Annotated in this window: 122 protein-coding genes (1 of these 122 running past the window's edge); 111 read left to right on the top strand and 11 right to left on the bottom strand. The window is 62.5% G+C overall.

What is annotated here, in order from left to right; genetic code table 11:
* Positions 1–1,039: the 3' portion of a phosphoadenosine phosphosulfate reductase domain-containing protein gene (locus ACOMD9_RS10960; protein ID WP_421414691.1), read on the top strand. It extends 848 nt beyond the left edge of the window; only the last 1,039 of its 1,887 coding nucleotides appear in the window; its start codon lies beyond the left edge, outside the window; the stop codon is at positions 1,037–1,039.
* A 197-nt stretch (positions 1,040–1,236) separates the two neighbouring features.
* Here ACOMD9_RS10960 and ACOMD9_RS10955 read toward each other — a convergent pair whose 3' ends face one another.
* On the bottom strand, positions 1,237–1,386 hold the full coding sequence (locus tag ACOMD9_RS10955; protein ID WP_421414689.1) for a hypothetical protein: 150 nt from the start codon (positions 1,384–1,386) through the stop codon (positions 1,237–1,239).
* Between ACOMD9_RS10955 and ACOMD9_RS10950 the strand changes: the two genes are divergently transcribed.
* The 33 genes from ACOMD9_RS10950 (at position 1,385) to ACOMD9_RS10790 (ending at position 29,286) form a co-directional block, all read left to right on the top strand.
* Complete coding sequence (locus ACOMD9_RS10950) at positions 1,385–2,425, top strand: hypothetical protein (protein WP_421414686.1); 1,041 nt, start codon at positions 1,385–1,387, stop codon at positions 2,423–2,425. The genes ACOMD9_RS10955 and ACOMD9_RS10950 overlap by 2 nt on opposite strands.
* A gap of 108 nt (positions 2,426–2,533) precedes the next feature.
* Positions 2,534–2,821 (top strand): hypothetical protein, encoded by a 288-nt coding sequence (locus ACOMD9_RS10945; RefSeq protein WP_421414685.1) that lies wholly within the window; start codon positions 2,534–2,536, stop codon positions 2,819–2,821.
* 348 nt (positions 2,822–3,169) lie between these two features.
* Complete coding sequence (locus ACOMD9_RS10940; protein ID WP_421414682.1) at positions 3,170–3,400, top strand: hypothetical protein; 231 nt, start codon at positions 3,170–3,172, stop codon at positions 3,398–3,400.
* 263 nt (positions 3,401–3,663) lie between these two features.
* Positions 3,664–4,194 carry a hypothetical protein gene (locus ACOMD9_RS10935; protein WP_421414680.1) on the top strand — a complete coding sequence of 177 codons (531 nt, stop codon included), beginning with the start codon at positions 3,664–3,666 and terminating at the stop codon, positions 4,192–4,194.
* A gap of 95 nt (positions 4,195–4,289) precedes the next feature.
* Positions 4,290–4,778, top strand: coding sequence for a hypothetical protein (locus ACOMD9_RS10930; RefSeq protein WP_421414677.1), 489 nt, complete (start codon positions 4,290–4,292; stop codon positions 4,776–4,778).
* A 63-nt stretch (positions 4,779–4,841) separates the two neighbouring features.
* Complete coding sequence (locus ACOMD9_RS10925; protein WP_421414675.1) at positions 4,842–5,369, top strand: hypothetical protein; 528 nt, start codon at positions 4,842–4,844, stop codon at positions 5,367–5,369.
* Positions 5,370–5,374: 5 nt separating this feature from the next.
* On the top strand, positions 5,375–5,581 hold the full coding sequence (locus ACOMD9_RS10920; protein ID WP_421414673.1) for a hypothetical protein: 207 nt from the start codon (positions 5,375–5,377) through the stop codon (positions 5,579–5,581).
* Between the two features lie 280 nt (positions 5,582–5,861).
* Entirely contained in the window at positions 5,862–6,104 is a 243-nt protein-coding gene (locus tag ACOMD9_RS10915; protein ID WP_421414671.1) for a hypothetical protein, read from the top strand.
* Between the two features lie 104 nt (positions 6,105–6,208).
* Complete coding sequence (locus ACOMD9_RS10910) at positions 6,209–6,565, top strand: hypothetical protein (protein WP_421414669.1); 357 nt, start codon at positions 6,209–6,211, stop codon at positions 6,563–6,565.
* Positions 6,566–6,887: 322 nt separating this feature from the next.
* Entirely contained in the window at positions 6,888–7,205 is a 318-nt protein-coding gene (locus ACOMD9_RS10905; protein ID WP_421414667.1) for a hypothetical protein, read from the top strand.
* Positions 7,206–7,283: 78 nt separating this feature from the next.
* Positions 7,284–7,538, top strand: coding sequence for a hypothetical protein (locus ACOMD9_RS10900; RefSeq protein WP_110284723.1), 255 nt, complete (start codon positions 7,284–7,286; stop codon positions 7,536–7,538).
* Positions 7,539–7,686: 148 nt separating this feature from the next.
* Positions 7,687–7,971, top strand: coding sequence for a hypothetical protein (locus tag ACOMD9_RS10895; RefSeq protein WP_421414665.1), 285 nt, complete (start codon positions 7,687–7,689; stop codon positions 7,969–7,971).
* Positions 7,972–8,077: 106 nt separating this feature from the next.
* On the top strand, positions 8,078–9,832 hold the full coding sequence (locus ACOMD9_RS10890) for a DNA cytosine methyltransferase (protein WP_421414663.1): 1,755 nt from the start codon (positions 8,078–8,080) through the stop codon (positions 9,830–9,832).
* A gap of 101 nt (positions 9,833–9,933) precedes the next feature.
* Positions 9,934–10,362, top strand: coding sequence for a hypothetical protein (locus ACOMD9_RS10885; protein WP_421414660.1), 429 nt, complete (start codon positions 9,934–9,936; stop codon positions 10,360–10,362).
* A gap of 260 nt (positions 10,363–10,622) precedes the next feature.
* A complete protein-coding gene (locus ACOMD9_RS10880; RefSeq protein ID WP_421414659.1) occupies positions 10,623–14,840 on the top strand; it encodes an RHS repeat-associated core domain-containing protein in 4,218 nt (1,405 codons plus the stop codon).
* A gap of 355 nt (positions 14,841–15,195) precedes the next feature.
* A complete protein-coding gene (locus ACOMD9_RS10875) occupies positions 15,196–16,038 on the top strand; it encodes an RHS repeat domain-containing protein (RefSeq protein WP_421414782.1) in 843 nt (280 codons plus the stop codon).
* Positions 16,039–16,269: 231 nt separating this feature from the next.
* Positions 16,270–17,208, top strand: coding sequence for a hypothetical protein (locus ACOMD9_RS10870; protein ID WP_421414656.1), 939 nt, complete (start codon positions 16,270–16,272; stop codon positions 17,206–17,208).
* A 163-nt stretch (positions 17,209–17,371) separates the two neighbouring features.
* Positions 17,372–17,971, top strand: a complete 600-nt coding sequence (gene yfbR / locus ACOMD9_RS10865; RefSeq protein WP_421414654.1) for a 5'-deoxynucleotidase — start codon at positions 17,372–17,374, stop codon at positions 17,969–17,971.
* A gap of 48 nt (positions 17,972–18,019) precedes the next feature.
* Positions 18,020–18,220, top strand: coding sequence for a hypothetical protein (locus ACOMD9_RS10860; RefSeq protein WP_421414652.1), 201 nt, complete (start codon positions 18,020–18,022; stop codon positions 18,218–18,220).
* Positions 18,204–18,458 (top strand): hypothetical protein, encoded by a 255-nt coding sequence (locus ACOMD9_RS10855; protein WP_421414649.1) that lies wholly within the window; start codon positions 18,204–18,206, stop codon positions 18,456–18,458. The genes ACOMD9_RS10860 and ACOMD9_RS10855 overlap by 17 nt, the downstream gene beginning before the upstream one ends.
* A gap of 400 nt (positions 18,459–18,858) precedes the next feature.
* The gene (locus tag ACOMD9_RS10850; protein WP_421414647.1) at positions 18,859–19,761 is read left to right on the top strand and encodes a hypothetical protein; all 903 of its coding nucleotides are present in this window, start codon (positions 18,859–18,861) and stop codon (positions 19,759–19,761) included.
* A 90-nt stretch (positions 19,762–19,851) separates the two neighbouring features.
* Complete coding sequence (locus tag ACOMD9_RS10845; protein WP_421414645.1) at positions 19,852–20,697, top strand: hypothetical protein; 846 nt, start codon at positions 19,852–19,854, stop codon at positions 20,695–20,697.
* An 87-nt stretch (positions 20,698–20,784) separates the two neighbouring features.
* Complete coding sequence (locus tag ACOMD9_RS10840; protein WP_421414643.1) at positions 20,785–21,447, top strand: hypothetical protein; 663 nt, start codon at positions 20,785–20,787, stop codon at positions 21,445–21,447.
* A gap of 83 nt (positions 21,448–21,530) precedes the next feature.
* The gene (locus tag ACOMD9_RS10835; RefSeq protein ID WP_421414642.1) at positions 21,531–22,040 is read left to right on the top strand and encodes a PIN domain-containing protein; all 510 of its coding nucleotides are present in this window, start codon (positions 21,531–21,533) and stop codon (positions 22,038–22,040) included.
* 432 nt (positions 22,041–22,472) lie between these two features.
* Positions 22,473–23,042 (top strand): hypothetical protein, encoded by a 570-nt coding sequence (locus ACOMD9_RS10830; RefSeq protein WP_421414640.1) that lies wholly within the window; start codon positions 22,473–22,475, stop codon positions 23,040–23,042.
* Positions 23,043–23,131: 89 nt separating this feature from the next.
* The gene (locus ACOMD9_RS10825) at positions 23,132–23,428 is read left to right on the top strand and encodes a hypothetical protein (protein WP_421414638.1); all 297 of its coding nucleotides are present in this window, start codon (positions 23,132–23,134) and stop codon (positions 23,426–23,428) included.
* Between the two features lie 104 nt (positions 23,429–23,532).
* Positions 23,533–24,147, top strand: coding sequence for a hypothetical protein (locus ACOMD9_RS10820; protein ID WP_421414637.1), 615 nt, complete (start codon positions 23,533–23,535; stop codon positions 24,145–24,147).
* A 72-nt stretch (positions 24,148–24,219) separates the two neighbouring features.
* Positions 24,220–25,122, top strand: coding sequence for a hypothetical protein (locus ACOMD9_RS10815; RefSeq protein ID WP_421414635.1), 903 nt, complete (start codon positions 24,220–24,222; stop codon positions 25,120–25,122).
* An 82-nt stretch (positions 25,123–25,204) separates the two neighbouring features.
* The gene (locus ACOMD9_RS10810) at positions 25,205–25,756 is read left to right on the top strand and encodes a hypothetical protein (RefSeq protein WP_421414633.1); all 552 of its coding nucleotides are present in this window, start codon (positions 25,205–25,207) and stop codon (positions 25,754–25,756) included.
* Between the two features lie 351 nt (positions 25,757–26,107).
* Positions 26,108–26,476, top strand: a complete 369-nt coding sequence (locus tag ACOMD9_RS10805) for a hypothetical protein (RefSeq protein ID WP_421414630.1) — start codon at positions 26,108–26,110, stop codon at positions 26,474–26,476.
* 584 nt (positions 26,477–27,060) lie between these two features.
* Entirely contained in the window at positions 27,061–28,458 is a 1,398-nt protein-coding gene (locus ACOMD9_RS10800) for a DUF7146 domain-containing protein (protein WP_421414629.1), read from the top strand.
* A gap of 63 nt (positions 28,459–28,521) precedes the next feature.
* Positions 28,522–28,842 (top strand): hypothetical protein, encoded by a 321-nt coding sequence (locus ACOMD9_RS10795; RefSeq protein ID WP_421414628.1) that lies wholly within the window; start codon positions 28,522–28,524, stop codon positions 28,840–28,842.
* 180 nt (positions 28,843–29,022) lie between these two features.
* Positions 29,023–29,286 (top strand): hypothetical protein, encoded by a 264-nt coding sequence (locus tag ACOMD9_RS10790; protein ID WP_421414626.1) that lies wholly within the window; start codon positions 29,023–29,025, stop codon positions 29,284–29,286.
* Positions 29,287–29,467: 181 nt separating this feature from the next.
* On the opposite strand, the gene ACOMD9_RS10785 is transcribed toward ACOMD9_RS10790, so the two are convergent.
* The gene (locus ACOMD9_RS10785) at positions 29,468–29,845 is read right to left on the bottom strand and encodes a histone-like nucleoid-structuring protein, MvaT/MvaU family (RefSeq protein ID WP_421414625.1); all 378 of its coding nucleotides are present in this window, start codon (positions 29,843–29,845) and stop codon (positions 29,468–29,470) included.
* A gap of 203 nt (positions 29,846–30,048) precedes the next feature.
* On the opposite strand from ACOMD9_RS10785, the gene ACOMD9_RS10780 reads away from it, so the two are divergent.
* The 4 genes from ACOMD9_RS10780 to ACOMD9_RS10765 all read left to right on the top strand — a co-directional run bounded on the left by ACOMD9_RS10780 (position 30,049) and on the right by ACOMD9_RS10765 (position 33,816).
* Complete coding sequence (locus tag ACOMD9_RS10780; RefSeq protein WP_421414623.1) at positions 30,049–30,777, top strand: hypothetical protein; 729 nt, start codon at positions 30,049–30,051, stop codon at positions 30,775–30,777.
* A 538-nt stretch (positions 30,778–31,315) separates the two neighbouring features.
* Positions 31,316–32,500 carry a tyrosine-type recombinase/integrase gene (locus ACOMD9_RS10775; RefSeq protein WP_421414622.1) on the top strand — a complete coding sequence of 395 codons (1,185 nt, stop codon included), beginning with the start codon at positions 31,316–31,318 and terminating at the stop codon, positions 32,498–32,500.
* Complete coding sequence (locus ACOMD9_RS10770) at positions 32,484–32,789, top strand: hypothetical protein (RefSeq protein ID WP_421414620.1); 306 nt, start codon at positions 32,484–32,486, stop codon at positions 32,787–32,789. Before ACOMD9_RS10775 ends, ACOMD9_RS10770 begins: the two co-directional genes overlap by 17 nt.
* 154 nt (positions 32,790–32,943) lie before the next feature.
* A complete protein-coding gene (locus ACOMD9_RS10765) occupies positions 32,944–33,816 on the top strand; it encodes a DNA replication terminus site-binding protein (protein WP_421414619.1) in 873 nt (290 codons plus the stop codon).
* Between the two features lie 294 nt (positions 33,817–34,110).
* On the opposite strand, the gene ACOMD9_RS10760 is transcribed toward ACOMD9_RS10765, so the two are convergent.
* Together ACOMD9_RS10760 and ACOMD9_RS10755 are read right to left on the bottom strand one after the other, a co-directional pair.
* Positions 34,111–35,133, bottom strand: coding sequence for a hypothetical protein (locus tag ACOMD9_RS10760; RefSeq protein ID WP_421414616.1), 1,023 nt, complete (start codon positions 35,131–35,133; stop codon positions 34,111–34,113).
* A gap of 167 nt (positions 35,134–35,300) precedes the next feature.
* The gene (locus ACOMD9_RS10755) at positions 35,301–36,068 is read right to left on the bottom strand and encodes a hypothetical protein (RefSeq protein WP_421414614.1); all 768 of its coding nucleotides are present in this window, start codon (positions 36,066–36,068) and stop codon (positions 35,301–35,303) included.
* Positions 36,069–36,580: 512 nt separating this feature from the next.
* On the opposite strand from ACOMD9_RS10755, the gene ACOMD9_RS10750 reads away from it, so the two are divergent.
* Positions 36,581–37,285, top strand: a complete 705-nt coding sequence (locus tag ACOMD9_RS10750; protein WP_421414612.1) for a hypothetical protein — start codon at positions 36,581–36,583, stop codon at positions 37,283–37,285.
* A gap of 49 nt (positions 37,286–37,334) precedes the next feature.
* Here ACOMD9_RS10750 and ACOMD9_RS10745 read toward each other — a convergent pair whose 3' ends face one another.
* The gene (locus ACOMD9_RS10745) at positions 37,335–37,925 is read right to left on the bottom strand and encodes a hypothetical protein (protein ID WP_421414611.1); all 591 of its coding nucleotides are present in this window, start codon (positions 37,923–37,925) and stop codon (positions 37,335–37,337) included.
* 101 nt (positions 37,926–38,026) lie between these two features.
* On the opposite strand from ACOMD9_RS10745, the gene ACOMD9_RS10740 reads away from it, so the two are divergent.
* Together ACOMD9_RS10740 and ACOMD9_RS10735 are read left to right on the top strand one after the other, a co-directional pair.
* On the top strand, positions 38,027–39,127 hold the full coding sequence (locus ACOMD9_RS10740; RefSeq protein WP_421414609.1) for a DNA-binding protein: 1,101 nt from the start codon (positions 38,027–38,029) through the stop codon (positions 39,125–39,127).
* Between the two features lie 99 nt (positions 39,128–39,226).
* A complete protein-coding gene (locus ACOMD9_RS10735; protein WP_421414607.1) occupies positions 39,227–42,730 on the top strand; it encodes a class I SAM-dependent DNA methyltransferase in 3,504 nt (1,167 codons plus the stop codon).
* A gap of 38 nt (positions 42,731–42,768) precedes the next feature.
* On the opposite strand, the gene ACOMD9_RS10730 is transcribed toward ACOMD9_RS10735, so the two are convergent.
* Complete coding sequence (locus ACOMD9_RS10730) at positions 42,769–44,427, bottom strand: hypothetical protein (protein WP_421414605.1); 1,659 nt, start codon at positions 44,425–44,427, stop codon at positions 42,769–42,771.
* A gap of 591 nt (positions 44,428–45,018) precedes the next feature.
* Between ACOMD9_RS10730 and ACOMD9_RS10725 the strand changes: the two genes are divergently transcribed.
* From ACOMD9_RS10725 to ACOMD9_RS10705, 5 genes are all read left to right on the top strand, one after another.
* A complete protein-coding gene (locus ACOMD9_RS10725; protein ID WP_421414603.1) occupies positions 45,019–46,638 on the top strand; it encodes a hypothetical protein in 1,620 nt (539 codons plus the stop codon).
* A gap of 561 nt (positions 46,639–47,199) precedes the next feature.
* The gene (locus ACOMD9_RS10720; protein WP_421414602.1) at positions 47,200–48,687 is read left to right on the top strand and encodes a 3'-5' exonuclease; all 1,488 of its coding nucleotides are present in this window, start codon (positions 47,200–47,202) and stop codon (positions 48,685–48,687) included.
* A 153-nt stretch (positions 48,688–48,840) separates the two neighbouring features.
* Positions 48,841–49,866: a conjugal transfer protein TraF gene (gene traF / locus ACOMD9_RS10715; protein ID WP_421414599.1), complete on the top strand. Its 1,026-nt coding sequence runs from the start codon at positions 48,841–48,843 to the stop codon at positions 49,864–49,866.
* A complete protein-coding gene (locus ACOMD9_RS10710; RefSeq protein WP_421414597.1) occupies positions 49,863–51,269 on the top strand; it encodes a conjugal transfer protein TraH in 1,407 nt (468 codons plus the stop codon). The genes traF and ACOMD9_RS10710 overlap by 4 nt, the downstream gene beginning before the upstream one ends.
* Position 51,270: 1 nt before the next feature.
* Positions 51,271–55,011, top strand: a complete 3,741-nt coding sequence (locus ACOMD9_RS10705; protein WP_421414595.1) for a conjugal transfer protein TraG N-terminal domain-containing protein — start codon at positions 51,271–51,273, stop codon at positions 55,009–55,011.
* A gap of 86 nt (positions 55,012–55,097) precedes the next feature.
* Here the strand turns inward: ACOMD9_RS10705 and ACOMD9_RS10700 are convergent, their stop codons facing one another.
* A complete protein-coding gene (locus ACOMD9_RS10700) occupies positions 55,098–55,547 on the bottom strand; it encodes a hypothetical protein (RefSeq protein WP_421414593.1) in 450 nt (149 codons plus the stop codon).
* A gap of 553 nt (positions 55,548–56,100) precedes the next feature.
* Here ACOMD9_RS10700 and ACOMD9_RS10695 point away from each other — a divergent pair.
* From ACOMD9_RS10695 to ACOMD9_RS10685, 3 genes are all read left to right on the top strand, one after another.
* The gene (locus ACOMD9_RS10695; RefSeq protein ID WP_465249810.1) at positions 56,101–56,757 is read left to right on the top strand and encodes a lytic transglycosylase domain-containing protein; all 657 of its coding nucleotides are present in this window, start codon (positions 56,101–56,103) and stop codon (positions 56,755–56,757) included.
* Positions 56,754–57,320 carry a hypothetical protein gene (locus ACOMD9_RS10690; RefSeq protein WP_421414591.1) on the top strand — a complete coding sequence of 189 codons (567 nt, stop codon included), beginning with the start codon at positions 56,754–56,756 and terminating at the stop codon, positions 57,318–57,320. The genes ACOMD9_RS10695 and ACOMD9_RS10690 overlap by 4 nt, the downstream gene beginning before the upstream one ends.
* A gap of 63 nt (positions 57,321–57,383) precedes the next feature.
* Complete coding sequence (locus ACOMD9_RS10685; protein WP_421414589.1) at positions 57,384–57,929, top strand: hypothetical protein; 546 nt, start codon at positions 57,384–57,386, stop codon at positions 57,927–57,929.
* A gap of 637 nt (positions 57,930–58,566) precedes the next feature.
* Here ACOMD9_RS10685 and ACOMD9_RS10680 read toward each other — a convergent pair.
* Entirely contained in the window at positions 58,567–59,583 is a 1,017-nt protein-coding gene (locus ACOMD9_RS10680) for a ParM/StbA family protein (protein ID WP_421414587.1), read from the bottom strand.
* A gap of 616 nt (positions 59,584–60,199) precedes the next feature.
* On the opposite strand from ACOMD9_RS10680, the gene mobI reads away from it, so the two are divergent.
* The 16 genes from mobI to ACOMD9_RS10600 all read left to right on the top strand — a co-directional run bounded on the left by mobI (position 60,200) and on the right by ACOMD9_RS10600 (position 74,213).
* Positions 60,200–60,721, top strand: coding sequence for a conjugative transfer protein MobI(A/C) (gene mobI, locus ACOMD9_RS10675; protein WP_421414584.1), 522 nt, complete (start codon positions 60,200–60,202; stop codon positions 60,719–60,721).
* 2,832 nt (positions 60,722–63,553) lie between these two features.
* Positions 63,554–64,000 (top strand): hypothetical protein, encoded by a 447-nt coding sequence (locus ACOMD9_RS10670; protein ID WP_421414582.1) that lies wholly within the window; start codon positions 63,554–63,556, stop codon positions 63,998–64,000.
* Entirely contained in the window at positions 63,990–64,460 is a 471-nt protein-coding gene (locus ACOMD9_RS10665; RefSeq protein WP_421414579.1) for a PD-(D/E)XK nuclease family protein, read from the top strand. The genes ACOMD9_RS10670 and ACOMD9_RS10665 overlap by 11 nt, the downstream gene beginning before the upstream one ends.
* A 65-nt stretch (positions 64,461–64,525) precedes the next feature.
* On the top strand, positions 64,526–65,050 hold the full coding sequence (locus ACOMD9_RS10660; protein ID WP_421414577.1) for a hypothetical protein: 525 nt from the start codon (positions 64,526–64,528) through the stop codon (positions 65,048–65,050).
* Positions 65,047–65,370 (top strand): hypothetical protein, encoded by a 324-nt coding sequence (locus tag ACOMD9_RS10655; protein WP_421414576.1) that lies wholly within the window; start codon positions 65,047–65,049, stop codon positions 65,368–65,370. The genes ACOMD9_RS10660 and ACOMD9_RS10655 overlap by 4 nt, the downstream gene beginning before the upstream one ends.
* A gap of 4 nt (positions 65,371–65,374) precedes the next feature.
* The gene (locus tag ACOMD9_RS10650) at positions 65,375–66,262 is read left to right on the top strand and encodes a DsbA family protein (RefSeq protein WP_421414573.1); all 888 of its coding nucleotides are present in this window, start codon (positions 65,375–65,377) and stop codon (positions 66,260–66,262) included.
* Positions 66,263–66,264: 2 nt separating this feature from the next.
* Complete coding sequence (locus ACOMD9_RS10645) at positions 66,265–66,450, top strand: hypothetical protein (protein ID WP_421414571.1); 186 nt, start codon at positions 66,265–66,267, stop codon at positions 66,448–66,450.
* A 542-nt stretch (positions 66,451–66,992) separates the two neighbouring features.
* Complete coding sequence (locus tag ACOMD9_RS10640; protein ID WP_421414569.1) at positions 66,993–67,439, top strand: thermonuclease family protein; 447 nt, start codon at positions 66,993–66,995, stop codon at positions 67,437–67,439.
* Between the two features lie 13 nt (positions 67,440–67,452).
* Complete coding sequence (locus tag ACOMD9_RS10635; RefSeq protein WP_421414566.1) at positions 67,453–67,836, top strand: FHA domain-containing protein; 384 nt, start codon at positions 67,453–67,455, stop codon at positions 67,834–67,836.
* A 261-nt stretch (positions 67,837–68,097) separates the two neighbouring features.
* Complete coding sequence (locus ACOMD9_RS10630; RefSeq protein WP_421414564.1) at positions 68,098–68,313, top strand: hypothetical protein; 216 nt, start codon at positions 68,098–68,100, stop codon at positions 68,311–68,313.
* A gap of 42 nt (positions 68,314–68,355) precedes the next feature.
* The gene (locus ACOMD9_RS10625) at positions 68,356–68,997 is read left to right on the top strand and encodes a hypothetical protein (protein ID WP_421414562.1); all 642 of its coding nucleotides are present in this window, start codon (positions 68,356–68,358) and stop codon (positions 68,995–68,997) included.
* A gap of 710 nt (positions 68,998–69,707) precedes the next feature.
* A complete protein-coding gene (locus ACOMD9_RS10620) occupies positions 69,708–70,529 on the top strand; it encodes a hypothetical protein (RefSeq protein ID WP_421414559.1) in 822 nt (273 codons plus the stop codon).
* A complete protein-coding gene (locus ACOMD9_RS10615; RefSeq protein ID WP_421414556.1) occupies positions 70,526–70,870 on the top strand; it encodes a hypothetical protein in 345 nt (114 codons plus the stop codon). The genes ACOMD9_RS10620 and ACOMD9_RS10615 overlap by 4 nt, the downstream gene beginning before the upstream one ends.
* Positions 70,871–71,091: 221 nt before the next feature.
* Entirely contained in the window at positions 71,092–71,994 is a 903-nt protein-coding gene (locus ACOMD9_RS10610) for a DUF2726 domain-containing protein (RefSeq protein ID WP_421414555.1), read from the top strand.
* 11 nt (positions 71,995–72,005) lie between these two features.
* Positions 72,006–73,175 (top strand): recombination-associated protein RdgC, encoded by a 1,170-nt coding sequence (locus ACOMD9_RS10605; RefSeq protein WP_421414552.1) that lies wholly within the window; start codon positions 72,006–72,008, stop codon positions 73,173–73,175.
* A gap of 93 nt (positions 73,176–73,268) precedes the next feature.
* Entirely contained in the window at positions 73,269–74,213 is a 945-nt protein-coding gene (locus ACOMD9_RS10600) for a nucleotide exchange factor GrpE (protein ID WP_421414550.1), read from the top strand.
* Between the two features lie 29 nt (positions 74,214–74,242).
* Here the strand turns inward: ACOMD9_RS10600 and ACOMD9_RS10595 are convergent, their stop codons facing one another.
* Positions 74,243–75,007, bottom strand: coding sequence for a hypothetical protein (locus ACOMD9_RS10595; RefSeq protein WP_421414549.1), 765 nt, complete (start codon positions 75,005–75,007; stop codon positions 74,243–74,245).
* A gap of 298 nt (positions 75,008–75,305) precedes the next feature.
* Between ACOMD9_RS10595 and ACOMD9_RS10590 the strand changes: the two genes are divergently transcribed.
* The 40 genes from ACOMD9_RS10590 to ACOMD9_RS10395 all read left to right on the top strand — a co-directional run bounded on the left by ACOMD9_RS10590 (position 75,306) and on the right by ACOMD9_RS10395 (position 103,447).
* Positions 75,306–75,530, top strand: coding sequence for a hypothetical protein (locus tag ACOMD9_RS10590; RefSeq protein ID WP_421414546.1), 225 nt, complete (start codon positions 75,306–75,308; stop codon positions 75,528–75,530).
* Between the two features lie 50 nt (positions 75,531–75,580).
* Complete coding sequence (locus ACOMD9_RS10585; protein ID WP_421414545.1) at positions 75,581–76,213, top strand: hypothetical protein; 633 nt, start codon at positions 75,581–75,583, stop codon at positions 76,211–76,213.
* A 3-nt stretch (positions 76,214–76,216) separates the two neighbouring features.
* Positions 76,217–76,447: an acylphosphatase gene (locus ACOMD9_RS10580; protein WP_421414544.1), complete on the top strand. Its 231-nt coding sequence runs from the start codon at positions 76,217–76,219 to the stop codon at positions 76,445–76,447.
* Between the two features lie 2 nt (positions 76,448–76,449).
* Positions 76,450–77,181, top strand: a complete 732-nt coding sequence (locus ACOMD9_RS10575) for a DUF2786 domain-containing protein (protein ID WP_421414543.1) — start codon at positions 76,450–76,452, stop codon at positions 77,179–77,181.
* The gene (locus tag ACOMD9_RS10570; RefSeq protein WP_421414541.1) at positions 77,178–77,813 is read left to right on the top strand and encodes a site-specific DNA-methyltransferase; all 636 of its coding nucleotides are present in this window, start codon (positions 77,178–77,180) and stop codon (positions 77,811–77,813) included. The genes ACOMD9_RS10575 and ACOMD9_RS10570 overlap by 4 nt, the downstream gene beginning before the upstream one ends.
* Before the next feature lie 15 nt (positions 77,814–77,828).
* A complete protein-coding gene (locus ACOMD9_RS10565; RefSeq protein ID WP_421414539.1) occupies positions 77,829–78,194 on the top strand; it encodes an exonuclease/endonuclease/phosphatase family protein in 366 nt (121 codons plus the stop codon).
* Complete coding sequence (locus ACOMD9_RS10560; RefSeq protein WP_421414538.1) at positions 78,163–78,915, top strand: endonuclease; 753 nt, start codon at positions 78,163–78,165, stop codon at positions 78,913–78,915. The genes ACOMD9_RS10565 and ACOMD9_RS10560 overlap by 32 nt, the downstream gene beginning before the upstream one ends.
* 95 nt (positions 78,916–79,010) lie before the next feature.
* Entirely contained in the window at positions 79,011–80,045 is a 1,035-nt protein-coding gene (locus ACOMD9_RS10555) for an AAA family ATPase (RefSeq protein WP_421414536.1), read from the top strand.
* A gap of 150 nt (positions 80,046–80,195) precedes the next feature.
* Positions 80,196–80,441 (top strand): hypothetical protein, encoded by a 246-nt coding sequence (locus ACOMD9_RS10550; RefSeq protein ID WP_421414535.1) that lies wholly within the window; start codon positions 80,196–80,198, stop codon positions 80,439–80,441.
* A gap of 24 nt (positions 80,442–80,465) precedes the next feature.
* A complete protein-coding gene (locus tag ACOMD9_RS10545; RefSeq protein WP_421414533.1) occupies positions 80,466–81,050 on the top strand; it encodes a hypothetical protein in 585 nt (194 codons plus the stop codon).
* 35 nt (positions 81,051–81,085) lie between these two features.
* The gene (locus ACOMD9_RS10540; protein ID WP_421414531.1) at positions 81,086–81,673 is read left to right on the top strand and encodes a hypothetical protein; all 588 of its coding nucleotides are present in this window, start codon (positions 81,086–81,088) and stop codon (positions 81,671–81,673) included.
* Positions 81,674–81,723: 50 nt separating this feature from the next.
* Positions 81,724–82,062 (top strand): hypothetical protein, encoded by a 339-nt coding sequence (locus ACOMD9_RS10535; RefSeq protein ID WP_421414529.1) that lies wholly within the window; start codon positions 81,724–81,726, stop codon positions 82,060–82,062.
* Positions 82,063–82,074: 12 nt separating this feature from the next.
* Positions 82,075–82,980: a 3'-5' exonuclease gene (locus ACOMD9_RS10530; protein WP_421414527.1), complete on the top strand. Its 906-nt coding sequence runs from the start codon at positions 82,075–82,077 to the stop codon at positions 82,978–82,980.
* A 10-nt stretch (positions 82,981–82,990) separates the two neighbouring features.
* Positions 82,991–83,476, top strand: a complete 486-nt coding sequence (locus ACOMD9_RS10525) for a nodulation efficiency, NfeD-like protein (protein ID WP_421414525.1) — start codon at positions 82,991–82,993, stop codon at positions 83,474–83,476.
* A 3-nt stretch (positions 83,477–83,479) separates the two neighbouring features.
* Positions 83,480–84,544 carry an SPFH domain-containing protein gene (locus tag ACOMD9_RS10520; protein ID WP_421414524.1) on the top strand — a complete coding sequence of 355 codons (1,065 nt, stop codon included), beginning with the start codon at positions 83,480–83,482 and terminating at the stop codon, positions 84,542–84,544.
* Between the two features lie 114 nt (positions 84,545–84,658).
* Positions 84,659–84,895 carry a hypothetical protein gene (locus tag ACOMD9_RS10515; RefSeq protein WP_421414521.1) on the top strand — a complete coding sequence of 79 codons (237 nt, stop codon included), beginning with the start codon at positions 84,659–84,661 and terminating at the stop codon, positions 84,893–84,895.
* A 1-nt stretch (position 84,896) separates the two neighbouring features.
* Positions 84,897–85,172, top strand: coding sequence for a hypothetical protein (locus ACOMD9_RS10510; protein WP_421414520.1), 276 nt, complete (start codon positions 84,897–84,899; stop codon positions 85,170–85,172).
* 3 nt (positions 85,173–85,175) lie between these two features.
* Positions 85,176–85,676 carry a hypothetical protein gene (locus ACOMD9_RS10505; RefSeq protein WP_421414519.1) on the top strand — a complete coding sequence of 167 codons (501 nt, stop codon included), beginning with the start codon at positions 85,176–85,178 and terminating at the stop codon, positions 85,674–85,676.
* On the top strand, positions 85,673–86,047 hold the full coding sequence (locus ACOMD9_RS10500; protein WP_421414517.1) for a hypothetical protein: 375 nt from the start codon (positions 85,673–85,675) through the stop codon (positions 86,045–86,047). The genes ACOMD9_RS10505 and ACOMD9_RS10500 overlap by 4 nt, the downstream gene beginning before the upstream one ends.
* A gap of 11 nt (positions 86,048–86,058) precedes the next feature.
* Positions 86,059–86,292: a hypothetical protein gene (locus ACOMD9_RS10495; RefSeq protein WP_421414515.1), complete on the top strand. Its 234-nt coding sequence runs from the start codon at positions 86,059–86,061 to the stop codon at positions 86,290–86,292.
* Between the two features lie 111 nt (positions 86,293–86,403).
* Entirely contained in the window at positions 86,404–86,889 is a 486-nt protein-coding gene (locus tag ACOMD9_RS10490; RefSeq protein ID WP_421414514.1) for a DUF262 domain-containing protein, read from the top strand.
* Positions 86,890–86,892: 3 nt separating this feature from the next.
* Positions 86,893–87,084 carry a hypothetical protein gene (locus ACOMD9_RS10485; RefSeq protein WP_421414513.1) on the top strand — a complete coding sequence of 64 codons (192 nt, stop codon included), beginning with the start codon at positions 86,893–86,895 and terminating at the stop codon, positions 87,082–87,084.
* A gap of 13 nt (positions 87,085–87,097) precedes the next feature.
* A complete protein-coding gene (locus tag ACOMD9_RS10480; RefSeq protein ID WP_421414510.1) occupies positions 87,098–87,499 on the top strand; it encodes a hypothetical protein in 402 nt (133 codons plus the stop codon).
* Between the two features lie 145 nt (positions 87,500–87,644).
* The gene (locus tag ACOMD9_RS10475; protein ID WP_421414509.1) at positions 87,645–88,775 is read left to right on the top strand and encodes a phosphoadenosine phosphosulfate reductase domain-containing protein; all 1,131 of its coding nucleotides are present in this window, start codon (positions 87,645–87,647) and stop codon (positions 88,773–88,775) included.
* Positions 88,776–88,976: 201 nt separating this feature from the next.
* Positions 88,977–89,186 carry a hypothetical protein gene (locus tag ACOMD9_RS10470; RefSeq protein ID WP_421414508.1) on the top strand — a complete coding sequence of 70 codons (210 nt, stop codon included), beginning with the start codon at positions 88,977–88,979 and terminating at the stop codon, positions 89,184–89,186.
* Between the two features lie 144 nt (positions 89,187–89,330).
* Positions 89,331–89,696, top strand: a complete 366-nt coding sequence (locus ACOMD9_RS10465) for a DUF4870 family protein (RefSeq protein ID WP_421414507.1) — start codon at positions 89,331–89,333, stop codon at positions 89,694–89,696.
* Between the two features lie 146 nt (positions 89,697–89,842).
* A complete protein-coding gene (locus ACOMD9_RS10460; protein WP_421414505.1) occupies positions 89,843–90,901 on the top strand; it encodes a hypothetical protein in 1,059 nt (352 codons plus the stop codon).
* A 3-nt stretch (positions 90,902–90,904) separates the two neighbouring features.
* Positions 90,905–91,549: a hypothetical protein gene (locus ACOMD9_RS10455; RefSeq protein ID WP_421414502.1), complete on the top strand. Its 645-nt coding sequence runs from the start codon at positions 90,905–90,907 to the stop codon at positions 91,547–91,549.
* Positions 91,546–92,385, top strand: a complete 840-nt coding sequence (locus ACOMD9_RS10450) for a hypothetical protein (RefSeq protein ID WP_421414499.1) — start codon at positions 91,546–91,548, stop codon at positions 92,383–92,385. The genes ACOMD9_RS10455 and ACOMD9_RS10450 overlap by 4 nt, the downstream gene beginning before the upstream one ends.
* Before the next feature lie 2 nt (positions 92,386–92,387).
* The gene (locus tag ACOMD9_RS10445; protein ID WP_421414498.1) at positions 92,388–92,975 is read left to right on the top strand and encodes a type I-E CRISPR-associated protein Cas6/Cse3/CasE; all 588 of its coding nucleotides are present in this window, start codon (positions 92,388–92,390) and stop codon (positions 92,973–92,975) included.
* A 267-nt stretch (positions 92,976–93,242) separates the two neighbouring features.
* Complete coding sequence (locus ACOMD9_RS10440) at positions 93,243–95,243, top strand: helicase C-terminal domain-containing protein (protein WP_421414495.1); 2,001 nt, start codon at positions 93,243–93,245, stop codon at positions 95,241–95,243.
* A gap of 1,516 nt (positions 95,244–96,759) precedes the next feature.
* The gene (locus ACOMD9_RS10435) at positions 96,760–98,994 is read left to right on the top strand and encodes a S8 family serine peptidase (RefSeq protein ID WP_421414493.1); all 2,235 of its coding nucleotides are present in this window, start codon (positions 96,760–96,762) and stop codon (positions 98,992–98,994) included.
* Positions 98,981–99,295 carry a hypothetical protein gene (locus tag ACOMD9_RS10430; RefSeq protein ID WP_421414490.1) on the top strand — a complete coding sequence of 105 codons (315 nt, stop codon included), beginning with the start codon at positions 98,981–98,983 and terminating at the stop codon, positions 99,293–99,295. The genes ACOMD9_RS10435 and ACOMD9_RS10430 overlap by 14 nt, the downstream gene beginning before the upstream one ends.
* A 151-nt stretch (positions 99,296–99,446) precedes the next feature.
* Positions 99,447–100,016 carry a hypothetical protein gene (locus ACOMD9_RS10425; RefSeq protein WP_421414487.1) on the top strand — a complete coding sequence of 190 codons (570 nt, stop codon included), beginning with the start codon at positions 99,447–99,449 and terminating at the stop codon, positions 100,014–100,016.
* A complete protein-coding gene (locus tag ACOMD9_RS10420; protein ID WP_421414485.1) occupies positions 100,013–100,237 on the top strand; it encodes a hypothetical protein in 225 nt (74 codons plus the stop codon). Before ACOMD9_RS10425 ends, ACOMD9_RS10420 begins: the two co-directional genes overlap by 4 nt.
* Before the next feature lie 160 nt (positions 100,238–100,397).
* On the top strand, positions 100,398–101,063 hold the full coding sequence (locus ACOMD9_RS10415) for a hypothetical protein (RefSeq protein WP_421414482.1): 666 nt from the start codon (positions 100,398–100,400) through the stop codon (positions 101,061–101,063).
* Between the two features lie 32 nt (positions 101,064–101,095).
* A complete protein-coding gene (locus ACOMD9_RS10410) occupies positions 101,096–101,428 on the top strand; it encodes a hypothetical protein (protein WP_421414479.1) in 333 nt (110 codons plus the stop codon).
* Positions 101,425–102,723 (top strand): hypothetical protein, encoded by a 1,299-nt coding sequence (locus ACOMD9_RS10405; protein WP_421414478.1) that lies wholly within the window; start codon positions 101,425–101,427, stop codon positions 102,721–102,723. The genes ACOMD9_RS10410 and ACOMD9_RS10405 overlap by 4 nt, the downstream gene beginning before the upstream one ends.
* 78 nt (positions 102,724–102,801) lie before the next feature.
* The gene (locus ACOMD9_RS10400; RefSeq protein WP_421414476.1) at positions 102,802–103,095 is read left to right on the top strand and encodes a hypothetical protein; all 294 of its coding nucleotides are present in this window, start codon (positions 102,802–102,804) and stop codon (positions 103,093–103,095) included.
* Positions 103,096–103,165: 70 nt separating this feature from the next.
* A complete protein-coding gene (locus ACOMD9_RS10395; protein WP_421414474.1) occupies positions 103,166–103,447 on the top strand; it encodes a hypothetical protein in 282 nt (93 codons plus the stop codon).
* Positions 103,448–103,529: 82 nt separating this feature from the next.
* Here ACOMD9_RS10395 and ACOMD9_RS10390 read toward each other — a convergent pair whose 3' ends face one another.
* Entirely contained in the window at positions 103,530–104,174 is a 645-nt protein-coding gene (locus ACOMD9_RS10390) for a hypothetical protein (RefSeq protein ID WP_421414472.1), read from the bottom strand.
* A gap of 43 nt (positions 104,175–104,217) precedes the next feature.
* A complete protein-coding gene (locus ACOMD9_RS10385) occupies positions 104,218–104,868 on the bottom strand; it encodes a hypothetical protein (protein ID WP_421414469.1) in 651 nt (216 codons plus the stop codon).
* A 230-nt stretch (positions 104,869–105,098) separates the two neighbouring features.
* Between ACOMD9_RS10385 and parS the strand changes: the two genes are divergently transcribed.
* The 6 genes from parS to ACOMD9_RS10355 form a co-directional block, all read left to right on the top strand.
* Entirely contained in the window at positions 105,099–105,569 is a 471-nt protein-coding gene (gene parS, locus ACOMD9_RS10380; protein WP_421414467.1) for a type II RES/Xre toxin-antitoxin system antitoxin, read from the top strand.
* A complete protein-coding gene (locus ACOMD9_RS10375) occupies positions 105,569–106,066 on the top strand; it encodes an RES family NAD+ phosphorylase (RefSeq protein WP_421414464.1) in 498 nt (165 codons plus the stop codon). The genes parS and ACOMD9_RS10375 overlap by 1 nt, the downstream gene beginning before the upstream one ends.
* A gap of 326 nt (positions 106,067–106,392) precedes the next feature.
* Positions 106,393–106,755, top strand: coding sequence for a hypothetical protein (locus ACOMD9_RS10370; protein WP_421414463.1), 363 nt, complete (start codon positions 106,393–106,395; stop codon positions 106,753–106,755).
* A 50-nt stretch (positions 106,756–106,805) separates the two neighbouring features.
* Positions 106,806–107,798, top strand: coding sequence for a M48 family metalloprotease (locus ACOMD9_RS10365; RefSeq protein WP_421414461.1), 993 nt, complete (start codon positions 106,806–106,808; stop codon positions 107,796–107,798).
* Between the two features lie 31 nt (positions 107,799–107,829).
* The gene (locus ACOMD9_RS10360) at positions 107,830–108,273 is read left to right on the top strand and encodes a DUF411 domain-containing protein (RefSeq protein WP_421414459.1); all 444 of its coding nucleotides are present in this window, start codon (positions 107,830–107,832) and stop codon (positions 108,271–108,273) included.
* 293 nt (positions 108,274–108,566) lie between these two features.
* The coding region (locus tag ACOMD9_RS10355) for a DUF4165 domain-containing protein (protein ID WP_421414457.1) at positions 108,567–110,828 on the top strand (2,262 nt) is incomplete at its 3' end.

Below are 110,828 nucleotides of genomic sequence, written 5' to 3'. Positions count from 1 at the left end.
CTGGAACTGCACGTCCACTGGCGATCGTGACAAGAGCATGGAGGCGATGATCGATTCGGCGCCGGAAAAGCACGGGCACCTGGATGGGGTGAACCAGCTGCGTAACTTCCTGATCCAGACCCGCTGGGACATGTCCCGTCGGGAGATCCTGGGCAGGAAGGTGTCGGAGGCGGGGCACTTTGGCGTAGGGCCGACGAACTACTCGGCCGATATGCGCCGCGAGTTGCTGCGCTACCTGCTGACCCTGGATGTGCTCGAGGAGGAGCGTGCCGAAGCGCATGATGCGGCGATGTTCCGAGGTGACATCACGGATGGCGGCCTGGAGATGATCCAGAGCCTTCGTGGTATCACGTTCCAGCACATCACGCCCAAGCAGTTGATCGCGATCGACTTCGCCTGGAGCCTGAGCCACGGGTTCGGACATGCCTTCCCCGCACTGCGGGAATGGTATGAGATCCGTGTCCTGGGTAAGCGCTATCCCATCCCGCCGCTTGAGGCGGTGCAGAAGTCGGGGGTGCCGGCCATGTGCTGGTATCCGATCCCTGAAGGTGAGGGGCCGGCTTACGAGGAAGGCTTGCAGGATGCCTTCATTGCCGCGGCCAACCGTGAGCAGTACCCGTCACGTCCGCCCATGCGGACCATCCGGGACCGCTACCAGGGGAAGCCCCGGCAGGTCGTGTACTACGAAGAAGCCGATGAAATGGAGATCGATGCGGCGGAGGCCACGCTGTTCGTCGAGGCCTTTGACGAAGAGCGCTACCTGGTGTCGCAGTCGTTCCCAGCCTGGGACTCAGCCAAGATCTACCTGAACCATGGGCTGATTAAGCTAGGCCGGGGCAAGGCGGCTGACTACGACGAGCTGGCACGCCGGGCGCAGTATTGGTCTCGTGTGCAGCGACGTCTGGGTGGTGATGACCTGGGGGAATACCTCATGGCCAACGCCATCACCGATGCCGAGCACAAGCGCCTGCTCGAGGCGCTGGCGCCGGCGCAAGCCGAGGAGCCTCAGGGCGGGCAGGTCTACGATCTGTTCGCATGACCCTTTGCGGGGACTCTGAGTGACGGCTTTCGCGGCTGAAACGCCCTTGAAGGGTGCCACGGGGCCTGCCCCTGCTGGTATCACTTGGGTAAACTTCAACCTGTCCAGCCCCCCACCGGGGGGCTTTCCCCTGCGGGTTGCCGGTGGATCATCCAGCCTGCAGCGGAAAGCATGGTTTCTCTCCCTCCGGGAGTGAATCAGTGGAAGCGCTGGCCACTGTCAAAACAATCAGCATTTTCCCAACCCACTGCGGGCGCCAGCTGGCGCTTGAGCAGTTCCCCAGCCTGGCGGGCGACCTTCCCGTCAGGGATGGCGTGCGCCTGGCGATCACCAAGGAGCACGATCATGCAAACTACCCAACTCAACCAGGCCGCCTCCACCCGCGCTGCCGCTTCTTACCAGCTGCTGCGCATCCATGGGCCGGAGCAGGTCTCAGACGACAACCTCACCGATAGTGGCCTCACCCAGCTGACGCTGGTGGACCGCTCCCTCGAGAGTCGTCGAGGCACGCTGGCGGATCTCCAACAGCATGTCTTCCCATCCGAGGGCCATGCCATTGCCTATGCGCGTGACTGGGCCATTGAAAAGCTCAGTGAGCAGACCGCCGGGGACGACCTGGTGGCCTGCGAGATACTGCACCCCATCGTCGCTACCCTTAGCGATGTCAGCGAGGAGGACTTCCTCCGCCAGCTGTCGATGCAGAGCTCTGACGAGCCCCATGCCCTGGGCATTGAGCGCGTCATGAAGCGCCATGCAGAAGTGGCGTCGCGGGACTCGATCCTCGAGTTCATCGATGCTGCCCTGATGTTCTTGGAGGACGACCTGACCGAGGTGAGGGCAGCGATCACGCCGGTGATGGTGGCCGACACGTCGGCCGCCGATAGCCTGCCGGTTGACCCCGCCGCCGTGGCCGACTGGCTGGTGCACTGTCTCGCGCCTTCCGACTGCTTCCACCTCACCCACGAGCGGGTTGAGGCTGAGCAGCAGCTCATCGAGGCCTTCGACGAGCTGGTCTTCCAGCACATCGGCACCAGCAGAAGCGTCTCTGATGGCATCAACAACCGGGGCCTGGAGGCCCAGGTGGAGGCGCTCCTGCGCTCTGGCGTTTATGGCGAGGCCCCGCTGGGGTCGCTCGTCGCCGAGCTGTCCCAAGAGCTTGAGGGATTCCAGGCCGACGCTTCGACGTTCGATGCCTGGGTCTCAACGGCTCGTGAGACGCTGGTGCAGAGTGTGTGTGCCGACGAGGCGGATAACATGGCCAGTGTGGTCCTGAGTTCCAGCCCCGGAGAACTGCGCGGCTATGCACGCAGTGATCTCGGCCTCAGCGAGAAGTCCTACGCCGAGGTGCGTGAGATGGCCATGGATCGTGGCCTGCTCGATGGCTAAGGGCGAGAGTCCTTGCCGTGCCTACCGTTGCTCCGGCGTCATGCCGGAGCAGCGTCCAGCCCTGCGGCGGCCGTCTGGCCGCCCTGGGCTCTTCCAAGGAGCCATCACATGATGACGATGAACGAGCTCACCCCGCAGGAAGCCCATCTTCAGCGGCGTGTGAATCAGACCCTGCTGCGTCTGGTGGAGCAGGACAATCTGGATGCCCCGGCCTTTGATGCCGACCTGGCACAGTTGCAAGGGTTGATCGGCCAAACGTCAGGAGACGTGGCGGGTCAGCACTTCGGGGGCCAACAGGAGGCCTGGCGGGAGGCCACCAAGGCTGAACGCCTGGAACGTCCGAGCCGTTACCTGGATGCCGAATTCGCCGATGTCGAGGCCACGCAGCACCCGTAAGGGGCACGACGTGTGCTTCTCACGGCCATGCCATTCGGTATACTGGTTGCATGGTGAGCCCCTCTGCGAAGGGGGGCTTTCCCTTCAGGACTGGCTCGCGCCAGCCCAGAACGGAAAGCCGAGTTTCTCTCTCCTCTGGAGAGCGATCAGTGGAAGCGCTGGCCACTGTAAAAACAATCAGCATATTACCTTCCGCAGCGAGCGGCCCCGCCGTGCTCTGCGTTACCACCGGTGCGACAGCACCTTTCATGGTCGAGCGTGTCCCTACGCGAGACCTGAACCTCAGCCTTCACGGGAAGACATCTTCCCGGCGGGGGTGTCCTTCCTGTGATTCACCAGGAGGGCACCATGGGCATGAAGCGAGCTCGCGAGCTGATGCTGCGTGCTATGCTGGATGTGGTGGATAGATCGGCTGCGACGATGTCGGCAGCCTGCTTGGTGGCGGCACTGCTGGGTACGGTCATCCGTCCCGACAAGCAGGCCACCGCCTACGCGGGATCTGTCCTGTTCTTCCTGCTGGCCTGTGCGGCAAGCACCATCAAGGCCATGCTCGACATGGATACGGAGGAGGAGTCATGAATGACCTGCTTGAGTTCCTGGTCGGCGTGTCTCCCATTCTGCTGATCATGTTCGGCACCCTGGGTGCAGGGCTCTATGTCCTGATCCGGCGCAGGAAGCACCACCACTGAATCCCCTACCACAGTGATCGGCCCAGCCGTGATCTGACCTTTCCCCTGGCGCTGAGCGCCACTCCCATCGCTCATTGAGCGATTTGACCCTGCCCGGCGGGCGTTGCCCCCGCTGGGGCGACGTGCGCTTGGGCATTACCCAAGGAGCATGTCATGACCACCACCCTTACTTCCGATCAGGCCCAGCGCATCCTCGAGATCCTCAGTGATGTCCATGATGAGCAGCAGCCTGACAACCCGGAGTATGCGGCAGAGATCGATGCCCTGTGTGCTGCTTTGCAGCCACAGACGTCGCATCTCTACACCGTCGTCTACCAGAACGAGGAGGGCTACTTCTTCGAGTTCACCGCTCGAGCGGAGAAGCACGACGACGTTCTGACGATGTTGGAGGCCCACCCCCATCTCCCGCAGGTGGAAGGTAAGCCGATCACCATCGTGGTCCACCATGCCGAGTACCTGCTCCCGACGGTGGATGCAGAGCACCCGGCCATGGTGGGCGAGCACCTCTACTACCGTGATCCCGATGACGATGCTTCCTCCGGTCTGTACCGGGTGGCCTCGGCGCCGGAGCTGGTGGAGGAGGAGCGCAGCGACGAGGAGTATGCCGGAAGCGTGATCCGGCTCGTCAATGATGCCGGTGCCGAGCTCGAGGCCTATCCCACCGAGCTGCGCCGTATCGCCTGACGCCTCTGCCTTGCCCCTTGCGGGCATTCTGAACTTTGCCCTATCGGGACACCGAGCCCGCTAGGGCAGGTGTCCCCATGTCCAGGAGACACCTCATGACTAGCCAGCCCCAAGAGCTGTACCTGATTGATGCCGATGAGTTCGACGGTACCAACATCAATCCGTTAACCCCTGATCGTCGAGTCGCCTACACCGGCTATCTCTACAACGACAAGGGGCCGAACCTGACCGTTGAGGAGTATCTGGCCCACCCCAGGACCACGGCGTTCGAATCGCCAAAGGTGGTCACCTGGGATGAGCTGGAGCCCTTGATCAAGGCGGCACACCGTCGCCTGTACACCGATAAGCCGGCACAGCCCGTCAGCGACGACACCTACGTGGAGATGCTGTCTGCCTTGCCGCCGGCGAAGATGGGTACCCGTGAGGGCATGGAGTTCTTTCTGATGTCCGAGCGTCTCACGGGGTCGATCACGGCCATGTACGCCCGCAAGGGCGAGCATTGCCTGACCAAGTCGGTCGATCTCTACGATCGCTCGACCTGGATCACACCGGCCGACTTCGCGTCGGACCACGCCGCTGCTTGACCCATCCCGCCGGGAGCCCTCTCCCGCTGGGGGGAGGCTCCCTCATCGATGAGAGAGGAAGCCATGAAGAAGCGACTGACCATTACCTACCAGGTGGCGGATGACGCCACTGGCAAGGCGCCGCACCCGGATCATGAGGAGTTCCTCGAGGAGCACGCCCAGGCGTGTCTCGCCGAGCTGATCCAGGAAGGCTACCGAGAAGGGCAGCTCTTCAACTCGCTGCGTGTGACCACGGGAGACGTGAGCGAAGAGGTGTCGCGTTGCTACAGCGCGACATGGCAGTGCCGCTACGAGGACGTCGATGATGAGATGTCCGAGGAAGGCCCTGCCGAGGTCGGCCCTGGTGACGACGAGCAACCGCTCGAGTTCAACCAGGATACCGACTACTCCCTGAAGGATGGCCATCCCAGCTGCTGGATCACAGTGCTGGATGCCGCCAGCGTCTACGTCTTGACCGATGGTGTAGCGGTTGCTGTGGAGATCTATCCGCGCAACCACGAGGACGGCCCCTCCGTTGCGGGGGCCTGCGCGACCATCGCCGAGATCGACGCTGTGGCCGATGCCACTGACGACACAACTGACCAGGAGTGATTGCCATGCCCCGTGTACTAAAGAAAGCCTTGAAGGCTGCCCGTCGGCGCTTCCGTGATTCACTGCCCTACGCCTATGCGCAGGGGTGCTGGGAGCGTGCACGCTGGGGAGACGGCTTCGGCCGCACCCACGAGACGAAGGCAAGCTGGTCTGACGCCTATGACCATGGCGCCAACCTGGCGGATCGTCTGATGTTCTGGCGGGCTGTCTAGCCTTGCCTGACGGCTCCCTCTTCTCAGGAAGAGGGGGCTTTCCCTTGCTGGCGCGAATGCCGGCAGCGGAAAGCCTGCGTCGTCATGCCCTCTAAGCGCACCACCGATCAGGTGAGGCGCGAGGTGAGGACGTAGGATGACCCTATCAGACTGGCCTTGCCGGTCTCGATGAAGGTAGCGCTGGCCTTCTCAAACAAGCAGCAGATTTTATCAACCACAAGCCGCAAGCACCGTTGTGCCCCCGGGCCGGCGTCTGCGGCATTGCCAGCAGGAGATTCCCATGACTCACGATCTCTCATTCATCGGGTTCGGTTCCCTTGATGCAGCCTTGGACTACCAGGTCGACCATGGTGGCTGGGTGTTCGATGCCCAGGATGCGGAGGAGGCCATCTGGTTTCCGCCGACCACACCGCCCACCAGGATCATGCTGCATCCCGCCACCCGGGGCTTCTCGGGTCGGTTGCTCAGTGATCCCGCTGACTCCTCGGCGTTGTCGTTCCAGCCGGCGTCCGAAGCGGCATAGCCCATCACGCTGTAATGAGCGGTCATCGTGCGATGGCCGACTGCCAACCCCCGGGGGCCATGTCCTCCGGGGCGGGCCCTGTCATGACCGAGAGGTGATCCATCATGACCGACCACGTGCTGAAGCTGGTCGAGCATCAACGCGACAGCAACCAGGAAGAACTGGAACGGGCCCTGCACCGTCTAGGGCAGCTGGAGCGCGAGCTCGATGAGGCCAGACTGCAGCATCGTCAGCATGTCGAGCCGCTCATCGAGGCCCTGAAGCCCTTCGCCACTGCCTGGGAGGGCACCAAGCCGACCCCGGACTGTACCGAGCGGGCCTATTGGCGCCGGCTTGAGCGAGCGCTTGCGGGGTTCCACTCGGTGAGGACGCCGTCAGGAGAGCGATTCGTGCTGACCGGCGAGCACCTTCGCCAGGCGGCGGATGCCCTGGAAGGCGCCGCGTTACCCGAGGTCGAATAGCCCCGGTCGTGCCTTCGGCACCAGGCCGATTCGGTGACCTTCGCACTCGACGAGAGCGTTCACGCCCTTGAAGGGTGCGACGGCCCCTTTCCCCCACCCACCTCGTGGGTATACTGACTGCAGAACCAGCCCCTTCGCGAGGGGGCTTTCCCTTACAGGTTGCCGTCGTTCAGCCTGCAGCGGAAAGCAAGGTTTCTCTCCCTCTGGGAGCGAATCAGTGGAAGCGCTGGCCACTGTCAAAACAATCAGCATTTTCCTGTACTGCCTCTGGGCGCACCTGCCCAGACGGCATGGTGCGTCCCCTGATCGATGGAGATGACCCATGTCGCACGCAGAATCCCTCGTGGATTATTCAGAAAGCTTCCAGGCGGCGCTTATTGCGCAGGGCAAGGGCAGCAACTTCCTTTCCCTGACCCGCCTCGATGAACCCTATGAGCGCTTTGACGGTAAGCGAGCCTCCTATGAACTCAACTACCGTTGGCTCAGCACTGACTGCCAGGAAGAGGATGATCAGGCTTGGGCCTGTGTCCAAGGTGCCGAGTGCACCTACTGGCAGCACAAGGAGATCACCAAGCTCCTTCGCCAGCTGAAGCGCCATGACGACGTCGACCTGTTCGAGCACTTCGACCTGTTCGGCTGATCGTTCATTCCCCCACCCCGCTGATCGGGCCACCGCGCCCGGGAGGGTAGGTGGCTCCACTCGATAAGGAGACACCTCATGACCACTGCAGTGACCCGCGTGTCGGTTCGCCACACCGGGGCCCCTAGCATCAAGCTGCAATTCCATCCCAGGGCGACCATGCCCGAGCGGTTGGAGGCGCGAGCAAGCCAGCTCGGTATCACCACCGAGCAGCTGATCCATCGCTTCATCAGCGATGGGATGCGTGACCACAGAGCCGACTTTTCACCGGCTGCGCTGGGAACCTCGATCGAGGACTTCCTGGTGCAGAACGGTGTGTTGAAGGCCGCGTGATCTCGCCTTAACCACAACTGTGCCCACTGGGCAGGAGGACGCTATGGCTAGCCCCCTCTCTGCCCTCGTGGGCGGAGTGCTGCTGGTCTGGTGGCCAGAGGACGAAAATCCTCGCCATCCAGGCCCCAAGTTCCGCCCGGGATATGTGATGGATCTCGACGTCGCCAATCGACGCGTTCGGATTGCGTATGGCACCAGCCAGCGTACCGAGTGCCAAGGCGCCGGAGAGATCGTGATCACCCATGCGGAAATGCCGACACTCAAGCTGGATACGAAGTTCTGTCTGCGGCGATCCAAGTGGATTCCGCTGGCGCCTGAGTTCCTGTCGAAGAGCCAATCTGGTGCTGACGTCGTGTACCTCGGGCCACCGCCCGTGGCACGTGCTGATGACTTCCTCAATGCGCTTGCAGAGGCGGGTCAGCTGGACGACTGACGCATGACTGAACCAGCCGGACCCTAGGGTCCGGCTTTTCCCCCTGCGGGGCCTCCACCCCGCCATGGGGCGGTTGTGGCCCTGCATTCTCTGATGGAGTAGACCCATGACCACAATCGTCAACACCAAGCTGGGCGAGACCCGCGGCAAGCGCCGCATCTACCTGGATGGCGCCAAGCTGGCGCGTGAAGGGTACCAACCTGGCGACCGGTATGACCTGGCCCTCGAGGATGCACGCGTTGTCATCAAGCTCCACGATGACGGCAAGTACATGGTCTCGAAGCGCCAGCGCAACGGCACCCTTTATCCCGTTATCGACATCACCCGCGCTGAACTGGCGGAGCTCTTCGATGGGGTGGCCATGCTGCGGGTGCTGATTGCCAAGGGCAAGATCGTTGTCACGGCCCACCACCAGGAAGGCAAGGTGGCTGAGCGGGTGGAGCGGCTGCTCTCGAAGATCAGGACCGGGGAGCCCCTGCGCGTAGCGTCGCTCTTCCACGGTGGTGGGGGCCTGGATGCGGGGCTTCACTCCGGGTTGGATCGTGTCGGCGTCGCGTCGAAGATCGGCGTTGCCGTCGAAATCGAATCAACCTACCTGAACGCGAGCCTGGAGAACAATCCCGAGCTCTGGGATGACACCTCCATCCCGATCGAGTCTCCCGTGCAGCATGTTGACCTCGGTCGAAACCCACCGCAGATGGATGTTCTGTGCGGCGGGGTGCCATGCACCGGCGCCAGCCGGAGCGGGCGTTCGAAGAACAAGCTCGAGCATGCAGAGGATCATCAAGCCGCCGGCGCGATGTTCTTTTCGTTCCTCGAGTTCATCAAGGTGCTCAACCCTGCCGTGGTGATTGGCGAGAACGTGCCGGAATATCAGAGCTCTGCCAGCATGTCCGTGATTCGCTCTGTCCTGAATGACCTGGGATATGAGGTTCAAGAGCGGGTGCTGAACGGCAATGAGTTCGGCGTTCTCGAAGATCGCAATCGCCTGTGCTTCGTGGCGATATCGAAGGGGCTGGAAGGTGCCTTTGATCTGGATGCGGTGACACCACACAGGGCCAAGGAAGCCAGCCTCGAAGATGTTCTGGAGCCATTCGAGCGCATCGCTGAGGACCGCTGGAAGTCTTTCGACTACCTGGCCGACAAGGCGAAGCGGGACGAAGCGGCTGGCAAGGGCTTCAAGCGCCAGTTGCTGACCGGCGCCGAGGCCTCCTGTGGCACCGTGGGGCGCGGCTACGCCAAGGCCCGCAGCACGGAGCCGTTCCTGGTGCATCCGCACGATAGCTCACTGTCACGTCTGTTCACTCCCCGCGAGCACGCTCGCATCAAGGGAGTGCCGGAGACGCTGATTCGTGGCCTGTCGGATACCCGAGCCCATGAGGTGCTGGGCCAATCCGTCTGCTTCCCGAAGTTCGAAGCTGTCGGCATGGCTCTGGGAAGGTCGCTGCGAGCTGCAGCCGGTCTTCCTCATGACCACCTCCTGGAGGTCGAGGTGCAGGTGCTGGACCCTGAGAACGACGGCACGATTGGTGGCGAAGACCTGGACTGGGTCCCCGCCACCCTTGATGTCCTCTCAGGACGGCTGGCGCTGGTTGGCGAGGGTCGCCACCAGGGTTGGCCGATGGCCGTCTCGCAGCATGGCGTTGAGATCCGTCTGCAAGGACAGATCTTCGCGTTGCCTGTGATCAGCGGTGGTCCCGAGCCTGAATGCCCTGGCGCCTCGGTGGGCGTCTACGATGCGGATCACATCCGTGAGCATGGCGAGTCGGTCATTACCGATCTCGCCAGCGTTCCTGCCCGGCACGTGCTGGGGAAGGGCGCTTCGTCGATCGCCGGCCAGGCCTTGTCCTGTGCTGCGTGATCTCAGCCGTCGTCCCCGAGAGGGGGCGGCGGTTTTCTTTCACCCTGTCGGGGGCCACTCCCGCCAGGGAATGCCTCGACATCCACTTTAGGAGAAATGCCATGTGGATCGAGACAGTTGTCCGCCTGCCGCCGGAAGATTCTGGTTTGCAGCACTGCATCATCCGGCTTCATAGCAGCTGGGTGGACTCGAAGCGGATCGACAAGCGTCGGTTCTTTCGGCGTGAGCCGGTGGTCATCATCAACCCGGGGACGGGGGACAAGGTGATGCGATACGTCATGGGCTCAGCAGGGTTGCCGGGAGTAGGCCGCACCTCTGTTGCACTCGACTACGACGCTGTGGATGCCCTGAATATCAAGTTCAAGGAATCCGTGCAGCTCGAAGTCCGCCGTGCTCGCATGCATGAGGTGTATCTCTGGTTCTGGAACCATCAGGATCTCAGTGTCCGCCACTCCCTGCGCCTGGGTCTGATCGGTGCTGGGCTGGGCATACTGGGTTTCTTGGTTGGCACAGTGCCCTTGCTTTTCTAGTGGCCTCGGCCACCTAACTCAACCCTCGCTGGTCGCAATGACCGGCGGGGGTTTTTCTTTTGAGCTGGCAGCTGATGAGGAGCTTGCACGGTAGATAATCCTGCACCGAAACGCCCTTGAAGGGCACGACCCGACCCGGGTCCCACCCGCTAAGGCCTCGATACTGTACAACCCCTCGGCCGGCACCTGTCCCGGTCGTGCGGTAGCCGTCCTGGAAGAAACGCACCGCCCTTACCACATCGCCTTTCGTAGGAGTGCCCATGTCTCGTTTTCCACGTCGCGCCACGCTGGCGATGCTCTTGCTGGCGCCGGTGCCGGCCATGGCCAACTGGTACATCACCGGGGTCAGCACCGAGGTTCGGGACCTGCGCTTCGCCACGCCTGAGCTCGCTCAGGACTATGTGGTGGACTACCGCTCCATCGCCGAGTCACTGACCGGCACCTACCTGAATGACTGGATCGAGGAGACGCCTTACACCGACGGCCGCCTGGAATCCCGGGTGTGCTTCCTGTACCTGGACAACAGCGGTGGGGACTACGACCCCGCCACCTGCACCGGTGAGCCCTCCACGGTCTATGAGCGGGTGGCCGAACTGCGCCCGGACACCGGGGCCATGGCGGATTCACCGTTCCTCAACCGCGATCTGGGCCGCCCCGACGACGGCCTGTGCGTCGGCAACCCGATCCACGCCGGTACCGGCAACAAGTTCGAGGCGGCGGTGGACGTGGCCACCGCCGGCGCCGAGCCGCTGGTCTTCGAGCGCGTCTACAACAGCCAGGACACTGACGGCGGCCAGGACCTGGGCCTGTGGCGCCATTCGTTCGAGCGCAGCCTCGAGGTCGACCCCGAGCGCTACGGCGACTACATGGTGGTGCTGGTGCGCCAGGACGGCCAGCGACTGGCGTTCTACCAGGCCGGCGACGCCTGGCTCCCGACCTGGCACTCGGGCGACCGGCTCATTCAGGGTGAGTCAGACGGCGGGGCGCCCCGGTGGCACTACCATCGCGCCGACGGCCACACCGAGACCTATGACGCCGCGGGCCGGCTGCTGCGCATCGAGCGCTCCAGCGGCAATGTCCTCAGCCTGAGCTACCAGGACGACCAGCTGCAGGCGGTCGACGATGCCTACGGCCGCGCCCTGACTTTCCAGTGGGCGAGTAACCAGCTGGTGGGCGTGATCGACCCCGCCGGCGAGCTCACCCAGTACGGCTACACCGGCGAGGCCCTGACCCAGGTCACCTTCCCCGACTCCACGTTCCAGCAGTACGTCTACGACGACCCACACGACCCGGCGCTGCTGACCGGCTGGATCGACGAGCGCGGCATCCGGGTCGCCACCTGGGCCTATGACGACCAGGGCAGGGCGGTGCTCAGCGAGCACGCCGACGGCGTCAACCGCACCACCCTCGACTACAGCGCCCCGGGCCAGACCGTTGTCACCAACGCCCTGGGTCACGAGCAGACCCTGACCTATGCCCGTCACAATGGCCGACTCAAGCCCGAGGCCATCGAGGGCGCCCCCTGCACCGGCTTCGACGGCGGGATTCGCAGCTTCGAGTACGACAGCCGAGGCCTCGTCTCGCGGATTACCGACGAGGAGGGCCAGCGCCGCGACTTCCAGCACAACGACCGCGGCCTCGAGACCCGTGCCCCCAATGCCCACGGCGGCACCGTGACCACCAGCTGGCACCCCGAGGTGGCCCTGCCGATCGCCATCACCGAGCCCCAGCGGGTCACCACCCTGAGCTACGACGATCGCTACCGGCTGACCAGTAGCCGGGTGGCCGAGCGCTACGGCGACGGCGAGCGCACCTGGACCTACACCTACCATCCCGACGAGGATGGGGTGCCCGGGCAGCTGGCCAGCATCGACGGCCCGCGCAGCGACGTCACCGACTTGACCACCTTCGACTACGACGGCCAGGGCAACCTGACCACCATCACCAACGCCCTGGGCCATGTCACCCAGCTCGCCGGCCATGACGCCCATGGCCGGCCCCAGAGCCTCACCGACGCCAACGGCGTCAGCTGGACCCTGGCCTACGACGATCGCCAGCGGCTCATCAGCCTCACCGGCCCGACAGGCACCACCACCTTCACCTTCGACCCCGCCGGCCTGCTGATCGGCGAGACCCTGCCCAACGGCGCCACGCTGACCCATCACTACGACGACGCCCAGCGGCGGGTGGCCACCACCGATGCCAGCGGCAATCGCCTCGAGCACGACCTCAACGCCCTGGGCGATCCCGAGCTCTCCCGCCTGCGCGATGCCCAGGACACCGTGCACTGGCAGGAAACCCGCCAGTACGGCGAGAACGGCTGGCTGCTGGCCATCACCAACGCCCTGGGCCACACCACCCAGCGTGATCATGACCGCGTGGCCAACCTGATCCGCCAGGAAGATCCCGCCGGGGATGCCTACGGTGTCGACTACGATGGCTTCCACCAGCCGACTCGGGTCACCAACCCGCTCGGCCGCCGCGCCGACCTGCGCTACGACGACGCCGGCAACCTCATCCAGGTCAGTGACTACCGGCTGCGCAGCACCAGCTACTATCACAACGGCTTCGGCGACGTGACTCGCCTGGTCAGCCCCGATAGCGGTGAGACCCGATTCACCTATGACGAAGCCGGCAACCTGGCCACCCGCACCGATGCCCTGGGCCAGGTCACCACCTACAGCCATGACGCCCTCAACCGGCTCACCCGCATCGCCACCGACGACCCGGCCGAGCCTGACGTCATCCTCGGTTACGACGATCCCGGCGCCGAATACGGCATCGGCCGTCTCACCTCGGCCACTGACGGGGCCGGGGTCACCACCTTCGACTACCACCCCAGCGGCGAGGTGAAGCGCGAGACCCGCAGCGTCGACGGCGACACCCACACCCTGAGCTACACCTACGACGGGGCAGGGCAGATCGAGACCATCACCTACCCCAGCGGGCGGGTGGTGACCTACCAGCGCGACAGCGCCGGCCGGGTGGAACAGGTCACCACCGAGAAGGACGGCACCAGCACCGTGCTCGCCAACCAGATCGATCGGGCCCCGTTCGGCCCGATCACATCGCAGACCCGCGGCAACGGCCTCACCGAGACCCGGACGCTAGATCAGGCCTACCAGGTCGACGTCATCACCGTGCCCGGCATCCTGGAGCGCGACTACGGCCACACCGTGGACGCCAACGTCGCCAGCATCGACGACCTGCTCCAGTCGGCCCGGAATCAGGCCTTCGGCTACGACGCCGCCGATCGCCTCACCGCCGCCACCGGCGGCTACGGCGCCCTGGGCTTCGAATACGACCACAACGCCAACCGCACGGCGCGGCTCAGCGACGGCCAGCGGCACAGCTACCAGGTCAACCGCAGCAACAACTGGCTGCTCGAGGCCGAAACCCAGAGCTACCAGCTCGACGCCGCCGGCAACCTCGTGCAGCGCGGCCAGGACAGCTTCGTCTACGACAGCCACCACCGGCTGACCGAGGCCACGGTGGACGGCACCACCGCCAGCTACGCGTACAACGTCTACCACCAGCGCACCAGCAAGACCGTCAACGGCACCACGACCCGGTTCTTCTACGGCCCGGACGGCGAGCTGCTGGCGGAGATCGACGGCGACAGCGGCGCCACCCTGGCCGAATATGTCTGGCTGGACGGCACCCCGCTGGCCTATCTCGCAGACGGCGAGATCTACCACATCCACGTCGATCACCTGGGCACACCCCAGGTCCTGACCGATGCCACCGGCGCCATCGCCTGGGAAGCGCACTACCGGCCCTTCGGCGACGCCATCACCAGCGGCAGCCTGACGTTCAACCTGCGCTTCCCGGGCCAGTACCACGACGCCGAGACCGGCCTGCACTACAACTGGCACCGCTACTACGACCCGCAGACCGGGCGGTACCTCACCAGCGACCCGATCGGGCTGATGGGTGGGTTGAATCCTTATCTGTATGCCGAGGCTAACCCGCTCTACTTCACTGATCCTGAGGGGTTGATGGCACCTCAGCTGATTGGTGGTGGGCTTGGGTTTGCGGTTAGTGCAGGAATGACCATATATCAAGGCGGAGATTTAAGTGATGCTTTTTTAAATGGTGTGCAGGCTGGTGCTGCTGGTTTCATTAGCGGTGGTGGGTCTGTAGCTATGGGTGTATCAGCTTCGGTATTAGCGTCTTTTTATAGGAGTAATATTGAGTGTGGTGAATCAGGCGTCTCAGCATATATAGATGCCACTGCAAGTGGAGGGTTAGCAATGCTGGGTGGGCTCGGAGGAGCAAAATTCGCAAAAATTATTATAAGACCAAAATGGAAAACTGTTGAACCCAGCCTGCCGCGCAGGGCTGTGGAGAGGATTTTTAGAATTCCTCCAAAAGAGATAGATGTAAATAAAAGATCGAGAGCTGTACTTGGTACTGTGGTCGGCGTGTCAGCTGAAAACATAGCTGCTAGTTATTACACTGGATGCTCATGTGGATGAGGGGTTGACCTTGGGGAAAGTAAAAAGATGTGGAATTCACATTATGAATGCTGGGGCTGTAATATTGGTCGTAGTTATTGTATATATATTTGGCAAGGCTCTGCTTTTTGGAGGGGATGTCACTAATGAAGATCGAAAACTATCGGGTCTTGCTATTTTCATCCTATTTTCGGGAACTGCTGTGGTAATTGCTGGGGCTATCCTTGAGAAGCTGTGCTCGCGCCGATAGATGTTGCCGGTGGTTAGGTGTTATCTCAGCAACATTCGCAGTCGCAGCTTACATAGTTGCTGGACCTAGTACCAACGCTATTGGCGCAGTGATTGGAGGTTATGATCCGGGGGAGTCCAGGTCACGATCAACGCTCAGGACATCACCCCACTGGCCTACCTCAGCGGCGGAGAGATCTATCAGGTCCACGTCGACCATCTAGGCACGCCCCAGGTGCTGACCGATGACACCAGCGCCATCGCCTGGGAAGCCCACTACTGGCCCTTCGGCGACGCCATCACAACCGGTATCCTGACGTTCAACCTGCGCTTCCCGGGCCAGTACCACGACGCCGAGACCGGCCTGCACTACAACTGGCACCGCTATTACGACCCGCAGACCGGGCGATATCTGACCAGCGTTCCGATCGGGTTGGTGGGTGGGCTGAACCCCTATCTGTATGCCGAGGCGAATCCGCTATTCTTCACTGACCCTGAGGGGCTGATGGCGCCTCAGCTGATTGGTGGCGGAGCCGGATTGGTTGTCGGATTTCTTGCAAGCTACATCAATGGTGCATCTATTGATGAAGCGCTTGTGGTTGGCATTCAATCAGGCGCAGCAGGATTTATTAGTGCAGGAGGCTCACTGCTTATGGGATTTTCAGTATCGACCACGGCAAATCTCTACGCCTCTGCATTTACATGTGAAGGCTTGACCATAAAATCGGCTAAAGAGGCTGTTGTTGCTGGCGGTTATTCAGTGATTGGCGGTGGGATAGGAGGTGCTGCTGGGCGGATTATTCGCCCTGTTAGAATGGTTGAGAAACGACCAGGTGTAATTATGAGAGGGCTAAATCGTTTTATTGGCGCAAAGCCAAAGATGGTTGACGCCAACACCCAATCCAGAACTAATGTTTCAGCAGCAATTGGCATTGCTAGCGAGAGCGCTATATCGGTTTACTTCTCTGGCATAGAAGGAGATGTAAAGTGAAGGATGGAGTTATAAAGAAAATTAAAAGTTCCGCTATGCTGGTAAGTCATTTCCTTACGTATGCTGGATTGCTGCTTGGGGCGGGAGTTATGACGCTCGCAGTTGTTAGCACCTATTCATCATTCTTCAGCCATATCTCTGATGAATGGCTAAGGCGGGTGGGAGCTATTGCTCTGTCAATATATGCTGCAGGGATTGTTTTGAACATCCTTCACGCACTAATAACACGTGGTGACTAAACCCAACCAGGCCTCCTGCCTCACTTACCCCAGCGGCCGGGTGGAGCAGGTCACCACCACCGACCCGGGCGGTACCAACGCCGTGCTGGCCAGCCAGATCGAGCGGACCCCGTTCGGCCCGATCACCGGGCTGACCCGCGGCAACGGCCTCACCGAGACCCGAAGCCTGGATCAGGCCTACCAGGTCAACGCCATCACCGTGCCCGGTATCCTGGAGCGCGACTACGGCCACACCGTGGACGCCAACGTCGCCAGCATCGATGACCTGCTCCAGTCGGCCCGGCATCAGGCCTTCGGCTACGACGCCGCCGATCGGCTCACCTCGGCCACCGGCGGCTACGGCGCCCTGGGCTTCGAGTACGACCACAACGCTAACCGCACGGCACGGCTCAGCGACGGCCAGCGGCACAGCTACCAGGTCAACCGCAGCAACAACTGGCTGCTCGAGGCCGAAACCCAGAGCTACCAGCATGACGCCGCCGGCAACCTCGTGCAGCGTGGCCAGGACACCTTCATCTACGACAGCCACCAGCGGCTGATCGAGGCCACGGTGGACGGCACCACGACGACCTACGCCTACAACGTCCGCCACCAGCGCACCAGCAAGACCGTCAACAGCACCACGACCCGCTTCTTCTACGGCCCGGGCGGCGAGCTGCTGGCGGAGATCGATGCCGACAGCGGCACCACCCTGGCGGAGTATGTCTGGCTGGACGGCACCCCGCTGGCCTACCTCAGCGACGACGCGATCTACCACATCCACGTCGACCACCTGGGCACGCCCCAGGTGCTGACCGATGACCGAATCGGCCCGGGACCAGGCCTTCGGCTACGCCGCCGCCGAACGCCTCACCTCGGCAACCGGGGGCTACGGCACCCCGGGCTTCGTGTCTCGAAAATCACCTCCCCGCCCTTAAAGGGCACTACCTGACGGTATCCCCTCCCGCAGATCCTCTACCCTGAAGCCATCTCGTCCCTCCGTGGACTTGATGAAGGTAGCGCTGGCCTTCCCAAACAATCAGCATTTTCCGACCCGCCCTGCGGCACACCTGCCGCTAGGCAATGGTGTGTCGCCTCTATGATGGAGATACACCATGTCCTACGGATTCATTGGCTTGGCCATGCGCCAGCACCTGATCCGCCGCTGGTCCCTGATGCGTTGCGTGTCCCCGGAATCCGTTCTGGAACACACCGCGTCTGTGACCATGCTCACCCTCATCGCCGGCACCATTGCTCGTGAACGCGGCAAGGTCATCGACCTTGAACGCCTCATGGGACACGCCGTGGTCCACGATCTCTCCGAAGTGCTTTGTTCGGACATCGTGACCCCGGTGAAAAATGCCACGCCGGCCCTCCGAGCTGAGTTCCGCAAGCTCGAGGACGCTGCTGAGAAGCAGCTTATCGGCACGCTGCCGGACAGCCTCCAGGACCCCATCCAGAGCTACTTCGAGCTGGAAGGGTACGAGGAGACCCTGTTCAAGGCGTGTGACGTCTATGCCGCGTTCATCAAGTGCAAGCTTGAGATCGCTGCAGGCAACTCCGCTGAGTTCCAGCAGGCATTCGACACCCTGTCGAGCACGCTGGAGGCGCTCAAGGGGGAGTGCGAGGAAATCGAGATCTTGGACGACTGGTTCGGAGGCTCGATCGGCGTATCCGTCGATCAGCTCATGGCCCGTCCCGAGATGACCTTCTGACCACACAACCCAACCAGCCAACCCCCAGCCTCATCAGGAGAAACACCCATGTCTGTCGCTCAGTTCGGAATTCCAGCCCTGCAGGACAACGGCGCCACCGCGGTGGTGCTCAACGAAGAAGGTCGACCGGCCATCTTCATCGAGGAAGTCGAGGTTGATGCCTCTGTGTTCGATCCTCGTGGAGAGAACTGGCAGGCCCGCGTGACCGAACGGGAGCTCGAGGAGGCCGTCAATGCGCTCTTCCTCTGAGGTGCCGTTCACCATCAAGGCCTTCGGGAATGATCGGTCCTGCCACGATGTGGCAGGGCTCGAGAAGACCCTCAGGGCCGAGTATGCCGATCAGTCGGTGGCGATCCATTACCGCAGCGGCAGGACAGGCCTTACCAAGGTGCTGTTCGTCGACGTCGATGTGGACGCTGTCCGGCAGAGCTACGGGGAGCGCCCTGTAGTCGATTTTTCCCATCTCGCCTGTGACGCCCAGCAGTAATGGCGACGCTTGCGTTCTACCTACCCCGTCGGGGCACCAGCCCCGACAGGGGAGGTGCCTCCAATCCCGCTATTGGAGGTTGTCATGACAGCAATTGCTCAATTCGGTATGCCCGCAGTTCGTGTTGCACCCGTTCCTCGGGAGCGTGGTGTCACCTTTCACACTTACTGCCCGCGAGGTGAGCTGAAAATGGAGACCACTGCCGTGGAGCTCGATGCGAAGGAACTGAAGGCCTTCCAGGACTTCAACAACGACCGCATCTGCCGCGCTGAACTGGACCAGATCCTCAGCACACTGCAGCTCTGACCCAGCCCCGGCAATGCCGGGGCTCTTTGTCTTCCCTACCGGGGCACTCACCCCGCTAGGGGATGGTGCCCCATCATGCAGATGGAGCCTGACCATGACTCACTACCAGACCTATATGCGGAACCGCCTACAGGCCTTCAGCTACCCGGCGGAGGAGTTGGACCTCAACGAGTGTTCCGGTTTCTGCCAGGGTGACGGGATCGCCTGGTACGGCATCCTCGACTCGGCTGCGCTGCGGGCCCTGGCCCAACGGCAGCAGAGTGGCATTGAGGGCAATGAGGCCCAGCAGTCCGCCTTCCAGCGCCTGCGTAGCCGGATCAACAGCAAGCACCTCGCTGAGCTGCTCGATCTCTATGACGGCCTTGGCCAGGAGCTCTCGCTCGAGATCTACCTCAAGGGCGACGGCCGCTACCACCACTGGAACTCCATGGGGGTGGCTTACCCCGAGAACGCTCTGGACATGGAGCAGCTGAAGGAGCTGGTCGAAGAGGACTCCACGGAGCCTGATCGGCACCTGACGCGCTGGACTGCCTATGAGCGGGCTTGGGACCACTTCTTTGCCTGGCTGGAAGAGGACCTGAAGCGCACCTCGCGAGCCATCGAGGGGGAGCTTCAGAACATCAAGCTGGCGGAGTATGTCGAGGAGGCAGAGGTGTGGTCCTTCGAGACGGCACGTTATCGCTTCGAGCTCCATGAGTTCAACGATGACGACCTGGTCGGCATCGGCCCCAGCGAATGGGACGAAGAAGCGATGATGGACTTCCTCGCCACCCTGGCGGCCGACGAAGGGCGCGTCACCAACCTGAAGGCGGTGATCCTCGATCGAGTAACCGGCGATGAGCTGGCCTCCGACTGCATCTGGTACTGGTTCGTGCCCAAGAACGAGAAGGGCATGGGCTTCAACCAGGGCCGGCGTTCGGTCTTTGCCGATGCGATCGATGAAGTGCGCCGTCAAGTGTCTGCTGCCGAGGTTGGCAGCTTCGACGAAGCGGCGTGATGTAGCAGCGGGTGCTCAGCCGAGCCCTTGCTTATTCGAGGGTCCTGCTCCCGTCAGGGGGTAGGGCCCTCCTGGATGACAGGAGGTCCCATGGGACACTACTCGTACTATCTGAAATGTCGGCTCCAGGAGCTGGGTTACCCGGCACTGAGCCTGGAACTGCATGAGTGCTCGGGGTTTGTGCAGGGTAGTGGGGTGGCCTGGTATGGGCGCCTCGCTGCCATGGATCTGCATGCCCTTGCCAGGCGCATGATCAGCGAGCAGGCCCGTTCGCCTCACGACTCTTTCTTTGCACGCCTTCTCGGGCGCAAGGAGGGGAAGAGGCTGCTGGAGCTGCTGACCTTCATGGACACCCTGAAGACCGACACGGTCGAGATCTACACCAAGGGTGAGAAGGGGGGCGACCACCACGCCTACTCGATGGGGATCGATGATCAGCTGGACTGGGATCAAATCTCCGCCATGGCAACCCAAGGCCAAGGGGAGCTCGAGATCTACCAACGCCAGTGGCAACGCCTTATCGAATGGCTGCAGGAGGATCTTGAGCGCAGCTCCCTCGCCATCGACTCCGAGCTTCGCAACATCAAGCTCTCGGAAGGTGATGAGGGGACCGTGGTCTGGGTGCGACACACCGCCCGCTTCAAGGTGGAGGTCATCAAGACGCGCATCGCCGATTTCGACCTCGAGTATGAAGAGGGCGAATCCGTGATGGAGCTGCTCACTGAGGTGGCCAAGGGACAGAGGGAGCTGTTCGGGCTGAGTGCCTACGTGGAGACGCTTGACACCAAGCTGGAGCTGGCAGGGGTGCATTCCGCGCCATTCACTCGATCGCTGACTGACCGCTTCTTCGACGGCGTGCTGTCGGATGTGGTCTACGAGGCGATCGACGAGGCCCGTGATGTACTGAAAGAACTGGAAGCTGCCGAGGCAGCTTGATACCGGCCGGCTCCTCTGGGGCCGTTCACTCAGGAGCCTTGCCCCCCACCGGGGGCTGGCTCTTTTCTATGTCCAAGGAGGCTTTCCATGACGCTCACGATCGATGTCCCGGCGGAACGCTGGGAAGAGCTCGCGAACATCAACTCCTGCATGGCCGCGTCCAGCTTCGATCCGAAGAAGGGCAAGCCACTGGCAGTGAAGTCGGATGTCTTTCAGGGCCGCCGCTATACGGCCTTCGGCAATGTCTTCGGCCCCTGGGGTGTGAAGCACAAGCCGACCATCTGGGCCTATCGGCTGGTGCCGGAAGCCCTGTATGACGGTGAGACGACTCTGGTCTACCACGACGAGGCTGCGATTGCCGAGGGCCGGCGAGCCCGCGGCGATCATGCAGGCCTGGTGGTGACCGTGAATGGTCACCGCATGGTGTGTGGCGAGAGGGTGAACCTGGTGTCCGGCCTGCCGGGCACGCCGCCGCTGTCACTGCCTGAAGCACAGGCATGGCGGCAGCGGGTCATGGCCACAGCATTCGCCGATGACCGAGAGGCCACCTGGCATGCCTATGCGGGACACCCGGTCATCCGGTACCACACAGGACGTGGCATCTCGTCGGCACTGCTCTGGTCGATCGACGGCCGGCAGGTCACCGAGATGTGGCTGGAGAAGGAGCTCGAGCTGGACTCACCCGATAGCCTCGCGGCGGTTCCTTCGGTCCCTGCTGGGGCCCAAGGGCAGCTGGGGATGCTGTTCTGACGTAGCGCCGATTGGCGCTGACCACCTATCGGGCCTCCCTCCCTACGGGGAGAGGGCCCGAAGCCGATGATGAGGAGACTCACATGACTGCAAGAACAGCGACAGGGTTCATCCGTCGCCAGATGGAAGCGCGTGGCTACCCGATGGCCAGCATCTTCTGCTCCGTCGCTTACGAGCCAGAGGAGGTGGCGGGAATGGCCCTGGAGGGCAAGTTCTACCATATCGATCTCATCCCGCTGCTGGAGATCTGTTATCCCAGCCAGGGATATGATGAAACGCCCCAGGTGAGGATCAGGAACCGGTTCCGGCAAGCCCGGGTCCGCCAGGCCCTGGATCTCATCGATCAGGCGTATCGCGGACTGTGTCTTGACGTCTGGGTCGACCCTTCGAAGGGGCCGCTCCTGACCGACCAGACCACAGTGAACGATGACTACGACTTCGTCACGTGGGCCAAGGAGACCGAGGAGGGCAAGAAGCTGCTTAGCGCCTCGCTGGCCGAGGCTCGCAGCCAGTTCGTCAAGGATCTGCGCCGACGTGTCGTTGCCGACTGTGGCGAGGTGTTCAAGGAGCTGATGGCGGTGAGTAAAGCCTGAAGGTGCTGGACGCATCGTCCATCGCCGCTGTTCCTTTTCACCCACCGCGTTATACTGACCCAAGCTCACCCCTCGGGGTGGGCTTTCCTCAGCGGGTTGTCGCCCAAGGCGCCAGCTCGATGCGGAAAGCCAAGTTTCTCTCTCCTCTGGAGAGCGAATCAGTGGAAGCGCTGGCCACTGTCAAAACAATCAGCATTTTCCTCACCATGACCCCAGGCCAGGCCTGCCAGGTCATTCTCAAGCGACCCCTGTCGCCCCGGCACCATCGTGTCGTTCCCCTGTCGGTGACGCTCTGAGCTCTCCACGGCCATCCGGCCGCGGCGTCCTTGGCGTGTTCCCCAACCACGACCCGCATTCGCGGTGTCGTTCTCTATGGTACTGGCTCCCCTTGTGGGGTGACCGGCCCCATGCTGCTATCCAGGAGGTAGTTCCATGTTCGATATCAGCACCGATGACAGCCTCTTCATCCGTCAGCGCCTTCGGGAGCTCGGATACCCGGATGGGTTGGCGTTCGGCGCAGAGCCATATTCCTTCCAAGAACCCGACGGCCCGCCGTTGGTCACGCTACAGGGGAACCTGCAGCGAGAACGACTGCTGGCGCTGGTTCAACTACCGGTGACGGTAGGAGGGGCGCCCACGGCCTTCCGGGAGCTCGCTGCGAAGCGACGCCGGCGGGACATGGCGCTGGCATGCGATGCCTATGAGCTGTTTCATGACAGAGATGTTCGGGTCCATATCGAAGCCGATATGTCGGCCCCTCCCCGGAGCCCCGAGGAGATCGCCTTTCGTGACACGGATCTTCTACTGATCGCCACCATGGCGAAGAGCCTCAAGATCGGTATCAGGAGTGACCTGGCCTCGGAAGAGCGCCTGTCTCTCACCACGCTGCAACGACTTGACCGAGTCTGGCAGCAGTCCCTCCAAGCTCTTGCCGAGCAGATGCGCCACGATGCGCGAATGCTGACGGAGGAGCTTTGGTCGCGTCTCGACGTGGCTGCCTGAAGCCACCTGCCCTGGGCAGGTTCCAACCCCCATGGGGCGACTCGCCCCCTCGGGGCGGTCGTGCCCCTTTGATCGAAAGGAGCATCACCATGACGAATCCAGCCCGGAATCATGACGGACAGCGCCCCTCGAGCACCCGATATGTGGTGCTGCATGAACACACCCTGGGGTACCTGTCCGGCTCGATGGTGGGTGTGCTGCGCTCGTCCATCCTGCGCGGCGCCCCCTACACGCTCGAGCCGGGTGTTGTCCCGCTTCCTCGTGATCCCGCTGCTATACGAGACGCCACTCTCAAGGACTTCGAGGACTTCCGGGTCGCCGTGCCACCGGACTTCGGCAATGCCGAGGCCGGATGCGCGGCGCACGAGATCCAGCCTGGGACCTGAGATACCGGCATGTCTTGCCCGAGCCTCCCACTGGGGGCTCTTACCCCCATGGGGCGACTCGCCCATGGGGCGGTCGTGTCCCTTCTGCTGAAAGGAGCACCACCATGATCCAAGAGACCGTAGCGGTCGAAAAACCGCCACTGCAGGCGCACCTAGAGCTCTGCCTGAGCCAGCTGCATCACTTCCCGACGCATCTGGTGAAGGTGTTTCCCGTGTTTGACGGAGGGGATCGGTTCGACCCCGGCGCAGGCTCCGAGACCTTCCTCGGTCTGGAGCTTGCCGGCGATCTGGATCTGACCTCGATCGAGCAAAAGCTGCAGCAACTCCTGCATCCCAATAACCAGCCCGCGGAGCTTTCCGGCTTTCAGTCGGTCTTGCTGGCTCGGCGTCGCCGGATGCTGGAGAAACTGCACATCATCGTCAAAGGAATCGATGACGATGATGCCGAGCTGATCGTGCCGATCATACCTTTCGTCGAGCCAACCTACGGGCCCGGCTCGTGCAGCCTGCTAGTGCCATACAAGCTACCGGAATGGACGGCCCACTGGCTGTCCTGGTGTGATGACCCGGGTGAGCTGACGCCAGAGGCGATGCTTGAGGCCATCCGCTTCTGCATCGACCTGATGAGCAATGAGCTCTCCGGCATCCTGGCGGATCTGGAGACCCATGCCAGAGCCTTCCTCGATAATCTGCCCACGCCGGCGTCTATCGCGGCCTGACGCTCTTTCCCACCCCAGCCGGGGCTCTCTCCCCGGCTGGGGCGAGGGTCCCTCCTATCCCTGGAGGACACCATGACCGAGAGCCAACGACACGACGAGTGGGGCGCCCTGCAGCGCTACGCCGAGCAGGTGCTCACTCGACGCGGATTGCCTCGCATAAAGCTTGAACTGACCTGTGATGGAGATGGCCTGCCTTGTGGCATCCGTCCTGTCGGAGGGCAGTTGACGATTCCAACCCTTCGTCACCAGCTGGATCGGCTGACCGAAGAGAAGGTCCATGACATGGGCATCAGCTCCTTCCGCCGTATCCACGCGAGACGGATGCGCAAGGAGGTCAGTGCCATCCTCCACCGTGTCGAAGCAGCGGAGCCATCGATGGCCATGGAGGTCAAGACGCCCTCGCTGCCTCAAGAGCGCCCCACGCTGTCCCGTCGGTTCACTCTGTCCGGGGTGCTACCCATCGTCGAAGCTGCCGGTGGGGCTTCGATGCCGGCAGCGCAGGAGCGGCTTCTGATCCAGTTCCTGGATGAGGTTCATGAACGGCTGGCGCTGGACGTTGAGGAGATCACCGGTGTGTGCCGCAGGGTCGTGCCGGCAAAAGCTGACTCAGGCGCTTGGCGCACCGTGCGGGTCTATCGGACACCTCGCTACACGGTGGAGATCCGATGCTACACGTCGCACTTCGACTTCCTTGCTGAAGACAGGCTGAAATCATGGTCCCTTGAGCAGTTGGTCGATGACATCGATGCCATTGCAGATGGGCAGAAGCAGTTGCGCAGTCTGCAGTGCCTTATCTCACGACGTGACACCGGAGAAGGCCTGGAAGACGCCATGCTCTTCGCCTATGTCGACTCCCCTGGAGAGCGCTCACGCGAGCGTAGGGTGGTTGCCAGGTCGATCCGGCAACTCCGTAGTGAACATGGTGGCAGGGACGGCCTTCGTCCTCAGGCTTCCATTAGCGCAAGCGCGGCCTGAGGCCGCCTCGTTGTCTCAATCCTTCCCGGGGTGCTTCCCCGTAAGGGGAGGCCTCCTGGAATCAATCTCTCAGGAGGTATCCATGACCAACGCCTTCGACATTCCGGCGGTAACGCGAGAGCTGATGATCGCTGCGGGGCTCCCCGTGGACATCGGCTATGTGAAGTCCGGTGTTGAGTGCCAGGCGTCTGGCCGGCTGTATCCCGATGAAGCAAGAATTTGCTTCCATGGGGTCCTGTCCTGGGCGGCTGTCTGCACGCTTGCGACTGAGTTGTACCAGGGTGGAACTTATACCGGTATCTACCCTGTCAGGGCTCAGCGACAGAACCGATTGCTGCTCGGACTGGCAAATGCCTTGGCCGCCAGAGACAGCAGCATTTCGATCACGCTCACCGAGGATGGTGATCTCCGATCGTCGGTCAGCCCCAAGGGGCTGGGCGTTGTGCTCGAGCAATCGACCATCAAGGGGCCAATGCCTCCGGGGCCAGGGATCACACCCCATGAGGCGACTCGCTTCCTGGCGGCCCTGGAGAACGACATCCGTCGCTATCTGTGGCACCTCTCTGTCGCCATCCTGGCACAGCTGGAGCGGCGCTATGCGGCCTGGCGGTTGGAATCAATCGCCAAGGCATGAGGAAGGGTAGTAGCCAGCGGATGTCTGCTGGCGCGTACCTTCACTGACAAGGCGCCGAATCCCTTCTCGGGATGCTGGCGCTTACAACCAAAGGAGGTTGCCATGACACACGATGACGCCGTCAGGCGCATGAAGAACCGACTTCGCCTGTGGGGCTTCCCCGCGGATGCGAAGACAACACGGCTGCACTACCACCTGACGCTCGATGACCCTGATCAGGAGCCCTTCGTGAGTATGCAGTTCCAGTGCCACTCAGCGGCGGTTCTCCGACCCCTCATGGCTCGGATTTACCGGCCACGTCGTGAGACGTCCGCCTTCCGTCGCTTGTACGTAGCTCAGCAGGAACGGGGCATGTTGAGCCTGCTCGGGATCTTTGACCAGGACCATGCCGCCGCGTGGGAGCTGGGCATCTTCGTCAGCCATGCACCGGGTATCTTCACCGGGAAGGGGAAGGCGGAGACGGCTCAACCCCTGATGGAGCTGGTGCCGACCCAGACCGCCGGCACCATCGAGGTGCTCGTCAACAAGGCCTACCGGTCTATTGGCGTCAGCTACCCTGAACGCGCCCGCACACTCGGGGTTGTCTGGGGGCGCTTCCTACGTGATCTCGAAAGTGAACTCGAGGACACCGCGGAGGCCCTGGTGAGAGAGCTGGTGGAGAGCCTGGAGCGCTCTGGAGAAACGGCCGTCACCGACGAGCCGATGACCGCCGCCGCTTAGGTAGGCGAGTAGGGAAGGGGGCTCGACGAGCCCCCTATTTCCCCACCCGAGGACTCTTTACCATGGCTCGAGATCGTGCCATGCTAATAGGGCTTCTCTGCCTCTGGCAGTGAAATGAAGGTAGCGCTGGCCTTCCCAAACAATCAGCATTTTTCCTACCACCCTACTGCGGGCACATGCCCAGTAGGGAGTGTGCTCTTCTTCATTGGAGGCACACTGATGAATTCTCATACCCCCTATCGTCTTCGTTACCAGGCTGGCCTCGTTGCCCCCGGCGAGTATCTTTTCGTCCGTTGGCTGAACGAGCACCAGCGCGTAGCGATTGTGCGATCTGTGGAGCGGCGTACCGAGCATGTGCTCAATGCTGCTCATCTTGCTTGATCTCTGACCAGGTGTCCTGACGCCATCCTGCGCTTCTGCGTAGGCGTCATTTTGGGCACCCATTTTGACCCCACCCCTGCCGGGAGGCACTCTCCCGACAGGGGGAGTCCTCCTTGGTTCCGGTGTCGGGGTTTCCCTGAATCCCGCACCGTGCCGGGCTTCAGGGAAGCCTCGATCCCGGCTTCTTCGCCAAGGAGACTGTCATGAACGACAACACCTACTTCAAGACCGACGACGTGCGCGAAGCAGCCACTGGTCGCTGGCCCCTGATTCTTGGGGCGCTGGCGCCTCAGCTGGAAACTGCTATGCGCAAGGTCGGCCGTCATGTGTCCTGTCCGGTCCATGGTGGCAAAGACGGCTTTCGTCTCTTCAAGAAAGACTTCGCCGAGCACGGCGGGGGCATCTGCAACACCTGCGGTCCCAAGAAAGATGGCTTCGAGCTGCTGATGTGGCTCAACCACTGGGACTTTCGGATGGCCGTCGAGGAGGTGGGCAAGACTCTTGGAGTCGAACCCCGCCATCGCCGGCCGACTGGGAATGCCTCTGGCCCGTCTCGCGGCAAGTCCTTCAAGCAGCAGCATGCTGATCGCTCGAACAGCCCGGCACCGGCAATCGCCAGGCCTACCTCGAGTGCTCCATCAGCAGCTGGCGCTGTACAGGCGACCTCAGATCCTCGCATGGCCTCGGCCGAGAGCAGGGAGCCTGAGGTATCCACCTCCCCGGCCTCTAAGGTGGTCTCCCTCGAGGAGCGCTCACCCGAGTGGCTCAGGGAGCTTCAGGAACGGATGTCGAAGCAGTCCCAGGTCGACAACGCCAAGATCCAGGAGCGTATCGAGCGCGTCTGGTACGAGGCAGTTCCCATTACCAGCCCGAGTGCACAGCCGGCCATGAAGTACCTGGCCAGCAGGAAGATCGTACTCCGCAACCTGAGCGTCCTCGTTGATGGCGACTGTGTGCGGTTCCATCCCGGCCTCCCGTACTTCGAGGAAGTCGAGGAAACGATCACTCAGGAAGGCAATGAAACCACCATCACGAAGTGGAAGAAGAAGGGCGACTACCCCGCAATCATCTGCGCAATTCGTAACGTGGATGGCGAGATCGTCACGCTTCACCGCACCTACCTCTCCCAGTCTGGCAACAAGGCCAGGGTGGAGAGCGCTCGAAAGATGATGAGCGTGCCGGACAACAAGTCCGTTGTAGGTGGGGCCATTCGGATGGGTACCCCGGTGGATGGTGTCCTCGGCGTTGCCGAAGGCCTCGAGACCGCTCTCAGCGGCTTTCGTGCCACGGGCATGCCGACCTGGAGTTTGGTCAATACGACCCTTCTCGAAGGGTTCGAGCCTCCCCAGGACGTCCATACGGTCATTATCTGGGCCGACAAGGACAAGAGCCACGCAGGGGAGCGCTCAGCCAATGTGCTGAAGTCTCGCCTCGAGGCTCAAGGCCTTAACGTCGTGGTCCTGATTCCGCAGCAGCCCATCCCGGCTCGCGCCAAGGGCGTCGACTGGAATGATGTGATGCGGACCCAGGGTTTGCTCGGGTTCCCTAACCCCAGGCTCCTGCGTCAGCAGGTCAACCCACAAGCGCTGGTGAACAGCTGAAGTTGTCACTGGCGACTGACATGCCTCCTTTCTCTGCCGATCGGCAGAGGAGGGAGGTCCACTATGGAGATTGATATGAATACCCACGCTTTTCCCCGAGGATTCGGGTCCTATCGCGAGGTACATACTCAACCAGGTGCATGCCTCGATGATCCCTTCTGCCCGCCAACAGGCTGGGATGGAGGGCGTCAGGAGTACGTAGCGCTCATGCAGGAGCGCTGGAACGATATGGATTGGGGGCAATGCCTACGTTTAAACGTGGCCATCGCCATGAACAATGCTGTGACTGCAGATGGGCCGTTCGCCGATGTGGCGGCCGACCTGCTCAGCCAACTTCTTACCCAGCGGGGTGGGATAGCTGATATCAAGGTCATCAAGCACTGAAAATTATCCGCACGATTGCGGTTAATCCACCAGCAGCGATGGAATTCCCCATGGTGCTGAGTTATCTGGGTATTACGTTGAGTACCCATACAGCTGCGATAGGTTCGCAGTTCAACCCTCGGAGGGGCCTGACCCCTCACGGGGGAAGGCTTCTCCTTAATTATGAAAAAGGAGACGCCTATGTTGCTCAAAATGAAACGAAAGTTACTTCGCTGGTTAAAAGCTCGCCCTCCAAAAGTCGGCGCAGGCACTATCAAGGTAGTTGCAGGAGACCTTCGCAAGATGGGTCTTGGTGCAATGTCCGCAGGGCTTGTCGCAGTCTTCAACCCGACCGGAAGCTTCACCATAGCTGGTGCAGCCTTCTTGTTCGGGGTGGGGTTCGCCATTTGGGCTGTAGCCGTTGTGCTGCATGCCCTGGCAGAAAGAGTTAAACCCAAGGAGTAATACCATGAGCTCCGCATTCTATCTTACGGTAGGAACATGCGCTTTACTGATTCTAACGGTGGGAGGCTACTTCATTATTCAGGCGTTACGTCTGTTGGTGAGAGGTGACTGCCATGACGAAGAACAGTGACTCAGTGGTTGTTACAAAACGCCAGGGGATACCCCCTGGCGTTTTTTATTTCTAGTCCTCGACTCGGACAAGCCAAGACTCCACAGTTTCGTCGCCGAACTCATCCTTCCAAGCCTTTAATGTTTTCTGATTACCTCCACGGGTTTCAACCACCTCGCCAGTGTTCGGGTTCTTGTATACCTTCAACTTCCTCTTGCGACGCTGAGTCTGATTGCTAGACCCGCTCTTTCTCGAAGCGGCACCGCTGGGATCAAGAAGAGCAAAAACATCAGCTGCGGACTTGTCGAATTCCTTCATCAGGCTGACAAGCCTGTCCTTGAACTCAAGCTCCTTCTGAAGACGTTGGTCGGACTCCAACTTTGCCATTTCTTCCTTGAGGTGCTGAATCTGCTGCTCCATCGCAGTATACTTGGTGATCAGTGAGCTCATGGTGTCATACCTGTCTGAATGAATTGAAAGCCGGCGCAACTGTTATACAACAGATGCTCGTATTAGGGAACAGCGTGGGATGCCAGGCACGCTTACAGCCGGCACTTGCATCCTCAGGCATCCCGGTATACTGGAACCGTACCATCAATCACGGGTGGCTGGAGGAAACTCGACCCCACCTGAAATAACAGAGGAATATCAACATGATGCAGATAGAAACCCGAGCCATCGACCATTCCGGACAAACCGTCACCGTTGCCTGGTGGACCGGTTACTCACGACATGGTGTCTTGAATGTGACACTCCCTGACATCTCTCAAGATCTCGAGATCGCCGCAGAGCTGGTAGCCCTAAGGCACTTGCTGTTTGAGGAGCAGGTCTTCGACAGGGTGCCTTCGTCTAGCAAAGGATATGCCTTGAAGGTGTCGAAAGGGGCCATAAAAAAACTTGTTCAGGGGAAGTCCTCCAAGAAGCACTTACTTCCCTATGCAGCTTTCCTGAGACAAAAAATGGAAGGCGTTATCATTGACGTTAGCCGAAACTCTGAATGGGTAGAAATGGCCTGTGAAGGTAGCCGTCGAGACATAACTGTCAGTATCGATGATTTAGATATCCATGAGTATCTCGACACTCCCGCGCTGGGGCGGATTTACATTACACGGCACGCAGTGAAACGCTATGAAGAGCGCCACCCAGGTGAGGAGATGAGCAATCCCTGGCGCAGTCTTACAACCAGGCTTATGAACCCGAACCTGGGAGGAGTCGAGATCCCCAGGAAGGCTCTTCTGCATAAAGCCATGCGCCATGGTAGAGCTGATAATGTCGAGGCATGGGGGCATCCTGACAGCCGGTTTGTATATCTGGTTGTCGCTGATCATGGCCGCAAGACACTCGTTACCGTATTCCGAAAAGCCCCTAGTAAGGGCAAGTAGTAATCAGATATATACCGTTAGCTCAACTCCACAGGAGCTGGAGGCTACCGAAATAACCCGGGCATAACTGGCACATCCTGGTCAGCACAAAGCATGGGTTCCGATCGATGGCGAGGAGCGGTCATGACCGACGCCGCCTGGCATAAGCCTCCGTAGACGCGGTCAACGGCCACCAAAAACGCGCTTCTACGCGAAATCCGGGGCACTACACCCCTGGCGGCGGCTCAGATTTGGCGTAGCGCCGTCAGAATATTGGCGGAAAAACGCCTAAGCCACTGATCAGGAATACGAAAACCGGACAGGAGCCGCCAAGATACCATGACAGTCGAATCCGGCCGCACGAAGGACCTGGCAGGATGAAAGTCCCGCCAGCCACGAAGTGAGGCGCCAGACGCGTCCAGGCGGGTAGGTGACAGGCATGGAGGGTTTCGTCTACCCTGTATTCAATATTGATATAATACCTCTTATAGATAGTTTGAAAGGCAGTAAGGCAGGGCGGTTGGCAGCCACTGCCTTGGCAACCACAAGGGCTCGCTCCATGGATGACACTGATCACCCGCTCGTTCCGACACCGAACCGACCGCCGGCTCATGCTGGTCAGCCTGCCCACCAGGTGGATCATCAGGTCGTCGACTATTCTGAAGTGCCGATCCGGATCTCGCCGGTCCCGCTGCCGCGGGCTACGAACCCGGCTTTTCGACACCTTCGCTCCCAGGCCGCGCACACCTCACGGGTCAGCAAGCGCTCCCAGCTCAATCGCATCGCCGAGATGCTCGGTGCGCCGATTCCTCCGAAGCTCGAGGTCGCCGGCGACTCACGAAAGCTCCACCCCCAGCAGCTCTTCCCGATGGACTATGTCCACTGGGAAGATCTCACCCAGGACGTGGTCAGCGAAATCATCTTCAACCTGGAGCGCAAACCTACCCGCGATGGCGAGCAAGCTCGTGACCTATCGCCTGCCACCAGGAACACCTACCGCGCACTGCTACGCGGCGTTGCCCAAGAGGCATGGGGTCTCAAGAAGATGTCCTATGAGGATGTGGAGCGCATCCGGGCTCTCAAGGCTCAGAAGTTCAAGCGCCTGCCAGGTGGACGAGCACACCCGGAGGACGTCATCAAGGCCCTCCTCGAGGAATGCGATTCCGAGGATACCGCTCTACACTGTCGAGACGGCCTGATGATTGCCATGCTGGTCACCACCGGCATGCGCCGGGCTGAACTCGTCGGTATCCAGCTCGAGGACATCGATGAGCGGACACACGAAGTGAAGATCACCGGCAAGGGGAGCAAGGAGCGGGTGATCGAGATTCCCGAGGGGGTCTGGGAGCGGCTGATTGACTATCTCGACCGCTACCGCGGCTACGAGCCAGGCGCCCTCCTCACTCCTATCTGGAACAACCGCAACACCCCGAAAGTGACAAAAAAGGGGCTCAGCGAAGCCACCATTAATCAGCGCCTAGAGGTTGTCAGGCTGCGAGCCAACAGCATCAATGGTACCACCATTGCGCCACACGATATGCGACGGACTTTCGCCACCGACCTGTACAATCTGGGGATGACAATCCGGGAAATTCAGACCCTATTAGGCCACGCTTCTGCCACTACAACTGAAACCTACCTGTTCGATGACAGCAAGGAGTACCGCCAGAAAGCGGCCAAGTTGAACGCGAATAGGTTCGGAATGACGCAACGCAGTGAGGGGAATCATGAAGATGGAAGCTAGCTTTGATGTCCTGCTTGAGACGGACATGTTCATCATCATCGCCGACCGTGATGACGGGGGTCGATCGGTCACCAATGACGCCATTAACGTGGTAGATAGAGTTAGCCACCTGGTTGGCGGTATTGGGAAGCGCCACCTCTACTACCGCGATTCCACCGGTCATTACGATGAAATGATTGTCCTGGATGAATCCTTCAAATGCTTCTCTCCCTGCACCGAAAATCAACAAAAGGCTCTGAGCAACTGGGTCTCGTTTCACCCTCAAAACCTGGTTGCCGGCTGCCTCTGATCCCGGGTCAAAGCGAACCCTGCCAATACGCTCGATGTCACGACGATACACCGAGCGTCGCTGCCAGTATTTCCATAACAATTCAAGCAAAATGTGGTGTCATTGTCGCCCCTACAGCTATACTGTTTAGAAATCCAGTCTTCTGGTGACGGCAATGAACAGACAGTACAAGCTGCTCCATGACATTGAGGAGGCGTTCGACCAGGTGGTTGATGCCTCCGGACTCCTGGTGGAACAGCTTCGCCACTACCCCACCCAAGCATGGGCCCTGGATACCCCCAGGCCTGATGCCGACTGGCTGGGCGCTGCCCTCATGGACTTCTGGTACACCGATGGTCAAGACGGCCGCACTACCCGTCCCTACGTTGGACTGGTGGCTGCACTCCCCCCTGTCATGGACGCGGTTGCGATCGCGAATTCGGCAAAACGTCACTTTGCCGAGACCCTTGCCGCGATCAAGGAGGAGGACCAGCGACTGGTGGCCGAGCTGAAGGCCTCCCTCCCCTTCCGCCACTCCTATCTCCACGCCCACATGAAGGGATCTGGACTGGCGCGTCTGCACCTGAAGCAGTGCTGGCGACACATTCCTGTCGCGGAGCAGGCGCTGCAGCGTGTGCGGTTCGCCTGGTACACCAGCGGCCGGTCGATCCGGCGAGTAACCGTGCGCGAAGCTGAGCAGATGCTCGTTGCCCTCGGCGACGAGCAGCCCCACATCCAGATTCAACTCCGTTCCCTCGCCGGCCTGCCCTCCAGCGAGCCGCTGGCCCAAGTCCAGCAGCAAGCCCCGCTGATGCGGGCCAACCTTTTCTACGAGGAACCTCTCCCGGATGGGCGCATGCGCCGGGCGATGAACCTGGCGCTCCCGCTGTTCATTCCGAGTGAAAGTGGGCTGCTTCCACATCACAATCAACCGCCGCCCTTCCCGCCTGAGTCCCGTACTCGCAAGGTTCGCAGTGATGAGCGCCTCGATCAGGTGCCATTCCTGCCATCGCTCAGAATCTTCCGCTACAAGACCATAGCAGCCTGAACGCCACCACTAGCCACGCCATGCCGTCAGACTGCCTCATAACTGCCCGCTATTCGCACCTTAGGTGACGTGGTTCTCATGGTTTCATGGATGTCCCCAGGCAGTAGCGGTCAACCCGGAGACTCACGATGCTCTTAGGCACAGCGGCCCTCGCCGTGTTCACATTCGCAATGCTCTGTTTGAGCGCAGCGCTCATCGTGCTGCTCCGACGAGAAAGTGCGAGCCTGGTGCTCCAGGAGGATGAGCGCGGTTGCGCTGTAGATGGTCCAGATACGGAGAGGTGCGACTAGCGGGTTATCTTGCCGCGCCTTCGATCGCGGCGTTTTCTGCTGCCCTTTTGGATTTCTCCCGTGCTCGTTCGGTCAGCGCGGCATCCACCGCGACCTTCCTCATTGCAAGCCCCTCCGGCAAGCCACGGCACATCCACCTCAGCGCCTTGCGCACATCGACCTCAGGGAGCGAAGAAATGGCCAGTGGCACTGATGCGAGGTTCAGCGAGCCCAAGAGATCGTCCACCGAGGCGCGTGAATACTGATCCCGTCCCGATCTCAGCTTCGCAAAGTCCTGAAAGCGAGCTTTCCCCTGGAGGCTCCGCTTAATCAGCTCTCGCACTTCCGGTGAGCGTTCATTCGCTCTGCGTACCGAAGGTAACGGTATCAAGTTGCTCGACTGCAATGCCTGTTGCCACCCCGCGTAGTGAGAGCCCGCCTCGAGCTGGCCTTTGCTCCAATCATCCAGCATTCGGCAGAATGCAGCGGAGGCCCCTTCAGCTGCCCGTGGCTGGGTCATCTGGACCGCGACGCGGATTTCACCGCACGACACCCTGAAGCCAGCGCTGCCGGCAACCATCTCAAGCTCAGGCGGGAGATGATCCGCGGTCACGTAGGCTCGCGATGCCGCGCCGCCTGAACACGCCGCTTTTGTACGAAATCCCTGAGCATTCAAAGTCCATATCGCCTCAGCGATGGGCTTGGCCACGACAACTTGGTCACCCTCCCCCGGCACAGTGATCACCACCGATTCGTGATGCTGAAGGGCGTTCCCGATTCTGTAGAACCCATCGGCCGCTGATCGGAAGTCCCTGTCGTCCTGATATTGCGCCCAGAAACGCCGAAGCCAGCCCGAATCGAAATCCCGTAGGGGTAAGACGAAAGTGCCGATCGGTGCCAACGGTGTTCCTTCCTCGTCGCAGTAGTAGAGATGCACGTCGACCTCGCCTTCGCCATCAGCAAGGTTCTCTGCGTACACCGCATAATCGAGGCAGGCTCGTATACCCTCGACTATGCCCTCAAACTTACATGCTGCTAGAAGCGACAAAGCTGTCTCCCAGGAGCTGGCACTGTATGTTAACGGTATAATAGCAACTGGTCGGTTGCGGTCACGCCTTGTGTTGACCACTCGCCAGCCGGTGTCCCGGGCTAACGCCATCCGAGCGGCCAGGTGTTCCGCATGCGGAACACCCTTGTGATTGGCTCCAGCTCATATCAACCAAGGTAAGAGATGACTTGGGTGGTGTTAGTCGCGAAGCCATGGAGCCTTGCTAGGCGCCGGACAGTGGCTGTCGCGGTCTTGCCGGGTGTCTCATTGAGGGCCTGGTGGAAGCTCTCCGACAATGCGTCCGCGTTATCATCGATAGCGCGGCGAAGCCGCGTTCCCTTGACCGGGTAGCCAAGACCCTGTTCACGAATGAACTGGTCAAGCTCGCGGCCAATGGCGCTTGAACGTGCCCCCTGTTCCTCTGAATCGACGGACCTGAGGTCACTCACGCCCTCACCCTCGGCTGCATCATGTCGGCCGCGAGCCTTGTAAGCTGTTACGCTGGCCGGCTTCCCTTCGTGCAGTGGCAAGTACCCAAGGGTTCTGACACGGAAGCTCTGAAGGCATGAGAGCAACGCCTGGAGGGTCTGGTCCTGGGTGATGACCAGCCATGGGACGTGGCGCAACTCCGGTCTCTGCGCCAGCAGAGCGCCAGCATGGAAAACCAGTGCCGTATCGGTCGCCGACTCCTCCTCCGGCGCCACTAGGCACTGGAGCGTTGCCTGGGGATGCTGGTAATGCCCCCATCGATGCATGGAGGTCAGTTGCCCGCACACCACCACATGGTCATTTCTCAGACCCAGCAGATCGAGCACTCTGGGGCTGCGGTAACAGTCGGCGTTCACAATAAGCACGCGCCCCGGCAGATCCCCCTCAATAGGGCAAACCTCGTTGGCGGCGGCAGATCCGATGCATCGCGATTGAAGGTTGGACATGGGCTCTCCTCCGTAGATGGCCGTAGATTACCCTTCTCCGATCAACTGACCACTGCTCCGGAGCGCCCTTGGAGGGCTGTTTCGCCTTTCTGATTGCCGTGCCCACCCTGGTTGACGCTCACTTCCTCGCCGATCTATGCTTCTTTGCGAGCGTCCCCCCCGGGGGCGAGGCCCACGCGGGGGGATGAACCCAAAGCGGCTTCTCACGATTCAACCAATCGACAAAAATCTTTCCCTGTTGCCGGCTCAGCTCCGGGCAACGATAAGTCATCCCCGTGCCCTGGAGCGTCAACGCCGTCCATACAGAGGAACATGCAATGTCCGTCGATTTCCTGAAGACCGCAGCCAAGGCCCTCCGCCCTCGCCTCTCCGGCCTCGGTGCCCCGTGCCACTCCCACTGTCGACAGCTTGTCGCCGCTGGGCTTGGCCGCAAGACAGCCGAATCCACCTATCCCCGTCGACGAGCTCTTTGGCCTCACGAGAGCACCGCTTGGCGTGACGACCACAACTCCATGCTATTTGCTGAGGCCATCATTCTTGATCGCGAAACGCTGCTAAAGCGGTGTTTAGATCTTGGCCTTCCCCACCTGCTCGGGAACATCCTTCAGGTGACTCGTGACGCAGTATCCCAGGCTGCCCTGGAGCTCAACCCTTCTTCGCCGCCTGCCGTGTACTTCCAGCTCAAGGACTTCATAGCAGCTCGAACGCAAGGCGCCCTCTGGCACGTCCCAGGGCCTCTGCTGGTCGGCACCTGGCAGGGGCCGGGGTTCTTCCTGCACTACCCTTACGCCTCCCTCGATGCCGACACCGCCCCTGACATGCCAGCAGGCTATGCGCCAGGGGATGACGGCCAATTCCATGATTGGCATTTCCCAGCTCTCATGAGAATCGGAGATGACTATTGGCCCCACCTTACTCCAGAGGCACAGCAGCGCTTCCCGAACCAGCGCTACTCCACTGAGGTCGTTGTCACCGTGGCAGGGGCGCGAGGAGTGAGTTTCGGCGACTGCATTGAGCCCCAAGGGGCATCGCCGCAGTGGGAAGACGATTGGGATGACGAGGAGCATGAGGAAGACGAAGGTCCGGACGATATGACCCCAGCGCCCGGTGCCACGTGCGAGAACCACCCTGACCGACCGGCGGTTATCGATGTCGAGTATGGGGCTCTGTGCGATGACTGTGCCGAGCACTACCTCTCGGGCTACATCCGCGACTGATCCACCCCACCTTACTCCGGGCTCATGGTGAGCCCGGTTTCGGCGCCTCCTAGTGGTGTTCGAGTGGTAGATCACACTGGATCTGACCTCGCCAGACTCCCTCCACCAGGCCTTCTCGAGCCAACCCTCGGCGATACGCCTGTGGCGTCGCTGTCACCTCAGCACAGCGCTTTGCGCCCCACTCGAGATCCAGCGCTGTCGGGCATATCCTCACAGTGACCCCATCGAAACCGGCATAGCCGATGTGAGTAAAGCGGCCATCCCGTGACGTCACAGCCATTTCATCCCGCCATCCGGCTACGAGATCCACCCAGGCCGGACTGGCATCGCGCCATTGGCCGCCAGCCCTGATTTCGCCCGCCAACAAGCACTGCACCCGACTGCCGGGACTGGCTGTTGACCTTGCCATCGACTGGAACGCTTCATAGCGCCTCCGCTCTTCGGCACGAGCTCGCACCTCAGCAGCCCGACGCTGCGCCCGCGCCTCATCAATCGCCGCCTGTTGCTTGCGGGCATCCAGCTTCTCTGCAGCCGGCAGAGCAAGCCACTCGGCCTCATCCATTCCGAGTGGATACTTGCTCGCACAGCCCGCAAGCATGATGGCCATTACGGTAGCGGCCAGGAGCATGTTGTAGCGCATATCACCTCCAAAACTAGCTTCTACGCCGTCGGGCGAGGTTGTAATCTACAATATACCGTACTACAGTATACGCAACTACGATACATTGAGGATTTCAGGCCATGGCTCGCAAACTGGTCAACCGAGAAGACGTTTACTCCATCGCAGATGCACTTTCTGCCGAAGGGGTCACGCCAAGCTCAACTAGCATCTATAAGCGGCTCGGCCAAGGGTCCCTTTCGACCATTACCCGCTACCTCCGCACCTGGGAGCTCGAGCGGGCAACAGACGAGCGTCTTGACGCAGCAACGAACAGCGTTCCCTCCAGCATCTTCAGCGCTTCATCGCGACTCGCTACCAAGCTGTGGCAGACAGCACGCGAAGAAGCAGACAACACACTCTCCGAGCAGAGACGCTCCCTCGAGGAACGAGAGGCAGGCTGGCGCCAGGAGATCGAGTCCGCACAAGCCCTCGCTGATCAAGCCCTCGAGGCTCGAGCCAAGGCAGAGGAAGAGGCCTTTGAGGACCGCCAGAAACTGGAGAGCATGCAACAGGCATTCAGCGAGCTCATGGAGAGTTACGACAGCCTTGCTGCTGAGCGAGTCCGGCTGAGGCACAAGACCGAGACGCAAGGTGAGAAGCTCGCCACGCTTCAGCGGGACCTCGCAGAAAGCGAAAGACAGAGCCAAGAGCGGCTCTGGCAGAATAATCAGCAGGTGAAGGAGCTCGAGGCGCTGACCTCCCGGGCTGAGCAGCTCGATCGTCAACTACGTGACGCTCAGAACCATCTGGCAAAGGTAAGCCAGCACCGTGATGACCTGCAGCAGCACGCTGACGATCTCAGCCAACGACTGGTCGCGTGTCAGGACCACAGCAACCAGCTGGAACACGAGGCCAAAGAGACCAAGCTGACCCTTGCCGAGTCTCAGCATGCCGCCCGGGCTGCTGAGCAAGCTTCAGCATCCAACGCGGCTGCACTGCAGGAATCACAGCGGTCGGTTGCTCGCCTGGAGGCCACTCTGTCACACCGTGACGAAGCCTTGCAGGAGGCTCGAGCAGAGAAAGAAGAACTCACCACCCGTCTTCGGGACACCGAGCAAGCTGCCTCCGAGCTCAATGGCCGCTTGCTGGCGCAACAGGACCAGGTGCGCCAGCTCTATCGCGAGTTGGGGAAGTGCCAGCGCCAGCTGGGCCTACAGGATGGTGATGAGGGAGTCGACTGAGGCTACCCCATTGGGGTCACCCTCTGATTGAGCCGCCCTGCCCGCTCCAAGTGTTAGGATGCATGAACAACGAAAATCGTACTGCTCAGGGAGCCCAGCATGGATGCCGCCGTGAAACCGTTCGCTGAGCCTGCTGCCGTTACCGAGTTTGTTGCCCGCTGGAAGGGCAACACTGGAAGCGAGCGGGCCAACTTCCAGTCGTTCATGCGGGAGCTGTGCGAGCTGCTAGAGCTGCCGCTGCCCGATCCGGGCAAGGCCGAGAACGACCACAACGCTTACGTCTTCGAGCGCTTCATCGCCCCGCAGCGGGCCGACTCCACCACCGAGAAGCGTTACATCGACCTCTACCGCCGCGACTGCTTCGTGCTCGAGGGCAAGCAGACCGGCAAGACGCTGGCCACCCAGAGCCACCAGAACGCCATCAATGCGGCGGTGAGCCAGGCCGAGCGCTACGTGCGTGGCCTGCCCCTGGAGGAGGTCGAGTACGGCCGGCCACCTTTCGTGGTGGTGGTCGACGTGGGCAACGCCATCTACCTATTTGCGGAGTTCTCGCGCACCGGCGGCAACTATGTCGCCTACCCGGACCCCCGGCACCATGAGATCCGTCTGGACGACCTGCACCGACCCGAGGTGCAGGGCCGCCTGCGCCGGCTGTGGCTCGACCCGCACAGCCTGGACCCCAGCAAGCACGCGGCACGGGTCACCAAGCAGGTGAGTGCCACCCTGGCGCAGCTGGCCAAGTCCCTGGAACAGGGTGGCTTCGAGGTGGAGCGAGTGGCCAACTTCCTCAAGCGCTGCCTGTTCACCATGTTTGCCGAGGACGTGGAGCTGCTGCCCAAGGGCTCTTTCCATGACCTGCTGGTCGACATCAAGGACCGCAACCCCGAAGCCTTCCCCCACGCAGTAAAGGATCTTTGGGAGCGGATGAATGCCGGCGGCTACGACAGTCGTCTGATGCGCCAGGTCAAGCGCTTCAACGGAGGCCTGTTCAAGGGCATTGACCCTATCCCGCTGACCGTCGAGCAGATCCAGCTACTCATCGATGCCGCCAAGGCTGACTGGCGATTCGTGGAGCCGGCGATCTTCGGCACGTTGCTGGAACGCGCCTTGGACCCACGGGAGCGCCACAAGCTTGGTGCCCACTACACACCACGGGCTTACGTTGAGCGCCTGGTCATGCCGACCCTGATCGAGCCGCTTCGTGAGGAGTGGGGCGATGTGCGCGGCGCTGCCGAGACCTTGCTGCGCCAGGGCAGGTCCGACAAGGCCCTGCAGGAGGTCGAGGGCTTCCACTACCGGTTGTGCCAGACCCGGGTGCTCGACCCAGCCTGCGGCAGTGCCAACTTCCTCTACGTCGCCCTGGAGCACATGAAGCGCCTGGAGGGCGAGGTGCTGGCTTTCATCGCCGAGCAGAGCCAGGGCCAGGGAATGCTCGAGACCGAGGGCCTGACCGTCGACCCCCACCAGTTCCTGGGCATGGAGATCAACCCGCGGGCCGCGGCCATCGCCGAACTGGTGCTGTGGATCGGCTACCTGCAGTGGCACTACCGGCTGAACGACCGCCTCGACCTGCCCGAGCCGATCCTGCGCGACTTCAAGAACATCGAGTGTCGGGATGCACTGATCGACTACGACAGCCGTGAGCCGGAGCTGGACGAGAACGGCGACCCAGTGACCATCTGGGACGGCATCGCCATGAAGGCGAGCCCCACCACCGGCGAACTGATCCCCGACGAGACCAGTCGCACCACCGTCTACCGCTACCACAATCCGCGGCGGGCCGAATGGCCGGAGGCGGACTACATCGTCGGCAACCCGCCGTTCATCGGTGCCTCGACCATGCGCCGTTCCCTCGGGGATGGCTACGTCGATGCCGTGCGGCAGGTGTTCAAGGGCGTGGTACCGGACTCTGCAGACTTCGTGATGTACTGGTGGCACACCGCCGCCGAGAAAGTGCGTCACGGCCAGGCCCAGCGCTTTGGCTTCATCACCACCAACAGCCTGCGACAGACCTTTAACCGCCGTGTCCTGGAGCCCCACCTGGGGGATACCAAGAAGCCGCTCTCGCTGGCCTTCGCGGTGCCTGACCACCCTTGGGTAGACGTCAACGACGGGGCGGCCGTGCGTATTGCCATGACCGTGGGTGTTGCTGGCGATCAGCCGGGGCTGCTGCGTCAGGTGACCAAAGAGGTTTCCAGCGAGGACCGTGAAGCCCGCGAGGTCCAGCTGAGCCAGCGTGGCGGTAAAGTGTTTGCCGATCTGTCGATTGGTGCCGATGTGACAGGCGCCACCAAGCTCCAGGCCAACTCCCAACTCTCACATGAAGGGGTTAAGCTCCATGGCAAAGGGTTCATCGTCTCGAACAAAGATGCTGCCAATCTTGGCCTAGGATTCACCCAAGGCCTAGAGGACCATATCCGACCTTTCCGTAATGGTCGCGACCTCACAGGCAAGCCACGCGGCGATTTCGTCATCGACCTTTTCGGCCTTGAGGCGGAGGCAGTGCGAGAGCGGTTTCCCGAGCTTTATCAGTGGGTGAGCGAACGCGTAAAGCCAGAGCGTGACGCAAAAGCCCATACGAAAGATGGTGCTGGCTACGCCAAGCGGTGGTGGCAGTTCGGAAAGCCCAGGCAAGAACTGAGAAAAGTGCTTGTAGGTCTGCCCCGTTACATCGCTACCGTGAAGACAGCGAAGCACCGGCTCTTTCAGTTCCTGGATGCCGATATCCTGCCGGAAAGCAAGCTGATCGCCATTGCCCATGACGGAGCATCCTGCCATGGCGTCCTGTCCTCCCGCGTGCATGTGTCATGGGCAACGGCTGCCGGCAGTGCTTTAGGGGTTGGAAATGACCCCACCTATGTGAAGACGAAAAGCTTTGAAGCATTCCCCTTCCCAGCTCTCACCCTGGATCAGGCCACCAAGATCGGCACGCTTGCCGAGCGCATTGACGCCCACCGCAAGCGCCAGCAGGAGGCTCATCCCTCGCTGACACTGACGGGCATGTACAACGTGCTGGAGAAGCTTCGTGCCGGCGTGGAGTTGACCGACAAGGAGAAGGCCATCAATCAGCAGGGCCTGGTCAGCACTCTCCTCGAGGACCATGACCAGCTGGATCATGCCGTCTTTGAGGCCTATGGCTGGCAAGACCTCGCCGACCAGCTGGTTGGCCGCCCTGGAGCGACAACACCGCTGCCTGACAAGCCCGACGACCAGGCAGAGGCTGAGGAAGAGCTGCTGATGCGGTTGGTGTCGCTCAACAAGCAGCGCGCAGCCGAAGAAGCGCAGGGCAATGTCCGCTGGCTGCGTCCGAAGTACCAGGCCCCTGATGCTACTCAGATCGATGCTGCGTTGACCACTGAGCCCGTGGTGGCACCGAAGGCTATCGCGCCGGCCAAGGGCAAGCCCATCTTCCCCAAATCGCATCCCGATCAGCTCAAGGTACTCCGCGAGGCTTTGGCCGAGCGACCTCACACTACCGAGAGCTTGGCCGAGCTGTTCAAGCACAAGCCGCGAAAGTCTGTCGAAGAGGGGCTGCTATCGCTCGTCGCCGTTGGACGTGCGGAACACGAGCGTGAGACCAATATCTGGTACGCGATGGGCTAGGAGTGTGGACCGCCCAAGGGCTTAGGGAGCGGAGCCTATCAGCCCTCTGGCTCGGTCAAGGGGAGGAGCGTGAGCTGGGCTGATGCCAGATCAGCATCATTGGCGCTGATACGTTGCTGCATAGCCCGGGTACGCATCTCCTGTCGCTTGATCAACGCTATGGTCTCGTCGCTGTGCCAGGCCTCGATCACCAGTGCAGACTTGTGCCGATCCGTCGGCTCAACGACCAGGTCGAGGTCATAAAGGCGCAGGGCGGTTCGTTCCTCAAGAACCGCGGGCAGCATCATCCCGCTTCTTGCGGCTCGCTCGCGAAGCTGCTGCCACAGCTTCTCGCAGAATTCGATCCTGGCTCGCCGACGGTTACTCCCCTGGCCCAGATTCAGGATGTCCAGGAGGTCCTCAGCGTGGATGCGGTACCCATGGCGACTGCCCGCATGGAGGCGCAAATGGTGGTAGATCTTGTGGACCACACCACTTCGCTCGAACAGAAGTGCCGGGTGTACCAGCAGCCCCTGGCCCGCCACCAGGCCCTGCCACAGCAGGGGGTGAAGACTGAATGCGAAGTACCTCATCCCCGTACTGGGCTCCCAGCCATCCTCATGAACAGGAACTTCATCCCGGCCTTCCACCGGGTTCTCCACGAGCTGGAAGCGGATGCGCTCAGAGGGCTGGCCACCGGCCGCAGCTGATAGGCGGCGAGCAAGCTGGCCAGTTGGATTGAGGTTGAGCACGAACTGGGTGTTCAGGATGCGAGCCATGCCCTTCTGCATGGCCTGATAGGCTGACCTTCCCCCCTCTGGCGCCAGCATGTTGCTCAAATCCAGCAGATCGAAGGTCAGACGATTCTGCGGAAGACGCCCAGCCGCCTGGTCCGTTGTGATCTGCTGCATGGCGTAGGTCAAAATGGCCAGGATCAACTGCGAGTCATCCGCCGCGATAACGCCATACTCAGGCCCCTTCTCCCAGGCATGGTGAATTCGGCTTACCGACACGTCGACCGGCTCTCCCCCCAGCTGGATCGTTGCCTGCAGCTGCTCGACACGCTCACGTGGGCTGGTCCTCGAGCAGCGCTCCAGTAGCTGCCCGATCAGGTGGAGGGTCCAGGATTCATCGTTTTGGCTGCTGGCGCTGATCTGGGAGAAAAACCCGTGACGCTGCAGGTGACGATAGGTCGCTTCCACATAATCGATATGCTTGGCAAAGCCCAGGGGTTCTGGCCGCGGCACCTCGTCCGTCCTGCGAGTCTTGCGGGGCACTCGCCATACCTCAGGGTTGTCCTGGCTATCCCTAGGGCTCCCACGCCAGCCTTTGGCCGCTTCATTGGGGCTCCGAAGCGTGTAAATCATGGCCCTCCCCATACCCGGGCCCATCATCGTGGCCTTCTCCCGCAGGATTATGCCGCTATGCCCCAAACGTGCGGTATACAAGCTTAGGCTGGCAATGAAGGTTTTGTAGCTTCGGACTCCGCCGAGGTGGGTCTGGATCTCGGCAAACAGCTGATCGGCTCCGAAGACCTTCCCTTTCGCGCTAAGGCGGTCCCATGCCTGCAGCAGCTCGAGCTCGAAGTCGGCCACCTCCCTCATCTTGGGTCCCTTTTCACGCAGCCCCATGCCAAGCCATATCCCTGCTATGCCATCTGGTGACGGCCGGAAGAATGGCGGGGTCGGGGAAGCGGCGGGATCAACGAGATGGCTCATGCGTACACTCAAAGGCTGTTTTAGGCATGATCGTCGCCAAGCGCCATACGTATAAACACGTAAGTTATTGAATCTTGGTGACAGCGGCTGACGATCATAGCTAAGCGTACAGCAAACCCGTAACCAAGCGCCACAAAGAGACTGTACAGCTATAATCGTTGCCTATTCAGGGAAACCCCTGCTAGCATGTTCTGCGACCTCTAATACTCGAACGAACTGCACCTATGCACCCGAGCCGCGATAACAACAACCATCAGCTCGACCTCCCTTGTGCCACAGGGGCGGTCGCGGCTAATGCCGTTGGTTCGGGAGCAGGTAGACAGCATCAGTCAGCGGGCAACTGGCTGATGAACGGGCATAGAAAAGGGGCGACCAGCATTGCTGATCGCCCCCGAGAGTATTCTGGCCGCTTAGGAGGCGGGCAACCTCCTGAAGCAGCCCTGGCAAGCGTTGTGAGAGACGCATTGCCAGTCACGCGTGTTGACCGAAAGGGTTGGCTCGCAACGGAACAGAAGGAACGGCCTCAGGTCTCCACGGCTTCATTTTATGCCGTAGGCCCTGGTCGTTCAAGGAATATGGACACCTCCTTGGATGAACAAGCAGCACACGGCAGGGGACAGTGCCTCACAGGCAGCCCCGAAGCCGGCAGATTCTGAAGCACTCGTCACGTCGAGAGCGATCTGCCGTATTCCAAGCTACACAGGGTTGGCGCATCGGCGCGTCCCTCTCGATGCCGGCGTCCTTCCGAAGGCGCTGGTCCACTGGTGCAGCGCCACTCCTAAGCCCGCCCAGCGCAGCACAAAATACGCCCCCGTCCACTACCTGGTGATGGGTGAGCACGGTGGTCGTCTCGTCCCTGACAACCACTCCGACCCCTCAACGTTTGCCCAGTCACGGCGGCGCCTACGCCTGGCCGAACGTCGCCCCGGCGAACCTGGTGAAGGGGTGGGACAGCCACAATCACTGTTGTCCCCGCGCCAGCTGGCCGCCCTAGGGCACGTGCTCACCGGGATCAAGTATTCGACCTGGGGCTTCGATGTCCATGAACATCACGCTCTGAGTGACCGATGCGAGATCCATGTGCGCCCCGCGGCTCTGGTCCATCACCGCCTCGGCTATCAGGTCTGTGGTACCGCCTATCAACAGCTGGAAGACGATCTGGCGACGCTTGCTCGCACCTGGGTCGTCATGGAGCGGCGTGTCGGCAACGATTGGCAGGCGCTACGCAGTGAACCTCTGCTGCAGTTCTTCAACAGCGGGCGCATCCACATCAACGACGGTAAGGACGTTTCCCCAGAGCCGGCTGAAGACGGCAAGCCAGTGAGGCGGCATCGCTCCTGGTCCCTGGCCCTGGGTCATGGCCTTGTCGCCATGCTCAAGACCCAGCCCAGCGACCTCTTCGTCATATCACCGGCCCTGTGGCGATCCGCGCAGCGCTCCCCTCTTGCTCAATGGCTCGCGCTGTTCTTCTCCGGCCATGGCTTCGATGGCAACCGCATCCACCCACACCGTCTCTCGACGCTGGTCGCTCGGATGCGACTTTGCCCAGATGAGACTTACCGCGCCCTGACGGAAAGCGGCGTGCTGGGGCAACATGCCGAGCACGTCACTGTTGCTTCGGATGAAGCCGGCTCATGGGAGGAGCGCCCTGCCCCGCCCCTGAAGCGTCCCAAGGCCAAGCGCCAGCCAAAGAATCTCCGGAAGGAGACCCGCGTGCTGCGACTGGCCATGAACCAGATCGTCCAGGCATTTCATCGGCTCAAGCGGCGATCCGGTCTGGCGGATTTCCAGGTCATCCCAGCTGACGCTCCCAGCGACATTCCCCCAAGCCTTATTGGCAAGCGTCGCAGCCGATTCGACAAGGTAGGACTCAAGCGCTGGTCAGCAGAGATCGAGTCGCTGGTGCCTTCCCTGCCCTCCTGGGTGCTGAAGCGCCACGAGATCCTCCCCAGGCTCGACCGGCTGACAACCCGCACGAACGGATCGACCGAGACCCCGGCGGTGCAAGCTGTCGCTGCATGCCAGGCAACCCTCGAGTATGCCCGGCAGCAGCTGGACATCCTCACGCGCCACTCGATCGCTGACTGGCGCTCCAGGGTTGTTCGATTCGTCACTCATACCGCGCTCGCGCTTGCTGAGATCCGCCAGGGACTGGTTGGCCCCCTGATGCGGGCTCATTCGCCACCCACCGCCCTCACCATCCCTACCTAACCGAGAGCTGCCCTCGCAGCTCGGCGACTCTGACCAGGCCACTGCCTGGCATTTTTGCTGCCTAAAGCTCCGTCTGCCCTGGCCTGAGAGCCAGGCTACGCGCTCCTTACACCCCGCATGACCATAGAGCCGGCACAATCCGGCGAGGATCTGTCCACAGCGATGTTTATCCCCAACGCATTTTGAGATTGTCATTCCTATTATGTGAATTGGCTTCCCAGGCAGGAGAATGCAGTGTTGTTGACCGTGGTTATCTCCACGACATCAGTGAGCAGTCATCCCCGAGACGAGCCAGAGCATCATCCTGTAGAGACACGAGGCCGCCACCGCACGGGAAGACCGCTCATGCCGGGGCGCTGGGCGTCGGTAAAGGAATTTAAAGGGTGAGCAAGTTAGAGAAAGCGAGTGAATGGGATTGGCGCTCTGGCGCGAACCCCCTTTCCCTCTTGTGATCCTGTTGTCAGGACCGTGACGGCGCCTCTAAGGGCAACTCCTCGCCGTGGTGAAGAGAATCGGGGGTGGTACCGTGATGAAGCCACCCATAGCGACCAGGAGTGAAGGATGACGGCAGTGCCTGTCCCCAGGCCCGTGAGACTGACCAGCGAGCAGTCTCAGATTGTCGGCTTCAAGGGGAAGCAGCTGGTGGTGAAGGCGTACGCAGGGACCGGAAAGACCTTCGCCCTTGTCCAGTACACTCTGGCCAATCGTGACAAGCGCTTCCTCTACCTGGCCTACAACCGCGCCATTCGTGATGAGGCGGTCGGCAAGTTTCCCGATAACGTCGACTGCAAGACGTCACATCAACTGGCCTACGCCGAAATCGGTCGCCTGTACCAACACAAGCTGGTGCCCAACCTGCGAGTGAAGGAAGTGGCTGACATGCTGCAGGCGCCAAACTGGCGCGTGGCCGCAGATGTCATCGCGACCCTCAACAACTTCATGGTCAGTGCGGAACGAGCCATCGGCCCGGCGCTGTTCTGTGCCGCTGACGACAACAGCCCAAGGGGGAGAGATAGGGCGCAGTACGCTCGGATGGTGGGCCAGTTGGCCCGGTCACTCTGGGAGAAGATGATCGACACCGAGCACGCCTGCCCCATGACCCATGACGCTTACTTCAAGCTCTACCAGCTCCAGCAGCCCGACCTGTCCCGCCGATACGACATTATCCTCTATGACGAGGGCCAGGACGGCACCGCGGTGACAACAGCGCTTGTCACGAGTCAGGCATGTGGGCTCTTGATCTGTGGTGATCCAGCGCAACAAATCTATGCCTTCCGTGGTGCTCGTGACGCTCTGGACGATGCGGCCCTGGCCGGCGCCGAGCGGCGTCACCTCACGCAAAGCTTTCGCTTCGGCCCCCAGGTTGCCGCCGTCGCCAATGCGCTGCTGATGCTGAAGGGTGAGACGCTGCCGGTCCAGGGGCTCGGCAAGGCGGATCGGGTTACTTCCTCCCGTGACTTCCGACTCAGCTCATCTCCCGGGCCTATCACGTTCCTGGCGCGTACCGTCATGGGCGTGATCCAGATGGCCATGTTCTTCAGCAAGAAAGGAATCCCCCTTGCACTCATCGGCGGCGAGGACGCATACGCCCTGGCTCCGCTGGAGAACGCCTACTGGTTGTCACGGGGCGAGCGAGCCCGGATCACCGATAGGCGGCTCGCCCGAGAGTTTTCCTCCTTCCGGGACTATGTCGAGATGGCGGAGGCGGCAAAGGACCCGGAGATGCTGCGCACCATCAAGATCCTGGACTCATCCCGAAACCTCCCCCAGGACCTTGCCCGTCTCCGCCAGAACCTGGCTGCAGCAGATGCACCCCTGGTGACACTCTGCACTGCTCACAGAGCCAAGGGGCTGGAATGGCCGAGGGTCTATCTCATGGATGACTTCCCAGACGTGCTGAGCCCGGAGCTTGATGCAGAAGCCCGTGACCAGGAGGTCAACCTGCTCTACGTGGCCGCCACCCGCGCTCAGGAGCACCTGGTGCTCAACGAACAGGCCGAGGCCGTCGTGCGCCACATGGCCCGACAGCGCCGGTGCGTCCCAGCATAGCGCTCACCCACCACCCAGACGACGCCCCTACAGGTGTTCCGCATGCGGAACACCCATTGACTGGTTGTGCCCTTCATGGGCACGTCGGCGCAGGGGTGCTGGCGCCTTACCGGCCTACCATGGCTCAAATCGGAAAATCCGTGCGAGTCGCCCATGAACACGAACCTTAAACCGATCGCTGTAGCACTCATTGCTGCCTCGCTGACAGCGATGGGAACGCATGCCTTTGCTGATCCCCAGGAACGCTTCATCGAGCGCAAGGCCGAGGGATGGTTCTTCTACAACGAAGAGTTCGATAAGGAGCCTGAGGAGCAACCCGAGCCGGAGCCGGCCCCGCCGTCACAGAACGTGACTACGACGACGCCTCCGCCGCAATCCACAACACCATCTCCCTCGGAGTCGGCTAAGGCCCAGCCGCCGGCGCCGCTCTCGGCCAAGTGGCTCAGGGAGAACATGCAGAAGTACATGGACGCGGCATTCGACAACCCCACCGTAGAGAATGTCCAGGCGTTCCTCTACCTACAGCGCTACGCCATGGACCAGAGCTCCGAGTTTGCCCAGGTGGCAGAACGCGCACGCTTGGGCAATCCGATGCTTGATGAGACCACTCGTCGCCCCTTGGCGACGTTCGCCTCTCAAGACCTCGATCGGCAGGCCGGTAGAGCGCGGACAGAAATCCTCGCCAGCCTCGCCGAACGTGTCGGCGTGTTCTTCTTCTATGAAAGCGATTGCGGTCTGTGTCGCACCATGTCACCTATCCTGGCTCAGCTGAACCGGCAGTTCGTCACTACGCCCATCAGCATGGATGGGAAGGACTTGCCTGGGGACCCCTTCCCCAATATGCGCCCCGATGCCGGGCATGCGGAGCAGCTCGGGGTACAGGTCCTACCTGCCGTGTATCTCGCCTCCCCGGAAGGAGAGTTCGTACCTGTCGCACAAGGGGCCGTATCACTCACCGACCTCCAAGAGCGGATCGTCCTCGGCGCCCTCCAGCAGGGGTGGATCTCGCCTGATGACTTCAACAGGACACGCCCGATCACAAATGCAGATATGAGCCTGGCGAATTCAGCTCCTTTCTCGGCTCTCGAGAACATGGGGATCACTGATGAAACGGGCTTCATACCACCTGAAGTGCTTCTCCAGCACATGGCCAACGCACAGCGAGGGATGCAGCAATGACAAATCAGATGACTCTTCGAAAGACCCTGCTGGCTACATGCATCAGCGCTGCGCTGATGGGTGCCTCGCTTTCCGCGTCGGCCAGTGGCCTCCAGAACCAGCTGGATCGGGTATTTGACGGCATGTCGAATGTCACCCCGCCCGGTGTCTGGGAATCCCAACGCCGAGGGGTGATCACCGGCGGCCGGATCACTGCCAAGGCGCCGATCATGACGGAATCCTTGGTCCGTGTGACCCCCCCGTCCTGGAAAGGAGGGTGTGGTGGCGTGGATATGCATTTAGGGAGTTTCAGCTTCATTAACAGTGAGCAGATGGTTCAGCTGCTCCGTTCGGTGGCTGCAAACGCTCAGGGCTATGTGTTCCAGCTGGCGCTCGACAACGTGTTCCCGCAAGGGGCGAAATGGATCGAGAACTTCCAGAAGAAGATCCAGGCACTGAACCGCGCCATGCTCAACTCCTGCGAGGCAGCTCAGGGGGTGGTCAACGACACGATCTCTGCAATGGGGTTCAGCTCCGAGGTCAAGGGGATGACCGAGGCCTCAGCCACCGGCATGGTCGATGACTTCTTCAGTGGTTTCTCAGAGTCCAGTGGCAAACCCACCGTCAATCTGCTGGAAGAGGTGGATGCCCCGCGGCGGAAGGAAATGCTCGGGAACGTGGTCTGGAAAGAACTTCGTCGGCATGGGGTGCAGAGCTGGTTCCACGGCGGCGATGTCCAGTTGCTGGAGGCCATAATGTCAATCAGTGGTACCGTGATCGTGGGCAATGCCACCGACGAGGGGGAAACCCCCATCACTACAATCGCTGGCAACAAGCTGACTCTCTCCGACCTGATCGATGGGGGCACGGTGCAGATGTACTCCTGCGGTGGTGATACCGCGGAATGCATGATGGACTCTGGAGCCACAACAAGCCCTGTTGATATCAAGGGCTTTGGCCAGCACATTCAGGACATGCTGCTCGGCAACGCCACTAGCCCGGGTATCATCGGGAAAATGAGTGTCAACACTGGGGCGCTCACGAATGAAGAAGAAGCCTTTATGGCCAACCTCCCGGGTAGCGCCGCGACCTTCCTGCGTAACCTTGTGATCGCCAACCCCAGCACCGCCCGCCTCTTCGCTGAAGAGAGCTCCAAGGCTCTCGCTCTCAACATCACCTACAGCATCGCGTCTGAGATGCTCAGATCCGCAGAGCAAGCCATTGGCTCAAGTAACAACGACTGGGCTGCTAAGGCAGCAACCTCACTTCACCAGTCGTCGGCAAGGCTCAGCCAGGAATACACCATGCTAGCCAACGAGTACGGCACCATGAACGACCTGGTCCGGGACTACTCTGCCCTGATCGAAAATACTCGCGTCGCTCGCTATACCCTGCGGGAGATGTCGAAGGGAGGAGGCCAGTAACATGTTCACCATCTACTCCATCGGTGACTCCGCCTTCCTCGAGCAGATCCTCATCGCCATTTCGATGATCACCGGAACCGGAGATTTTGAACAGATGGTGGCGGTGGGTCTGTTGATCGGTGTGCTGATCATGGCCTTCCAGTCACTGTTTCAGGGCGGCCAGAAGATCCCCTTCCAGCAGATCCTCGTCTGCTGGATCATCTATGCCTGTGCATTCGGCCCTTCGACCACGGTGGTGGTCGAGGACGCCTATACGGGTGATGCAAGGGTTGTCGCCAACGTTCCCGTTGGAGTTGGTGCTGCCGGGGGAATCATCTCGAACGTCGGCTACAGCATCACGAGGATGTTCGAGACCGGGTATGGGGCGATCGCCCCAGGGATCACGACCACCTACTTCGCGGATGCATTGAAGCTCCTCAACGACGCTCGGCGGTCCCTGGCTGACCCTGAGGTCTTCCAGGCCATCAATGAGGCTAATGGTGGCGGGCACGTCAATGTCCGTCAGTCGATCACGAACTATATTCAGGAGTGCACCCTGCTCAAGATCGATCGTGGTGAGGTCTCGATCGACGAGCTAATGCGTACCCACATCACACCCGCCATGCGGTTCAACTCTGCCGTCTATGGTACCCAGCTTTATGACACCCCCGGGAATCCCAATGGCTCCTACTACAATTGCAGCGATGGCCACATGGTCCTGGAGGCGATGCTCGACCAGCTTGGCGATAATCAGGCGCAGCAAGCAGTTGCCACCGTTCTAAGTCGTGACCCAACCTTCATGTCTGTCAGTGGACAGATTACCGATGCCATGCAGGCCCTCGGCATTGCTGCCAGCCAAGCACAGAATTACATGAAGACGGCTATCATCGAGCCCCTCTACTACGATGCAGCCTCCGGCAAGTATCAGGAAATGCGGGACTACACGTCGGCGATCATGGTCAACCAGGCAATTCAGCAACGCAACACGCAATGGGCCGCCGAGCAGTCAATGTTCATGAGCATTGTGCGGCCGATGCTGACCTTCATCGAGGGCTTCGTCTACGCCATCACGCCCTTTATGGCGTTCCTGATCGTGCTCGGCGGTTTCGGTATCAAGCTCGTGTCGAAATATGGGCAAATGCTGCTCTGGACTCAACTCTGGATGCCCGTGCTCTCCATCGTCAACCTCTTCCTCTACATGTCGGCCTCTAACGAGATGGCCTCCTACAGCATGGATACCATGGGGCTGTACTCTTTCTACGCCCTCGATCGCTCAAGCGACATACTTGAGAGCTGGATCGCCACAGGCGGCATGCTCGCTGCGGCGACGCCGATTCTTACCCTAGTGTTGGTCACCGGTTCGTCCTATGCCATGACCAGCCTGGCGGGCCGGATGCAAGGTGCTGACCATGTGAACGAGCGTCAGTCGACCCCGGATATGATGACCAATGGCGCCGTCATGGCTAACATGCCGAGTGCTACTCAGGACCCCACTAGCGGCCTTCGTGCGACAGGCGCTGACCAGGCAGTGGGGTCATTGAAAATTGGTTCCCAGCTAAGCTCCAACCTGCAGTCCGCTGAGCAACACATGGAATCCGCGCAGCAGAAGTTCGGTTCCTCACTGTCGAATGCCATCACTGCCGGCGGCAACCAGACACAGTCTTACGAGCGGATGTCTTCACTGGGTAGCCAGGTCTCCAGCATGGGCGGGCAGTCATCCACGGCTGTGAGCGAGGCTGCGGCAGATTTCCGTCAACAGTATGGGATCGACGCCAAACACCAGCGTGCCATCGAGGGCGCGTTCGCAGTCAGTGGGTCTATGGGGGGTGGCCTGAGTCTGCCGGCGGGCCTTTTCAAGGCTGGCGCTGACGTCTCCAACATGACGAAGGATGCCGATACCAACAGCTACACCATGTCGCAGGATCAGGTAGACGGGTTCCTGAACAAGGCCGGTTTCTCAGAGCAGAACCGCGCCGAGCTGACCCAGGGCCTGACGGACAGCTTCGCACAGGCGAACAAGGACCAGCTGACGGCCACCTGGGGCGCTCAAAATGCCTCACAGATCCAGACCAGTGCAGAAGAGGCCTCGTCTGCCAGCCAGTCCTACACCGAGATGAAGTCGCTGGGCATGAATTTCAGCAGCGACGAGTCACACGGGTATATGTACCTGTCCAACAATATCCTCGACCAGAACAACCCTGGGGGGCGCGAAGCCATGGAGCAGCTTCAGACCTCGATGATGCATGCACCGAGTAGTGTTCGTGCTGAGGCCGCCCAGCGAGCTGATGTCCTCGAGGATGTACATGGTATGCCCAGCGCTAACGCACAAGTCGTTGCACAGCTCGAGGCCCTGAGCAATCAGAGCAACTACGATACCCCGCAGGAGTACATGGGTGCCTTCAATGACACCCTCCGCATTGTCGGTTCCGCCACTGGGCGTGATTTCGGCGCCGCGGCCGACGCCACTGAGAATCAGGGGCTAAGCAACTCGACGCCAGCGCTGGATGGGCGCATCACTGACGATGTTAGCTCTCGAATTCAAGGTGTTGGTGCCAGTCCGACGGGGCAGTCATCCGTCGGGGGCTTCCAGGGTCAGGCCATTAGCGCCAGACCCGATGAAGGCGCCGCTGCAGACCATAACGCCGACGTGCCACCGGTTATCCAGGATCACTTCGACGCGAGAACGGCACAGGTCGAGGGCGCGGCCGATGGCTTCTATCAAGATAAGGTCGAGCAACGCCTGCCAGAGGCGGAGCGTGTTATGAACGCTGATGCCGGCGATCCCGGCAAGGCCGTTGCTCGCCAGGACAGGCTCGGACAGCTTATCGACAAGGCTGGCGAGGTTGGGGCCGACTTCATGATGAATCTGTCAGGCACCAACCCGATGGTGATGAACTCGATCCAGGAGAGGCTTGAAAATGGTGAGTCGCTGGAGAGTATCCCGCAACTCAGTGATTACTCTGGCAGTGTCAGTGAAAAGGTGGCTCTCGCTGCCGTCGGCAGAGCCAATGGCGATAACTCGCACTTCGACGCCCTCCCCCGCGAGGATCAGGCGCGTGTAATGCTTGCCGAGGCCGCCACGAACCTCCAGGGTGCTGACTACCGTGAAGTCACGTCTGAGCAGCAGCAGATGGCCTACGAAGCGATGGAAGGGCATGCACGCCATGAACTCGGCATGACTCCCGCCGCTGCCCAACACTATGCGGCGCAGTTCGTGGATGGAGAGGGGGCCGAGCGATACCGCGAACACGGTGAAGCGGCGATCCGTGATGAGTACATGCACAACACTGGGAAGACGCCCGAGCAGCTCACGGAGCAGGATCACCGAAACATCGAGAGCATCGGGGCCCGTGTGGCGAACGCCAGTCAAGCCGGTGCACAAGCCGCTTCCGTTATGGCCCCTGTTGACCGTTTCTATGACCTCCACTCCGGTGGCGCCGCTTTTGGTCAGGGTCACTCGGACCTTCCAGTTCAGCCGCTGGCTCCGCCACCAGCACCGGCTCCAGCAGAAACACCAGCCCCTTCAAACCCCAGCCCTGAGACGGCCTCGCCGCCGCGAAGCGCCGGTCCAGCGGAGCCGACACAACCCAGGTATGTTGATCCCGACGCGCCGACCACCGGCTACGGTGACAATGAACTGGTTCTGCCGACAGCCTCGACACGAAATGGAGCTAGCGCTCAAGACCATGGCGACCCCGATCAGATGATGGCGAGCCGTGACACCAACAAGTCCGGCGGAGGCAAGCCACCCGGTTTCGCCTGATCATCCATCCATCCAGCAATGCAAATGGGAGGCCTCTGGCCTCCCATTTGTGTTTAGGGGGGTGCTATCGCCCGTTGCTATGCCGTTTAGTCAAGCCCGCGACGCAGGGCCTTGGCTGTTGGATAGCCGCTGTAATGGAAGCCTTCAGAATACCCTTCCTCATCGAACGGCGAGCTCGCCATGCCCTTCCCACGCTTCGGGGCACCAGCCCCCTGTTGGTAGGTGACGATGAACAGCGATCCTACAGCCAGGAGCGCTGTGATGCCCCAGCCCAGCCAACCGATCTGACTGAACCCAAGCACCGGAAAGGTGTAAGTCAGGGTGCCAAGCATCCCAACCCAGAAGATGACAGCTCCCCACTTGCTGTAGTGGATGATCTTGGCAAGGGCGAGAAAGCCGTGGACAAAGGCCACCAGACCGACGACCACCGCCATCAGCATCAGGCCAGAGTCGTGATTTGAGGCGGAGTCCCAGAGAAACCAGGACATCGCACCGAAACCGGCCGCCCCGAACATCAGCTTGATAATGAGTTCCATGATGAATTCCTCGTGTGCTTGCCCTACCCTGTTGACTCCAGTATACCCAGATCACACAAGACGCAAGCCCCCCACTCTCGCCGAGGCACGCATTGGGCCTTGCACACTAGCGAAAAATCGCATACGGTTTCCTCCAAGCATGATTCCAGAAGCACACGCGGTTCGTCCGTGGTCATGCTCCACCGACTCAGATCGGTTCCTTCCGACGTTATACCTTGGTCGAATACTCTGTATAGGCCTTGTCCCTCTTTTGCCGCGCCCTGCGGCTACCTTGATCATTTCCATTTACAGGCATTCTACGCGGCCTGTTTGCGCGTACAGGTTTACCACCTGTTACAAATGTGGGGTTGTTGCCGCCCTTGCGATTCCGATAATCCATGTAAGAACGAGAGTTGGTGCTGCATTCCCGCCCCACTTCCCGTCCTTTTTGCACCGTGCGATTCCTGCACATCCAGCCGTAGGCTTAATAACTAAAATATAACCCGCCGCTGTCGGGCTAGGTAGGTATTGCCTTGAAAACAGCATTACGATCAGGCACTGAAGGGATACACACATGGCCTATTCCCAGATAGGCAGTCAGGCTTTTGCCTTGCTGCAACAAGCAGTTAGCGCCCCTTTGCGAGTGGGCAAAATGGGTAGCCTAAACAACGGCTATCCTCGTATATCGATGGCTATTGGGCTCGCGCTTACCCTCACGGTGGCACCGGCAGCGAATAACCAGGCTGAAGCGTCTCTGGCCGGCACCATGTATGAGGCTCCTGCCCTTGAATACGACCTCGATCCGGTACTGCTCTACTCTGTCGCACTGGCTGAATCGGCACGGGGTGCTGACAGCCAACTGCAGCCGTGGCCCTACACGCTGAGGGTTCTGAGCGAGGCCGGTTTTTATGGTCAATCGCATGACGAGGCGGTGGAGCAACTCCAGCGGTATCTGCAAAACCATGGATCTGTGGATATCGGCATCATGCAGGTCAACACTCGCTGGCATGGGCATCGAGTAGAAGATGTCACACAGCTTCTCGACCCAGCAGTTGGGCTTCGAGTTGGCGCCGAGATTCTGCGTGAAGCCATCGATTCTGCCCCGGGTGACCTGGTCCTAGGCCTCGGGCGCTACCATAACTGGGCTGACGAGGAACGAGCCCGCAATTATGGCCAGCGAATTCTGGCTATCTACAGGAACATCCGGGATGTGTTGGGGGGAGCAGAATGAGCGGCCTCTCCATGTTCGGATACGATCAAGATCTCTGGGAGTGGGACCATACTCTCTGGCACCTGGTCCAGCAGTGCGCAAACCGCTCACCAGAGGAGACCATTCAGACCTTTGGTATTCAGCGCGAATACGCTTCCTTGGTAGCCGGCCTCTCACCCCGACAGGTAGAGCGTCTGTCTTCTGGGGTCATCGCCTCGTTCCAGCCAGTTTTCGATGAGGACAGCTTCATCGCACTGCTGGCGGAGCCGTATGACCCCCTATCACTCCTTTCACGCCACTCACATGGCCAGCTCGAAGCCCATTTTTGGCTGTTAGTCAGCAAGGGCTCCCGGACCAGTCCGGATACGGCAATGCTCCGCTATGGAGTCAGTCGGCGTGTTGCCAAGGCTGCCGGCACAGCATCATCCAACCAGCTCAGACAAATCGCATCAAAACTTGGAACCGATTTCCAACTTCGGTTTGCCTCCAGCATTATCGAGGAGGTCGCAAATGCCAGCCCGCGCCTGGCACTTACAAAGCGGATGGCATACGCCATGACAAAATCCGCAGCAGTAACAGGATAACGCAGTAAAAACGCAGATAACCGAAAGATGCCGCTCGAACGGCACGACTGAAGGGTAAGAATCATGCAGCTAGGAACAGAACAGTTCGATCAGGTGGCCATGGCGCGGGACATGATCATGCGCGGCTACATCAACAATGCCGTAAAGCTTGAGACCCAGCTCTCAATGAAAACGATTCGCACGTTGCGTTCCAAGCTGACGGCCGAGGGGTTGGCGAAAAATCCACGGGGCAGGCAGATTCGTCAGGGTCAAAGCATCATCAAGCGTTCTGAGGATCGTGAAGATGTCACGATCCTGATGCTTGCATACCGGAACTACGGAGGAGAGGACATACTGCTGTCCGTCAATATCAACGCCCTCAACCTCGCATACGATACCTATGTCCTTGTGAAGTCAGAAATCAACCGTCATCCCGTAGATTTCGTCACTATCAACGACGCCTATGGCCTCGCCCAGGAGCTGCGTTCGGATGATGCAATGTTCGAGAAATGCGACTGCTGCGATCTCGAATTCTTCATTTCCATTCGCCAGGAGTGCTCAACCAAGTGTCCTTTCTGTGCTGGTCATCCGCCTCACCCGAGCGCTCGCGTAGAGACAGTCGTTGCATGATCTAAACGATTTCCGCGATATGGATCATGAGAAAAGGGGCGCTACCTAGCGATACAGGTAGCGCCCCTTTTTAACGTCCGTAGGTGCCATCAACTACCGCGATTGTCGCCCTGGCTATTGTCCGGGGCAAGCATCCCTGCCTTACCCATCAGTCGATGAGAGCTACTGCGTAGTGGGTCTGGCCTGTCACCTCCTGCCGGCCCAGTCGCATTCAGATCATTCCCTGCAGCTGCCCCTGAAGGCCCTGCAGGCTCGGAGGCTGGACTAGACCCCATGGCCTCGCCCCTATCATCCGATGCCGAGAGAGGCACATCTGATGCCTGGCCGGTAGGCATGACCTGGGACTCCTGGGCGGAAGAGGCCTCTGCTTGTCTGCCCTGTTGTGAAACCTTCCGCTTGGCTCGTTTCGGCCTTGATGTGCCTCCTGTTGCCGCCGCGGCAACTACATCAACCCCCAAAGCCTCAGCAAGCAGGCCTTGCTGAGCCAGGGATCTGAGCCGCTCGCAGCGATCTCTTCTACCAAGACTCTCGAGTTCCTGGTACAAGCTCGGGTGGACCTTCTTGTCTATGCGGACGCGACAATTTAGGGCCATAGAGTCTTCTTGAGCCATGATCGTCTCCGGGTGGTCAGCTACGGTCAAAGTGCGCTAGTTCCAGCAATGAAATATCCATCAGCAACGGCATGGACATGATCTTGCGGGACAAAAATGCGTGCCTTGTTGAACGCCTCCTTGGCAGCCTCACGATAAAACTCGGCACCGCCTCCCGCAATAATTACGACGTCGGCAGTAACACCATCGAGACGAATAGTATTCTTGAGCTTCTGAATGGCAGTCGAACCAGATTCATATCCTGCACGTCGCAGATACTCTTCTAACACAACCTTTTCAGACATGTGCATGATAAAACCCCGACCAAGCCGGACTGCCTTCTCAAGATTATGAATCTGAGGAGGTGTCGAATAGTCCTTATGGATTTCATCAGCGACCCGCTGGAGGATTCGTGACATGGCTTCCAGAGAGGTTCCAGCGGACCCGTAGCGAATTGCGCCTTCATCAAACGTCACGTAATCCACTGAATAGAATCCAGGATCAATTACTATGCAACGCCCGAACTCGATGCGCTCCATGATCTCTGGATCATCGATGGTATTGATTGCATGGTAATACGCCCCACCCGGTTGGGGTAAGACAGTAACCTTTTTAACATTTACAGTCTTCCTAGGTGCGATCTGGTGCTCGCCCTCCATCATCTTGCCAAGACGATTCCTATATTTTACGTCCATGAAGTGATTGACCGGAAGCCCAGTCACGAGATGATCTATTTCGCTCATCCCGGTTTTTGCCAGCGCCGCAAAGAAAAGTGCCTTATAGGGTTTGGAGTCGATGTAATCATCCCCGAGGATGCGCTCCCAGGAATCGAGAGAAGCAGGCTCAACTCCTGCAAAGTATGATTCGCCATCAATAACGACCTGGATTGGCTTGGCAGCCCCTGCTGCTCCACCCGCCATGTTTCCTCCAGGGTTATTAGAAAACTGAGCCGTCGGAGCGGCACCTGCTGGCATTATGACGCTTTTCTTAACACCACCCTCCTGGTAAACCATCTTGACGTTAGAGTAGCCAATATCAAGACCGACGACGCTACCTTGTGACATGTTCGCTCTCCTCATGGGAAGTTATGCATCTACATCATTTCGAGTGCCATGCACTCGCGCTCTCACACCAACAACTATATAGCAACCGATGGATTTAGCAACATCCCAGAGCCGCTACAGCATCCCTGGGAAGTCCATCAGAGCACAATGTCCAATCCTGCCAGGGACGCTGTAACGTCCCTGCAGGCGTCATTATGCATCCAGCCAGGCACCCTGGCCCTGTCGTATAGCGTCCTTTAAGAGCCGCTCCAGGGGTAATGCCAGAGTGGCATTCCAGCTGCGGCACCTGCCCGAAGAACCACCTACAGGGAGCGAAACGGCCCAAAGCGATGCTAACCGGCCCCCGGCCATCCAGCCTCCCACCCAGCCCGATTCACACAGCGCCAAGCTCTTGTTATCTCTCCTCTCACATACCTTTCCTACCAATTTGGTAGATTCCCTTTGAGGTAGTGGTATATCTACCAATAATTGGTAGACTACTAGCGATTGCATAGGCGCTTGCCTGCCGCGTCCTGGTGGTAGACTCGAGCCGTCTACCAAGAGATAGAAATGGGTGGGAAATGGGCGATAGCAGCCACAGCCAAAAAGGGGGTGAGGTGTGGTAAGGACTGAGGAGTTGCGACGCGTCACTGAGGAGGGTTCGTCCTCAGAGGACAACGCGCTGAAGCTACCGGACATCGGAGCATCGTCTACCACGGCGATCCAGCAGCTTGAGCAGCTGCTCGAGCACGAGTTCTATGCGGCGGCAGCACATGCCCGCCTGATCTGCGATGCGTACTGGAGCAACATGCAGGACGAGCTTGCATCAGGTGCTGAGGATGCAACGCTGCAGACACGTGTACGTGTCATCGACGGGACGTTGCAGGCGGTCTGGATGCGAGCGACAGGGCCGGCGCGTTCGGGGCCGTCGAAGGGGCGGTATTACGCGAAGCAGCTGCCGAAGGGTACGGCCAGTAATAATCCCAACTACAGCAAGGCAACATTCACACGCTGCCCGTCGTGGGAGAAGGAACTTGCAGAGTATGTTGAGGGTCATTATGCGAAGCAGCGAGAGAGAGCGATGCTACTCACCCAGATGCGCCGTTTGATGCGACGCTACAAGAAGGTAGTTGATCAGAGCTACGAGGACTACAAGTAGGCTGAGGGTCTATGATATGACGAAACATCATACCGCATCATCACGACATAGCGTTTCTGCGACAACGCTTGCCAAGCCTGAGGGTAATGCAGGTGACATGTCGATCCAGAGGGCTATGAACATTGAAGCCGGTAATCGAGAGCATGCTCGATTCGACGCAGAGGTTCGTCGCTACATGCAGGATGGGGCCTCATCCAACCTCAAGTATCGTCGTTTCATGGCACTTGTTACCGTCGCTGCTGTCTGCATCCTGGGCGTTGCATTTGTCACGACCATGCTTTGATCGTCGAATCATTGCTTCGCATCACCGCATTGAAGTGTAATGACATCAAGGGGCTACCGTCTGGCCCCTTTTGATATTCCCCTTCTTGACCCTGATCGGGTAGATAGTTTTCCGACCCAGGCGCCTAACCTGTAGTAAGGCCGCCCTCCCCTTCCCTTGTATTAGTAAATGACGCCGTCTTCATGATCGGTGTTGTGCAGCCCTCGAGTGCCCCTCCACTAATTCCACTGTCTGATATATTTGAGTGTATTCGAGAGGTGTAACCTCATGTCGATAGCTGCTGTCGTCCAGGGTGTCCGTTGAGGACGCAATTAACAGGAGTTGATCTGCGCTCCGGCGTAACATTGACAACGAGCATCGGTATCGGCCGAAAATAAGTTTCCAGGCTGATCCCTAAAGTATCAACGAGACATTATCCGACTCCTGCAATCCTGCGAGATTCTGTACTCTCCCCGGGGTTACCTGAATGGTGATTTGCGCTCGCTGCCATGATGTAACGGTGAATCGGCATGGTTGTTGTTGCAGGTTTAATCTAGTTGTCGATTTATTATCTAACGTGGGTGGAGTGGGTATCTCCCCTCCCCCAAATGAACGCGGCGGACAAAGCAATACGCACCAGGTGAGACGTGCATCACGGATCGCGATAGGGCTCTTGCACTCTCTGAGTTGGCTAATTCCCCGCTCAGCCCTCGAATCCGGCCTTCAGGAAGCCTCCTGTGAGCGACGATCGCCACATAAGACGGCCTCTGCCCTGCCCTGCTGCCAGAAACGCTCCTACGGGCCTTGTGGCGCGAATATGCGGCATCCGACGGTACCCCGGTTCGTTGAGGGTTCGTTCAGGGCTGTTCCCTTCCCCCTCACGGCTCTCCCTGATCTCCTGGGCCTGTCTCGTCGGCACCTCCAGCAGAGCCGCTCGCCTCGAAACCGAGCACTGCCTGTCCTGACTGGCCATCGAGGTGGTTGCGGTCAGCGAAGGCCATTGGGCCATGCTGGCGCCGACAGCCAAGTGTCAGTGCTCCGTCGGTCCATCGAGCCTGCGGCACCCCTGCCGAACGCCGGCGTTTCGATACGCCATCGCCACATCGCAGCGCCGATGCAATCCGCAGCCCCTCTCGACGACGTACCGCGACATCGCACCTGGAGCCACGTCAGGACATCGCAGAGGGCATCACGAAGTTCCGCCGCATGCGGCCACATCGACCACACGAGGCCTATGCCCACACGACGCCTACCCCCGCTTGGGTCGTTCGCGTCATCGCACCTCAGGCCCGCGGCAACGAGCGATCCCGGCAGCAGCTGCACCAAGCGTGAGCCGAGACCGCGAAGCACCGGCTCTCCCCCGGATTGTCATCAGATCAACGAGCCCGACAGCACCGTTCGCCCTGGCACCGACTCTGGGCCAGCTTGAAGAGGCGAACCGCAGCTCGTGCCCAGATCGGGCTGTGACCGGCAGACACCGTTGGCGCAGAGGCGTGAGAGAACCCGTCTCGGTGGCGCAGCCGTACCTGACGCCTTCAGCGACGGCCGGCGCCCGGGAGATCGGGAGCTGCTTCGCGCTCAGCAGCGACGTCCATTGGCAAGGGTGGTCACCCGCGACACCTGCTCGCACTGGCACGGGCATTGGCACGTCGGCACCATGCGGCATCGTCACCCAAGCCCCTTGGCGGCGTAACGACGGAGCACCACAGCTTCGGGGCATGTTCCCACGAGACACAGCGGTATCACCTGAGCACCTTCCCGCCGTGGCTATCCACAGATAGCGTGGACAAGGCTGTGGAATACTCTGTCACGACAGACCGGCAAGCCGTTGCCCGTGCAAGGACAATCCCGGCGCGTTGCATTCTCGTGCCACGCTGGTCAAATATTGATCGTTTTGCTTCCCTGGTACCCGCCACGCTCAATGGCGGCGCGCCTGTCAGCACTTCGCTCGCGGTCACCATGTAGCCGATCGCGACGCGCCTCCCTTCCACGCTTCCGATCACGGTTTCACGGTGTGTTTCGACGCGCCTTCAAAAGCCGCTGTAGCATCCATAGCTACTTGCCGAAGTGCTCTTCTGTCACGTACCGGCATTGGTACGCCGCGACAGCTACCTTGAGAGCCGCTGCAGCATCCATGCAAAGCCGATATGCATCGTCGTGACACGCTCCCATGCGCTCATGCTTGCGTCTCTGATCGAGAGTCGGAAGTTCGAGCCGTTGCAAAGCCGCTATGGAATCCCTCATCGCGACGATTTGCGTGTTTTGGGATACCTCGTAAGGTGCAGACATGGGGCTCAGCGGCGTTGTGATGGCTGTGGAAAGCCGCCATAGGGACCGCGGGCAGCGAACTTGGCGGTGGAGCAGTGGAAGGGTGGTGATAGCCCTACAACCTCTGGGTTGTTCGGTCATTACAAGCCCAAGAGAGCCGTCACAGCATCCATGCAGAGCCGATAGAGCCACCTTGGAGTCGCCGAATTACCGCTCCACACGAATACGAACCGCCGACACCGTCTTGTGTGTCCTTACAACGTCCCCTTAGCGGCCCTAGAGAGCCCCGGGAGGAAGCCTATATGAATGCATCTATGACCCCCACTGAGCACCAGACCTACTGGCTCGACGAACTCGAGTGTGCCCTGCTGGCGCTCGATGACGCGCCAGTTGAATGCGACGGCATGACCTACGCCCTCAGTCTTCTGCTCACGGACGCGGGCATCCCTCACCGCGCCTACTGTGGCTATGTTCGCGACAGCCGACGCCAGGCGGTCGTGAGCCCCCACTGCTGGATTGCCCTCGACAGCGGAGACATCCTCGATCTGCGCCTGCGCATGTGGCTGGGCGACCACGACGAGATTCCGCATGGCGTGGTTCCGGTGCGTGACCAAGCCTGGCTGGAGTACCAGGGCCACCGCATCCATGGAGCACCGTTAAGCCGCTCGATCCTCAGCGTCATGACGGACGGGCGTATCGACCAGGTGCGCCTGCCTCCGCCGCCACAGGAGAATCGCCATGGGACCTGAACTGTTCACCCTCTTCCTGATGCTGGCGCTGGGGGTCACGCTGATTGACGCCATCAGTCGCCGCGTATTCGGCAAGCGCGTCCACTGGACCGCCAGGGAACGCATGCCGCGGGAACTCCAGCTGAGTCAGCTGGTGATGTCGGAGTCGCCGATCCGTACCCAGACCCCGGTCGCGCTCCATGGCACGCCAGACCAGGTGTTCCTCAACCACAAGGGCATGCTTGTCCCGGTGGACACCAAGCTGCGCCGCGATGCCCGGACGACGTCCGCAGATCGGCTGCAGCTCTCCGTCTACGCCACGATTCTCGCGCATACCCGCCCCGAGCCCGTGGCCGGCTACGGCTATGTCCGCATCATCACCGCCGGGAACCGCCCCCGGTACCGAAAGGTATGGCTGCTCCCCGAAGGCAAGGTCATCGCCAAGCAACGGGCCATTCAGCAAGCGGCGGCTAGGACATGAGCGCCCTCCCGGTACTTACGTGTCACAGAGCCCTTCAAGGGCACGTCCAGACCCCTTGCGTATTGGTGGATATCCGTATCATCGAGGACAAGAACCCAACAAGCGGATCGACACCTGAAATGCGGCTACTGAACACATTGCTGGAGGATCAGGGGCCGGAGGTGCTGGAGTTTGTTGATGAGCTCCTGGGGCGCAAGAACGGCCTGCTCGACTACCGAGTCCAGCAGGCATCGTTCACCGACATGGCGCTGTGGGGGGTCGATGCAGAGCAGTGGAGCCTGGCCAAGCGAGCCGTCGCCGTACAGCGGCTTCACGAGCGACTCACCGCGGCGTTTCCCTACGTCACCCTGAGTCACCAGAAAGGCCTGCAGGCGACGACGTCGGGCCAGTGGTTCTGCATCGAGGCCGGCGAGAGGCTTCGCCCCATGGTGATCACCACCTGGTTGGGCCGAGACGTCGACCTGATCGACGAAATGACCTTCAGCCAGATGGTCCAGGCGCTCCCCAAGGGGTGGACGCTGATCCTGCAAGGCCGGAGAACGACACAGAACATGATCGCCAGCGCGGCTGGCCGGAGGGTAGAGCAATGAGCACCAAGGACACTGCCAGCGATGAGCGTCTGGACTTCACCGAAGCCGAGCAGGAGGCCTTCAGCCGCTGCGCGACGCTGACCCTGCTCGCCATCGCGCTGCAGGTGCTGTTCTTTCCGGACCTCGGGATGTGGGGGGCAGCCGTGATCGGCGCCTGCGGCACCGTGCCGGTCATGCTGGCCTATGGCCGTAACAAGCCCCTGCTGTTCGGCGTGGCGATCGCCACCATGGCCGGCATCGGGGTCCTCGCCCAAGTCATCTACGGCCTGTTCTACCGTGCCGCGTTTGGCGTTTTTGAAAGCCTGCTGGCGCTTACCTGAACCCATGAAGAAGGAAGACCTCGTGTCCGAGTCAACGACCACCACCAGCAAGACCCTACCGCTCGCCCTGGGAGCCGCGGTGGGGGTCGGCCTTATTGCCGCCATCGGTTACACCGCCTGGAGTGCCAATCTGAAGGCCGATGACACTCAGCAGGCTGTTTCGCAGCTGACCGATGCCGTCACCACCCTGGTCGAGTCACAGTCCAGAACCCAGCAGTTCTCCAGCCAGGAAGCGTTTCAGGAAGCGGTGAGCGCCTCCATCCGCGCCCATGCCGAAGAAGCTCGGCAAGCGGAAGTGGATGCCCGGTACGCCCCCTATGAAGCCGCTGCCGAGGAGACGCCCGAGGGACAGTGGATCTACGGCAACCTCGACGCACGCTTCACTCTCGTCGAGTACGCCGACACCGAGTGCGGCTACTGCAAGCGCTTCCATGGGACACCCAAGTCCATCGTCGACGGCAGCAATGGCAACGTGAACTGGGAGTACAAGCATCTGACCGTGCTGGGGGAGACCTCGGTGATTCAGGCCCAGGCCGCCGAGTGCATCGGCGAGCAGCTTGGCAACAAGGGGTTCTGGGTCGCGGTACAGGAGATCTATGACAAGACCGGCAGCAACGGCACGGGCGCCGGCAACCTCACCAAGCTCGCGGCTAGCGTCGGAGCTGACGAAAGCGCGTTCCAGAGCTGCATGGCAGAAGGGCGGCACCGCGACCTCATTGACCAGGAGACGCAGATGGCGCGATCCCAGGGCATTACGGGCACGCCGGCAACCGTCGTGGTCGACAACCAGACTGGCCAGATGCAGCTGCTGGCTGGCGCCCAGCCGGCTCAAGCCTTCATCGCGGCCATGAAAGGGCTAGTCGCAAGAGCCGCTGAAGAAGGGGAGGGGTGATCATGGCGCTGCCTATCCCGCCCGTCGGCCTGGCCATTGCAGTAGGAGTCTTCCTCATGCGCTCGTCCCTCAGTGGAGTCGTTCTCGGGTCCATCTTCACCCTGGCCGCGTTCCACCTGTGGCCTGAGAAGATGCAGACGCCGCTCGCATGGGTAGGCCAGGGGCTGCAGGCCGTCGGACTCCTGTAGTGACCTCAGCCCATCATCTATCACCGAACACCTCTCGGCAGTCCCGGGAGGTGTTCCGCATGCGGAACACCTCATCGCCACGATGGGACAGTGCGAAACGGGTGAGGGCCCGCTTCTGGTGTTCCGCATGCGGAACACCTCAACGTCACGATCACAGGGTAAAGGGGCGGGAGAGGACCTGCCTCTGATGTTCCGCATGCGGAACACCTATGCCACGTGAAAACACCACGATCCCTGGCCATGACGCCAGGGGCCATGACATGTCGTGTTCCGCATGCGGAACACCTGGGATTCATCCATGCGCGATGGTCTCGCCCATATCGCATCGCCACCAGAGGCTCACGATCATGACTATCCATAGCCCTTTACCCCTCAGATGGGTCGCTGCATCCTTGCTGGCGCTGGCGGCCTCTCCCGCACTCAGCCAGACCTACGAGGGGCGAGTCACCCATGTGCTGTCTGCAGATAGCATCCGAATCACGGTCGTCACCACCTGCCTCGAAGCGGGCTGCCCTGAGCTGGGGGACTCGCTACGGGTCGAGATGTCCGAGATCGATGCGCCTGAGGTGGGACAGCCACACGGTGACACCGCCAGCGACGCGTTGCTGGCGCGACTCCACGAAACCGTGGTGACAGTCATTCAGGAAGGGACCAGCGAGCAGGGCCGGCCGATCGGGCATCTCTACCTGGATGACGAATGGCTGAATGGCTGGGCCGTCAGCGAAGGGCACGCCTGGGTCCATTCACCTTCCGCCCAGACCATGGCGCTGCATGACCTCCAGGATGAAGCGCGGAGAGAGGGTCGAGGCCTGTGGGCGGGTCAGGCCCCGGTACCGCCGTGGCAGTGGCGTGACGGGGACAGAACAGCCATCGACGATCCAACATCATCCGCACCGCCGAAGGAGCGTTACAGCCAGATAGCCCCAGACGCAGTGGATAGCGCTCATGACCTGATGCGTGGCGCGACACGTGCCGAACCCAACGGATAAGGAGCCAGTTGCCATGTGGTGTCTCCGCCTGCTTTACCTGGGCCACCGCTATATGCCGATGCGACCCGATACTCTTCTGGTCATGACGGTCATGCTCGTCATCATCGGGGCCGGTGCCGCTACCCTGTACATGGACAGCGAGCAGCCATCGCTGCTGACGGTAGGGGTTGGCCTCGCCGTGACAGTGCTCCAGGTTACTGTCATGGTCCGTTTCCCGGGCATCGCCGACGGCCTCTCCTGGAGCGGCCTGATAATCGAGGAATTGAAGTCATCCAACGGCGTTGTTCCAGATGCCGGCAGGGGGGCTGCCAGGCGACAGATCGTCCGGCACCTCGAAGAATCCGGCGATGTTCCTGATGAGGTCGTACGACGCTGGCTGAGCGCCTCGCGGGCATAACCTCTCGGCGCCGCTCCCTTCGGCGCCAGTGTCAGCAACTGTCTCCGTTGAACGACAGGCACCGGTATTCACCGTCTCCGTTGAACGACATGTACCAGTGCTGACCGTTTTAATACTATGATAAAAAATAGCCTATCTCCTGATCGGACTATTATTTTGAAAACGCCCATGAAGGGCATTAGCGAAAGGCACAACAAGCGTCAGCGCTGCTAGCGTGGTAGCTACCTGCGACCGATGGTCGCGCACGCCAGGAGTGCAGACATGAGCCTTTCAGCAAAGCACCGTGTACTGGACAACTTCATCCGCGCCTACCGCCTTCACCACGGCCGTGAGCCGAGCATCAGTGAATCGAAGGGCTACCTCTGGGTAGATGGCCGTGGCGGCTATCTGCTCGAGGAGGTTGAGGAGATGACCGCGGCCCTTCAGAGGGACGCACCAGGGAGTGCCGCCGCCAGCATCTCAGCTGGGGCACACTGAACCAAGGACGGCAGCCAGTGCCTAAAGCCGCGGAGACGGCCTATGAAGAATGAACGCCCCGTGACAGCGCGTCGACAATCGACAATCGAGAGAGCCACAATGCCCGCTAGTTTCTTACAGGAAATGGCCTATCAGTACCTGACCGATAAGGAAACGCGTGATCGCGTTCAGGTATGGCAAGCCTTCCGACAGCACAGCGATGCAGAGCTGGCCGTACAGTGCAAAGTCCATCTTGGCCTTGAGCGCTCACCCTTTACGGACCAGGAGCTCACAGAGGCTTTCGCCCAGCTGCGCGTCGCCAATGCCGGCGACCTGGGGGTCTATGCCCTGAAGTTACTGGGAGGAGGGAACCTGCCTCTGCGTCCCAGGGATCTCACTGAGACCAAGCGTGTCCAGCTGGCCCTGCTTGAGATGTTCGCAGCCCGTAGCCTCGCTGCCACCCAGCAGCAGGGCCCGACCAGCACCAACAGCGCCATGACAGAGCTGCTGGGTATCTTCCCTGACGATTCGACTTCAGCTACTGCGCTCTCCATGGCCGATATCGCCGACAAGTACGGCATGTCATCGGAGGAGCTGGAGCAGGCAGTGGCTGCAGAGGAGAGGGCGCTTGCACGGCGTCGCGATGACATCCATGACGCCCACTACCCCGTGTTTCAGCGGTCTTCGGTCGTTTCCCTGCATTGATGCTGCTGATCAGGTGTTCCGCATGCGGAACACCCCTCCCTCGTACCTGAAAACCCGGATTTCGGCTCGAACGGTCACCTGATTTGAGGCTGACTCGAGCCATCATCCCAGCTTCGCCCTCACATCCCGCCCTCCTCACAGGTGTTCCGCATGCGGAACACCTGTGAGGCTTGGTAGTGCCTTTGGTGAAATTAATGCCTTCAGTCCTTTAAAGGCATTACCACCCCCCTTGCATCTCTGCCGATATCCGTAAAGTAGGGCTCACGCCCACCACGCGTGGTCCAGATCTGTGCGGAGGCTTAGGTGAACCGAGACGTGCCCATCGCTGAGCGTGACCCGATCGTGCATGTGCCGTGCGCCTGGCAGATGCCCGATCCCGAGTGGTCCCCCTATCCACCTGACGTCGATGCCCTACGCGCCGCAGGCGGACAGGCATATTACTGGGTGCGTGGCTGGAACTTCGTAACGCCGGTCATGGCTGAGGTGGTGCTGATCACGCACAGCGATCCACCCGAGCAAAGCGTTATCGTCCGCCGCGTGGGGGAGCAAACCCTGGATGAGCCGGCCAGAAGCCCGCGGTTCACCAACCTGGAGCTGCTCCCCAACTGGCACCCCCTGGAGTGGGCAGGCCCTGTCGCCGGCGCCAGCTGCCGCCAAGCGGCAAGGCCTCCAGACGTTCCATCGTGTCACCAGAACGAGGGAGGTGAAGCATGATCGATTGGTTGAGTCCCATCCGCCTCACCGGGACCGGGGACGAAGAGGGCGCCTTCGACAACGCCATGACGGAAACCGAGATCGCGGCGGTGGCGGATCAGTGGCTTCGGCAACACCACTGGGAGACCTACCCTGAGGTGGTCATCGAGACCTTCCCGGGGCGGCCTGACATCATCGCCACTCGCGCCAGCATCTGCCAGGTGATCGAGTGCAAGCGCTCCTTGACCCTAGGGGTCGTCGAACAGGCCTCTCGCTGGCACTGGCACTCCCGTCCCGAACAGAGCGGGATGCCACACCTCATCTGGATCGTGGTCCAGCGGAGCCGAGGGCGTCGCAACGAACTGCTCTGCCATCTGATCCGCGAGTTCGGCCTGGGCCTCATGACCATCGAGAAGACTCCTGCGCTGCGCTTTCGGTATAGCGACGAGGAGGAAGTGCGCCCCCAGGAGTACCGGCTCCATCAAGAGATCTGCCCCAGGCTCCAGCCCGGATCTCGACGTGCTGCCAAGACGCTGATGGCCCACCTCAACCCCGACATGCGCATTGCCACGCCCGGGGCCCGGGGCGGCGAAACGACCTTCATGACCCCCTTCAAGCGGACCATGGCCGCCATCGAACAGCTCATGGCTGACGGCAAGGAACACCACATCGACCACATCCTAGAGTGGCTCAATACCCGCGGGGGGCACCATTACGCCACCGACCGCAGTGCCAAGTCGGCATTGCCCGCCCATCTGGACCGCCTCGGGTACCGCCGCACCCGCGACTATGGCCCCTGGTTCGCATCTCCTGAAACCAAGAAGGAAGCACTCGTATGAGCAAGCCGTTCCCCAAGCCGCTGGTGACGTTCGACCTGGACGCCTGCCCCGACAACCTGCGCACGCAGCTCGAAGCCTGCATGCTGGGCTCGCCGGAAGGCGCCATTGTCACGCTAAGCCCCACCCTCGACGCATCGAACCGGAAGATCGCCCAGATCGAAGAGAGCCGTCGGGCCATGTCGGTCCTGCTCTGTCAGTGGCGCGATGCGTATCGTCAGCTGTTGGATGCCGAGTCGGAGGAGCGCGGAGGCCTGGCGCCCATCGACACCGTCCCGGCGTCACTGCGCAAGCACCTCGACGACCTGGATCGCGCAACCGCCCAGGGGTATCCGTTGCCCTGAGGAGCATTCCCAATGAAGGTCTCGACCAAGCAGTGCTGGCACTGTGGTAGCGACGTCCTGCGCTTGTTCCGAAGCACCAACGAGAAGGTCTGCCACATGTGCGGCACGGAGATGCCTTGGTACATCGAGGAGGGGCAGAAGCCGTTGCTGAGCGCATCGCGGGATGGCGAGCCGGTGCTCCGCGTGGCGCCTAAGGCCGTTCAGCGTCACGGGAGGACGTCATGAGCTCGCGCCGCCGACGCAACAAGAAGGATGATTATGTCGTGCTGGCGCTGTTCACCTTGGCGCGGCATACCCCCTGGTGGGGCAATGTGCTGGTGGCGATCGGGGTCTACCTGGGGCTCACCTGGGCCGCTGCGTCGCTGAACAACACCGGGGGGGCCATGGTGGGCTTCTACTCGCTGTTCGCCCGGCTGGCCCACTATGGCAGCCTCCTGGTACCCGCGCTCTATGTGCTGTATGCCCTGGTTCAGTTGATCCATGGCGCAACCGCTGCACGCCAGCAGCAGGCCTCGGATCTTGCGTCATCCCTCACGACGTCCAATCAGGGGCCAGGGCCCTCAGGGGACTCGCTGCGCCAGCAGGCCATTCGTGCGGGGACCAAGTCCGCCCAGGAGCGAGAGGCGGATGATGCCGTCAGCCGGGTCGGGCTCGAGTCCACTTTCGGGACACCCTCGAGCCTACTGCCCGGCGATGGCCGCAACCTGTCCGAGACGCTGATCGAGCAGGGCGACGCCTATCTCCCCCAGGCATCACTGCTCACCGATGCCGAGCGGCGGGCCTATACCCAGCTGCGTCAGCTCTACGGAGAGTCGGTCCTCATCTGTCCCAAGGTACGCGTTGTCGATGTCATCACCCCGAACACCGCCATTCACCCGCAGCGCTCGCGCACCTTCACGTCGCTGTTCCGGCAGCTGTCCCAGTGGCATCTGGACTTCGTGCTGGTCGACCCCGCTACCTTTCAGATCCTCTGCGCCCTGGAGCTCGATGACAGCAGCCATCAACGCGCCGACCGCATGAAGCGCGACCGCATCCTGAATAGCGCCTTTCTCAGTGCAGGTGTCCGCCTGGAACGCCTGACCTTCCGTAACGGCGAACTGCACGCCACACCTGTCACGCAATGAAGGAGAACCCCATGTGGTTCAAGACAGCCATCCTCTATCGTATTCACCAGCCGCCCCAACTGGCGGCCGACGCCCTCGCATCCGCCCTCGAGGAGCATGTGAGCCGCCCCCTGGAGGGGAACAACCCCAAGCGCATGGGCTGGACAGCGCCCGCAGGTCGCAAGAGCGACATGCTGCTGCACGAACTCCAGGGCCACCGCTTGATGACCGCCCTGCGCCAGGAGCGCCTGCTGCCGGCCAGTGTCGTTCGTGAAGAGGTCGAAGAGCGTTGCGACGAGATCGAGGAGCGCGAAGGTCGCAAGCTGCGCCGTCAGGAGCGCCTCACCATCAAGGAACAGGTCATCGAGGAGCTGTTGCCTCGGGCCTTTGTGCGCTCCAAGAAGGTGGATCTTTGGTGGGACACCCGCCGCGACCTGCTCTGCGTGAACGCCGGCAGCCGCAAGGCCGCCGAGGAGGTGCTGGACCTGCTGCGTGAGACCCTGGGTAGCCTCAAGGTGACCCCGCTCGCCACCCAGGAGCTCCCGGTCAGGGCGATGACCCGTTGGCTCAGCGAGCCCGACAGCCGTCCTGCGTGGCTGCTCCTCGGTGACCAGGCCCAGCTTCGGTCCAAGGGCGACGACGCCAGCTTCACGGCGCGTCAGGCCGATCTGGAGGGCGACGAGGTGCGCTCCATGGTCGAGGCTGGCCGACAGGCGACCAAGATCGCCATCACCCTGGAGGGGCAGGCCTCACTGGTGCTGCAGGACGACTTCACCTTCAAGAGCCTGCGCTTCGATGATGCGCTGATCGAGGAGGCCAACAACGCCGAGGATGACGACGACGCGATCATCCGCCTGGAGACCGACTTCGTGCTCATGGCGGACGCCCTGGCCCACCTCATCGAGCAGATGCTTGCCGCCCTGGGGGGTGAAGCCAAGGCCACGCCGGCAACGGCTAAGGCGTCGCAGGAGAGTGCGGCAGGGGAGGGTGATCCCAGCGACTCCCGGGGCGCTGCTGACGAACAGGCGCCAGCGGGCAGCGGCGACGATGCGGTAGCCACTGAGCACGCAGAGGTGTCGGCTTCTGCCTCCTTGCCTACTGATGACGATGAGGGTCGAGTAGGCGGCGAGACCGGTCCTCGAGAAGCGCTCGGCGCCACGTCAGAACAACACGAGGAAGAGGACGAGACCACGCACGCCTGATCAAAGGGCCGGCCCGGCTCCGTGCGGGACCGGCCCTCGAACCGGCGCGAGGCGGCGCGGCAGGACACCACGACACAGGGAACCGAGGACTTCATGACCAAGCCCATTGATGGCACCGACGTGTATGTCACGCACCCCATCAACCTTCACGACGCGATCCTGGCGCGATCCTTCCCATTGAAGTGCACGCGCCAGTGGCAGTGCTCGAGGTGTCGCGGGGTCGGCAGCCTCGTGGCTCCCCCTCCTTACGGGCGGGTGCGGTGTGGCACCTGCAAGGGCCACGGGAGCGTGCCCCGCACCGAGACGTTGTCGGTGGTCCCCGATGCGGGGCAACGGGACAGCCGGGCCATGCAGTTTCGCTACCCGGGCGAGGGGAATTGCGGCTTCCGCGGTGGCCAGCCAGGCGACCTGTTCGTCACCGTGGCGGTCACGCCCGATGAGCGCTTCGAGATCCGCGGCAAGGACCTGGTCTGTCGCATCCGCAAGGACGAGCTGTTCCAACCTCTCCCGTCGCTTGGAAAAGACCGAGACACTTCCCCACCCTTGGTCGAAGGATTCTATCTACAGACCGACGGCCAGTTCGTGGTGAAGGGGCGAGGTGGTTACCAATGGGGCAATCCGACCCGTGGCAGCCTGGTATATGTCTTGAGCAATCACGCCCCCCTGGACGCGGGGAGCACGGAATCTCCGAAGAAGAAATCGGCCGAACAGGCAGCCGCCATCGCCGCCATCGCCAGTGAATTGCTGCCTTCTATCGACAGTCTCGAGAAGGCCCGGGACGCCATGCGCGGACCCACGGACGCCGACCATCGCGAGGGGCTCGAGCTGATCCTCGACATGCAGAGAAAGGTGCTGGCGCGTCATGGCATCGAGGTCATCCCGGCAGCGGGCAGGGTGTTCGATCCGCATTGGCACGAGGCCGTGGCCCTGGACACCGAGGCGGGAGCGCCCAAGAACCGGGTGACCCGCGTTCTGCAGACCGGGTACCGCCATGGGCAACGCCTCCTGAGGCCGGCGAGGGTGATGGTGAGCGGGTAGCTCGGAATACGCAGTGCCCACCACCGCCGCTAGCGGTGGTCTTGGCGAGGCCAGCAATCAAGGCAGACATGCAGCGGCATGTAGATGGGCTCCTTGCCACAGTGCTCGCAGGGCTCCCAGAGCTGCCCCGTGGGTTCGGGGATCGAGGGCTCGGGGATCTCCGGAGTGGGAGCGGCGGCTTGCTCCTCCAGACGGCCACGCCAGCGGCGCTCCGCAAGCTGCCGGGAGAGCACCGTCTCGGCGTCGTACTGGGGATAACGGAAATCCCCCCAACCGCTACATGCCTCCTCGGCCAGGCACGGAACACCCAGCTCACGACAGGCTGCCTCGTAGTCCACGCGTGTCAGGGCCATGGGATACGCCTCCGCCTGGGCGATCCGCTGTTCGGCCTCGGCGTACTGCGCGGGGATAGCACGAAGGGCGTTCACGTCCAGGTGGCGCTTGGCTTCCTCAATGGCGGGCCCGATCTCGGCAACCTCGGATAACGCCATATCCCAGATCACCGCGGTCATTCGTGTCTGGTGGCGCGACAGATCGGGGCGGTGGTGACCGGTGACGGAGATGCCGAAGTAGGTCGTGGTGCGAGCGCCCTGGCCATCGGTGGTGGTGCGAGCGGTGTAGGTGATCCTGAAGTGTGCCACGGCATCTCGGGTCGACTCTCCGGCGGCGTTGACGAGCTCCGGGTAGACCCCAGCACTATGCACCAGCACCGGCACACCCGCGTGGAGGAAGTGATCGTCCAGGTGCTTGGCGTAATACCCCGGGCAGACGGTCCAGCTGGCAACGCTCTCCATACGTACTCCTGATCAGGTTATCCGGCTGGAGCCGGTGCAGTGGCCGAGTGGCGGTCGTGGTTACCGTCACGATAGGCGCCGCACGCCGTTATGCAACCTCCCCACACGACTGGCTCACACACCTCTCGCAGAAGTGCCCTCAAGGGCACGCTGACACTTCGGCACATCGCGCCCGGCAGGCACACTGTTGCCGTCAGAGGGACGCGCCTCTTGCATAAGCCCCGTTTCCAGGGAAAGTAGGGCGGCACGAACGCCACCGGCCTTCGCCAATGCGCGACCGAGATAACGAGGAGGACTCATGTCGGATTTCCGCAACACACGACTCGGCGTCACCAATGCCGCCCGCCTGATGGACGTCCGCGTCACCGAGCTCAAGCAGGCGGTGCGCACCGAACAGCCGCTCCATGGCGTCATGCCGCCACGCCCGATCGGCCACCTCGGCAAGTCCGCGACCGAGATGTACTTCAACGCCGGCGAAGTCATGGATGCCGCTGAGGCCATCAAGGCGGCTCGACGCCGCTGACGGGTGTGCCCCCGGCCAAGCCCACTCCCTGAGACAAGGACCCCCCAGCCATGCATGACCTCCTGTTCACTGCCGCCCCGGTGGTCCACCGCGAAACGGCACCGCTCATTCGCCGCACGGCCGACCCGGTCGCCGAGACCGTCCGCCTCGAACCTTTCGAGGCCACCCTGGTGTGGCTGCGCGACACCGAAGCCACCCTGCGGCTGGTGCACCGTGGCGCCACGGTGAAGGAGCTGGCCACCTACAACGACTACTACGGCTTCCTGCGCAGCGTGGACGGCGCCCTGGAGGACGCCCCCGGGCTCTGTGACAGCTACCGGGTCACCTCGGACAGCGAGCTGGCGCTGCAACTGGATCTGGTGGTGATCGACACCTGCGTACTGCCAGCGCTTGAGGAGAAGGCCTGGGGGCACAAGGCTGCCTATCGTCGCCTGAACTGGAACGACACCTGGTGGCGCCATGATGCCGAGCTGCTGATGGCCTGGGAGTCCACCCTGCCGGAAGAGCGAACCCGGCTGCTGGGGCAGCTCGAGGTGGTGTCACCCGAGCCTAAGCGCGTCGCCACGCACATCGGGCTGTGGCACAGCCTGCGAGACGGCGCCGAGCCCGCGCTGAATCAAGAGGCCCTCGCCATCCTGAGCGCCCTGCGTCAGGACGCACTGGCCCTGGCCGAGGCGGGCTAGTCGATGTTCGCCAAGGGCCCCATGCCGGGCACAACGGCCAAGCGCGATGCCGAGCGCCATCTCCCCGACGGCGTCTACTGCCGGCGCAGCGAGGCCATGGGGATCACCGGCTATGTCGTCTACCTGCCGGACGGGACACCGATCGTGTCGGCCGGCAATGCCCAGCAGGCCTGGCAAAAAGCCGAAGCCTGGGGCCAACGTCACCTTGCACCCTCAGAGCCCACCAGGAGCTGACCATGGACCGCCGAGCCCTCGACAAGATCAAGAAGTGCCTGCGTCTCGCCAAGAGCGACAACGCCAACGAGGCCGCCGCCGCCCTGCGCCAGGCCCAGAAGCTGATGGCCAAGCACGGCCTCAATGACGTCGACGTGCAGCTCGCCGACGTGACGCGCCATCGCGCCAAGAGCGGTGCTGTTTCCCATCCCCCGCGCTGGATGTGGCTGCTGATGAGCCTGATCAAGGAGGCCTTCGGGGTCGAATACGTCTATCACTCCGAACGCGGCCCGCAGACCCGCTGGCGCATGGAGGGCAGTGCCGACTTCATCGGGGTAGGGGAGGCCCCCGAGGTCGCTGCCTACGCCTTCTCGATCCTGCACCGCCAGCTCAAGAAGGACCGCAGCGCCTACCTCAAGGAACTCCCGCCCCGGATGCGCAAGGGCCTCAAGACGCGCCGCGCCGATCTCTTCGCCGAAGCCTGGCTGAGCGCGGTGTATCAGAAAGTCAAAGACCTCACGGTACCGGTGAAGGAGTCGCAGCTGGTGGCGACCTGGATGGAGCGTGAGTACGGCGAGGAGGGCATCGAGGCGGCCCGAGACCGTCGCCACAAGGGCGCCCTGCTCGGGGATGCCGAGGCGATCCGCGAGGGCATCGAGAAGGGTAAGCAGGTCCAGCTGCACCACGGCGTCGCCGGCAGCGCCGCACCCGAGGCGCTGCCCGGCAGGGTGGCCGAGGCAGAGGCCCTTGCATGATCACAGCAATCCGTACCCTGACAGCACTCCGAGAGGCCGCCGACGCGGCCTTTCTGCCACGCTGCCGGCCGATCCAGTGGGCCAGCAAGTCGCGCCAGCAGCTCAACGTCGCCTGGGAGCCGATTCTGTGGTTCGCCAAGGACCCCGCCAGGGTGAAGAGCGACAACCGTCGTGTCCTCGAGGCCTACACCCCGCGCCAGCAGGCCCTGATCGGCAGGGGAGGGGAGCAGCGCACGGCCAGCTACGGCGACGGCGCCTACCGGCTGCGCCCGGGCGACTTCGGCGCCGAGACTCCGGGGCGGATTCCCCGCAACGTGCTGCGCCGCGGCCCCCGCTGTCCCTGGGGAGACCGCTATCGCCAGGCGGCGCAGGGCCTGGGACTGCCGCTGCACGGGGCGGCTATGCCCTACACCCTCCCCGAGTTCTTCATCCGCTACCTGACCACCGAGGGGGACCTGGTCGTCGACCCCTTTGCCGGGCGCTCGATGACCGGACGTGCCGCCGAGAGCCTGGGCCGGCGCTGGATGTGCACCGAAATGATGCTCGAGTACGCCCGCGGCGGGGCCGAGCTGTTCCGCGACGCCCCGGGGTTCGACGCCCCTCTCGATCCCCGCCGGCTGTTTGCCGCCTGACTCAAGGAGACCCTGATGCCTCGCTCCCTTTGCCGCCTCGCCCTGGTACTGCTGCTGGCGCTGATCCCCGTCACCGTACTCGCGGACATCGTCATCGGCTCATGGAACATCCGTCATCTCGGCTACGACAATGGCAAGCGCTTCGACCAGGTCGCCCAGATCGCCCAGACCATGGACATCATCGCCATCCAGGAGGTGATGGACCCCTCGGCCGTGGATCATCTCGAGCAACTCCTCGAGAGGCAGACCGGTGAGTCCTGGCGGTCCATGACCAGCCACCTGATCGGCCGGGGCTCCTATCGAGAGGCCTACTCGTTCCTCTACCGAGACGCGAGCGTGGAGTATGTGGATGGCGCCGTGGTGTTCCTGGACCACCGTTGACACCTTCTCCCGGGAACCCTACTCGGCTCGCTTCCGCAGCCGGCACAGCGGGACCGAGTTCGTGCTGGCCAACATCCACGTGCTCTACGGCAACTCGGTCAGCGACCGCCTGCCGGAGATCCATGCCCTGGCGGACTACTGGGACTGGCTCGAGGAGGTCTACGGCGACACCCCCCGGGTGCTGGCCTGCGACTGCAACCTGGCCTCGGAACATCGCGCCTGGCGCCCGCTGCGCGATCGCGGCGTGGACTCGGTGGCCAATGATGGCGCCACCACCCTGAGCAGCCACCATGGCGTCTACGCCAACGAGTACGACCACCTGTGGCTGGTCCCCGGCCGGCTGCCGGTCAGCGACGCCGGCAAGCTGCGCTTCCCCGAGCTGCTCGGCATCAGCCATGAACAGGCCCGGGGCACCGTGTCCGACCATGCCCCGGTGTGGATCACCCTCGGCGACGCCCGACGCCCCCTCGACGCTTTCCAGGGCACGGTATCCAGCACCCAGGCGCCAGTGGCGGCCAATGATCCGGTCTACGACTGCGTTGACCTCAACCGCAGCCCTCGTGACGTCCTGGAGCGCCTGCCCCATATCGGCGAAGCACGCTCAGGGCACGTGATGGATGGTCGCCCGTGGGACGCCCCGGAGAGCCTGCAGCGCATCCGTGGCCTGGGGCCCTCGCGGGTGGGGGACATCATCGAAAGCGGCCTGCTGTGTCAGAGGTAACCAAGTAGGCTGCTCGCCTCTCAAGACGCATCCAGCATCCGGGCGTTGATCCCAAGAAATATAAGTTGATCTGAGCGACCTTCAGGAGATCACACATGACTGATACACCTGCAAACCAGACGAGCCCACCTACTCTCGCCCTAGTACGGGGGTGGCCTGGCTCCGGAAAGAGCACATTAGCCCGCACACATCTGCCTTCGTTCCACCAGCGTGAAGCCGACATGCACCTAGTCGACAAGGAAGGTCGATACCACTTCACTCCTAAGCGTGCCTCGAAGGCTCATGAAAAATGCCAAAAGGAAGTAAAGGGCTTGTTGACTGCCGGCGAAGATGTCGTCGTTTGCAACACCATGTTGTCGAAGATAAGCCTGAGTGAATACTTCTCCATTGCAGCATCTACGAACAGTCGAGTATGCGTGATCGAGTGTTCAGGTGAGTTCCGGAATGTCCATCGAATCCCCTCCAGACGCGTAGCCGAGATGCGCCTGCAATTCTCACCGGCCTATGGCCACCTTGCGTTCTCAGTGCCGGTAGTCGACGCGACCTGTCTTGGCGGGGAAGGAGGGGGTGAAGAGGATATCCGGAAACATGCCGCGCTGCTCCACTGCGACCTCTTGCGCAGTGGAAAGAGCACCAGGGGAAAGATATGGCCATCCTCGATTACGCAGCAGATCAAGGTCGTGGCAGAGGCGCTGAAGGATCTTAGCCCCGAGACACGCCCGGGATGCACGCCAACCGAATTGAAAGTCTGTATCAAGCTCGTCGGACGCGCTTTTACAGTGACATTCCGGCGCCATCTCTTCGGCGGTGTGGGGAATTGGATCTTGACGGGTATACACCTGTCAACGCCAAGCGCAATGCCGAGAAACAAGATGCGCTCATTGAGGAAAGAGTCAGCAGAATTGACCGCTCCTTACAGATGGCTGAAAGCCTTCGATTCTAGGCTTCGGTTCATAGGTTGCCAGGACCAAGCAACTCCAAACGATACCGCCATGGAGCTGCTTGGCATCGTGGAACTCATGACGAACGCTCCCAGCATCGAGGAAAGTGCTGCCGCACTCGAAAGCCTGGCCATTAGGCGGAGAGCTGATGAATATGGGGTTCTCGTTCCTGCCAGGTCGGCGTTCTGAGGAGCATTCACCAGTCAAGAGATTCGCCACTTCCGGTACCCGCTGGCTTGGTACCGATGGGACATCATGGCACCGCCATGCCCTTGCATGATGACCGCTTGGTGAGACGCTACCGGTACATCCCTCGACCCGACACCCGTGGAGGAGCCCATGCACATTCCTAAGCACCAGCGCGTGCCGCTTATCAGGCGGCGCCAGAAGGCCGGTGGTCGCCCCGCTGATCCCGACGGCGAGCTCGCCACTGCCCGTCGCCTGGGGTTCAACCCAAGCACTTGGCGGCACCGGATGCGCAAGGTGAAGGCCGGCAAGATGACCCTCGAGGAGGCCATGACCAAGCCCATCATGGGTCGCGACGAGTACAGCCGATTGGGTGGCCGCATAAAGCGAACCGTCTAACTCACAGGAATAAGGAGTAACCCAATGTCATTGAGTCGAGCCCTTCGCGCAGCTGGCCTCGCCCTTGTCTTCGCTGGATCGGCATTGCTGGTACTGCTCCCGCTGGTAGGCGAAGCGGAGGCCCGTTCCAGATCGGGGAGCTCAACAGCCTCTCAGGGCAGCAGCGGAATCGATCTTGCCACCGGCATGGTGATCGGTGCCGGGGCCGCGGCGCTGATGTCGTCGGGTCGTAGTGATGCTGGAGAGGCCACTTCAAGACCGATGGAGCATGTCACCGAGTCCTTCTCTGGAGGGAAGCATCAGATCTCGGGAGTGAAGCGCTACAAGCGCAACGGTTGGGTTCGTGATGATGGGTACCAGGGCGCTGATCAATTTCGCAGCTGCCCCGAGGAGGGGCGACTTCGTCGCTACCAAGGCGACGTGGCCTGTCGGTTCAACGAAGGAGGTCTGTTCTCTCGCAGCTGGCGGCATGAGCCCACACAATCAGTCGCCGAGCTGATGACCGCTGAGTACAACGTGGCTATCACAGTGGAAACGGTGCAAGTCGTGGAGGACGAGCTCTATGTCCAGTTCGACAGCCATGGAACAAGCACCTCGTCAAACGAGTAAGCCACCCCAACGCCACACCGACAAGGATCACACGCATGCCAAGCTACCGTGCCCAGTCCGACAAGCGCGTCATCCACTTCCACGGCGACCTGGGCGAGCATTGCGCCGACTGCAGCGACGTGGCGGGCTGGCTGTGCGACTTCCCGATTGGTGGCGACCTGACGTGTGATCGCCGTCTCTGCGAACGGCATGGCCGGGTGGTGGGTGACAACGCCCATTACTGCCTCACCCATTACCGGCAATGGCGAGCCATGAACCCTGGCGAGCCCGACTACCAGATGACGCATCTGCGTCGCGACACCCTACCAGCCATGGCACAGGTAGCCCTGGGCTTTCTCAAGGAAGCCTTCGATCGCCGCGACCAGGGGCACAGGGGGGAGGGCATCACACCGTTCCTTCGCAACAGCGCGATCCCGCTGGGTGCCGATGGCGTCAGGGTCGGCCAGGGTGACGTGGCCGATGCCCCCTACGAGTCGCTGGCGGGCGGCCTGCACTGGTGCCTCGAGCATGACCTGATCGAGGTCTGCTGGCGCCAGCCACCGGGGCGCGACCCCCAGCCGTGGTTCGCCATGACCCGAAGCGGTCTGGCCGTGATGGAAGGTGAAACGGTGGAGCGGGGCTGACGCCCGACGCCACCGGCCCAGACAACCGGACGTCACGAGGAGACCCTGACGTGAAGATGACCAAGGGCGACTACGTCGCCTTCCTGAACGACGACACCTTCTGGCCCGACGGCTGGTGTCACGACGAGACGCTGTTCCGCATCGATGGCCAGGAGGTCGAGGAGGTCGGCACTTCGCTCCCTGACAGCACCGTGATCCTCATCGTCGACGGCGTCGTGGCCGATGCCGACCTCAACCCGATCCGCTCGCTCAAGGCCCATGCCCGCCGCTGGCAGAAGGCCCAGCGCGTTCGCCAGGTGGTCATCGAGGTCCCCCGCGAGGTCGACGACAAGGCCCTGCGCCAGCACCTCAAGGCAATCGGCGCCAGCCTCCACACGCCCAGCACCTGAACGGAGCTCATCATGACCGATACCGCTTTCCCGCTGGACATGGTCCCCACGATCCAGGCCGCCCCTCAGGACTACCGGCTTCTGCAACGGGTGCCGCTGACGCGACAGGACACCACCTTCCCCGCGGCGATCAATGCCCCGGTTGGGGATGAAGCCCCGCTGGTGATCGTCGACGTCGAGACCACCGGCCTCGAGGCGGAGACAGACCGCATCATCGAGCTGGGGCTGGTACGCGCCAGCTACAGCCCCTCGGCCAAGCGGCTGACCACGATCCATGACGCCTACTCCCGCTACGAGGACCCGGGGCGCCCGATCCCCGAGCTGATCACCCGCATCACCGGCATCACCGATGACGACGTGGCTGGCCGCCGCATCGACGACGCCTGGGTAGGGATGATGATGGCCGGCGACCCGCTGGTGCTGGCTCACAACGCCCCGTTCGACTGCGGCTTCCTGGAGGCCCGCTTTCCCGCCTTCGATGGCCAGCGCTGGGGCTGCACCGCCAGCGAGATCCCCTGGAGCGAGCTGGGCTTCGAGAGCCGCAAGCTCGAGTACCTGCTGCTCAAGCACAACAGCTTCTACGAGGGCCATCGCGCCAGCATCGACTGCCTCGCCACCGCCTGGCTGCTAGCGCTACGCCCCGATGGCTTTGCCCAGCTGCTGGACAACGTGGCGCAGCAGACCGTCGTGGTGAGGGCCTTCGGCGCCCCCTTCGAGGTCAAGGATTTGCTCAAGGCCCGGGGTTACCGCTGGCATCCCGGCGATGCCGGCAGCAACAAGTGCTGGTGGTGCGAGATCCCCGAGACGTCGCTCGCCGCCGAGCGCGAGTTTCTGGACGCCACCTACTACCAGGGCGCCGAACGTGCCGCCTACGAATTCCGTGACGCCCGTCGTCGCCATCGCAACGCCGTCGCGTGAGGAGACCCCGATGGAATGGAGCATCACCTACCTGTGGCTGATCCTGGCGCTGGCGCTTGGGCTTGCCGAGCTCACCACCGGCAGCCTGGTGTTGCTGGCGCTGGCGATCGCTGCCGGGCTCACCGGGCTGACGGCAGGCCTTGGCGCCTCCTTCGTCTGGCAACTGGTGGCCATGGGCCTGCTGTCCGGCGTGCTGGTCCCGATCATGGTGTGGAAGGTGCGCCCCTGGTTTTCCCCACGGGGTGTGGCTTACGGCACCACCGGGACCGGGGTCGAGAAGGGCCAGCTCTACACCACGCAGCGCCGTGACTTCGACGACGCCAGCGGCATCAAGATCAACGGTGACTTCTATCGACTGCGCGTCGAGGACACCTGCGAGACCGAGCTCCCTGCGGACACCTCGGTCGTCTTCCAGCATTTCGACGGCACCACCGCCGTGGTGTCCCGTCACTCACTCGCCCCCACCGGGGGCACCCATCGCGACAAGGAGCACTGACCCATGGACAGCATCTTCTCAATCAGCCCGGGATTCTTCATCGCCGGGCTCATCCTGGCCATCGGCATCTCGGTCATCATCAAAGGCCTGGTCGTCGTACGCCAGTCGGAAGTGATGGTCATCGAGCGCCTCGGCTCATACCACCGCCTGCTGGAGAGTGGCATCAACCTCATCATCCCCTTCATCGAACAGCCCCGCGCCATCACCATGGTGCGCTATCGCAAGATGGGCGAGGAATACCAGGCCGTCACCAGTCACGAGGCACGTATCGACCGGAGGGAAACCGTGATGGACTTCCCTGGTCAGCCTGTCGTCACCACTGACAACGTCACGGTGCGCATCAACGGCGCCCTGTACTACCAGATCATCGACCCCAAACGGGCCGTCTATGAGGTTGAGAACATGAGTCAGGCCGTGGAGGTGCTGGCCAAGACCACCCTCAGGAGCGTCGTGGGCAAAATGGAACTGGATCGCCTTTTCGAATCCCGGGCGGAAGTGAACAACGAGATCCAGGCCGCCATGGAGGAGCCGGCATCGAAGTGGGGGGTGAAGATCTCCCGCGTCGAGGTGCAGGACATCGCCATGCCCGGAGAGGTGGAAGAGGCCATGCGCCTGCAGATGGCCGCCGAACGCAAGCGGCGGGCCACCGTGACCGAGGCCGAAGGGGAGAAGGCCGCTGCCATCGCTATGGCCCAGGGGCAGAGGGAGTCGGCGATCCTCAATGCCCAGGGGGACAAGGAGTCAGCGATCCTGCGTGCCCAGGGCGAGCAGGAATCCATCAAGCTGGTGCTCAGCGCCATCGGCGAAGAGGAAGAGCACAAGCGCACCGTGGTCGGCTACCTGCTGGGTCAAAGCTACATCAAGGCGCTCCCGAACCTCGCCAAGGACGGAGAGCGGGTCTTCATCCCCTACGAGAGTTCCGCGCTGCTCGGCTCCATGGGCATGTTCCGCGAGCTCGCCGGCTCGCCGGAGGACGCCGTGGCCAGCCACCTGACCACCTCGACCGACCGTGCCGCCATGCGCAGCGGCATGGCCGCCGGCGCCGGGGCGAGCGCCAGCAACAGCTGATCCCTTCATCGCACCATCGTGACACCGGGACGCGAGCGCCGCTTGCGTCCCGGTGTTTTTGTGCAAGGGTATCCCTGACCGACGCACCCCATGCCCACAGCACGAGGAGACCCCATGGCCCTACCCGACGGCTGGAGCGAAGCCGCCCCCGGCGGCATGTTGATCAACCCGGACCCGACGACCGGCGGCATCATCGACCACGAGATCCTCAGCGGTCGCTGGTTCGTGGTCTTCAACGACGAGGGCCGGGCCACGATCAGCAACCTGCACACCCGTCAGGAAGCCATCGAGGCCATGGACGTCGCGCTGCGGCCGGCGCCGGCCGACACCCCCGACACCGGCAGGCAATGACATGTGGTACGCACAGCGCCAGCTGCTCGGCAGCGACGACACCACCACCGACTGGCAGCGCCTCCCCGGGGGCCCCTGGCCGCATCAGGAGCGTGCCAAGGCGGCATGCAAGGCCGACCTCGAGGCCCATCGCCACAATGGGCATCGCCTCGCCTACCGGATCGTCAGGGCGCATGCGCCGACACGGGTGGACGCCGAGAGCCATCCCCCGCACGGCTGGCGCATGCGCTGGCGCATCCCCGACACCCCTCAGACCCCACGCCCCAAGGAGGCATGACCCATGGCCACCGTGACCACTGCCGAGGGTGCCCAGGCCCTGCGCGTGCAGGCCTCTCGCACCATTCGCGACCACCTGCCCGAGTTCGCCGCCGAGCTGCTCGACTGGGACCAGACCGCGGTCCTGCGCAACGGCCGTGTCCGTGACACCGCCAACCTGATGCGCGAGGTCATTCCCGGGCCCCATGCTCTGTCGTTCGTTCGCAGCCTGGTGGAGGTCGAGGCGTACCGACAGGTCATCGCCGGCGTCGCCGATCGCCTGACCCCGGCGCAACACCGCTTCCTGGCGTCCATGGCCGATGACCCCGCCACCGGCACCCGCATCGAATGCGAACGCAGCGAGCTGCGCGTCGCCCGCAGCGCCGCGACCCAGGGCCTGCTGCGCGGCGTGCCGACGGACCTGGGCACCGAGCAGACCCACTTCGAGGTGATCATCACCCCGTTGGGCGAAGCCGTGATCCAGGCCATCGCCCCGCACGCTGCCGCCACGGGAGGTGCCTCATGAGCCGCTCACTGGATGGCCTGCTGGCCTCGCACCAGCTGGCGGAGCAGCGCCGCGCGGCCGGCAAGCCGGTCTGGGACCGGCGCCTCAGGCTCAAGGATCTGCTGGCGGTCTCGCCGGACGCCACCAGCGACGAACGCGCCGCCTGGGTGGCCAACCGCATCGCTGAGCGCCTCCGGCGCCAGCTGCCGGCCGCATGGCTCGAGACCGGCGAGGAGATGGACTTCGAGCTCCTGGAGGTGGTCGACGGCATGGCGGCCCTGACGCCGTCCAGCTACGACGACGATGAGGACTTCAGCGTCCTCGAGGACCTCAACAACATGTTGGGCCAGCTCTACGACTGGGCCGACCGGCGCCGGGTCTGGATCGGCTGAAGGGGAGACCGATGATCACCTTGAACAAGGCTCGCGATGCGGTGAAGCTGGACCATCCCCGGGCCTACGCGTCGAAGCACAACAACCCGCTCGGCCAGCACAGTCACTGGTGCGTCTGGACCCGGCTCGCCAACGGCCTGCGCCTGGCGACGGGGAATACCGAGCGCGAGGCGTGGAACAAGGCGCTGGCCACGGTAGAGAAGCAGGCCTCGGACAGCACAGGAGCTGAGCATGGCAACCCCTGAACGCCACCCTCGTGACCGTGAGCTCGACGCGATCATCCGGCCCATGACCGAGCCCGTCTATGAGGTGGACAGCTAACGAAAAGAGAATGGCGCAGAGAGACGTTCTGGCACATGGCGCCGAAGCAGCTCGATGACCTCGCCGAGGGCTACGGGGGCATCGACATGGTCCCTGACTATCAGCGTGGCCACGTCTGGACTACCCAGCAGCAGGAGCGCTACATCGAGGCGGCGATGCGCGGCACCCTGCCGAGCTCAGGCCGCCTGCTGCAGTTCAACTGCCCCAACTGGCACCTCGACGGTACCGCCACGGACCTTCCGAACGGCCTCCAGTGCCTGGATGGCCTGCAGCGCTACACCGCCGTGCAGCGCCTGCTGGCCGGCGAGCTGCGCCCGTTCGGGCTGCCCCTGGCGCGTTTCCGGGGCACCTCCTACGATCCCAAGCGCTTTCGCTTCCGCATCGCCGTGTTCCACTACACGTCCCGCGCCGCGGTCCTCCAGCACTACCTGGCGCTCAACGCCGGCGGCACGCCGCACAGCGATGACGAGCTGCGCCGGGTGAGGGGGCTGCTGATGGCCTGTCACGCCAGCGAGGAGTAGCCCATGGACAAGCGCGAGTTCAGCGAACAGATTGCCGCTGCGATCACGGAGCTGGGCGCCGAGGCCGCCGCCGGGTGCATGGCCCGGTCGCTGCTGTGTCTTGCCCACGGCGCCGGCAGCGACCTCGAGTTCACCTGTGACCAGGGGGTGGTGGCCATCGAGCGCCAGCAGATCCCTGAACACGACAAGCACTGACCAAGGAGTCCGCATGCTGCTTCACCTCCTGATCGGACAGCGTCACCAAGCCTATCCCGGGCAATACGGCATCGAGGACCTGGGCGCGATGACCGAGTACGACGCCGAGAGCAACCCGGAGTACCTTCGGGACAGAGAGGCCGAGATGCGCGGCAGCAGCGAGTTCGACCGCCTCGCCTGGATCAGCGCCGAGGTCGACGAGGATGCCGTGGAGGCCCGGCTGGCGCGTGACGATGCTCTGGCAAGCTACCGTGACGAGCCGGGTATCGATGTGGCCCAGCTGGACGCCGCCATCGCGGCCATGCAGGCGACGCGAGACGCGATCGACCGACGCCTCGGGGCATTGCCCAGGATGCCGGCACGCTGGAAGGCATCGTTCGAGTCACACTATCGTGCCGTGGTGGCCTCGAGCTGATTGCCGCGGCTCTGGCCACAACCCATCTCGCTTACCGATCACCTCGGCGTCACGTTCCGTCAGGACGCCGCATCCGGCATCCCCGTTGCGTCTTTCGCCGCCCATGAGACCTTGGACGTGTTCCCACCGCCAGCGGAAACACGCCATGACCAGCAAGCCCCGGCTCATCCCCAGCCACCAGATCGACGACCAGGTGGTGATCCCCGGTCTGCGCCAGCAGCTGGACATGCTGGGCGGTACCGAGCCCACCGCCAACGATGAGGCCAAGGGGCGTTACTTCGCGGCGGAGGAGATCGACCTGTCGAGCTACGAGGCCATCGTCGTCTGCATGAGCGGCGGGAAGGACTCGATCGCCTGCCTGCTGCACCTGATCGAGCAGGGCGTCGACATGCGCAAGGTCGAGCTCTGGCACCACGATGTCGACGGTCGCGAGGGCAGCACCCTCATGGACTGGACCTTCATGGCGGATTACAACCGGCAGCTGGCGCACGCCTTCGAGGTGCCGCTCTTTTTCAGTTGGCTCAAGCACGGTTTCGAAGGGGAAATGTTGAAGGAGAACGACTACAGTCATCCTCAGTGCGTCGAAACGCCCGATGGCCTGCTCACCCTGGAGCGTGATACCCGCCGCAGCAAGCCGGGCACCCGCCTGCGCTTCCCCCAGGTCAGCGCCAGCCTTTCGACCCGTTGGTGTTCAAGTTCGCTCAAGATCGATCTGGGTCGCCGGGCCCTGAACAACCAGTCGCGCTTCCTGGGCACCAGGACACTCTTCATCACCGGCGAGCGTCGGGAAGAGAGCGCCAACCGCGCCCGCTACTTTCAGCTGGAGCGACATGCCAGCGACACCCGCTTTGGCCGCAAGGCTCGCCATGTCGACGCGTGGCGGCCGGTGCTGGACTGGGACGAGAGCCGCGTGTGGGAAACCCTAGAGCGCCATGGTGTGCTGGCGCCGGTACCCTACCGCCTGGGCTGGTCACGCAGTTCATGTCAGTCGTGTGTGTTCAACAGCGATGCGATCTGGGCGACCATCGCCCACTACTTCCCCGAGAAGGCCCAGCGCATCGCCGACTACGAGCAGCAGTTCGGCACCACCATCAGCCGCGACAAGCTCACCGTGCTCGAGCGGGCCCGCCGGTCACGTCCCTTCGAGATCGAGGACCTCGCCGCCCTCGAACAGGCCACCCGGCCCGATTACACCCTCCCGGTGTTCGCCGCGCCCGGCACCCCCTGGGTACTGCCGGCGGGCGCCTTCCGCAGCGAGGGCTGCGGCGCCTCCTAGCCACCGGCGTTGCCCGGGTCATTGCCCGGGCCCTCTTCGCTTTATCCCGCCCTGTCATCCGCAGGGCGCTTTCTTTCGCGCAGCGTTTTTCTCCGTCGTGCCCCTCAAGAGCTTTTCCCGACTGAGGGTCGTAGAGAGGGGAGCCGTACGCTTGCCTCAGATTCCACCGCTGGCGCCAGCCCAGCCTACCCAGGAGCCCACATGTCGACCTGCCACATCCCCGCGCCCCGCGCCGACCGCATCATCAGCGACTACCGCAGCCTCTACGCCAAGGCCAATGGCCAGCCCCCGCGCCTCACGCGCCGCGGTGGCCGCGTCATCGTCAACGACGGCGTCGGTTACACCCTGGCCGCCCTGGTCACCATGACCAACAACCTGCGCTGGCGCCTGACCGGGGAGCTCAGCTGGTAGGAGCCCGATGCTTCATCGAAACAGTACGCCACACACTCGCGCAAAAGGTCCCTCAAGGGCACGTCCCGACCGGAGTCTCTTTGCGTCGCGCCCCTACCATGGGCCTCGCAGTCCCATCCAACCGAAGACCCAAGGAACCAGAAGATGACCACGGACAATACCACCGCCCCGACACCCGCTGCTGCCACCACCGATGGCATGTGCAAGGCCGTCTATCTCCTCTACCTCGCCGGTTTATTCACCGGCATCACCGCACTGATCGGTGTGGTGATCGCCTACCTCAACCGCAACGACGCCCCCGAGTGGCTGCGCTCCCACTACCAGTTCCAGATCCGCACCTTCTGGATGGGCCTGCTGTTCCTGGCGGTGGGTTCCCTGCTCTCCATGGTCATGATCGGCTTCCTGGTGCTGCTGTTCTGGGCGGTCTGGCTGGTGATCCGCGTCATCAAGGGCTGGAAGGCCCTGAGCCAGCAGCAGGCGCACCCGAACCCCACCGGCTGGATGTTCTGACGTAACCGCGACCTAGCCCCATTCCCCGCCGCCAGAGCACCCCCCTGGCGGCGGTCTTGTTTGCCCCCTTGCATCCTCAGCCAGATCGCTACACTGGCCCGGCGCTGGCACGATCCGGCGCGAGCCTTTCACCCAAGGAGACTTCCGTGACCGACACCTATGCCTACACCCTCCGCGGGCACCTCACTGCCCAGAGCCCGATCTCGGTCAGCTACATCGGCCTGGATGGCGCCTTGCCACGCACCCCGCATGACCAGGTGTTCCTGAACGGCGGCACCCTGCGCGGGCCGCTGCGCAAGAGCGCCCTGAACGTGGTGCTACGCGAGACCGCCAAGGACACCGGCATGCCGCTGTCGCAGATGTACATGCTGGGGCAGGGCGTGGATACCACCCGCGAGGTGAACACCGAGGACACCGGCAAGAGCCATGACCCCATGGCCGAGAAGCGGCTGCGTGAACTAAACCCGCTGCTCAACCTGATGGGCCGCTGGAAGCTCGCCGGCCGCCTCGAGGTCCAGCCGCTGCTGACCCCGGCAACCAACGTGGTCACCGCCGGGCAGGGGGTTCGCCACGACCAGTTCGAGCGCGACCCTGAGCTCGTCGAGTGGCTCGACGACGCCGAGCGCGACCGCCTGCTCCAGACGCTGGCCAGCAGCCGCGCCAGCATGGACGACATCAAGGTGGTCCGTGACCAGGTCAACGAGTTGAAGAAGGCCTACCGCAAGGCCGCTGACGATCCCGACGAGCGAAAGCGTATCAGCGAGCAGCTCAACGACCTGGATGCCCGCGAGAAAGCCATCAAAGAAGCACGTGAGGGCGGCACCGAGTCGATCAAGCACCCGCTGGCCGGCCATGAGTCGATCGCCCCGGGGAGCGAGCTGAGCTGCACCCTGCGCATCAACGGCGGCAACGCCGTGGACCTGGGGCTGCTCCTGCACAGCCTCGCCGACTTCTCGATCACTCCCCACCTTGGCGGTCACCGCGCCGGCGGATTCGGCGCCGTCTCCGGCCAGTGGACGGTGTACCGGCGTGCCAGCGGCGAGCTCAAGGCCGAACCCATCGGCGAGGTCACCCTCGACGACCTGGGCTTCCAGATGGAAGGCGAATCGCTCACCGAGGCCTGGGACGCGTTCGTCGCGGCGCTCCCCGACATGGATCTGTCCGTCTATCTGCTCAGCCAGGCCCGTCAACGCCAGGAGGCATGAGTCATGGCCACTGCGTTTCAACTCCGCCTGCGGCTGCACACCCCGGTGATCCTGCCGGTGGTCACCCCCCGGCTCGACACCCTGCTGGCCGAAGCCGTGCGGCATCAGCGACTGGACTGGACCGCGCCGGTCGACGACCTGCCGCTGACCTGGGATGACCAGCGCGGCGGCTACCGGGGCTCCCAGGCCGTCTTCGGCATCACCTCCCAGCACGGACTCGTCGGCCAGGTGGTCAAGCTCCCCTCGAGCGTGACACGCCTGCCGGCGCATGCCGCGACGCGTCGGAACAAGCCGATCAAGAACATCAAGCTCGATGGCTCGGGTACGGCGCCCAAGCTGACCACCCACCACGGCTACCTCAGCCCCTACCTGATGTTCTATGGCGAGGGTGACCCGGAACAGTGCCTCAAGCTGTTGAGCCTGATCCATCACGTCGGTAAGGAGCACGCCCGGGGCCAGGGCCACTTCACCATCGAGGCCGTGGAGCCTGACCCTGACGAAGGCTGGCGGATGCGACCGTGGCGATCCGCCGAGGACCACGCGTCAGACCGCTATAGCGCCGTTCCTGACACGCTGCGCATGGGACTCACCGGCGCCGACGAGCCGGTCTATCGACCCCCTCGGGTTCTCAAGGAGGTGCTGGCATGAGCCGCGGTTACGCACTGCTCCATCAGGCCACCAAGGGGTTCCGTGACCCCGCCATGATGGACACGTTTACACCCACGGCCGCGTCCTGCGCCTGCTGCCAGCGAGCCTGGGACGAGGTCGAGGACCCCGGGGTGGCCATGGAGTACCAATACAGCGCCGGCTACGCCTTCGAGTCCGTCTGCACGACCTGCTACACGCCCCGGCTTCCCGCCACCGCCATGCTGGGTGTCGAGAAGCTGGCGCGAGGCGGCAAGCCTGTCGGAGGGAAACTGGGGATGCTGGCCGGTTCCGGTGGCGTCATCACCCCGTCGGGTGAGCTGCATCTGGCATTGCCCCAGGGCTGGATCGACAAGTTCAAGGACGGTGAACTGGGCCGGCTGGGACGCCTGCATCGCTGTGGCGCCATAGCCCTGCTGCTGAAGCTGCACAGTGACGGAGCGCTGGCGAACAGCCATAAGGGCTTCGTGTTCATTGAGAACTGGGGCCGCAAGGCCGACACCTTGATGGGCCAGTGGCGAGCATCGTTCTCGTTGTCGGAGGTGTGGTGCCTCAGTGATCAGGGCGCCGAGCCCCTGGATCTCGCCGCCATGATCGATGTTGCTCGCCTCGTGCACGCCGAGGGGCTGGCGAAGAAGGCCGTGACCCCCGCCTTCTGGCGGCCCATCGTCCAGGCCGCCCAGGGACGGCGTCATGACGCGTCACTGCAGAAGTGGACGGAGGCGCTCGTCGATCCCATGACTCTGCTGGCCGCGCTGCCCGTTGATCCCCATAGCCGCATGCGTCTGACCCCGGTCATGCGCGAACTCATTCCACTGATCGAGGAGGGTGCCCTGTGATCGTGCACTACTACGAAGGCTCTGCCCTGGCCCATCCCGGTAATCCGCCGGGGAAAGAAGTGACCCTGGATGATCGGCACAAGACGGCCTGGCGGCTGTTTGCCGGAGAGGCTGACTACCCGGGCGGCCAGCGCAACTTCCTGTTCCGTGCCGAGCCCCTGGGGCCAAACCGGCACCTGTTCATGCTGCGGTCGCCCGAACCCTTCCCCGGGGGAGCCCCACGGGAGATCGAGCTCAAGGAGGGCGCCCGGCTCAACCTGGAGTGGGTAATGTCGCCCACCATCACGGCCAGTTGCGGCGTCCACGGACAGCGGGGCAAGCACATGCCCGCGCCTCGCGAGCGCTGGCCAGAGGTCGTGACCTCGCGTCTCGCCGCCGGCGGCCTCGCCCTTGCCGACCCGCAGGACCTGGACGTGCTCGAGTGGACCTCGGTACGCCACGTGCATCGCAAGAAGGGCCGCTTCACCGTCGCGCAGTTCCGTGCCGAGGTGACAGTGAGTGACCCGATCAAGGCTGCATCAGCGTGGCTCGACGGGATCGGCCGCAAGAAGGGCTACGGCATGGGCATGCTGTGCCGGGTGGTGGATTGAGCTTCCCCTCAGGGAGTGCCCGGCTTCCCAAGCGAGCGACGCTTTCCCCGCAGGCGCGGGGCTGAACGCGGCCTACGACGATGTCGTAGTAGTGCCCCGCAGAGCCGGGGGTGATCGAGGCCCGCGACACTGTCGCAGTAGTGCCCCGCAGCGGCGGGGGTGGGCGATACCAGCACTCGCCCTTGGTGAATCAGTCGCCGTGTTCCCCGCACGTCGGGGATGACCCGTGCTGGCGCGGTGTGACGACATGAATGGAAGGGAGCAGCAATGCATAACCCGGTGGCACACTATCTCAGGGAACGACTCCCCAAGCGGCCCGGTTTCACCGTCAATCCGGTCCAGATCGACTACGCCGAGGCGATCTGTGCCGGTTTGGCCAGGCCTGGGCAGTTTCACTTCAACGAGGCCAGCACGGGAATCGGCAAGAGCCTTGCCTACCTGCTGTGCCTGGCCGACTGGGTTGCCCGGGGACACCAACATGGGCGACGGGCGGTGATCTCGACCCATTCTCGCAGCCTGCAGCGCCAGCTACTGGCCGAGAACAACCAGGCCATCATCGCCGACTACCTTGCCTGGCAGGGACTGCCCGCCCTGACCATGGGATTGCGCATGGGCCGGCAGAACTATGTGTCGCCGACCCGTCTTGCGCATCGCCTGGGCGCCCCGGATCTCGAAACGGTGGTCGTCGACCTCGGGCGACCCAACGCCGAACGCGAGCTGGCGCAATGGGCCCTGGAGACGGAGGGCTGTCTGCTGGACTTGATGCCGGACGGTCTGACGCCACAGGACATTGCACTGACGGACCATGAACCTATCCCGGCCGCACTGTCCGAGCATTTCGATGCCATGCGCTCCTGTGATCTCCTGGTCGTCAACCACACGCTGCTGGCCATCGACCTGGTGACCCAGGGGCAGGTGACCGCCGCAGAAGAGCCGTATGCGCTGCTGCTGGATGAGGCCGAGCACTACCCGGAAGCCGCGGAGCAAGCGTTGTCTCCGCGCCTGTCGTTCCGCTCCACCTTGACGCTGCTACGCTCCATGGGCCTGAAGACGGCCACCCGGGCATGGCAGACCCTGTTCGATGATTTCCGCTCGCCTGCACGGGCAGGGGAGGTGGCCATCCCCGGCGCCGCTGAGCAGCAGGTGATGGTCGACGCGCTGTCGGGGTTGCTCCGGGCCCGTCCCTTGGCGGATCGATACGATGACGCGACGTGGCAAGAGTGGCGTCAGGTTCGCCAGGAGGCCGATGCGATCCTGCGCCATCTGCGTAATACGCAAGGTCCCCAGCGCGTCCTGTTGCAGCACTCCCCGGTCGAAGGGCTCCCTGGGCTGGTGGTGCCGGCGCCAGCTGCTGGTGCCAGCCTGAAGGCCAACGCCGACAAGCGCGTGACACTGCTCACCTCGGCCACGCTGTCGGATCTTCAGCACGGCCCTGGTGAGGCCCCGACCTTCGATTTCATGCGCGGGCGTCTGGTGATGGGCGCCAGCGATTCTCGCATGGGCCTGACGGAGGCCTTCGAGCCGCTGACCTTCGGTGATCTCACGTTCCAGTTCCCTGCCGACATGCCGGCACCGCTGTACCAGACCGACGCTGGGCACCATGAGCTGGCCCCCACGTTCGCCAAGCGAGCCATCCGGGAGATCCTCGCTTGTGGCAAGGGGCGCACCCTGGTGCTGTGCGGCAGCTACCACGATGTCGCGATCCTCAAGCGCCACTGGCCAGCGGAAGCCGCTACACGGCTGGTCACCCATGCGGCAGGAGAGCCCCTCAACCAGATTGCAGAGTCGTTGCCCCGGGGCGCGATCCTTGTCACCCCGGCTGGCTGGGAGGGACTGTCTCCCCAGCGCCAGGATGGCGAGAGCTTCTGGGCGACCGTGGTGATCCTGCGAAACCCCAGGCCGGCGCCCAGTGCTGTCGAGCATTTCACGCTGACCCAGAGCCTGATGGCCAAGGCAGGAAGACCCGACGAGGCATCGCGCATGGCGACCGTGATGCAGACGCGCAAGGATGGCACCAAGGCGGCCCACAAATTGCGGCAGGGCATCGGGCGGGCGATCCGCCATCCGGATGACTCGGCGACCATTGTCATCCTCGATCCACGCTTTCCCAGGCCTGATGGAGAGCGCCCGGGCGAAGGGATGCGCACCGCGACGGAGCTGCTCGGCGCCATTCCCCATCGCTTCATGGGGCGGTACCGTCAAGCGGGTAAGCAGGTGGAAGAGGGAAGCAAGAAGCCCAAGCGGGTAGCGGTCACCGACTTCATGTAGTGGTGGCCGGGGAAGAATCGCTTAACTGGCGGATATCATTGCGTTATTGAGGAAGGGAGTTCCCCGCGGACGCGGGGGTGTGCGGCCCAATTCATGCGCCCCAATCGGCGGGCGGTGGAGTTCCCCGCGGACGCGGGGGTGTGCGGGGCTCGGCGTAATTGATGTTGCTGCCCGAGCGGAGTTCCCCGCGGACGCGGGGGTGTACGGTCATGCAAGCACCACTTACACCCATCTGTCACGGGTTCCTCGCAGGCGCGGGGGTGCACGGTATGCCCAACGAAACGCCTCGGCAATCTCGGCGGGTTCCCCGCAGGCGCGGGGGTGCACGGTGTGTGGTAGTGCGGAAATTTGCTGATTGTTTGGGTTCCCCGCGGACGCGGGGGTGTACGGACCCAGTCCTACTTTCGAGGTGAGGTCGTCGAGAGTTCCCCGCGGACGCGGGGGTGTACGGCGCTGGATGCTGGGCTTCTCGCCCTGTCCCACGAGTTCCCCGCGGATGCGGGGGTGTACGGGCCGCATTACGCGATTATTACGGCCAGGGACAGAGTTCCCCGCGGACGCGGGGGTGAGCGGGTTGGCATTCCCGTGTTCATGTCGGGTGTGCACGAGTTCCCCGCGACAGCGGGTGTGTACGGGCGTGGTACTGCGGGGAAAAATGCTGATTGTTGTGTTCCCCGCCAGGGCGGGGGTAGACGGACACAGTGGGCGACGGATTAGGGGCACGCGGAGAGTTCCCCGCGGACGCGGGGGCGAGCGGAAAACTGTAGTTTGCCAGCATCGATCCATATAGGGTTCCCCGCAGACGGGGGTGGACGGTCACGACAGGCTTCCCAGGGGCCGACCGAGCCGGGTTCCTCGCGGACGCGGGGGTGTACGGTCTTCGCCGAGGCGATATCGCATCTCCTCAATGAGTTCCCTGCGGACGCGGGGGTGAACGGGGAGGCAGGAGCCCCGTAATGATGCAGGCGTCGGGTTCCCCGCGACAACGGGGGTGTGCGGTGGCTGGAGAGCGGCCGGATGCCGGCAATCCCGGGTTCCCTGCAGGCGCGGGGGTGTACGGGTGGATGTCATCTTCGCTATGTGACGACTGTCGGGTTCCCCGCAGGCGCGGGGGTGTACGGGGAGGCAGGCGTCGGGTTCCCCGCGACAGCGTGGGTGTGCGAAGCACCTGGACGAAGAAGTTCCTGCTGCTCTCATGCTTCCCGCAGAAGCGGGGGTGCGGCTGGGGTACTGTGACACTCGAAGCCATATCAAGTGTTCCCCGCGGACGCGGGGTGAACGGTGGCTGGAGAGCGGCCGGATGCCGGCAATCCTGGGTTCCTCGCACTAGCGGGGAAATTGTGGCTGATTCCTCCTGGGCTCCGGCTCTGGCGGTTTTCTTTGAATGAGCGCCCATGAAGGGGCTTTCACGCCCCTTGCATCATCTGAAATATCCGTAATCTGGGCATCGACACGACACCCACGGATACCAGGAGATGCCGGTGCTGTGCCGTCAGGCCATCGCCGCATACCGCCCATGACCAAGCCCCGTTACGCGACCCTGCTGGCGCTGTCAGCCATCGCCTTCCTGCTCACCGGCTGCCTCGGCGGTGGAGGTGGCTCTACGAAGTCCAGCGACCCTGACGGCGTCCACGAGCCCGCGCCAGCGCCGGAGAGCACCGCACCAAGCGACAATGCCCAAACGCCCAGCCCGGATGGCGCCGTGGTGGTCGGCGTCGCCGATAGCGGGTTTCACCTGACCCACGAGACGATCGAGCCCCACCTGCTCGGGGCAACCAACCTCATCGACAGCAGCACCGACGTCAGTGGCGACGAGGACCACGGGACCGCCATCGCCTCCCTGGTCGCCCAGGCGCCAAGTCACACCGGCCTGCTACTGGCCAAGGTGTCCGATGACGACAACGCCGGCCTCGCCGCCACCAACGTGCTCGATTACAGCGTGGGCTATCTGGCCACCGAGGGCGCCCGGGTCATCAACCACAGCTGGAGTGGACGTATCGATGCCCCGGACCCGGCAGCGTCGTACCGTGGGGTCAACGCCCTGACCTCGCTTGAGCAGATCATCACCAGCAACGACGGCCTGGGGAGCGTCTACGTCATCGCCGCCGGCAATGACGGCCAGCCCATGCAGTCGTCGAACCCGATCCACCAGCACGCGGAGATCTTCGAGCGCATGCTGATCGTCGGGGGCTCGACCCGGGACGCCAACGACGAGCTCATCCTCGACCCCCAGAGCAATCACCCCGGTGACGATGCCAACTGGCAGTCACGCTTCCTGACGGCGCCCTGGGATGCCGTGGCCGCGACTGCTGACGGCGACGACACCTACGCTTACTGGGGTGGGACGTCCATCTCGGCGCCACAGGTCGCCGAATACGCCGCCGCCATCATCGAGCGCTGGCCGCACCTGGATGCCGCCACGGTCACCCAGCACCTGCTGGACACCGCCGACCAGAGCTCGCCGCTGTTCCAGAGCAACACCTGTGGCGCCAGCGGGACCGCCAACTGCGGCACCTACTACCTGGGGCAGGGGGAAGCCGACATCCTCGAGGCCCTGGCACCGGCCGGCACCCTCGCCGTGCCCACCGGCAGCCAGGTCGATGGGCCCGCGGTGGAGGCGCACCAGAGCATGGCCGAACTGTCCGGCGCCTACGGCGACAGCCTCGCTACCAGTGGTGCCCTGGCCGGCGTAGCGGCCTTCGACGACCTGGGCCGGGATTACCTCGTTGACCTGTCGGGACAGAGCCAGCCCCGCCATGCCCGGGACCGGACCATGCGCGACCGCATGGCACGACTCTCGGCGGCATCGCCCGAGCAGCGCCAGCGGTTCGACGGCACCTTCAGGGCATTCCGCTTCAGTGCTACCCACAACGGCCATGGCGAGACCCTGGCCAGTCGCCTCGACGGACGCTTGGGCGCCAGCCAGTGGACCGCCTTTCACTTCGCTGGTGATGAGACGGACCCGCTGAGCGCCTATGGCCAATCGGGCATGATGCCGATGCTCTCGTACCAGGGCGGCTCCGCGCTGACCGAAGGGCTCGACGCCGTGAATGGCCTGCGCACGGAAGTCCCGCTGGGTGGCCAGCTGGCGCTTGTCGCCAAGCACTGGGCCGGCGACGGCCGCGACGAGACCTCGGCGCTCGACAGTCGCTACAAGGCCAGCCGCACCGATCTGGGGCTGCACATGGCGCTGACCGACGACATCGGCCTGACCAGCACCGTCGGCGTGCTCAACGAGTCCCAGGGGCTGCTGGGGGCCCAGGGCCACGGTGCCCTGTCCCTCGGAGAGCGCAACCGCATGACATTCGGCAGCGTGACCCTCGACGCCACCTTGGCTCCCCGGCTGCGCGCCTTCGTCCACTATGACCAGGGCCGTGGTGATGCCCACCCCAGTGGCCTGATCAAACGCATCGAGGGCATCCAGGCCGAGGAGTTCGGCATGGGGTTCCAGTGGACCAGCGATCGCCACCTCGCTGCGCTGGGCTACCGCCAGCCGATGCGCCTCGACAGCGCCACCGCGACGCTGTCGGTCCCGGTCGGACGCACCCTCGACGGCACGGTGCTCCGAGAGTCGCGTAGCGCCTCGCTGTCGCCTTCCGGGCGCCAGCAGGATATCGAGCTCGGCTACACCTACCTGCCCAGCGAACGCAGCGCCCTGCAGGTCAATCTCGTGCACACCCTTGAGCCCGGCCACGACCGTGATGCATCGCCCGATACCGCCGCCATGGTGAACTATCGTGTCCGCTTCTAAGCCACACCCGGCTCGCGGCGGCCTGACGCGGCTGGCGCCCTGGTGCCTCCTGATCGCGACCTTGCCGGCCGCGGCCAGCCCGCCCCCGGATAGCCACCCCGACGGAGCGCCCACCACCGTGCGCAACGCCGCCGGCGAGGTGCTGACTCGCTGGGAGCGGGTCGGGGTCACCCCAGAGGGCTGTGCCGCGTACCAGCAGGTGCCCGTGGCTGCCGGCATCGCCGTGACCCAGGTGCTCCACTACTGGACGGGGGATGGATTTCGCATGACACCCGCTGGCTGCCAGGCGCTGCCGCGATGAACCGCGCCTCGCCGTTGCGTCGTGACAGCGTGTGCTGGCGCCGGACACCATCGATACCGAGAAGCCCTTGCGTAATCCGCGGAATCGGTAAGCTGGACCCAAGGGCTTTCGCCCAACGACATGTCAGACCAGAGGACGCCCGAGACGCCCCATGAGTCACCAGCAGAAGAAACGCGCATCCCGGCTGCGTCGCGCCAGCCGGTTCTGCCAGCAGGCCTACTGCTGGCGCTATGTCGACCACGCCCAGGTCGAAGCCGGCGGCGAAGTCACCGAACGCGGCTACGGGGTACTCGCCATGGTTCCGCCGCACCAGGTCGACGCCATCTATGGCGATGCTCAGCGCCTGGCCATGCACTGGCAGGTGATCCTGATCGCCTATGCCCGCAACGCGGCAGGGGTGGAGTACCGGGAGTGGGGCTGGGTCCACAGTCGGAATGCCTTCCGGGCCGAAGGGGACCGCATCACCCCGCTGATCGAGGTGGCCAACCAGCAGGCGATGGCCGGCGTCGATGAAGGCGACGAGGTCTTCGCCCGGGGCGTCATCATGGCGCCCTGGACCGCCGGCGGCGGCGTCACGCCCGATCGCCTAGCGGCTCGCCTCAAGACGCGGCTGCGCCTCGAGGACCATGAGATTCAGGCCATTCGTTGCTGGGAGGCGCCGATCGGCAGTGACGTGCTCACCCTCGATCATCCCGACGCCGGGCAAGGGGCGAAACCATGAGGTCGCGTGACCCGAAACCCGTGCTGGGGGCCTACCGCGACGCATACATGGCCGCCATGGGGACCGAGCCCACCATCATCGAGGGTCGCGGTGGGTGGTACACCGTGGACCTGCCCGGCGGTGCCGGGGTCGGCCGACGGCGGCTCCACCAGCTGGAAGCCCTGACGGAGCAGCTGCACGAGGGGGAGGTGCAGGGCGTCCAGCCATGGCACCACCGCTGACGTCGTCACGACAGAACAGGAGGCCTTCGACAGCAAATCCTCGCATCCGCGGGTAGGTCAGCCGCCAGGCGGTCTATCTGCGCGAGGTGCCCGGCAGGACGCCGCGCCATGTAACAGCCTCGATCACCGAGGCCTGTGGATGTCAGAAAAGGAAACCGACATGCGCAAAGTCATGATGTTGCCGGCACTGGCGCTGGTACCGGTCCTGCTGATGGGCTGCTCGTCATCCCCGATCGACAAGGCGCTCAAACAAGAGGCCAAGATCCACGAGCGCCTTCAGGAGCGGGAGGCAGAGCTGGCCAAGCTGCGGATCAAGGCCGGCGAGGAGCAGCTCGACAGCCTGCCGGCGTGGGTGCTGAGCAAGCCGCGTCCCGACGGGAGCGGCATGTACGGGGTGGGGATCGGCGAGAGTCCGGATCTCACCAACGCGATTCGCAAGTCCAACCTCCAGGCCCGCTACGACGTCGCCAAGGAGGTGAACATGGAGCTGTCCGCCGAGGACACCATGGTCGGGTCCAGCGACTCGCAATACCGCTATATCATCAACAGCTTCGTTGACCAGGTGAACCTGGCCGGCGTCGACGACATCGCTCGCGAGATCCAGGCGGGGCCCCGGGGCTACCGGGCCTACACCCTGGTCAAGCTCCCCTACCGCGAGTTCAACCGGGCGCTGGATGCCTTCGGGCCGTCCAATGAGCTCGACGAGGCCTACGAGCGGTTGATGGACCGGGTGGCGGGCCAGCCGGCCTATGACCCGGAGAGCGACACCGGAGAGGAGACCACCGCCGCCCGCGTCACGCCGTCCCGTGACGCCACTGCGCTGTGAACCGGGCCCGGTTGCGACAGGTGGCCGGCGGGGTGGTGATCCTCGCTCTCGCCGCCTGTGGCAGCACCGCCAGCCGGCCCGAGGGGGATGCCCCTCTGGTGGATGGCTGGGATGCCCAGGGTCGCTACTGCGTGGCTGGCATGGGGCGCCAGGCCGAGTTCGCCGCACGCACCGGGGTGATGCTGGCGCGTGTGGCCCCACAAGATGTGCTGACCGGGGGCTGGGAGGACGCTGACACCCAGCGCTACCGCTATCGGATCGCCCAGCTGGAGGGTGGCCGTGGTATGCCCGAGGCGCTCCTGCACACGGCGGTCATTGATCGAGCGGGTGAGCGATACACCTGCGCCTGGGAGGAATCGCGATGATCCGTGTTGCCACGGAACAACGGCACATGGGGTGGGGAGGTCGACTCCTGCGCGGTGCTGCCATTGGGGCCTGTTGCCTACCTCTGGTGTTCGGCGCGGCGGCCCACGCCTTCGAGACGGTGCTCGAGGACCGCTACGTCCTGCACGATGATGACACCGTCAATCAGGCCAGGGAGCTGCTCCACACGCGGCTGCGCGAGGAGGGCGCTCGCCAGGCCGGCAGCTATGTGGCCCGGGAGACCACGCTCACCGAGGCCGGGGATCTCGCGGAGTCCGTCACGGTGCTGTCTGCCGCCATGATCGAGGCCGAGACCCTCGAGGAGACCCTGTCAGTGAACGAGGAGGGCCGGCCGGCGCTGACCCTACGGGTTCGGCTTGCCGTTGACGACAAGGTGCTCCAGGAGCGCATTGCGGCGCTACACAGCGACCACGAGCAGCAGCTGGCGCTCGAGCACCTCACTCGGCAGAACCAGCGCCTTCAGGACGAACTGCGGACCCTGATCGACGCCACCTACGATGCGGCGGAAGCCTCCCGGCGGGCGCGTCGGGCCGAGCACCTGCTGGCATCGATCTCGCGTCATCGCCGGGCCGTGTCCGAGCTGATCGACCCTGAGGCACTGGCCGACCAGGTCGACGCCTCGATGGAACGCCGAGCCTCCCTCCAGCAGGCCATCCTTGCCCAGGGCGCAGAACTGGCCATGGCCATGAATGAGCGGATGCAGGTCGCGGTTGACCGGGTCACCCATCGCGGGGACATGCTCCAGCTCGAGATCCTGGTTAGCGGTCTGGGGGACTATCGGCACGAGCTGGCGCTGATGGTGGGGCTGCCGTTCGACCAGCACGGGATGATCGATCGGTTCGACCTGGAGAGGATGTCACGGCAGGACGCCGAGCGATTCTTCGCCGGCTTCGAGACCCTGGCCAGCTTCCCGCTGTTCATCAAGGTCGAAGCCGCGCAGCGCGGTTCGCACGATCGTCGGTTCGCCGTGGCCAGTCAGCTGCTGCTTGGGACGACCTGGGTGCGCGACACCATGCAGGGCCCCGAAGTGGGCGCGGCGGCAGAGATACTGCCCGCTGAGGCAGCCCGCATCGCCCAGAGCAATACCCTGCCGCGCAACATGGCGCTGGCGGTGGTGTCCGAGCCGACCAGTGATGCTGTAGAGGTGCTAGGTTCCGGCGACTTGCGCTTCACCCTGCAGCTGGCAGCGGAGGGCGGGGTACCCGACAGGCTGGAGGCCAAGGTCCTGCACCTGCCCTGGGGGTTCTACCGGAACACCTTGGCGCATGCGTGGTAGGCGGCGCCTTGCATAACCTCGATAATCTGGATAATCGGCATGCTGCCGGCACCACAACGCCGGCCAAGGAGAAACGCCATGCAGTGCCCATGCGGCGGCGCGACCGACAGAGGCAAGGCCCGCAACGGCCCACTCAAGGCAGACCTCGAGTATCAGGTCTGTCAGGGCTGTGGCCGCGTCAGCGATGCCGAGCTCTACATCCAGGGACGCTGGGTCTCCAGCGACCTCCCCGGCGATGCGATCGCCAGGCGCTGGTTCAACGAGCTCACCGAGGAGAGCGCCGAGCAGCTCCTCTCCGTGGTGACGGCGCTGCAGGACGCGCTCGAGGACGACCCCGCCACCCGGGAGCCGGAGCAGGCAGAGCTGTTCTGAGCCGCATCACACAGCGGGTGCAAAAGGGGGTAGGCTAAGCCCTACACCACTTGCCGAAAGGAGACGTACCGTGCCAACCCCCGACTGGCGATACGAGAAAGCGGCAAGTACCGTCAAGGCCCTCTGCCGAGTCTTGCAAACCGACCTGGACGATGAACAGCGCTCGGCCTTGTCGATCGCCCTGCACGATGGGCTGAAGCTGGTCTGCGATGCCATCACCGAGGGCGACCCCTCCCGGGGCGACCTCTGGACACCAGGCTTGGTGAAACTGTTCATGGAGCAACCGGACCAGTGCAAGCGTTGGCTTGAGCTGCTCGATGAGCCCGAGTTCAAACCGGACTACTACAAGTGAGGTCTCTTCCGATCTCACGCTCCCTGTAGCTGGCGCCGGCCACACCTGGCAGCAGGCGCATCCCGTTCACGCCATATTGCGGCTAAGCCCCAGCCGGTAGCGTGTCGACCGACACGTCATCCAGTATCACTGAAGGGTCGTAGTCGATGCCAAACAGGCTCTCGATCTCCCGGCGCAGAGCCTCAGGTAACACACCCACCCCGTCCTCACGTGCAATGTCAGGCGATTCACCTCTAAATGCACTGGCGATCCTCTCCAGGGGGGAGGCGATACTCAGCGCTGCCATTGCAGACCACCACGCATTGAGTAGGTCACCTTCATCGTCGGCCTCTATCACCAACGGCAAGAGCATGGGTGGTGGCACCACGGCACGGTTGGACAATGAGTGCAGTCCGGCCCAAGCGTGACTGACATCGATCACCGTCCCTTTTTGCTTTTCCGCCTCCATCCGCAAGGCGTTGGCAAAGTCCAGACAACGGATACCCGTCGCATCCGCTCCATCGAAGGCTCCATGTCGCGCTCGAATCGTGAGCAGGTCGATCGTGTCGTTGGCAACCCTGACGTTGGTGCGAGGATAATTGACCGCGCCCTGGAGCACATCGCGCAGGTGCTGGAAATCCAGGCTGGCCTGATTCACCCAGGGCGCTACTATCTCACCCCTGTCCACGCGGCCGAAATCAATGGTGAGTAGCAGGTGCCATACGGCACGGAAGGGCTGGCGAGACATGAAGACTCCGGTGTTGGATCGGAAGGGCGTGCGTGGCATCAGCCTACAGCTTGGGCACCCACTCTGGATGCGGGTCATGGGCCACGCCGCAGTCCACTACTGCCTCCGCGATGTACTCGGCCCCCAGGATCTCCTCGAGCCGGGCGCGGAACGCTTCTGGCAGGTACCCCTGCTGATCTCCGCGCTCCTGGGACTTTCTGCCACTCAGCATTTCTTCAAGGGGATGGCCCGACATCATGCCCAGACGCATCTTCGCGGCAATCTGCACTGACACCATGTCTTCGAAGTCTTCCGCCTCGACCAGCATCGGCAGGACGATCGGAGGCGGTACCAAGCGACGCTCCGCGAGATGGTGCAATCCGTCCCAGACGGCTGCCACATCCACCACTGGGCCATTCTGCTGCCTGGAGGCCTCGAGGAGTCCGTTAGCGAAATCCCGGCAGCGCATGCTCTCGCTTACTCCTCCCGTGCCGGACATCTCGCGAAAGTGGACCGTCACCTGATCGATCGTGTCGTTGGGGACTCTGATGTCAACGAGGCCATTGGAGAAGGTGTCCATGTACAGCTGGCGCAGGGCCGTAAAGTCGACCTGGCGCTGATCCACCCAGGGCGGCTCTATCTCGCCTCGCTCGACACGGCTGAAATCGGGAGCAACCCAGAGGTGCCAGACTTCACTGAATGATTGACGGGGCATGGCGCCTCCAGCGTTGACGATGATCGGGACCCATCCTGATACCACACCCCACGACTGGCGGCCACGGCTGAGAGTCCGCATTTCCCCGCACTGGGGCAGGTCGAGGCGAAATCTCACCCTGCACACGTGCAAGTGCATGGCCAGCGATGGGGTGTGCAGCAGGAGGGTATCGACGCAACTGCCATCTGGCGCTATTCTGGTGTCAGATGGCACTGTAGGAGGGCCTCGCCATGACCGTCGCCGAAGATCGCACCGACCAGGAGACCAGCCTCCTGGAGCGCACCCTGAAGCGCTTGCTGGGCAATCAGGCCGCCAAGACGCGGAGCGCTTTCGAGGTCCACGAGATGATCGAGAAGGGCCTGCCGTCCAAGGAGGTCATCCACTTCATCGAGTCGGTCAACCTCTTCCATGACAAGCTGATCGTGTCCAAGGTGATCGGCATGTCCGAGCGCACCCTGTACCGTCGCGTCAATAAGCCCGAGCCCCTCAGCGCAGAGCAGAGCAGCCGCACCTGGCGGTTCGCCGAGATCCTGACCAAGGCGGAGGATGTGTTCGGTGATCCCGAGGAGGCGCAGCGCTGGATGACCACCCCGGCCATGGGGCTCGAGGGGCGCAAGCCGATCGACCTGATCACCACGCAGGTCGGCTATGAGTTGGTCGATGACTTCCTGACCCGTCTGGACTACGGGGTCTACACCTGATGGCGGGGGCCTCGACCAGCACCGAACTCTGTCTGTGGCGCCTCGAGCGCAAGCGTCACGTGGCGACCTGGGATAGCGGGATCGGCGCCGAGCTCGGTGGCGGTCGCTGGAATTCGAAGGGGAGAGCGGCGGTCTATGGCTCGCTCGACCCGTCCACCGCGATCCTGGAGGTGGCCGCGCACAAGGGCTTCAAGGCGCTGGACACGGTTCCCCACGTGCTCCTCTGCGCTCGCATTCTCGACCCGTCCCGAGTCTTCGAGGTGACGGCGGCCTCGCTGCCCAACCCCAACTGGCTTGTGCCCGGCTCCCCCGGTCAGGGCCAACAAGCCCACGGCGACAAGCTCCTCTCCCAGCACCCCTTCATCATCGTGCCTTCAACCGTGTCACGGTACAGTCGCAACATCGTGATGAACCCGGTCACCGCTGAGGGGCTCTTCGAGCTCGTCATCGAGGAGCCTTTCGCCCTCGATACGCGGCTCAATCCGCCCCAGAGTTAGCGCCACGACAGGGGCGGCCAGTGCGGCAACCCAGCCCTACTCCCTTCTAAACGCCCTTGAAGGGCACTGCACGACCTGAGACATGGTCAGGTTTTCGGGATACTGGGCCTTGGAAAGAGTGACCATCGCGCCATCTCCGGGTTCATGAAGCGTCTCGCAGGGTGCAGCAGCCAAACGTAAGGGAGCTGGTCCCGAGTCCGGTCCAGTGCTCGCACCGCTGATCCTCTCATCAGCTCCCTTTCCTTTGTCCCGTTGGTCCTCAGACGCTTGGCGGGGGCGCGATGGCCGACTCTGGCGCTCACACCTCCGACAGCAGGGGAGTCACCATGGCCATCGATGACCGAGACTATCTCCACGACGACCGAAAAGCGAAGATCCGGCGCGGCCAGATGGACGACATCTACTACCACCCGAAGCAATTCCGGGGCGATCGTGGGCACGTGCACGGCAGCGTGACGATGCCTCCGGCGCAAGGAGCCGCGCACAGGCCGGCAGGGCGTGGGCCGACCGATTATCGCCGGTACCAATCACCCCATACCCCCAACGGACAGCCTTCCAGGCTGCTGTGGTTCACGCTGGGAATCGTGTCCGGTTTCCTCGCCACCCTGGCGGTACTGGTCATGGAGCGCGACCTGATGAGAGCCCCCTACCTGTACATGCTCCACGTCCTACAGCCCTTCCTGTCCTGATGATTGCGCTCATCCGCTGGACGGGGGCCCTGTTGGGCATAGGCACCGCCATGGCCACCGTCGTCATGTTGCCGCTGTGGCTGTATCGCGAGGCATGGTCCTGGCTGTGGAGGTTCCTGGGCGGGGCCATTCCTGAGGTGCCGCTGCCTGATGATCTCGCCGGACTCGCCGCGTACCCACCGCTGTCCTGGGCGGGAACGACGATCCCGCTGCCACCAGAGAGCGGCTGGGTCCTGTCGACCTCGCTCTGGATCTTGGTGCCCTGCATGGCCTTGCTGGCGCTGGGACACATGGCGGTCACGATGAACGCACGCCTGCGCAGCGTGTGTGGCCAGACAGGGCAGCGGTTCGAGAAGGACCACCCCCACCAGGTGTTCGTCGACTCGCTGGCACGACGCTACAAGGTCGGCCGCATCGAGTTGCGCCGGCTCCCGGTGGGCGGGATCGTCGCCTTCATCCTCAGCAGCCCCTGGCGACGCCACTCCATCATGATCAGCGACGGCATCCTGTTTCAGCCCACCCCCGTGGTCCAGTGGGTGCTGGCGCATGAGGTGGCCCATGCACGCTATGGCGACACCCAGAGCCAGTCGGTCTGGCTGTTGGCACTGCGCAGCATCGTGTTGTTCGATCGGCTGCGTCACGCTGCCATGAACGCCACGCTCAGGCTGGTGCAGATTCTCCCGTTGCTGACCTTGCTAACCCGACCGCTCCTCTTCCTCTTCCGGTGTCTCAGCCTGATCGGCAGGGTAGGGCGCCGCGTCGGTTTCTGGATCTTCGTGCTCTTCGATCGCTGGGCATCACGGCGCATGGAGTACCGGGCCGACCGGTTCGCTGCTGAGCATGTCGGTACCGCGCCAGGCATCACCCTGTTCGCGCACCTGGTGGGCCAATTCGAGCCCACGTTCGATCTCTTCGCCACACATCCGCCAGCCGCCAAGCGGCGACGCGCCCTGGAGGTCTTGAGCGAGAGGGTGGCCGCTGCCGTGTCGTCGCACCCTTCAAGGGAACGTCAGGACAGGAGGACTGGTGCTGACACGACGTAAGCTCGTCGTCAGTTCCTACAGGAGATCCGTCATGCGTATTCTTCCCCGCGTCCTCACCACGGCTGGTGCCCTGATGATCCTCGGCACCGGTATCGCCCACGCTTCGATCCCCGACGAAGCCGTCATGTTCAAGAACCCCAACTGCGGTTGCTGTGCCGGTCATGCCGAGCATCTGCGGGCCAATGGCATCAAGGTCAAGGTCGTACCCACCGAGCAGATGGCCAAGATCAAGCAGAAAGCAGGAATCCCTGCCGGCGAAACCTCATGCCATACCCTCTCGATCGGAGGCTACGCGGTGGAGGGACATGTCCCCTTCAAGGCGATCGAGAAGCTCTTCAAGGAGAAGCCCAAGGTGAGCGGGCTCACTCTGGCGGGTATGCCGTCCGGCTCCCCGGGTATGCCGGGACCGAAGACCGAAGCCTTCAAGGTCAAGTCCTTCAAGGACGGTAAATCGAAGCTTTACGGCACCTTCTAGCCGTCCCCGGGCCTTGCCCAGGGGCTCACTCATCACGCCAAGGCCCGCTCATGCGGGCCTTGGCGCGTCAGGGCGCTGGGGGGGGCGATGTTTTCTCTCATTGCGCTCTTGAAGGGCACGTCAAGGCAGGTGGCTGGCGCCTGAGCGACGTAAAGTGCGCCATGAAAAGCTCCGTCTCGCGTAGACAGCAAGAGAACAACGGTCGTCGTCCAGGAGGAACATCCATGGCAAGCCGACACTTAATACGGTCACCCCTCAGGGCCCTGCTTACCGCCATGGCAGGGGCAACGGCAATGGCATCAGGCCAGGCCGTCGCAGACCTAGTCGAATACAGTTTCGCGACCCCCGCCGGGGAGCAACGCACCCTGTCGCATGGCGAGAGGTTCGCCAATCCGACAGGCGACATCGAATTTACCCTCCGGGCGGGTATTGATCGCCGAATCCGTGTTTCTCTCCTTCGCCAGGACGGCTCACAGATCGACAGTGCCACGAGTGGTTTGCTGGGGGCCGATGACCGGATTTCCGCCGGTGGCGACGACTTCTATGGGACTCGCCTGTCGCTCCCGGCGCCCGGTGAGGGGGAATACCTGATCCGCTCCGAGATCCTCTCTTCAACTGGCGAGGTCATTCAGTCGCGGGACTACCCCTTGATGGTCGATGTCACGGCCCCGACAGCGAACCAGACCATCTATATCTCGTCGGACTCCCGGGTGGTGCATGACGACGGGAACGGCAACCGCATAGCCGGCCCCGGTGCCGGCCCAGGCTCCTGGACCAACTTCGGCTCGTTCTACATCGAAGGCATCACGACCGCCGGCGCTCAACTCGATCGTGTCGATTTCATCGCCAGGGATGCTCAAGGAACGGAGCGCCTCATCGAAGGCATCAACATCAGTGCTGGCGCCGCCTCGGTAGATCTGGAGCAGGTGCAGAGCGTCATGGTGCACCCCGAGGCCATGTACGACGTCACGTTCCGCCTGGTCGACAGGGCGGGCAACTATCGGGAAATCACCGACCGAATTGGCTGGGACCAGTCCCCCGATCATGGCGGGAAGCCCGAACCAGTCGCGGTTTACTCGCCGAGCAGCTCCGGTAGCTGGAACAACATGGCAGGGTATGTCCCGTTCACCGACGGCATGGAGGTTCGAGAGAACCCCGTGCAGCTGGTGTTCCGCATCCCCCTGGCCAACTACGCAGACTACACCCCCTATGGCCTTCGTCCGCGCTCGCTCAACCGTGGTGTGCTGACGGACGATATTGCCGGTGACAAGAAGCTCTTCGAGGACAGCGAGTACGCCTACTACCTGTCAGGCAAGCATGAGCTCGTCCAGCATGGGGAAAACGAGCTGGAGTGGTGGTACGGCGACAATTTCGCCAACAATGGCTCCGTGATGGCAAACATCTCGCTCTCGACGTCCACTGCGCCGGCACCGGTGGTGGTGGATGCCGTGCATATCACCGAGACCGGCCACCGTGTGGAACTCGACCCGCTGGAACGCCTGAACCTCAACAACAGCACCGGCCGGCGCATCGCCAAGGTCGAGTTTGAGGTCGAACCCAGGCCCTATCGCCAGCGCCTCACCGTTGGGTACTCGACGAAGGATTTCTACATCGAGCCCGGCCAGAGCCGCGTCACCGTTACCATCGATCGCCCCTGGGGTGACGGGAAGGACCAAGGCCGCCTGCCGGGGAACGTGACGTACAGCTATCACGCCAGCAACAGCAACCTCGTCTCGCGGCGCCACGCGGCAAACATTTACTACGACTTCACCGATCCCGAGATCATCTCCCACGCGATCGACCCTGAGAGCCGCCAGCTGACGCTGCATGCCCGTGAACCCAGCAGCGACACGGGGAGCTTCTACAACTGGTTCTACCTCCAGGACGCCAACCTGGCGCTCCAGGGGGCGGATGGCGGCACGGTGGAGCTGGCGCCGATCCGCACCGACCGACCCACCGCCAACGATTTCTACTTCACCTTCGATCTCAAGGAGCTTGATGAGGGGCAGTACACCAATACCACCGCTACAGTGGTGGACCGCAACTGGAACGAGACCAGCAAGTCCCTGAACACTTCGTTCTATCGTGACACCACGGCGCCTTCCATCACCATCAACCGAGGTGACGACACCTCCATCACCTCCCTTGATGCGATCGAGATCCTGGTGTCCGACGACCGAGATAACGATCCTCAAGTGACCGCGGTGCGCCTGTCAGGCGGGCCAACAGATGAGAATATCTCGCTGTCGGCCAGGCAGGCAGGAGAGGGGCGTTTCCAGCTCGAATATCCGATCATGTTTCCTTCCCTTGAGGAGGGCGACTACCAGCTGATCGTGGAGGCCACCGATTGGCAGGCCAACACGTCGACCGAGATGCTGGAATTCACCTTTTCGCCGCGCCAAGTCGCCCTGCAGGGCGGTGTCGACGGCAAGCTGATGATCCCGGCGGTCCAGCACGAGTTCAAGCACCTCGACGGCCGGCGCATCATCGAGACCCAGCCACTGACTCTGGCCGACGGCAGCACCGTGGCCGGCACCTATGACGTGTTCGCCAGC

The sequence above is a fragment of the Halomonas terrestris genome (assembly GCF_049166755.1).
In the GTDB taxonomy this organism is placed as follows: Bacteria; Pseudomonadota; Gammaproteobacteria; order Pseudomonadales; family Halomonadaceae; genus Halomonas.
Note: the sequence above shows the minus strand (reverse complement) of the source record. Positions and strands in the feature narration are given on the sequence as shown.

Excerpts from the sequence above, each read along its gene's own strand:
- ACOMD9_RS10780 (WP_421414623.1), top strand. The coding sequence starts at position 30,049 with ATGATGCAGATAGAAACCCGAGCCATCGACCATTCCGGACAAACCGTC.
- ACOMD9_RS10520 (WP_421414524.1), top strand. The coding sequence starts at position 83,480 with ATGGACAGCATCTTCTCAATCAGCCCGGGATTCTTCATCGCCGGGCTC.
- ACOMD9_RS10700 (WP_421414593.1), bottom strand. The coding sequence starts at position 55,547 with ATGGAACTCATTATCAAGCTGATGTTCGGGGCGGCCGGTTTCGGTGCG.
- ACOMD9_RS10885 (WP_421414660.1), top strand. The coding sequence starts at position 9,934 with ATGTGGATCGAGACAGTTGTCCGCCTGCCGCCGGAAGATTCTGGTTTG.
- ACOMD9_RS10790 (WP_421414626.1), top strand. The coding sequence starts at position 29,023 with ATGTTGCTCAAAATGAAACGAAAGTTACTTCGCTGGTTAAAAGCTCGC.
- ACOMD9_RS10920 (WP_421414673.1), top strand. The coding sequence starts at position 5,375 with ATGCCCCGTGTACTAAAGAAAGCCTTGAAGGCTGCCCGTCGGCGCTTC.
- ACOMD9_RS10805 (WP_421414630.1), top strand. The coding sequence starts at position 26,108 with ATGTTGAGCCTGCTCGGGATCTTTGACCAGGACCATGCCGCCGCGTGG.
- ACOMD9_RS10695 (WP_465249810.1), top strand. The coding sequence starts at position 56,101 with ATGGCCTATTCCCAGATAGGCAGTCAGGCTTTTGCCTTGCTGCAACAA.
- ACOMD9_RS10775 (WP_421414622.1), top strand. The coding sequence starts at position 31,316 with ATGGATGACACTGATCACCCGCTCGTTCCGACACCGAACCGACCGCCG.
- ACOMD9_RS10860 (WP_421414652.1), top strand. The coding sequence starts at position 18,020 with ATGTCTGTCGCTCAGTTCGGAATTCCAGCCCTGCAGGACAACGGCGCC.
- ACOMD9_RS10425 (WP_421414487.1), top strand. The coding sequence starts at position 99,447 with ATGAGTCACCAGCAGAAGAAACGCGCATCCCGGCTGCGTCGCGCCAGC.
- ACOMD9_RS10635 (WP_421414566.1), top strand. The coding sequence starts at position 67,453 with ATGTGGTGTCTCCGCCTGCTTTACCTGGGCCACCGCTATATGCCGATG.
- ACOMD9_RS10925 (WP_421414675.1), top strand. The coding sequence starts at position 4,842 with ATGAAGAAGCGACTGACCATTACCTACCAGGTGGCGGATGACGCCACT.
- ACOMD9_RS10655 (WP_421414576.1), top strand. The coding sequence starts at position 65,047 with ATGAGCACCAAGGACACTGCCAGCGATGAGCGTCTGGACTTCACCGAA.
- ACOMD9_RS10495 (WP_421414515.1), top strand. The coding sequence starts at position 86,059 with ATGATCACCTTGAACAAGGCTCGCGATGCGGTGAAGCTGGACCATCCC.
- ACOMD9_RS10545 (WP_421414533.1), top strand. The coding sequence starts at position 80,466 with ATGTCATTGAGTCGAGCCCTTCGCGCAGCTGGCCTCGCCCTTGTCTTC.
- ACOMD9_RS10745 (WP_421414611.1), bottom strand. The coding sequence starts at position 37,925 with ATGCGCTACAACATGCTCCTGGCCGCTACCGTAATGGCCATCATGCTT.
- ACOMD9_RS10525 (WP_421414525.1), top strand. The coding sequence starts at position 82,991 with ATGGAATGGAGCATCACCTACCTGTGGCTGATCCTGGCGCTGGCGCTT.
- ACOMD9_RS10470 (WP_421414508.1), top strand. The coding sequence starts at position 88,977 with ATGTCGACCTGCCACATCCCCGCGCCCCGCGCCGACCGCATCATCAGC.
- ACOMD9_RS10710 (WP_421414597.1), top strand. The coding sequence starts at position 49,863 with ATGACAAATCAGATGACTCTTCGAAAGACCCTGCTGGCTACATGCATC.
- ACOMD9_RS10905 (WP_421414667.1), top strand. The coding sequence starts at position 6,888 with ATGTCGCACGCAGAATCCCTCGTGGATTATTCAGAAAGCTTCCAGGCG.
- ACOMD9_RS10385 (WP_421414469.1), bottom strand. The coding sequence starts at position 104,868 with ATGCCCCGTCAATCATTCAGTGAAGTCTGGCACCTCTGGGTTGCTCCC.
- ACOMD9_RS10835 (WP_421414642.1), top strand. The coding sequence starts at position 21,531 with ATGACTGCAAGAACAGCGACAGGGTTCATCCGTCGCCAGATGGAAGCG.
- ACOMD9_RS10360 (WP_421414459.1), top strand. The coding sequence starts at position 107,830 with ATGCGTATTCTTCCCCGCGTCCTCACCACGGCTGGTGCCCTGATGATC.
- ACOMD9_RS10645 (WP_421414571.1), top strand. The coding sequence starts at position 66,265 with ATGGCGCTGCCTATCCCGCCCGTCGGCCTGGCCATTGCAGTAGGAGTC.
- ACOMD9_RS10570 (WP_421414541.1), top strand. The coding sequence starts at position 77,178 with ATGATCACAGCAATCCGTACCCTGACAGCACTCCGAGAGGCCGCCGAC.
- ACOMD9_RS10630 (WP_421414564.1), top strand. The coding sequence starts at position 68,098 with ATGAGCCTTTCAGCAAAGCACCGTGTACTGGACAACTTCATCCGCGCC.
- ACOMD9_RS10755 (WP_421414614.1), bottom strand. The coding sequence starts at position 36,068 with ATGTCCAACCTTCAATCGCGATGCATCGGATCTGCCGCCGCCAACGAG.
- ACOMD9_RS10750 (WP_421414612.1), top strand. The coding sequence starts at position 36,581 with ATGCTATTTGCTGAGGCCATCATTCTTGATCGCGAAACGCTGCTAAAG.
- ACOMD9_RS10435 (WP_421414493.1), top strand. The coding sequence starts at position 96,760 with ATGACCAAGCCCCGTTACGCGACCCTGCTGGCGCTGTCAGCCATCGCC.
- ACOMD9_RS10955 (WP_421414689.1), bottom strand. The coding sequence starts at position 1,386 with ATGATCGTGCTCCTTGGTGATCGCCAGGCGCACGCCATCCCTGACGGG.
- ACOMD9_RS10625 (WP_421414562.1), top strand. The coding sequence starts at position 68,356 with ATGAAGAATGAACGCCCCGTGACAGCGCGTCGACAATCGACAATCGAG.
- ACOMD9_RS10705 (WP_421414595.1), top strand. The coding sequence starts at position 51,271 with ATGTTCACCATCTACTCCATCGGTGACTCCGCCTTCCTCGAGCAGATC.
- ACOMD9_RS10820 (WP_421414637.1), top strand. The coding sequence starts at position 23,533 with ATGATCCAAGAGACCGTAGCGGTCGAAAAACCGCCACTGCAGGCGCAC.
- ACOMD9_RS10910 (WP_421414669.1), top strand. The coding sequence starts at position 6,209 with ATGACCGACCACGTGCTGAAGCTGGTCGAGCATCAACGCGACAGCAAC.
- ACOMD9_RS10530 (WP_421414527.1), top strand. The coding sequence starts at position 82,075 with ATGACCGATACCGCTTTCCCGCTGGACATGGTCCCCACGATCCAGGCC.
- ACOMD9_RS10730 (WP_421414605.1), bottom strand. The coding sequence starts at position 44,427 with ATGAGCCATCTCGTTGATCCCGCCGCTTCCCCGACCCCGCCATTCTTC.
- ACOMD9_RS10480 (WP_421414510.1), top strand. The coding sequence starts at position 87,098 with ATGCTGCTTCACCTCCTGATCGGACAGCGTCACCAAGCCTATCCCGGG.
- ACOMD9_RS10785 (WP_421414625.1), bottom strand. The coding sequence starts at position 29,845 with ATGAGCTCACTGATCACCAAGTATACTGCGATGGAGCAGCAGATTCAG.
- ACOMD9_RS10945 (WP_421414685.1), top strand. The coding sequence starts at position 2,534 with ATGATGACGATGAACGAGCTCACCCCGCAGGAAGCCCATCTTCAGCGG.
- ACOMD9_RS10680 (WP_421414587.1), bottom strand. The coding sequence starts at position 59,583 with ATGTCACAAGGTAGCGTCGTCGGTCTTGATATTGGCTACTCTAACGTC.
- traF (WP_421414599.1), top strand. The coding sequence starts at position 48,841 with ATGAACACGAACCTTAAACCGATCGCTGTAGCACTCATTGCTGCCTCG.
- ACOMD9_RS10405 (WP_421414478.1), top strand. The coding sequence starts at position 101,425 with ATGATCCGTGTTGCCACGGAACAACGGCACATGGGGTGGGGAGGTCGA.
- ACOMD9_RS10565 (WP_421414539.1), top strand. The coding sequence starts at position 77,829 with ATGCCTCGCTCCCTTTGCCGCCTCGCCCTGGTACTGCTGCTGGCGCTG.
- ACOMD9_RS10765 (WP_421414619.1), top strand. The coding sequence starts at position 32,944 with ATGAACAGACAGTACAAGCTGCTCCATGACATTGAGGAGGCGTTCGAC.
- ACOMD9_RS10840 (WP_421414643.1), top strand. The coding sequence starts at position 20,785 with ATGACGCTCACGATCGATGTCCCGGCGGAACGCTGGGAAGAGCTCGCG.
- ACOMD9_RS10475 (WP_421414509.1), top strand. The coding sequence starts at position 87,645 with ATGACCAGCAAGCCCCGGCTCATCCCCAGCCACCAGATCGACGACCAG.
- ACOMD9_RS10800 (WP_421414629.1), top strand. The coding sequence starts at position 27,061 with ATGAACGACAACACCTACTTCAAGACCGACGACGTGCGCGAAGCAGCC.
- ACOMD9_RS10400 (WP_421414476.1), top strand. The coding sequence starts at position 102,802 with ATGCAGTGCCCATGCGGCGGCGCGACCGACAGAGGCAAGGCCCGCAAC.
- ACOMD9_RS10610 (WP_421414555.1), top strand. The coding sequence starts at position 71,092 with ATGAGCTCGCGCCGCCGACGCAACAAGAAGGATGATTATGTCGTGCTG.
- ACOMD9_RS10640 (WP_421414569.1), top strand. The coding sequence starts at position 66,993 with ATGTCCGAGATCGATGCGCCTGAGGTGGGACAGCCACACGGTGACACC.
- ACOMD9_RS10420 (WP_421414485.1), top strand. The coding sequence starts at position 100,013 with ATGAGGTCGCGTGACCCGAAACCCGTGCTGGGGGCCTACCGCGACGCA.
- ACOMD9_RS10375 (WP_421414464.1), top strand. The coding sequence starts at position 105,569 with ATGGCGGGGGCCTCGACCAGCACCGAACTCTGTCTGTGGCGCCTCGAG.
- ACOMD9_RS10515 (WP_421414521.1), top strand. The coding sequence starts at position 84,659 with ATGGCCCTACCCGACGGCTGGAGCGAAGCCGCCCCCGGCGGCATGTTG.
- ACOMD9_RS10450 (WP_421414499.1), top strand. The coding sequence starts at position 91,546 with ATGAGCCGCGGTTACGCACTGCTCCATCAGGCCACCAAGGGGTTCCGT.
- ACOMD9_RS10590 (WP_421414546.1), top strand. The coding sequence starts at position 75,306 with ATGTCGGATTTCCGCAACACACGACTCGGCGTCACCAATGCCGCCCGC.
- ACOMD9_RS10560 (WP_421414538.1), top strand. The coding sequence starts at position 78,163 with ATGGCGCCGTGGTGTTCCTGGACCACCGTTGACACCTTCTCCCGGGAA.
- ACOMD9_RS10465 (WP_421414507.1), top strand. The coding sequence starts at position 89,331 with ATGACCACGGACAATACCACCGCCCCGACACCCGCTGCTGCCACCACC.
- ACOMD9_RS10580 (WP_421414544.1), top strand. The coding sequence starts at position 76,217 with ATGTTCGCCAAGGGCCCCATGCCGGGCACAACGGCCAAGCGCGATGCC.
- parS (WP_421414467.1), top strand. The coding sequence starts at position 105,099 with ATGACCGTCGCCGAAGATCGCACCGACCAGGAGACCAGCCTCCTGGAG.
- ACOMD9_RS10740 (WP_421414609.1), top strand. The coding sequence starts at position 38,027 with ATGGCTCGCAAACTGGTCAACCGAGAAGACGTTTACTCCATCGCAGAT.
- ACOMD9_RS10555 (WP_421414536.1), top strand. The coding sequence starts at position 79,011 with ATGACTGATACACCTGCAAACCAGACGAGCCCACCTACTCTCGCCCTA.
- ACOMD9_RS10650 (WP_421414573.1), top strand. The coding sequence starts at position 65,375 with ATGAAGAAGGAAGACCTCGTGTCCGAGTCAACGACCACCACCAGCAAG.
- ACOMD9_RS10830 (WP_421414640.1), top strand. The coding sequence starts at position 22,473 with ATGTTCGATATCAGCACCGATGACAGCCTCTTCATCCGTCAGCGCCTT.
- ACOMD9_RS10485 (WP_421414513.1), top strand. The coding sequence starts at position 86,893 with ATGGACAAGCGCGAGTTCAGCGAACAGATTGCCGCTGCGATCACGGAG.
- ACOMD9_RS10510 (WP_421414520.1), top strand. The coding sequence starts at position 84,897 with ATGTGGTACGCACAGCGCCAGCTGCTCGGCAGCGACGACACCACCACC.
- ACOMD9_RS10365 (WP_421414461.1), top strand. The coding sequence starts at position 106,806 with ATGGCCACCGTCGTCATGTTGCCGCTGTGGCTGTATCGCGAGGCATGG.
- ACOMD9_RS10585 (WP_421414545.1), top strand. The coding sequence starts at position 75,581 with ATGCATGACCTCCTGTTCACTGCCGCCCCGGTGGTCCACCGCGAAACG.
- ACOMD9_RS10855 (WP_421414649.1), top strand. The coding sequence starts at position 18,204 with ATGCGCTCTTCCTCTGAGGTGCCGTTCACCATCAAGGCCTTCGGGAAT.
- ACOMD9_RS10575 (WP_421414543.1), top strand. The coding sequence starts at position 76,450 with ATGGACCGCCGAGCCCTCGACAAGATCAAGAAGTGCCTGCGTCTCGCC.
- ACOMD9_RS10390 (WP_421414472.1), bottom strand. The coding sequence starts at position 104,174 with ATGTCTCGCCAGCCCTTCCGTGCCGTATGGCACCTGCTACTCACCATT.
- ACOMD9_RS10440 (WP_421414495.1), top strand. The coding sequence starts at position 93,243 with ATGCATAACCCGGTGGCACACTATCTCAGGGAACGACTCCCCAAGCGG.
- ACOMD9_RS10415 (WP_421414482.1), top strand. The coding sequence starts at position 100,398 with ATGCGCAAAGTCATGATGTTGCCGGCACTGGCGCTGGTACCGGTCCTG.
- ACOMD9_RS10605 (WP_421414552.1), top strand. The coding sequence starts at position 72,006 with ATGTGGTTCAAGACAGCCATCCTCTATCGTATTCACCAGCCGCCCCAA.
- ACOMD9_RS10825 (WP_421414638.1), top strand. The coding sequence starts at position 23,132 with ATGACGAATCCAGCCCGGAATCATGACGGACAGCGCCCCTCGAGCACC.
- ACOMD9_RS10690 (WP_421414591.1), top strand. The coding sequence starts at position 56,754 with ATGAGCGGCCTCTCCATGTTCGGATACGATCAAGATCTCTGGGAGTGG.
- ACOMD9_RS10770 (WP_421414620.1), top strand. The coding sequence starts at position 32,484 with ATGAAGATGGAAGCTAGCTTTGATGTCCTGCTTGAGACGGACATGTTC.
- ACOMD9_RS10600 (WP_421414550.1), top strand. The coding sequence starts at position 73,269 with ATGACCAAGCCCATTGATGGCACCGACGTGTATGTCACGCACCCCATC.
- ACOMD9_RS10490 (WP_421414514.1), top strand. The coding sequence starts at position 86,404 with ATGGCGCCGAAGCAGCTCGATGACCTCGCCGAGGGCTACGGGGGCATC.
- ACOMD9_RS10815 (WP_421414635.1), top strand. The coding sequence starts at position 24,220 with ATGACCGAGAGCCAACGACACGACGAGTGGGGCGCCCTGCAGCGCTAC.
- ACOMD9_RS10890 (WP_421414663.1), top strand. The coding sequence starts at position 8,078 with ATGACCACAATCGTCAACACCAAGCTGGGCGAGACCCGCGGCAAGCGC.
- ACOMD9_RS10540 (WP_421414531.1), top strand. The coding sequence starts at position 81,086 with ATGCCAAGCTACCGTGCCCAGTCCGACAAGCGCGTCATCCACTTCCAC.
- ACOMD9_RS10725 (WP_421414603.1), top strand. The coding sequence starts at position 45,019 with ATGAACAAGCAGCACACGGCAGGGGACAGTGCCTCACAGGCAGCCCCG.
- ACOMD9_RS10620 (WP_421414559.1), top strand. The coding sequence starts at position 69,708 with ATGATCGATTGGTTGAGTCCCATCCGCCTCACCGGGACCGGGGACGAA.
- ACOMD9_RS10930 (WP_421414677.1), top strand. The coding sequence starts at position 4,290 with ATGACTAGCCAGCCCCAAGAGCTGTACCTGATTGATGCCGATGAGTTC.
- ACOMD9_RS10505 (WP_421414519.1), top strand. The coding sequence starts at position 85,176 with ATGGCCACCGTGACCACTGCCGAGGGTGCCCAGGCCCTGCGCGTGCAG.
- ACOMD9_RS10665 (WP_421414579.1), top strand. The coding sequence starts at position 63,990 with ATGGGACCTGAACTGTTCACCCTCTTCCTGATGCTGGCGCTGGGGGTC.
- ACOMD9_RS10370 (WP_421414463.1), top strand. The coding sequence starts at position 106,393 with ATGGCCATCGATGACCGAGACTATCTCCACGACGACCGAAAAGCGAAG.
- ACOMD9_RS10615 (WP_421414556.1), top strand. The coding sequence starts at position 70,526 with ATGAGCAAGCCGTTCCCCAAGCCGCTGGTGACGTTCGACCTGGACGCC.
- ACOMD9_RS10845 (WP_421414645.1), top strand. The coding sequence starts at position 19,852 with ATGGGACACTACTCGTACTATCTGAAATGTCGGCTCCAGGAGCTGGGT.
- ACOMD9_RS10850 (WP_421414647.1), top strand. The coding sequence starts at position 18,859 with ATGACTCACTACCAGACCTATATGCGGAACCGCCTACAGGCCTTCAGC.
- ACOMD9_RS10795 (WP_421414628.1), top strand. The coding sequence starts at position 28,522 with ATGGAGATTGATATGAATACCCACGCTTTTCCCCGAGGATTCGGGTCC.
- ACOMD9_RS10900 (WP_110284723.1), top strand. The coding sequence starts at position 7,284 with ATGACCACTGCAGTGACCCGCGTGTCGGTTCGCCACACCGGGGCCCCT.
- ACOMD9_RS10500 (WP_421414517.1), top strand. The coding sequence starts at position 85,673 with ATGAGCCGCTCACTGGATGGCCTGCTGGCCTCGCACCAGCTGGCGGAG.
- ACOMD9_RS10455 (WP_421414502.1), top strand. The coding sequence starts at position 90,905 with ATGGCCACTGCGTTTCAACTCCGCCTGCGGCTGCACACCCCGGTGATC.
- ACOMD9_RS10915 (WP_421414671.1), top strand. The coding sequence starts at position 5,862 with ATGACTCACGATCTCTCATTCATCGGGTTCGGTTCCCTTGATGCAGCC.
- ACOMD9_RS10735 (WP_421414607.1), top strand. The coding sequence starts at position 39,227 with ATGGATGCCGCCGTGAAACCGTTCGCTGAGCCTGCTGCCGTTACCGAG.
- ACOMD9_RS10720 (WP_421414602.1), top strand. The coding sequence starts at position 47,200 with ATGACGGCAGTGCCTGTCCCCAGGCCCGTGAGACTGACCAGCGAGCAG.
- ACOMD9_RS10895 (WP_421414665.1), top strand. The coding sequence starts at position 7,687 with ATGGATCTCGACGTCGCCAATCGACGCGTTCGGATTGCGTATGGCACC.
- ACOMD9_RS10685 (WP_421414589.1), top strand. The coding sequence starts at position 57,384 with ATGCAGCTAGGAACAGAACAGTTCGATCAGGTGGCCATGGCGCGGGAC.
- ACOMD9_RS10595 (WP_421414549.1), bottom strand. The coding sequence starts at position 75,007 with ATGGAGAGCGTTGCCAGCTGGACCGTCTGCCCGGGGTATTACGCCAAG.
- ACOMD9_RS10810 (WP_421414633.1), top strand. The coding sequence starts at position 25,205 with ATGACCAACGCCTTCGACATTCCGGCGGTAACGCGAGAGCTGATGATC.
- ACOMD9_RS10670 (WP_421414582.1), top strand. The coding sequence starts at position 63,554 with ATGAATGCATCTATGACCCCCACTGAGCACCAGACCTACTGGCTCGAC.
- yfbR (WP_421414654.1), top strand. The coding sequence starts at position 17,372 with ATGTCCTACGGATTCATTGGCTTGGCCATGCGCCAGCACCTGATCCGC.
- ACOMD9_RS10880 (WP_421414659.1), top strand. The coding sequence starts at position 10,623 with ATGTCTCGTTTTCCACGTCGCGCCACGCTGGCGATGCTCTTGCTGGCG.
- ACOMD9_RS10950 (WP_421414686.1), top strand. The coding sequence starts at position 1,385 with ATGCAAACTACCCAACTCAACCAGGCCGCCTCCACCCGCGCTGCCGCT.
- ACOMD9_RS10940 (WP_421414682.1), top strand. The coding sequence starts at position 3,170 with ATGGGCATGAAGCGAGCTCGCGAGCTGATGCTGCGTGCTATGCTGGAT.
- ACOMD9_RS10550 (WP_421414535.1), top strand. The coding sequence starts at position 80,196 with ATGCACATTCCTAAGCACCAGCGCGTGCCGCTTATCAGGCGGCGCCAG.
- ACOMD9_RS10935 (WP_421414680.1), top strand. The coding sequence starts at position 3,664 with ATGACCACCACCCTTACTTCCGATCAGGCCCAGCGCATCCTCGAGATC.